Here is a 115,343-nt window from a genome sequence, read left to right on the forward strand (position 1 = left end):
CTAAACTACCATTTTAACCATTGTCCTTTTCAATTTAGAATTTAGGTGCCACCCTTTCATTAACTACAGTTTCTATGGCTATTATAGCAAAGATTGACCAAGATTCACTCTTTCCTGATTAGTTAAAACAAAAGAAAAGGCCACGACGCGAAATCAGTCATGACCCTTCTTAATTATGATTTGCCGCGCAGAAAGTGTTTGCGCAAAAGTCAGCACTGGTCAAAGCTTGCCCACCACGGCTGCCACTACTTTTCAATCCTTAGCAAGTAATATTTTTGCGGTTCAAGTCCCTGCACCTCGTACACGCAAAACCGGCGCCAGCGACATGTGCGTTTTGGGGCCCGCTTAAGTGCGCGCTTGGCCCTGAAGGGCAGCTTCAGCGTGTCCTTACTCCAGTACGAATTCACGTACGTGTAGACAGCCAACAACACAAACAAGATTCCGCACCCGATTGCCGGCCAGTTAAAGCTGCTGGTGCCCTCATATGCGATAATCAGACTGGTGAAGAGGACAATCAAAAGCCAGCTAAAATAGATTAGGCCAACCCGGCCCCAAACGACGTAGTGCTTCTTAGCCATCTGTTTCTCCTTAATAAGTGATCTGAAGCGCCAAGTTGCTGTGGCTGCTTGTATCATACAGCGTCTCGAGGTAGCTGCTAAAACGCGGATTCTGTGCAACCAGCGTCTTGTATTCCACAGACGAGTATAAGCGGCTAAGCGTCTTTTTGCTAATGTGGTTATGCCCGGTAAAGTAGTTGTAGTTCATCTCAATGAACAAGCGGTTGACTTTATGGACAAGCGGTGATTCGGCCTCCCCTGCGGGCTCGTTTACACTTGAATTGGTGGCCAGGTTGCGCAGCTGGATGTTCTTGAGGTAATCATGAAAATGGGCCAACGTGTGATTTTGGCGTTCTGCTTCGGTCAGGTACGGCGTCATATTGAACGTGTGGCGCTTGTACTTAAGCGTATCTGCCCCTACTTCCACAATGCCGTAGGCCTGGTCGTACGAACAGAAGCTTGATGTGACCACTTCTGTTGTTGGCGTGCACTTCTGGGGCTCCACGATGTTCTGGGCGTGAATGTGACCCGAAAAGGCCACCTTGACGTTGTACTCACGGCATAATTGCCGGACAACGGCCGCATTGTTCAAGACGAAGCCCTGGTTAACCGCCGGATTGTGCACGTACAGGTTGTGGTGCATAAATAAAAGCGGCCGCAAGTGGTGCTGGCGTGCATATTCAAGCTGCTGCCTGAGCCAGACAATCTGGTCTTCGCTTATCTCGCCGGCAGTCTGCGGCGCGGTAAACACCTCTTTGTGGCCGTAGATGTTGGAATCCAGCAGCAGCATGAGGTAGTGGGGATTGAGCTGCACGCTGTAGGCCAGGGAATTGCGGTCCTTTTGCATTGCCGCCCCATACGACTGGTGAAAAATCTCCCGCCACTTGCCGGGGCTGATTTGTTCCGTATAGAGCTGGTCGTTGCCCTTAAAGGCGCGTGCCCACCCGTCAAAAACATCGTGGTTTCCGGGCAGCACCAGCAGCTTGGTATCCGTTAGGCCGCTGAAGATTTTCTGAAACCTCCGGGCAGAAACAAGCTCACCGTTAAAGGTAATGTCGCCCGTAACAACGAGGGCGGCCGGCTTTTTCTCGTTAAGCAGCCTGCAAAAGGCGGCCAGGGCCGTCTCCTGGTATGCCAGATCCTTGCCCTGGCTTGTATCCTGAATCTGACTGAAGGCCGCACCGTTGTCGTGCAAGCTGTCTGCAATCAGGTGGGTGTCGGAAATTACCCAAAATTCTGCATTAGTCTTGTCTGTGAGCACTCTTTTTCGCCGCCCAGTACTGGTAAAAGTCAACCCGGAGGTTGCCGTTGAATAGTTTGCGCTTCTTCGTTGCCGTTTTGCCGAAGCAGGCTTCAAAATTGGGGTCACCCACCAGGTAATACTGGCTGAAACTATCGTACTTTAATAGTGCCTCCCCCATCTGAGCGTACAGTTCCTCGGCCGACTGCCTGTCTTTGAGCCGTTTGCCGTAAGGTGGATTAGCGATAATCACGCCGTTTTCCAGGTCGGTTTGAAAGTCTTTGACCGCGACCTGCTTGAAGTAAATATCTTGCAGGACGCCCGCATTGTTGGCGTTTAGCTTAGCAATTTCCAAAACGGACTGGTCAATGTCGCAGGCCCAGATAGGCTGCGCCAGCGGTTTCACCGCGCTCCTGGCCTCTTCAAGAATTTCATCGTGCAGCTTAGCGTCAAACCAGTCGAAGTCGTCAAAGGCAAACTTGCGCCAGGAGCCGGGCGCAATGTTTCTGCCAATTAGTGCAGCTTCAATCGCCAGGGTGCCCGAACCGGTCATTGGGTCGATTAGGGGGTGGCTGCCATCGTAGGGCGTCAGTTTGATCAAGCCGGCCGCAAAGTTTTCCTTCAAAGGGGCACCGCCGTGTTCAATCCGGTAGCCCCGCTTGAAGAGGCTCATCCCGCTGGTATCAAGCGAAATGCGCGCCACGTCTTTGTAAATGTGCACGTCGAGCGGGTACAGGCTGCCGCTCTCCGGCAAAAAGCCGCGCCGGTGATACTGGTCTGACATCTTGTTGACGATTGCTTTTTTGACAATTGACTGGATGCCAGGCTCCGAGTGCAGTTTCGAGCGCACCGAACGGCCCTGGACGGGGAACTTGGCGTCGACGGGCAGTAGTTCTGCCCAGTCGAGCGCATAGACCTGCTCGTAGAGGGTATCAAAATCGGTTGCCGTAAACTCCTTCAAAAGAATCTTCACCCGGTCTGCCGTCCGGAGCCAGACATTGGTTCTGACGATATCCTCTTGATTGCCCGTGTAAAAGACGCGCCCATTTTCGGTTCTGGTCTCGTAGCCCAGTGCCTGTAATTCCTTGGCCACGATGCTTTCAAAACCAGCACCCATTGTTGTGTACAGTTGATAATTTTTCATCTTGTCTCTTTCGTTCATAAAAAAGCGCTGAGCCCTTTGAAAAGCTCAACGCTGCCTGTGCAAATTCCTATAAGCCACGTTCTGTTCGGGCAGTTCTGGCCAAAACCGCCTTCAGCAGCCATCTATCTTTGCTATCAAGATAGCAATCCAACCTTTGGTTCAGTTCCCCAGGTTGAGACGCCCCCACCAAATTTGGGTTGCACGCTCGCAGGGTTTACCTCGTTCCACCAGCAGCGTTTCCACTGCTGCTCCGTCACTGTGGCACTTTTCAGAATATTGGTGCATATCAAAAAGACTTAGCACGTTCTTCGCCGTAATCATCACAATCCTTTAGCTTGTTGGGCTAAATACGAACACTACAGGCATCGCAGCCTGTGCGTGCGTGGACTTTCCTCAGCTTGACTTTAAGTCAAACCGCGACTGCCCAAAATTTGCACTATTAACAATTATACCAGAGCTTACTGTTTTTGTAACCCATAAACTCGTTGCTCAAGATTGTAGACCTTGCGCTCCAGCGTTGAAATGCGCTGGATGATGGCCATGTTCGTTGAACTTTCACTGCGCACGGCGGTCTCTTTATCCTCATCGGCGTGCAGGGCAGCGGCCTTTTGCGGCGCATATGTCTTAACGTTTTCACCGGCAAGGGGCGACATTTTGCGTGTCTTCTGCAGCTGCACGGCGTTCTCCTTGTGCTGGCTATCCATTAATTCACCCTGCAGCTTACCGATTTGGCCGTACAAATCCTCGATAATCTGCTCGAACGTATCGTAATCCGCAATAACCTGGTCTAAAAAAGCGTCCACTTCCTCGGGATCGATGCCCTTAACTTTTGTTCTAAATTGTTTTTTTAAAATATCCTCAGTGGATAATTTAACATCATTTAAATCAGCCATGATAACGTCAGCTCCTTTATCAATCTTTCTTAATTTTAGCAAAAAGAGCCGGCACATAAAACCGCAAAAACAAGTTTACGAAAAGATTTAGGAATTATTCGTCAAATTCGTCCTCCTGTTTTGACTGGTACTCCTGTGCTGCATCCTGCAGATCGTAAAAATCGATTAATTCTAGGGGATAATCCTCGTTTTCCTGGTATTTTTTGATTAAATTGTAATCGAACTTAGGCTTGCCGGGGCTTTCCGGATCATAAATCATCAGGGCCCGGTCCGTGTGCAGCAGCATAAAGTTCTGGTAGTTCCGCAGCTGCACGGGGCTCTGGTAGGGCTGGTTGGACGTCGAAGCGAAAAAATCCACCTGGCCCCTTAGGCGCAGAAACTTTTCCTGGTTGGCCTCATTCCAGCGGTGCGCGAACTCCTCGTAGGGGACGATGATTGAAACGCGCAGCGGAAATTCCTTGCGCAATTCGAGGGCCACTTCGCTAGCCCACTGCTCCACGCCCAGGTTGGCGCCCGTGATCAGCCAGTCGAGCTGACCGTTTTCAAGCATGGCGCGCAGACGATTTGCAAGCGCAAATTTGATGACCGTGATTTTGGGATCTTTGTCGCCGAAGGTATTTAATTCATAATTGCGGTATCCGGTAACCCATAGTCGTTGCATAGTGAAAGAGGTGGCTCCTTGTTCAAAAACTTTTCCTTTATTGCTATAATGCTAGCAGGAGTGAGATTGATGGTCAAATATCCAAGTGGCAGTTCTGCTGCTTTTCGTAAATCTGCCAATAATTCGGAGATAAAGCACAAACGCCAGCACAACAAGAACGTCAGTTTTTCTGACCGGGGGATGACCCTTGAACAGATGATTAACGAGTCAAATAAATATTACCGCCTGAAGGGAATTGCGGTTGTGCACAAGAAACCGACGCCGATCCAGATTGTCAAGGTTGACTACCCTAAACGGTCGCGGGCTGTTATCAGGGAAGCGTATTTTCGCCAGGAGTCAACAACGGACTACAACGGCGTCTACAAGGGCTATTACCTTGACTTCGAGGCCAAGGAAACCAAAAACAAAACCAACTTCCCCCTGAAGAATTTTCACGAACACCAGATTGTCCACCTTGCGGAATGTTTGAAACAAAGGGGCATCTGCTTTACAATTATCGGATTCACGAGCCTCAACCGCTACTTCGTCAGTCCGGCGAGCGCAATCATCAACGCGTGGTGGACCAAGGGCAAAAGCTCGATAACGTTAAGCGAGGTCGAACACTGGTCAATTGAATTGGCGAGTGGCTTTCAGCCTACCCTGCCGTATTTGAAAGCAGTGGATCAATTTATCGCAGATAGGAAATTAGATAATGACGAATAAAAAACGGACATCACGACAAAATTACCGGCAAAACCTGCCTAAGCCCTTCTGGCGGCGCGCAGTCAAATGGACTTTCCTAGCAATTTTTTTGCTGCTGCTTTCGGGGGTGGGCTTATTTGCTTACTACGCAAAAGACGCACCGAACATTAGCCGCACCCAGCTTGAAAGCAGCGGTTCGTCGGCGTTTTACACGTCCAACGGCAAATTTTTGCTCTCGCTTGGTTCGCAGAAGCAAATATACGTCAAGGATGGTAAGGACATGCAGCTATTAAAGGATGCGGTTGTCTCGGTTGAAGACAAGCGCTTCTACAAGGACAACCTCGGGGTCGATCCAATCAGAATCGTGGGCTCGCTTTTGACCAACGCCAAGAGCCAGAGCATTGCAGCCGGTGGATCCACGATCACGCAGCAGCTGATTAAGCTGACCGTTTTCTCGACGAACGCGCCGGCCGAAAAAACGCTTCGGCGCAAGGCCCAGGAAGCCTGGCTGGCAATGAAAATTCAGCGTGAGTATTCCCGCGATGAGATCCTGGAATTCTACATTAATAAGGTCTACATGAATTACGGCAACTATGGGATTGGGACCGCCGCCGATTATTATTACGGCAAGAAAATCGGTGAGCTGAGCCTCGCCCAGACCGCCCTGCTCGCCGGCATGCCCAACCGCCCCACGGCCTACAACCCCTACGTGTACCCCAAATATGCCAAGTACCGCCGCGATATTGTCCTCAAGGCAATGCTCAACAACCACAAGATTAGTCAGGCACAGTACAGCCAAGCAAAAAAAGAGAGCGTTAAAAGGGGCCTCAAGCACCATAGCCAGCGGAAACGATCGAACCTGCGCCAAGTTGACGATCCCTATATCAAGGAAGCTATTTCTGAGGTCAAGGACAAGGGCTTTGACCCCTACCGCGACAACCTGAAAATCACGATCAATATTGACCAGAATGCCCAAAATAAGCTGTACGAGTTGGCCAACAGCGGCCAGGTGCCGTTTACCAATGACCGGATGCAGATTGGGGCGACGGTCGTTGATCCCGCAAACGGCCACGTTGTAGCCATCCTTGGCGGCCGTCACCTGCCCTCCTCTGTCCAGCTGGGACTAGACCGGGCGGTGCAGACAAGCCGATCCACGGGTTCGTCGATAAAGCCGGTTTTGGACTACGCACCGGCCATCGAATACCTTAACTGGTCCACGGCGAAGATGCTCGATGACAGCAGGTATGTCTACCCTGGGACAAACATTCAGCTTTATGACTGGGACAACCGCTATGAGGGCCTGATGAACATGCGGCACGCGCTAGAACAGTCCCGAAACGTTCCGGCCGTGAAGACCCTGCGCGATGTCGGCGTCCAGCGTGCGGCCAAGTTTGCGCGCAAGGTTGGCATCAACGTTCCTAGGGATGCAGGCCTTTCGGTTGCAATCGGCGCCGATGCATCCAGCCTGCAGATGGCCGGTGCCTTCAGTGCTTTTGCGACACTGGGCGTCTACCACAAGCCCCAATTTGTTTCCAAAATTGAAACCCCCGACGGCCTGACCAGAAATTATGATTCGGCGGGCATCCGCGTGATGAGCTCGGCCACGGCCTACATGATTACGGACATGCTCAAGGGCGTCATCAAGGTCGGCTCCGGAACCAGTGCCCAGATCAGCGGACTCTTCCAGGCAGGCAAAACCGGTTCGGTCAAGTACTCCGACCAGGACCTGGCCCGCTATCCGGGCTACGGTTCAACTCCCAAGGATTCTTGGTTTGTAGGCTATACCCAAAGCTACGTCATCGGGGTTTGGACCGGTTACGACAACCTGAAGGACGGTACCATTGCGGGAATTGGACAGCAATCGGCTCAGCTTTTCTATAAGAACATGATGACCTACCTGATGCGTAACAAGGAAAACGTTGACTGGCAGAAGCCAAGCTCAGTAATTAGGGCCCGGATTGCGCGCAACTCCAATCCGCCCGAGGTCTCCCCAACGGGCGAGTGGCAGCTCTTCGTGCGCGGACACGCGCCAGCGGGGATCGTTGATGACACCAGCACTTACAGCGGGACCGGACGGTGGACAAGCAGCAGCAGTTCGAGCACTACCACTAGCACGCAGACCGGTCAAGCACCTGGGCGAAACAAAGACAGTTCTGCCAAGAAGCAGAACGATGCCGATGAGGAAAAGACAAACGCTTCCCAGGATAACGCAAAGGACAATGATGGAAAACCGGGTGCGGATAGCGACGAGCAAAAGCCCGGCGCAGGCGATAGCACAAATGGGCAAAGCGGCAACTCCTCTAAAGACAAGCAATAAAAACTCCATACTACGAGACGCTAAAAAGCCGCAGCAATTTTATAATTGCTGCGGCCTTTTAGTTGATTTTTTGCTACTTCTCCTGCAGGTAGGTGTAAGGGTCTTCCTTGTCCCGCGCCGTCATCGAGTAGCGGCCAAACAGGATCAGCGCGTGGTGCGTGTGGATCCATTCGTCCGGGAGCAGAATCTCTTCCAGTCTTTTTTCAACCTGCAGCGGCTTGGCGTTCTGGGGGACAATGTGGAAGCGCTTGGAAATCCGCGCAACGTGCGTGTCGACGGCAATGGCGGGGATGCCATAACCGTCGGCCAAGACCACGTTGGCCGTCTTCTCGCCCACCCCCGGCAGCGCAACCAGGGCTTTTTTATCCGCCGGGACTTCACCGTGATACTTGTCAACCAGGATTTGGGCGGTCTCCTTGAGGTGCTTGGCCTTAGAATGGTAGAGCCCGATCTGGGCTATGTGGTCCTCAATCTCCTTAATTGGGGACGCCGCCAGTTCTTGGGGTGACGGGTAGTCGGCAATGAAGCGGGGCATGATGCGGTTCACCATCTTGTCGGTAGTCTGCGCGCTCATCAGGACCGCACACAGCAGGTGAAATTTGGTGTCCCACATCAGCTCGCTCTTAGCGTCGGGATACATCTCGTTGATGGTCCTGAGCACCCTGCGCGCTTCTTTCGTACTAATTAATTTTTCTTCCGACATTACCTGTTCCTCTGTAAAAATTTTTGCACTTCGCTGGTGGTCTTCAGGTTATGCCGCTGCCAGTTCAGAAGTATGCGGTCAACGTACTTTAAGCTGTAAGCCTGGGCCAGAACGGCTTCCCGCAAAGCCAGCTTGATGATTTCCGGACTGTAGTGGTCAACGTTGAGCCATGCAGCGACTTCTTCACGCTCGATGGGGCTAAGGTAGCGGCCAAATTCTATTTCAAATTGGCGCAGCAGCTGCTTTAATGGACTATTGTCGAGTCCTGCCGCCGCCTTACTTTTGCCCGCGGCATCCTGCGTGGCGCCACCAGCATTTTTGGCCAAGATATCATCAAGACTGGAGTAAAGCGGGTTAAGGTTATAGCGGTTGCCAATCCTGTTCTGGCTGTCGGTCACTTGGTCAATCTGGACGTACTTGCGCTCAATCAGCTTCTGGATGATGCTGGCAACTTCAATCGCAGACCAATTCGTGTTTGCAGCGAGCTGCTCGTTGGACGGAAAGCCTTCACCTTTTTGGGCAAAGGCTTCGAGCTGAATCAGCATCAGCACTTCGGCATCGCTGAGCTTAAGCTGCGGGTAGTATGCCAGCAGGCCATTCGATAGCGTTGTAAACCCCAGCATCCGGTACTCATTATAATGCACGATAATTCTCCCCTTTTAAAAAAGTTGAACTAAAACCTAGTTCAACTTTTTAGTATTATTTGCTCATGTGGTTTTAAGCCTATGGCTTTACCCGGTTGATCATTCGTGGGAACGGAATTGCTTCGCGGACGTGATCCAGCTTGCAGATCCAGGCAATTACGCGTTCAAAGCCCATGCCGAAGCCGGAGTGCGGGACGCTGCCGTACTTGCGCAGGTCCATGTACCAGTCATAGTCATCTACGTTCAGTCCCGCTTCTTCAATCTGCTTTTTCAAAGTATCATAGTCGCTCTCACGTTCCGAGCCGCCCATGATCTCGCCGTAGCCCTCAGGAGCCAGGACGTCCGCACAGAGGTATTCCTGCGGATTATCAGGGTTCTTCTTCATGTAAAACGGCTTGATTGCGGTGGGGTAATTGACAATGAAGAACGGCCGGTCAAATTGTTCAGAAATAAAGGCCTCGTCGGGTGCACCGAAGTCGTCGCCCCACTTGAAGTCACGGCCATCATCCTGCAGCATCTTGACCGCATCATCATAAGATAGCCGGGTGAAGTTGCCCTCTACGGCCGGTTCCAGCTTCTTAGGGTCGCGGTCAAGCAGTTCCAGCTCGTACTGGCAGTTAGCCAATACCTGCTTGACCACATATGCCAAAAAGCGCTCCTGAATATCGAGGGATTCGTCTTGGTGCATCCAGGCCATCTCGGGTTCCATCATCCAGAACTCGGTCAGGTGGCGTCTGGTCTTAGATTCTTCGGCCCTAAAGGTGGGACCAAAGGTAAAGATTTTGCCCAACGCTTCGGCCCCAACTTCGCCATAAAGCTGACCTGACTGGGACAGGTAGGCATCGCCGCCAAAGTATTCGGTGTGGAATAACTCAGTTGTGCCCTCAGGCGCAGAGTGCATGAAGATCGGCGCATCAAATTTGACAAAGCCCTCCTTCTCAAAGAAGTCAACCGTTGCCTTATAAATGATGTTCCTGATGCGCATAATTGCGAAGGGCCGCCGGCTACGCAGCCACAGGTGGCGGTGGTCCAGCAGAAACTCGATGCCGTGTTCCTTGTTGCCAATCGGGTAGCCCTCATTGTTGGTGACTACGTCAAGGTCAGAAATCTGGATTTCATAGCCAAAATGCGAACGCTCATCCTTGTGAACCGTCCCCGTAATGTAAAAGCTGGCCTCCTGGTGTAGCGACTTGGCCGTTTCAAAGGTCTCATCCGTAACATCATTTTTACGCAGGACACCCTGGAAAAAGCCCGTACCGTCACGCAGCTGCAGGAAGGCAATCTTCCCGCTCGAACGCTTGTCTGTCAGCCAAACATGCATCTTGACTTCTTCGTCAACGTGCTTAAAGCAATCTTCAATCGAAATTAATTCTGTCATAAGTTTTGTTCCACTTCCCATATCATATCAAAACAATGATACCAAAAAAAAATTTAATTAGCGACCTTAGCAAGCAAATTTCCTGTTTTAAATTCGTACAACCGGTAGTAGTAGTTGCCCGCGGCATCCTTGGAGGCGACCTCCCAGACGGCCCGCCCGCGGTACCAGCCGAGGTTGACCTTGGTGATCTGCACGTGCGGGTTCTTAGCAGCAAATTTATTCCTGATGGTCGTTTCGCTCACGCCCCTGCCCGCCGGGATAAGGTGCCCCCGTTTGTGCGCCGGCAAGTAGATAAAGTAGTACCAGGTCCGGTCCTTCGATTGTCCCACCAGGGAATAGCTGTTGACCCCGCGGTCCAGGTGATAATTCTTGGCCACGTGCCTGATCGGTGTTTTTTGCAGGGCAATAGTATTGGCTGCCCGGGTTTCGCTGCGCACGGGGTTGGTTGCCCGGTAAAAAACCGCCAGCGCCCCGAAGTACAGCACTACCAGTGCTATAACCAGCCACATGACAAATTTTAGTGTCTGTCTCGTATCATCTTTTATCATAGTTATCCAGCTTGTTTCGTAATTGTTTTAAAGTAACCTTTTGGGTTTTCACCGGGATTGCCGCTAAGAACGCCTTGCCGTAATCCTTGTTCCAAATGCGTGAATCCAAAATCAAGAACTGCCCCTTGTCATCTTCGCCGCGGATTAAGCGGCCCATTCCCTGCCGGAAGCGGATAACCGCCCGCGGCATCGTGTCGGTCTCAAAAACGTTGGCCCCGTGGTCCTGCAAAAGCTTTTGCCGCAATTTTACTTCCGGCTGGTCGGGCGACTCAAACGGAAGCTTGCCGGCAATCACGAGGTCAACCCCGCATTCGTGGAAGTCAATGCCCTCCCAGAAGCTGTCGGCTCCGAGGATGAGCGCTTTTTTGGCGATGGCAAAACGCTTGGTTATCCGGTTGTTAGAGCCGGATACGCCCTGTGCAAGGATTTCAAAGTCGCGCAGACTGGGCGCGTTCAGTATCATCCTGAAGACCTCCCTGATCTTATCGAGGTTCGTCATCAGTACCAGTACGTGTTCTTTGCGGCCGAGGTCATTCTCCAGAATGTGCGCAAGAAGCTTGTTGTAGCGGGGACTGTTGGCATCGGGCAGGTCCTTCACCGCCAAAACCTCCAGGTGGTCATCCAGCTTAAACGTGCTGCTCCCGATGTACTCCTGCGGGGCCAATTCGCTGAGCGCAAGCTGCTTGACGGCAAACGCAAAGCTATTCGCACTGGTCAGCGTTGCACTCACAAAAGAAATATGGTCAAACCGGTTGTAGATTTGCTTCAACTCATCCGTTGAATCCAGCATGGTCCAGCTCAGGTTGGCACTCAGCGGGTCCTGGGGATCCGTCAGGCTGACGATAAAGCCCTCGTGCTCTAAGTCTTTTTGCTTATGCAGCAGGTCGGATAGCTGGTAGCCCTTGGCGATGTAAAAGTCCAACCGGTCAATCTGCTCGACCAGTTCATTCAAAAAGGCGTCCCGCTCCGTATTTGAATTATCGGTTTCATTGTCAAGTTTAAACAAAATCTGGTTGGTTTGCTCGCGGACCGCCTCCAACTTACGCTGAAATTCGGTCAATTTAGACCTAAACTTTCCCTTTGGGGGGAATAGGGCCGCCGCTTGAAAGCTGAGCAGCATGTTGCCGTTGGGCAACACGTTTTTCCCCAGCGCCTTGGCCTTCTTCGAACTGAGCAAACGCTGCAGCTGGTTGAGCACATGAATCAGGTTCAAAATCGCCGGGTTAAGCTTCTCAAGCAAAAAGTTAAACTGCACGTCGTTGCCGTACTGGTTGAACACGCTGTCATCCGTGTAATACAGCAGGCTGCGCAGGTGGTTTAAAACGCCCCAGAGCGATTCAAACTGGAAGGAGTCGTTGCGCGAACTGATTACGCTGTCGACAAAGCGGTGGGCCTCATCGATCACCAGGTACGGGTTCTGCCCCCAGATCATGTCATTGTAGTGGTTGGCCAGGTATGCGTGGTTGGTGACGAGGATGTCCGCCTGTTCCTGACGCTGCCGCGCCAAGTTCCAGAAGTCAACGCCGGCAAAGGTGCTGGCAACGCGTGCATCCCCCGGATGGCTGATCTGCGCAAACAGGGGCGCACGATAGCTGGTTAGCTGCAGTTCATCCAGGTCCCCTGTCTGGGTCTCGGTCAGCCAGACCAGGATGCGCATCTGCAGGATCAGCGCCGTCTTATTGGATGTCCCCTGGTAGAGGCTGTGGTAAAAGCCGTCAAGGTCAAGGTAGTGGCTGCTCGACTTGACCACCTCTGCCGTCAGATCCAGACCGGTCACCTTGACCAGTTGGGGTATTTCCTGGCTGATTATTTGATTTTGCAGGATTTTCGTTGGCGTTGCGACGACCAGCTTGCGGTTTGAGTACAGGCGGTAGGCGTATGCAAACAGGTAGGAAAAAGTCTTGCCCGTGCCGTTGGGTGCCTCAACTAGCAGTGCTCGCTGCTTGGGCTGCGCAAGAAAGTCATTAATGCGGTTGATCAGGTCAACCTGGGGCTGCCTGTAGTTGATCTTGCCCTTAAAAAGCCTGCGCTTCTCCTTATTGGACTTTACAAAGGCGGTTTCGGATGCGGCTTCTTCCCTGCCTATTCTGGTCGTCTGCTTTTGCAAAACAACGTTGCGCACCTGCCGGTACTCCTTGCCAAGCGGCCGCTTCTGCTTGCGCAGGTCGTCGGCAATCGTGGTGAAGACCCAGGACGTGTCACGCGTCAGCCCGTGCCCGAGCGAACTGAGCGTGTTTAACGTCGCCTGCGGCAGGGCCTCCAGCCTGTGGAGTGCCCGCAGCAGCAAGATCGCCGTCCCGTACGCGTCGGAGTCTGCCTTATGCGGATTCAGGTGCTTGATGTCCAGCTGGCTGGTCAGGTCGCTTAACTTGTAAGACGGCTCGGTCGGAAAGGCAATCTTGGCCAGTTCAACCGTGTCAATGGCGCGGTTGGCCAGGGCCTCGTAGCCATTCTGCATGAGCTCATAGTTTAAAAAGGGGAGGTCAAAGTTAACGTTGTGGGCAACAAAAACCGTTCCCTTGAGTATCTTGATAATCCGGGGCGCAAAGTAGGAAAAGTCCTTCTGCTTGGCAACGTCCGCGTTATGAATGTGGGTCAGGTTTTGCACCGCTAGCGGAATATCGCGGTGCGGGTTGATCATGAACGAATAGGTCTTAACCACCTGCAGATTCTTGATGATGGCGCAGCCAAACTGGATGATATGGTTGTCATCTTCCCGTTGGGTCCCTGTTGTCTCCAAGTCCACAACAGCAAAGGTATCCTTAGCAAATGAAGTCATTTTTTATCTTTCCCTTACTTAATCTCTACAACACTTTTAGCGCCCAATAGAATCAGGTACTTGTGGGTCACGTGTTTGCCCGCAAAGTAATTCAGCGCCTGCTCGTACAGACGCAGCTGGCCCGTGTACTTTTGCTTGATTGCGGCGATGGACTGCTCTGGGTGTGCGGGGTCAACGTAGTCTGTCTTGTAATCAAATAATATTATGCCATCATTTTCAATGAAATAACCGTCAATTGTACCATGAACCAGAATTTTAGCCGTCGGATCGCTGAATTCGCCAAACAGGCTGGAGGCGGGCAATAAACTTGAAAATTCGACTTCGCGCTTAAGCTTTTCAGGACTCTGCCAAAATTCGGCGGTAAAGGCGCTGTGGACGAACCAATTGATCTGGTCCTTGCGCAGACTGGGCACAATCTCGGGGTTAAGCTTGTTGTGCTTCACCAGGTCCTTAATCTCGGCGTCAAGCTGCTCGTCGTCGCCCCTTCCCTTATAGTCGTAGTACTGCAAGAGCAGGTGCATCGCGGTCCCGATTTCTGCACCGGTAAACTTGGTTTCAAAGAGAAAGTTGGGCTTGGTATCAATCGGCTGCAGGTAGCGGTTGGTCGAGGGCAAGAGGCGGGCATTTTCAAGCTCACTCTCCACCGGGTCGTTGAACGCCTTCTTGATCTCCGAAACGGACTGGTAAGCCGTCGTCCGGCTAGCATCCTTAAAGGCGTACTTAAAGGCGTAAAGACGCCTGGCCGTCCTGTCTAGCAGCGCGTTATCGCGTTCCGGTTTAACTGGCTTGTCCCCGATTGTTTCTTCGGCTGCAATTTTTTCGTCTTGGTAGCGCAAAAACAGGAGGTCCTCACCCTCGTCCAGGGCTCTGGTTACGTCTTTGATCGACTGGCTTATGTGCTGCTCGAAGCCTATTGTTGGCCCGATGAAACTCATGGGGCTCGTTGCGCCCAGCTTGCTGGAAAGCGTCATCTGCCCTGCCCTGTTCTGGTGCTTCCACGTCTGGATGTTTTTGGGCAGGTTCTTCACGTCAGCGACCAGGATCAGCTTCTGCCGGGCGCGGGTCATGCCGACGTACATTATCCGGGCCTCTTCCTCCAGCATCTGTTTCTTTTTGGCGATATTATCGACCGCCTTGAGCAGCGTGTCGGCACGGTAGTGTTCAAGGTGCAGGGTCAGACCCACGTTATCGGAATTAATGATGTAGTTGCCGCTCAAATCCCGCGTCTGAAAGCGGTGCTGCATCCCGATGTAGAACACGATGGGGAATTCCAGCCCCTTCGCACCGTGTACCGTCATCAACCTGACCGAGTCGCCTGCCTCCTTATTAAGCAACGGCTGGGCCAGGTCCTTCTGGCTGCGGCGCATGCGTTCGATGAAGTTGATAAACTGATAAAGTCCCTTAAAGCCGGCACTCTCATAGGAAGCGGCACGCTCGTACAAAGACTCCAGGTTAACCCGGCGCTGCTTGCCGTTGGGCAGTGCAGTCATGATTTCCAAGAGGCCGGTACGCTCGTAAATGCTCCAGATTAGTTCGGAAATGCGGTGCGTGGTCGCAAACTGGCGCAGGTCCTCCAGCTGGTTTAGGAAGTCCTTGACCTCCTGGCCCAGTGGGTCATGAACCGCAACGTAGGCCGTCAGTGCGCTGTAGAAGCTGGTGTTTTTACTGTGAACCCTAATCTGGGCCAGGTCAGACTCCGTAAAGTTGAAAAGGGGCGAGCGCAAAACAGCCACCAGCGGGATGTCCTGGTCGGGATTATCGATTATCCGCAGGTAGTTCATGATAACCGTCAGTTCAAGCGTCTGGAAGTAATTTTTGGCATCGGTCACTAGGAGCGGCAGGTCGTTCTTAGCAAACTCCTGCATTATTGCTAGATTGGCGCTGCGGCTCCTGGTCAGGATTGCAATGTCGCTGTACGCGAAGGGCCGAGTTGTTTTAAGGCCGGCATCATAGACCTTCAGGTGCTCATTTTTAAACTGCTTGATGCGGTTGATTACCATTGCAATCTCCGCTGAATCGACCTCCTCGTCCTCCGGGGCCTCCTTGTTTTGTTCGTGGTAAATGATTTCCGCGGCGTGGGGCAGGTTTTGGGGGTAATAGTCCGCGCCCAGAACCAGCCGGCCCTCCTTAGCGTAATCGATGCCGCCAAAAGCAGGCGTCAAAACGCCGGAAAAAATCTTGTTGACCAGGTCGATCACCGGCTTAGTGGAGCGAAAGTTTGCGGACAGCAAAATGCGCTCTGCCCCCTTGTTTTCCTTCTTGGCCGTCTCCTGGTACTTGTGCAGAAATAGACCGGGGTCGGCCTGCCGGAAGCCATAGATGGACTGCTTGACGTCACCCACCATGAAAAGGTTGTTCTGCCCGTCTTTTTTAACCAGCTGCAGGATTTTTTCCTGCAGGGCGTTGATGTCCTGGTACTCGTCGACCATGATCTCGGTGAACTTGTCCTGGTAGAACGACCGCGCCATCTGCGCGGCTGACGTGTCCTGACTGAGGATTTGGTAAGCCAGCTGTTCCATGTCGCTGTAGTCAAGCAGATTTTCCGCCCGCTTAAGCTGGCCGAAGCGGTCAATCAGGGCCAACTCGGCCTTTGTGACTGCGGACATGATTTTTTGGCCGCGGGCCAGCAGCTCAAGCTGCTCCTGTTCGTTTGTTGCGTAAAAGGACGTGAACGACGTAAAGACCTGCTCAGCGGCTTCGTCCTTAAGGTCGCGGCACTCTTCATAGAAGTCCTGGATGTCCTCATCCCACTTGCTGGATTTGCGCATTCCACCGGTGAAAACGCAGCTGCGCAGATTCTCACGCTGCTTGTCGTATGCTTCATCGTCAGCGAGGCTTTTTATGTAGCGTATGAGGCTACCACTAAAGACCGTGAGCGTCTTATTCACCTTGGCCAATTCCGTGGTCGCCATCACCGGGTCGCCTGCAAGCTGGTCCACTCTTTGCTGCAAACTGGTAAAAGTGGTCAGGAGGTAGGGCTTGACCTTATCCTGCCACAAGCTAGTCTCAACCACCGCTGCGCCAGTCTCGTATTTTGCGGCCAAACCCTTGAGCCAGTCGCGGTAATCCGGTTTGGCCATCGCGTAGTCGTACAGGTCGAGCAGCAGGTTCTGGGCTGATTCGGCGTCCCTATCGCCGGCAAAGTTATTGTAAAAGGCAATAAAATTCTCGTCCCCGTTCTCCAAAAATTCCGCCTCAACCTCGCGCAGCGCACGTTCGCGCATCAGCTCCGCCTGGGTTTCATCGGTCAGGATGCTGAACCCGGGATCAAGGTCGATGACGTAGTAAAACCGGTGAATGACGTCCAAGCAAAAGGCATCAATCGTTGAGATGTTGGCCGTATCGACCAGGTTGAGCTGGCGACGCAGGTAACTCGTTTCGCTGCTACGGGCCATCTCCTCTTGCAGCACTGTTTTTATGCGGTCCTTCATTTCCTGCGCGGCTGCCTTGGTAAAGGTCACCACCAGCAGGCGATCGACATCCGTTCCCGCCAGAATCTCCTGCAGCAGGCGCTGCACCAAGACCGTGGTTTTGCCGCTGCCCGCGGAGGCGGAAACCAGAACGTCCAGGTTCCGGTCGTCAATTGCTTTTTGTTGTTCCTTCGTAAACTGGGCCATTATTCGTCTCCTTCCCCTAGTTTTTCCCTGATTTTTCTAAGCAGTTCCTTCTTCGTGAGGCCGCCAATCTGGTGGTACTTGTTTTCCTTGAGCATTGCATCAAAAAAGAAGATGTCGCGGTAGTCGGAATACGATAAAGCGTTGATGCCATTGCCATATTTGTACGGGTTAAGCCGGATTCTGCCCGATAGGATCTGGCTGGAAGCCTCCTTAATTAGTTCCTCGTCGTACTTAAGCAGCAGCTTGAGTTCCTCTGCGCTAAAGGCGTTGCCGCGAAAGCTCAGGCTACTGTCCTTTTTTGAATTGACGCCGGAATAAAGACTTGATGACATGCCGCTACTCTTGAGGCCGGGCTCGGCGTCAAGCATCAGGAGCTCATCGTTGGTCATTACGCCCGTGTACTTCAGCCGCATCTTGCCGTCCAGATTGGGCTGCTTAAGCTGCAGGCTGCTGGTGTACAGCTCTTTGCCGTTCAACCGCTCGGTCTGCCTGGTGACGGTCTGGTAGAATGCGCCCAGCAGGTCGAGCTGCGCGCTGCCCGCAAAGAAGCGTTTGTTTTGGGCCAGCACGTCAAGGTATGACACCATTTGCAGCGCGATTCCGTTGTAAAAAAGGCCAAGGTTAAACTTCTTGGCCGATGACTTGTAGTCGATCACCTGGGCTAAAACCCCGTCTTGATCCGGCTCCTGGGCCAGATCGACCCGGTCCATTTTACCGCGCAGGTTCACGTAGTGCTCGCCGACCAGATCAGGAACCCTAAAGTTGAGCCCCTTAACCTTTTCACCCGGACCAAAGCTCAATTCGGAATACCGGGCACGCAGGGGCGTCTTTTGAACCGCACGCTGCCAGTTAAACGCCACCTTGGAGGTGGTTTGATCGAGGCACTTAAACAAAAATTGGTTGAAGGGATCGTTGAGCAGCTGTTGGTAGCGGGCCTCCTCCTTCATGGTGGAACGCACTTGCTCGAGCACGTGCTGCAGGGTCACGCTGTCAATTTCTGCCAGGTCCAGCGCGCGCTTATCTAACTCCTTGACCAGCAGGTCGAACGTTTCGTGGAAGTAGTTGCCCGCCTGGATTACGTCTAATTCATTTTCAAAGCGCTTGTGCAGGCGCAGCCCGTAGTTTAGGAAGTACTCGTACGAATTTTCGTAAAAAGTTTCCAGTTGGGACACCGATGAATTCAGGTTGGGCCCGTACAATTCCTGGGCCAATTCCGCCCCGATATCGCCGGGTTCATTAACAAACTGGCTGGCCTTAAGAATCGCCGCCGTTTTCTGCGGCAGGTAGCTGCGTGTCAACTGCAAGAGGTCAGAGACGTCTACCGCTGCTTTGCTTTGGTTGAGGTAGGTCAGGTAGCCCAGGCTGGCCTCAGGGTTGGTCAAAAAGCCCAGCAGGTCCTTCTTCTCCTCCGGCAAGTTGTGCTGGTTGAATTCCGGGGCACCGGCCTTTTTGATCCGCTCATAGTAAAGGGAGGGCGCGATTGCCTCGTTGTCCACGTTGGCTACTGGACACGTCAGGTACACCTTGTCCTGCGCAAGCGCCAGCGAACCGCCAAACTGGTAGTTCTGGTCAAGATTGCTCAGCTGCTGGTGGTCCTCGATATAGGAGTCCTCGCCGAAGTCTGGACTCATCCTTTCTAGGTTTTCCGTGCTCAAAAGGCCCGGCGTGGTCTCGATCTGGGGCAGGCCCGTGCTGGTTGCGCCCATGATGAAGACCTGCTTGTAGCCGCTGACCTGGACAATCCCGGTTTCGGAAAGGTTGACGGCGTCCATCGTCGAAGGGATCTGTGCAAAGGCTGCTTCCTTGAAGCCGTTGATGAGGACGTCAAAAAATTGGCCGGCATCGAACTCGTCCGGGTTGATCAGCAGGTAGTCGTGGAGCAGGCTGATCAGCAGGTCCCAAACCTGTTCGGACTGCCGGGCCTGCTGGAGGTCGCCCCTTTCCTGGGCGTCTGCGCGCCATTTTTCAAGCGTCGCCGGCACGCCCGTACGCGTCAAGAAGTTGAAGAAAATCGTGATGGCCTTCTGCGTGTCCGCCTCCTTGTCCATGGCGGTTAAAACACGCCCGATCCGTTTGACGAAGTAGTCTTTGAGCTTGCCGATTTTGGCCACCTCGGCCGGAAACTGATCAAGGCGGATCACTTCGGCCGCAACGTAAGTCGAAAAGTCCCGCTTCCATAGGTTGTGGTTGATGCCGTGGGCCAGCACAAAGTTTTCCAGTTCATCAACATCGTGAATGTACGCGGCGTCGTTTTGGTACCAGTCGGGAATGATCAGCTGGGTTTTCATCACCGTGAGCATGCTCTGAGTCTGCAGCGGCTTGCGCAGAAGCTGCGCGACGCTCTCAATCAGAACGACTAGGGGGTGATATTTCATCTCCTGCTGCAGGTCATCGAAGAAGGGAATGTGGTTTTGCCGCAGGATTGGGGTCAAGTAGGTCTCGTATTCGTGCAGGTTGGGGGCCAGCACGAGAAAGTCGCGGTAGCGGTAATGCCCCAAAGCCACCTGCTGGTAGATCGTGCGCGCAACGAAATAGGCCTCGGCGTAACGGTTGTCTGCACGCACCAGCTGCACCTGGTCGAGGCTATCGGGCGTATTGATTGCGCCGGTCCAAAATGCGTTCAGCAGCTCACGCTTCGTGGGGTTAGCCGCTACGGGCGTCTTCTCGACCGTATAATTGAGGCTGCGTTTCTTAATGAAGTCGACCAATTGACCGATGGTCTTTTGGATGACGTAGTCATAGTCGCCTGGCTCGGGACTTGGGTTGAGGTCGCCCATCTTGGTTTTAAACGCCAGGGTTACACTGTGCGCGTGCAGCATCAAGAGCTTGATCGTCAGGCATTCCTGTAGCGAAAAATGGGAAAAATCAGAAAAGTAGAAGTCCGTCTGCCCCAAGTCCGTCCGGCGCGCCAGGTATTCGTTCAGCTGCAGCTGCACCTCGTTGGCGGTGGAAAATTTGCCGGTGATTGCGGCAATGAAGGCGTCATAAATAACCTTGAGGTCTGCCACCTTGGCCTTGGTCTCAGGGTCCATGTGGCTGTCGTCCAAATCGCCCAGGTCCACGTTGCCCTCACGCACCTGCAGTATTGTGTCGTAGAGCTGCTTGACTAGGCCGGGCGTAACCACCTTGAACAGGTGCAGCTTGTCTTTTTCCTGTTCAATGATTTTTGCTAGCAGCATCGCTGCGGCCGCATCATCGAGCTGGGTGGGCAAGCCGTCCGGCGCATCACGCAAAAAGAACCACGCCAGGCGCGAAAACGACAGCACCTGCAGGTTTTTAACCGCGGCGTCAGCGGTATCTTGCCTCAATGCCAGCCTGTCTATTGCCCGCACTTCTGTGGTAAACTTAATGTGATTAGGGACAATGACAAAGGTTTTGTGTTCAGGCAGCTGCTGGTAATTTGTGACTGCCCGCTCTAGAATTTTTTCTTGCAGGCGATCCGTCTGCCGACCGACTAAAATCTTGATCATTTGTTCTCTTCTCCTTTGCTACTTATTTTAGCATAGGACAACAAAATTTTTTCAAACATTAAGGATCTTAAATAAAATGAAATGCTCTTATTTAGCACACGGCAAGGTCATCCTGATTGGTGAGCACGCGGTCGTTTACGGCTATGACGCGTTGGCAATGCCCATCAAGACGCTGCACATTAAAACGACGGTTGAGCCGGCGGGGGCAATGTGGATGGACACGGCGTGCTATCACGGCCCGTTCTTCGCGGCTCCAAGCGAGTACGATGGGCTCAAGTACGTGGTGAAGACGACGCTGGCAAAGACGAACCGGCCCGAAGCGCTCAAAATCACCTACACCGGTAAAATTCCTACGGAACGCGGGTTTGGCTCCAGTGCCACGGTGGCGCTGGCAACAACCAAGGCGCTGGACGAATACTTTGACCTCGGCTTGTCCCCAAACGAGGTCAGCGCCATTACCAACCACGCGGAGACAATCAATCACGGCAAGGCCTCTGGTCTGGATGCGGCCGCCGTTGACTCCGACCACCTTATCTTTTTTAACAAAGAAATGGGCGCCAAAACGCTGGCGGCACAGCTGGGCGCCGTGCTCCTGATCATGGATACGGGCGAATTGGGCAGCACCAAAGAGGCCGTGGCCCAGGTTCAGCGGCAGGTGGAAAAGCAGGAGAAAGCGCGCGCTCGGCTTGCGCACCTGGGGCAATTGACAGACGAGGTCAAAAAGGCCTGGCTTAGGCGTGACCAAAAGAGCGTTGGCCACTGCTTCACCCGCGCCCAGGCGATTCTGCGCTCGTTTGCGCTGTCCACCGCCAAGATCGACGAATTGGAAAAAATCGCGCTGGCCAACGGTGCGCTGGGCTTCAAGCTCTCGGGCAGCGGCCTCGGCGGCATCGTCATCGCCCTGTGCCCCACGCGGGCGGTTGCGCGCGCAATTAGCGCCAAGAGTCAAAAGATTGCTGCTGACAGCTGGATTGAGGAGATTTAATGAAAAAAACCGTTCGTGCACACACCAACATTGCGCTAATCAAGTACTGGGGCAAAGCCGACGCCCGGTTGCGCCTGCCCTTAATGTCCAGCCTGTCAATGACGCTGGACCGTTTTTATACGGATACGGCGGTTTCCGCCAGTGCCGAAAAGCACTTCTATTTGAATGGCGTCGAACAGGTGGGCCGGAGCCGCCAGCGCGTTTTTTCCTACGTTAAACTGCTGCAGGAAAAGTTCGGCGTGAGCGGCAACTTGACGGTCACGTCGACCAACCACGTTCCGACCGCGGCCGGCTTGGCATCGTCTAGCTCCGCCTTTGCGGCGCTTGCCGGGGCTTTTTGTGCTTATTATGACCTCCACGTTGACCGCCGGGAACTGTCCCGCCTTGCCCGCTTGGGTTCCGGCTCGGCTTCTAGGTCGGTCTACGGCGGCTTTGCCGTCTGGCAAAAGGGCGAAAGCGACGCCTCGTCCTTTGCCTACCCGCTGGACGAAGAGCCCCAGATGGACCTGCGCCTTCTGGCCGTTGAGCTAGATGATAAGCCCAAGGACTTGCCTTCTACTAGCGGCATGGAGCAGGCGCAAACGTCGCCCTTCTTCAAACCGTGGCTGGCACGCAACGACCAGGAACTGGCGGCGATGATCGCGGCAGTCAGGGCAAGCGACTTTACGGCCCTGGGCCAGCTGGCCGAATTGAATGCAAACGAGATGCACGCGGTCAACCTAACCGCGTGGCCGGACTTCACCTACTTTGCGCCCGCAACGTTAAAAGCAATTGCCCTGGTTCAAAAACTGCGCCGTACCGGGATTGAATGTTACTACACGATTGACGCCGGACCCAACGTCAAAATTCTGTGTCAGTTAAAAAATGTCAAAGAAATTACTAAGCAGTTTGTATCAGAATTTGAGAATGTTAAGATAGTAATGCAAACTTTTGGTCCTGGTCTCTTATATCTGGACTAGTTACCGTATTAATGGATTAGGAGATTAAATTCTTTTGATAACAGAACAAGCACCCGGAAAATTATATGTTGCGGGTGAATACGCCGTTTTAGAAGCCAACTGCCCCGCAATTTTAGTTGCGGTCAACCAGTTTATCCGCGTTTCAATTACTAAAACCAACTCTGCCACGGGTCTGATTCACTCGAAGCAATACTCCCAAAACTCGATTCACTGGGCCAGGCGGGGCGCCAAGATGGTGATTGACAACCGGGACAACCCCTTCGAATACATCCTGGCAGCCATTTCATACACCGAGCGCTTCTGCATTGAACAGAAGATCAAGATGAAGCTCTATGACCTCCACGTCAATTCCGATTTAGACTCAGCCGACGGCAAGAAGTATGGCCTCGGCTCAAGCGCTGCCGTTACGGTGGCAACGGTCAAGGCAATCTTGCGTTTTTACCACGTTCCCTTCACTAACGAACTCGTTTATAAATTATCCGCCATTTCGCACTATTCCGTTCAGGGCAACGGTTCTGCCGGCGATATTGCAGCAAGCGTCTACGGCGGGTGGATTGCCTACCAGACCTTTGACAAGGCCTGGCTGCGCCGAGAACTGGCACAGAAAACGCTATCGGCGGTCGTCAGCGAAGCATGGCCTGGACTGAAAGTCCAGCTTTTGACCCCGCCAAAAGGCATGAAACTGATCATTGGGTGGAGTCAAAAGCCGGCATCGACCTCGCGCCTGGTCGATGAAACCAACGCCAACAAGGCCGCGCTCAACAATGAATACAAGGATTTCCTCAGTTTATCCAGGTCGTGCGTGTTGAAGATGGTTGCCGGTTTTGAAGAAAATGACATCAAGCTGATCAAGAAGCAAATCAGGGTTAACCGCAGTCTTCTGCAGCACTTTGCACAGATTAACCAGATTGCAATCGAGATTCCCCGCTTGTCCAAATTGATCACCATCGCGGAGGCCTTCGGCGGAGCGGCTAAGACTTCTGGTGCCGGCAACGGCGACTGTGGGATTGTCATCGCTGACGAGACTACCAACGTTAGCGCACTTGAACGGGAATGGCGCCAAAACGGTATCATGCCGCTGGACTTTCACGTGCACCAGGCAAAAGCCACGCAGTAAGGAGAAGATATGTCTGTAAGATCTGAACGCAAAGAGGACCACCTGCAGTTAGCCCAAAAATTTTACCAAGCGGACAAGGTCAACAGCTTTGACCAAATGCACCTGCTCCGTCCGGCCCTGCCGGAAACGCGGGTGGAGCCCCGCGCAATTGCAACGACGATGTTTGATAAACCCGTGGCCGCCCCCTTCTTCATCAATGCAATGACCGGCGGATCAAAGAAATCTTTTGCCGTCAACCGGTCCCTGGGAAGAATTGCAGGCGCCGCACACATCGGACTGGCCTTGGGCTCAGCCAGCATTTTGGTGAAGGAGAAGGAGCAGCTGGACAGCTTCTTGGTTGCGCGGACGGAAAACCCGGACGGGGTGGTGCTGGCCAACATTAACGCCAAGACGAGCCCCAAGGTTGCACAAGAAATCGTTAGCGCACTTGGCGCGGATGCCCTGCAGGTGCACTTGAACACCGTGCAGGAGATTGCGATGCCTGAGGGCGAGCGTGATTTTTACTGGCTGGATAATCTGCAAAATCTCCGCCAGACGCTTACCGTGCCGATCATCATCAAGGAAGTCGGGTTCGGCCTGGATAGTGCAAGCGTCCGCCTGCTGCAGGGCGCGGGCTTTACCATGTTTGACGTTGCCGGCAGCGGTGGAACCAACTTCGCGCAGATTGAGAACGCACGCAACCCGAGCGACCTCTCCTACCTCGAAGACGTCGGTCTGCCCACCGTCATTTCCGCCCTGCAAGTCGCACAAGAAGGGGTCGACTTCATTGTTTCCGGCGGCGTGCGCAACCCGCTGGACGTCTTTAAGGGGCTCTGCCTCGGCGGCAAGTTTGTCGGCATCTCCAACGTCTTTTTGCAGACGCTGCAGCAAAAAGGTGCCGCAGGCTTGCTGCACGTGATCATGAACTGGCAGCAGGAACTGGCCGGTCTGATGGCCGTCTACGGGCAAAGCGACCTGAGCGCATTGACCACGATTAAGAAGTATTACGACTGGCCGCTGAAGAATTTGCTCGACCAATTGGTTTAACTTTACATAATAAAAAATATGCTAAGCAATTTTTGCTTAGCATATTTTTTGGTCTGTGCCGCAATAACGGCTTAATTGTTCAGCATGTGCCAAATTTCCCTTTGAACCGCGCTGTCGTTGCTTGAACCGATTACCCGGCCCGCAGCCCTTTTGGCACTTGGCAGCGCCGTCGCGGTGGCATAGCTGCGGCCGACATACTTGAGCATGCCGACGTCATTGCCGCTGTCCCCAAACGCGGCCATCTCGCGCGGATTAATGTTGAATTTGGCGGCCAGGTACTTGAGGCCGGCGGCCTTATTCATGCCCTTGGTCGACATGTCAATGGATGTTGCGGAGCCGGATACAAAACCAAGCTGCGGGTAGTCCCGCTCGAGTTCCGCCAGCATGGACGGCATCTTGGGGGCGGCAACGGAAAACGTCGCCTTGAAAATTTGGTCGTCGAGGTGGTCAAAGTCAGAGACAACGGTCAGCTTGTCGTAGTACTTTTTTAAGTCCCGGGCGTAATCAGCACCGGCACTGGCAAGCACATACGCACTCGCAAGCCCCGACACCGTCACCCTCTCATCATGCTGCCGCGTTATGTGCAGGATGGTCCGCCAGTCTGCATCCGACAGGCATTCAACGTGGATGACCTGGCGCCCCTGCGCAACCAGCGCCCCGTTTTCCGCCACAAAGTAAAGCTTATCGGCCACCTTGGGGAAGCGTGCGTACAGGTTTTCGAACTGGTTGCCGCTGGCAACCACGAACTTAATGCCCCGCTTTTGCATTAGCGCGAATTCCCGCAGGAAAAGCTCTTCGTCATAGGTCTTATCATCGGTCAGCCAGGTGCCGTCCATGTCTGTTGCAATTAATTTAATCATTCGTAATCCTTCAATCCTTCTTCAGTATCCGCAGGCCCTTGGGGTAAAAGTTCTTAAGGACGCCGCTTGCGGTAAGCTTGCCAAAAGAAAAAATCAAACCACGGCGGCTCACCAAGACGAAGCCGCGCAAGGTGCTCGAAGCAAGAACAGTCTCACCGTGCAGGTAATGCAGGTAGTCCTCCTCCCCCAGCTCGACCACGCGGCTCTGCGCAACTTGCGCCAAAACAAGCGCCAGCTGGTGGCCCGGTTCAAACCGCTTTTTCTTTAAGACGCCCAGCTCCAGACCGTTATTCAGCACCCTAAGGTGCAGGTCGCCAGCGGGCAGGGCCGGAATAAAGACGTGCCCCTGACTGACCTGGCTGGTCTTGCGCCAATCAGCCAGGCCTAACGGCAGGTTGAACGGGCCCAGCACTGCGTTCACAAACTCTGCTTCCTCCCTAGCTAACCCGCCCGGCGGGTTTTTGCGGCGCTGCTTCTTGCGCGGTCCGGCTAAAGCCTGCTCTACAGAATCCGGCAGCACGAGCTTGGCCACGAACTGGCCCTCGCCAATTCCCGCATTAGGCCAAAAGCGCAGTGCGCCCGCCACGGCTGTTTCTCCTTGGGCCCATTCGGGGTGGCCGTGGTCAACGCGAATACCTTTTAGCTCAACCGGTTCGACCTTGAAGCCAAATTCAGCAACCAGCCAGGCCACGATCTGCTCGTCTTCCTCGGGCGCAAACGTGCAGGTTGAGTAGACCAGCGTCCCGCCCGGCTGCAAGCACTTTACGGCCTCTGTCAGTATTTCCTTTTGCCGCCGCTGGCACGTTAAGACGTAGTCCTGCGACCAGTAATCGGCGGCCTGCGGGTTTTTGCGGAACATGCCCTCGCCGCTGCACGGTGCGTCCACGACGACCTTGGTGAAGAAGCGCGGGAACCGGCGGGCCAGGACTTCCGGCTTCTCGCTTGTAATCAGGGCATTGGCCACGCCCCAGCGCTCGAGGTTTTCGCGCAAGACGCGGGCACGGGGACGGACAATCTCATTGGCAACAAGCAGCCCCTCTCCCTGAAGCCGTTCGCCCAGGGCCGTGCTCTTGCCCCCCGGGGCGGCACAAAGGTCGAGCACGCGTTCACCCGGCTGAACGTCCGCAATTTGGGCCGGGAACATCGCGGCTGGCTCCTGCGAGTATACCGTTCCGCTGACCCACTCCGGATCCTGACCCTGGACGCGCCCGTACCAGGCGTTGGCAACCGCGGGGACGGGCCGCTCTAAGGGGTAAGCCACATTCTGCTGGGCCTTCAACGGGTTTATCCTGAAGGCCTTTTTTGGCTTTTGCGCAAGTGCAGCCAAAAAGCGGGCGGCGCGTTCTTCACCCAGTAGTTTGCGGTACTTTTGAACAAAGTCTGCTGGTAAGTTAAGCATCGTGATTTTCCTTTCGCAATAAGTGCAAGATACTGCAGCCGTAAGTGCAGGCAAGAACCAGCCAGAAGCCCAGCAGAAGCCCCAACAAGTGCCGCGGGTTTGAGAAAAACGCCCGCCAGCACAGGAAAAAGTATGCGGCAACAGCCAAAAGGGCCTCTGTCAGTACCATGCGCACGCTGCGGTTAATTAGCCAGTTTTGCAGGAGACCACCGCTCAGGTGCGTCTGCTTGACCGTCTCCCAGTCGATCAGCGCCAAGAAGACGGTGCAGGTCGCGCTGATCACGGTGAAGAGCAGGATGACTAAAATTTCCCGGATGACCGAAAAACGGTGAACCTGGTGGTTCCTAACGAAGTCCGGCGTCTTGATGCGGGCACCGTAGTGCGCGGCCACGCGCCTGATTGCCCGACTCGAACCGTCAACGATGATATCATAATTTTTCAGTTTGAACCGCCCCGTCGGCTGCTGCGGCCCCGTCGTGAGGTAATAGCCATTTTGCTTCATCTGCCGGTAGTGCTTGAGCGTGCCGACAACGGTGTAATACGTGCCGTTTAAAACGACGTACTGGTTGCCCTGCGTTTTCATGACCTTCACTTTTGCGTTCAGACCCAGCACGGCAAAGGAGACGGCGCCCTTAAAGTCGTCAACGGAGAAATAGCGTCCAGACTCCGTCGGCAGCTTGACCACGTTATGATTGGACCAGATTAAGGTCTGCTTGGTTTTGCCCCTGCTGACCAGGTGGACCTGCATTTTGTTTTTAGGGTAGTGCTTTTGCAGGTAGCCCAGAAACGACGAGACGGGCTGCTTGGTCCGCACGTTGAAGTAGCGCGTGTTGTTGCTGAGGCCGTAAGCCTCAAGCAGCTGGTCGGCTGCGCGCGACTGCACGTTGGAGAGCATGCTGCCCGCACCCAGAAGCAATAAGAAGATGGCTATAAGTAAAATTGTTTTTTTAAATTTCATGTTTTATCTCAAAGGCTTGTTCGTTAATAAAATCAAAACTGCGCAGTGACCGGTTTATCCGGCGCAAGGCCGGGCTTGTGCCCAGACGGGCCGTTTGCCAAAAGGTCGGTGAATTGGTCGCGCCCCTTTTTTCGCCAATAAAAATGAGGTGGGCCCCGGGGTTGTATTTTTCCCAGGCCGCAATCGCCTGCATGTCGCTTTTATTGAAGTTGGGAGCCCACGAGCAGATAATCAGCTGCACGGATGAAAAGCGCCTGATTGCGCTTGGTGCGTCGAGCCTGACGACCGGGTGACAGGGTTCATGGCCCGTTGCGGACGTTCTGGCCCACTCAAAAGAATCCGTTGCGACCGTCGCAACCCCCGCTTCGCTCAGTGCCTTGCTCCAAAAGCCGTTGCCCGCCATGATTTCCAGGCTGGAGATAACGCCCAGCTGCTTAAACAGCCGGGCCGTGACGCGGTTGGGCACGGACCAAACGCCGTAGTGAACGGATAAAAATTGCCGCAGGCCGTTGAAAAGATGGTTGATAACGTCAAGCTGCCGCCGCTTGGCCTCCCCCACCCGGCTGGCGATTTCTTCCAGCTCATCGGGCATCAGGCCCAAAGGGTCGGAAGCCGCCGGTAGAACCTGCTGGCGGGCCACGTGGGAAATTATTTGGGCAACCTCTTGCGCCTGCTCGTGCACCTGCCGGTCGCCGATGTCCGCGTCTAGTTGATTGATTTTTTCTAAAAATTCTGTCATATTCGAATACCTATAATGATTTTACCATTCAATCGGCCGGATTTCAGTTATAATAAAGAGTAACACAATAAAGGAGAATATTATGGTCAAAAAAGCAATGAAGAAACGAGACGAGGAAGAAGAAAGCCTAGGCAAGTTTTTGCTTGACGTCGTCGTCATGATGGCGGTCATCCTGGGTATCTTTTACCTTTTATTCACCTACGTGCTCTCGAACGATTACGTATCCGGCCCGTCCATGCAGCCCACGTTTGAAAACAGTGAGCGGCTGATTTCCGTGCGCCACTTCACGCCCAAACGCAACGATGTGGTTGTCCTGCTGGCACCAAAGGCCGCCAATGACGCGCCAGGTGCCCTTTACATCAAGCGCATCATTGGACTGCCGGGCGACACGCTTGTTTCTAAAAATGACAAGATGTATATTAACGGCAAGCTCTTCCCCGAGCCCTACCTCAATAATCCCCTTAAAAAGGCGGCCAACGAAGCCGGCCAGACCTATACCACGAACTTCACGGTCAAGGTGCCCAAGGGCTACTACTATGTGATGGGTGACCACCGCGACATTTCCCGGGACTCGCACATCTTCGGACCCGTGAAGCGGGAGAATCTGGTTGGCAAGGTCAAGTTCAGGTACTGGCCGTTCAACCGGATTCAGGGCTTTTAAAAACTACCGCCCTTTAATTTTCGTGGCCTTTTCGCTAAAATGGAGATGAAGGAGAATTTATTATGAATCAGCAAACTGAAGAATTGTCCAATGCGATTATTGATTATCAAGTCAAGCATCACGTCACTGATACGGACCTGGCCTTTGCCTGCCACCTGTCAGTCGAAAAAATACACGCAATGAAGGTCGGCGAAGGCGAATTCACGCCCGAAGAAGTCAACCAGCTGTACGACTACCTGGCTGCAAGCCACTAGTTGTTCATTGCATTTTAAAGAGCCCTCAAGTTGAAGCTTGGGGGCTCTTTTTAAGTGGCATGGTATTTGCGGTTGGGCCCCTCTTAATAAAGCGGCGCAGCAAATCAGTTCTGTGTTCGGGACTCGCAGAATCTGCTCATCAGGAACATGTTGGCGGCCAAGAACACGAGGTCAAGCGCCAGCATGAGACCCAGGCCAAATCCTAATCTGGAGTTGTCATAGTTGCCCATCAGGTAATCAAACGGCGAAGCAGCAAGGTGGTGCAAGAAATCGTTGCCCTTAACGAGGAGCCACGCAATGAGAATAATTACCACAAGACGCACGGTGCGCAGGGCGGCCTGACTGGAGACGTTGGGCAAAAAATCCACAATCGCGTTGCTGGAAATACCCAAAAAACTAATCAGGAGGTAGGCCAAAAGGCTGATTAAAACGAGCAGCAGCAACAATTCGACGAGCCGAATGGCCAGGTCTTTGCTGAAGTCGGCCCGCCGCAGCGCAATTTGGATGTTTCGCAAATCTTGCCCCATTAGCCGGTGAAAATCCGCGTCCGTGAAGTACGCTGCACAAAACAGGCCGCCGATTGACAGAACGTTCAGAATCCCGTAGTAAACCACGGCAATGAAGGAACTCAGAATGTTGTCGACGTAAAACAGGCCGTCATTGATTGGCACCAAGCGGTAGGTCTGGTTGCGGCTGGTCCGTTCGTTGGCAAAACACGTGATAAGATAAAAAACCGGGACAAAGACCAGTGAAAGACTGGCAAAAATCGTTAGGAGTTCCGGAAAAAAGCTGTTGGTGTAATGACCCTCAATGTATACCCTAAACGAACCCGAACTAAGGCCCGATATGACCACGATTGCCAAAGCACCGACGAACTGAATGAGCAGCAGCGAATGGGCCCGTCTGGCCTTTGACCTAAATAATTCGGTAAACAAATGATTAAAAATTGTCATTTTTTCTCCTTCTAACACAATTCTGAAAAACCGTGGTCCTCTTCTCAATTAATCGTCCGCCCGTATTAACAAGCACGCATACCAGTGCGCAGCGGGCCGCTTGCCTGACTCTATTGCCAGATCAATTTTTTGCGCGTCCTTCGAAAAAGCGGCTGAATAAGAAGACGGATGCGGCCAGAAAGACGAGGTCAATGGTCAGCATGATCGCGTTGGACAGTCCCAGGTCGACCCCGGAATTGCTTCCCAGCAGGAATTCAAACGGCGAGACCAGGATGTGCATGATGATGTTTTCGGCCCGTAAAAACAACCAGGCCATGAAGATAATCAGTATCAGGCGCACCGCGTTAAGCACCGTCTTGCTCGACACGCCCGGCAGGAAGTCCAAAATCGACTGGCTGGAAAAGTTTATCAGGCTGAGCAAAAAGTAGCCAAACAGGCCGGTTAAGAGGACCAGCAGCAGCAAGGCCATGAAATTAAAGACGGCCGCGCTCGGGATGCCGTAGTGCGTGATACTGTTTATCATATCGGGTATTCCAGTGCGATAACTGGAATTAACCGCCAGATTAATGCCGAACAGCACTGCCATGACCAGAACATTCAAAAGCACGTAGTAGACGAAGGTGACCAAAGAACTGAGGATGTTGGCCAGGTAAAAGCCGGCGTCGCTGAGCGGCGTCAAGCGCATCGTCTGGCTGCGATTGATGCGCTCGTTGTCAGTGCAGGTGAGCAAATAAAAAATAAAGCAAAACAGCATGGCAAAGACAAAGTAGAAGGCGAGCAGGCCGGAAAAAAAGTAGGTCAGGTCGATGCTACCGATATAAACATGCCGGAACCCCGTCATATGATTGCCCATGTTGTCGAAACTCAGGATGCCGATAACCGGTACCCCGACCAGTTGAACCAGCAGCATGGCGTATGCCTTCTTGCTCTTCAGCCTGAATAATTCTGCAAATAAACGTCTAAAAACAGCCATTGTTCTTTCTCCCCTTAGTAAAATTCCCCGTAAAAATGGTTAATGTGCCCCTTGTGTGCCCTCATTTTTCCAAATTCTCTTCTCCAGCGGCCCTTTCTCCCTGAGCCGTGAACAACCTTTTGCCGTGCGGTGTCCGTTCAGCTTAGATTAATTCTTTTCGCGGGTTTCGAAAAACCGCCCGAAAATGAAGATGTTAATCGTCAAAAAGACGAGGTCGATGGCCAGCATGATAATGATTGCAAGCCCCAGTCCGGAGTTTGTGCGGTCGCCAATGCCCAATACGAAATCAATCGGCGAGGTAATGATAATCCGCAAAAAATCGTTGGCCTTGATCAGGAGCCAGGCAATGAGAACGATCAGCACGCCCCGGATTACCCGCAGCGCCGCACGACTTGAAACTTCGGGCAAAAAGTCCAGAATCGCGCTGCTGGAAAAATTCAGAAAGCTGACCAAAAAGTAAACCAGAAAACTGGCCAGGATCAGAAGCATCAACAGGCTAAAAAGCTGGAACATAATCTCCTTGTCAGACGAAACCTGCCCGATAATCCTTCTTAAATCCGTCATGTCGGTCTGCAGCATCTTATGAAAGTTTGCATCCGTCAGGTACGATGCAGCGCTGAGCAGGACAATTGCTAAGACATCCATAATTCCGTAATAGGCTAAAGCGACAAAGGAGCTCAGGATATTGTCGGCGTAAAACAGGCTATCTTTAATCGGAGTCAAGCGAAAAGTTTGGCTGCGGTTGGTCCGTTCATTGGCAAAGCACGTAATCACGTAGAAAACGGGCACAAAAATGAGTGCCGAATAGGAAAAAATCTCTAAGGACCGCGAAAAGAAGCTAGAAAAGGTTGCTCCGACAACATATGATGGGTTGTCCAAAAAAGAAATAACGACCATTGCGATGGCAGCCACAGCCTGAATTAATAGCATTGAGTGGGCCCTTTTTGCCTTCGACTTAAACAGCTCGGCAAACAAACGATTGAAAATAGCCAATGTTATTCACCGTCCCTTTGGTAAAGCCCCTCGTAGTAATCCTCAACACTAACGTTATTCGCCCTGATCTCCTCGGTGGACTTGTGCGCATAAATCGTGTTGTCCTTGATGATGACCACCTCATCAAGCAAATTGGCAATTTCATTGACAAAGTGGTCTGAAATCAGGATTGTGGCCTTTTCTTCCTTCCACAGGATAATCGAGTTGATGATCTTCTTGCGGGCCATCGCGTCGATGCCGGAAAAGGGCTCGTCGAGCAGGTAAAGGTCGGCTTTGCGGGCGAAGGTCAGGGCAATCACCAGTTTTTCCCGCATCCCCTTGGACATCTGCGACAGCCGCATCTCTTCATCCAGCTTCATGAACTGCCGCAATTGTTCAAATTCTTCTTTGTCAAAGTCCTCGTAAATGACTTCATAGAACTTAACGATGTTCTTGATTTTGGTTGAATTGTTAAAGCCGGTCAGGCCATCCGTGAAGGACAGGTGGGCCTTGCGCTCCGCTTCCTTGAAGAGGCCGCTGACGGCAACGCTGCCGCGGTAGTTTTTCGCAATACCGGCAATGATGCGCATGAGCGTAGTCTTCCCGGCCCCGTTTTCACCCAAAAGAGCGACAATTCTGCCCGGCTGCAGCGCCAGATTTATATCCCGCAAGATTGTTTTCTGATTTTTCTTGTAGGTCAAATCCTTAATTTCTAAAAGATCAGTCATAATAATGCTCCTAATTCAAATACTTGCTTAAAATCGTCTGGATCTGTTCATCCGTGACGCCTAAGGCATTCATGCTTTGCACGAACTTGGCTAATTCATCGTTGATTAGTCCCCGCTTAGTTTTTTCAAGCAATTCCGTGTCCTCCGTGACGAAGTTGCCCTCGCCGCGTTTAGTATATAGAATTCCCTCAATATTCATCTGCTGCAGCGCCCTTTGAACCGTATTGACGTTTACCGTCAGCTGCAGCGCCAACTCACGCACGGAAGGAATCTTCTTGCCGGGCTGCAGCTTGCCGGTAACGATTTGCCGGTAAAGATACTGCTCGATCTGTAGATAAATGGGAATGTTATCCTTGAATTCCACAAGTTCACCATCCTTTTTACTGTATTATATCTCTAATACACAACTATGATAACGCAGTTTGTGCCTTTGTGCAATCTTTTTAATCAGTGCGGGCCCGTAATTGCACGCGCCACCTTAAACATTCTTCAAGAAAATTTCACTGTTCCACGTATTGGAGCATTTGTCCCGAGACAAGCAAAATAGCCCCAAAAGCCGCTTATGGCAGCGATTTTTAGGGCTATCTTAATTTCTTAGACTAATTGTGCATAATTTTAAAAAGGCGGGCACAGGCAGACTTAGCCTTATTCACCGGCATTCTTGCTCTCTAATTATTTTCTCGCAAAAGTTAAATTATGTGCGTTTTTGTTTCACTTTGAGGATTTCGTCGCATTCATCTGCACCATTCTGATCATAACGTCCACGGCCTTGTACATTGATTCCAGGACCGTATACTCGTAGCGCCCGTGCATGTTTTCCTCGCCCGCAAATATGTTGGGGCACGGCAGTCCCATGTAGGTCAATTGGGAACCGTCGGTGCCGCCGCGGACGGGCTCCTCGTTGATCGTCAGGCCTTCGGCCTTGTAGGCGGCCCGCGCCAGGTCAACGATGTCCATCCGCTTGGCGAGCTCATCGGCCATGTTGTAGTACTGGTCCCACATCTTTAGCGTTAGCCGCTCGGTGCCAAACTCCTGGTTCATCTTCTTAACGATTGACTTGACCACATCCTTGCGCCGCTTAAGCCCGTCCCGTTCGAAGTCGCGGACAATGTAGTCCAGGTGGGCGTGATCAACGGTCCCCTCAAAGTTCATCAGGTGAAAGAAGCCCTGGCGGCCGTCCGTCTTTTCCGGTACCTCGTCTTGCGGCAGCTGGTTCTGAAAGTCGATGCCCACCTGAATGGCATTGATCATCTGACCCTTGGCTTCGGCCGGGTGAACGTTAACGCCCTGGATGTCGAGTCCAAACTGGGCGGCCGAAAATGTGCCCCAATCGAGCTTGCCCGGCGCTTCCCCGTCAACGGTGAAGGCGAAGTCGGCGCCAAATTCCGCAACGTCGAAGTGGCCAGCGCCCGTTCCGATCTCCTCGTCCGGCGTAAAGGCCAGGCGAATCTTGCCGTGCTTGACCTCGGGGTGCGCCAGCAGGTATTCCGCAAAGGTGACGAGCTCCGAGACGCCGCACTTGTCATCGCCGCCCAGCAGCGTGTCGCCGGAGGCGGTAATGATGGTTTGGCCGCGGTAGTTCTTCAGGTGCGGGAAGACCGCCGGATCAAGGTAAAAGTCAGAGTCGCCCAACCGAATCTTGGACTCGCCGTCGTAATTTTCGTGTACCTGCGGGCGAACGTTTTCCCCGTTAAAGTCGGCCGTGTCGCAGTGAGCCAAAAAGCCCATGACCGGCACGTCGGCGTCAATGTTGGCCGGGATCTCGGCAATCACGCAGCCCGCCTTCTGGTTGTAGTGGACGTCGCTCAGCCCCAGCTCTTCCAAATCGGGCATAATGACCTTCTTTTGGAAGTTTTCCTCCCGAGCGGTCGACGGGAAACGGCTTGCGTGCTCGTCGGAGCGGGAATTGACTTTGACGTACTTGATGAATCGCGGTAGTAAATTAGGGTATTCCATATTTTTCTCCTTAAACTAAATCCTGGAACGGGTTGGTCGAAACTTGGGACACCTCAACGGGAACGTCCCAGCCCTCCTGAGTGGCCCAGGCGCTCATTTTCTCGGCCACCTTTTCCTTAAACAATTTTTCCGTGTAGTGACCGGGATCAACGACGGTTAGGCCAGCGGCAATCATGTCGTGGCCGGTGTGGTAGTACACGTCGCCGGTGATGAAGGCGTCGCAATGCTCCTTGAGTGCCTGGCGCCAGTACTTGCCGCCGTCGCCGCAGATGAAGCTGACCCGGGATATCGGCTGCGCGCTATCTGCAGCAATCAGTCGCACCATCTTGATGCCCATCTTGTCCTTGACGTAGTAGGCAAAGTCGCGCGCCGACATTGCGTGCGGCAAAACTCCCTTGCGGCCAATCGCGATGCCGTCATCATCCAGGCAGAAGGGTTCGACAGCGGACAAGCCTAATTCTTCGGCCTGCCAGTCGCTGGAGCCGTCCTGGGCCTTGTCGGAATTGGTGTGAATCGCGTAGACGGTGATGCCGTTTTTGATAACCGCGCCGTAGATGGCATTCTGCGGGTCGGCCAGGTCGAGGTTGGCTGCGGGCCGAAACATTAACGGGTGGTGACTGATAATCAGGTTGGCGCCCCGCTTGACCGCCTCCTCAACGACCGGCATGCGGACATCCAGGGTGGTCATGATCTTATTCACGGGCTGGTCCATCGAGCCGATTTGCAGTCCGACGGGGTCGCCCGCACTGGCTATCTCTTCTGGAAAGTGCTGGCGCAGAACCCGCACCACGTCTTTAACTTTAATCATGCAATACTCCTTCAATCATCGTAATCTCCTCTTCCACCTGCTTGATGTGTGCCCGGTCCGGCTGCTTGGCCTTTTTGAGGCTGGTCAGAAGCTGGCGGTGGTAGGCGAGCTGGCCGCGCCACTTCTCTTCAAAAATCGGGCCCTTGGCCCTAAGCAAAAACGGGCCGAAATAAAGTTCCGCCGGACTCAATTCTTTTCCTGCCGGCGACTTCTGGGCCTTGATTAGCTCGTACACGTGGCCCGCTTCGGCGACAATCTTTTCCGCCGTAATCTGGTAGCTGTGTGCCACCAGCCACTTGCGCACGCCGCACTCGCCCACGTTGGGTTCGAGCACAAGGGTCGCAAAAATGAAGTCCTTGTTCCATGCATCGTCTAAAATCGTGGTCATGAGCTTGCCGCCCATGCCCGCAATGACCACCGTGTCGATCCTGTCCTGCGTCGTAATCGTCGCAAGGCCCGCACCCAGTCTGGTACTAATCTTGTCTTCAAGACCGGCGGCGGCAATGTCTTCTTCGGCATTGGCCAGAGGGCCCGCCGCGATGTCGCTGGCGATGGCGAAGTCAACCTTGCCCGCCTGGACGAGCGCAATGGGCAGGTATGCGTGGTCCGTGCCGATGTCGGCAACGCGGCTGCCCGGCTCAACCATCTCTGCCAACTCGTTTAACCGTAAATTCATTTATCAATCCTACCTTCTACTGGTAAATTTTAGCATAATATCCGGCCGGTTGGGACGCGAATTGTCCCCTGGCGACTACTAGCCGAAGAGCGCTATAATTAATTAATGTTTTGAGGAGGAAAAACAACCAATGGATAGAACAGAACCAGTTACTTTAACCAACATGTGCATGATTACGCGCAATGACCAGATCTTGGTCCTGGACCGCAATGACCCCACGTGGCCGGGTCTAACCTTTCCCGGCGGCCACGTTGAAAGCCACGAGTCCTTCTACGATTCGGTGGTGCGGGAGGTCAAGGAAGAAACCAACCTCACGGTCGAGCACCCAGGCCTGACGGGAATCAAGCAGTTTTACGATGATAACGACCGACGCTACATTGTCTTCTTCTACACCGCCGACAAGTTCCACGGCACCGTCAAGGCCTCAAGGGAGGGCAAGTTGACCTGGATGACCAGGGACGAACTGCTTCACCAGAAGCTGGCCTACAACTTCGACCGCGACCTCTTCGTCTACTTCAACGAACACATCGACGAGCACATCCTCGACGGCGAGCGCGACGAGTTATTCTAAAACCAACCTGCGCATTAAGCCGGCCGCAAGCAAATACAAGAAAATAATTGGGTCAGGCACCAGGAACACGCTTTTTCGTTTGCCAATAACAAAATGCATGATTCATTCTTTGAATCATGCATTAACTTTGTATAAAATCAGGCGCACGCCTAGCAAAAACGCAAAAACGAGCACGTTCTGCAGCAAGAGCGGCCAGCGGTAGGTCGGAAACAGCAGCAAAAACAGCCAGACAGCCACCATTAGGGCCAAGACCCAAAGGGAATTGCCCAAGTTGCCGGGTGCCAGCGCAAACAGGTGCACGCCGATGAACGGCAGCAGGTACTGCCAGTCCCGCGGCGCCAGTTCCGCCGCCAGCGCCCTAACCCGCGTCTTGCGGATGACTAGGAAATTGCTGATGCCGTTGATTTCGCTTCGCGGCAGGATGATCGACGTGTAATCAAAAAACAGGGTGCTGATGCAGAGTAGGGCCAGCTTCAGCGGCTCTTTGATGAAGCCAAAACTGAGCTGCCACATCTGCGGCACCGACAGGTAGAAGTCGTGCCAATTCTGCCGGGCAAGGACAATCAACAGCACGGAAACGACCGCATAGGCCCAGAACGCGTGCTTCTTATTCATCGCTCAGCGTTCCGTCGTGCAATAGCAGCCGCTGGTCGTAGGCAATATCGCTAATCTGGTCATGACTAGCCACGATGACCGTCCTGCCTTCCCCCTTCAGGCGATTTAGCAGCGCCACGAACTGACCGATGCTCTCCTGGTCAATCCCGCGCGTGGGCTCATCAAGCAGGATGATGTTCTGCTCTTCCATGACCGCCTGAATGATGCCCACCTTCTGCCGCATGCCGACGGAGTAGCTGGCGATTGCGTGCGTGTCATCGGGGTCAAGCTCAAAGTAGTGCATGAGTTTCCGGACACGGTCCTCGTTGAAGCGGTGGTTGAGGTTGGCCAAAAAATGTAGATTGGTCATGGCCGACTCGTACTCAAGAAAGCTGGGGTTCTCAATGAGTGCGCCCAGCACATCGCCCTTGCCAAGTTCAACCTTGCCGCCATCGGCTTTCAAGAGGCCGGTAATAATCTTGAAGATGGTGGACTTGCCCGAGCCGTTGATGCCTGAAATATGAATAAGCTGGTCCGGCTGCGTGGTCAGTGACACATCCTTCAAGACCGCCTTATTGCCAAATGATTTCTTAATTCCTGTTATCTGTAACATTCTACTTCTCCCTTAAAAACCACCATAAATATGCCTAATTATGTTATGTTCTGCTGTAAATAGCCATAAATATTTGCTCAATATAGTAGTGATATACTAAATTTAAAATAATGGCAATAAAAAATAAGAAATATGGATGCTGTGAATCATAAGCCCCTACCAAAAGCCAAGTTAAGAATAAAAGTACGAAAAAATGGAATAATAAAAGTGCTGTACCAAAAAGTGGGTTGCCAAACTTGAATAAAGGATAATTGGAAAAAGGATATGGCACTAATAATCCGATTGCAAATGAAACACAATAAATCGTGGTGAGGACAAAAAGGCGGATTGTCATCCATTTTGTTTTCTGCCGTACGCCAACCAATAGATTAATACGTTGAAAAATAAGTACTTGGCTAAATATTAAGGCCAAGACAATTGGCTGCAAATATAAAGAAACCAGGTGCGCAGAGAGATAAAAAGTCGGCAAGTCCATAATCTGAGGATCATTATTTGCTATCAAATAAACACTTCCCGCGGCTCCTAGGACAAAGATTAAAATCCCAATTAAAATGAGACGGCGGGTCAGTCGCTTAGCTCTCATAATTAGCCTAACCTCCTCTTCCGTTTATGCCAAAAACTAATTAAGCATGCGGCAACGGCGAGGTAAATAATGACGGCAACGACAAATGCAAAGGATGAACTAATTGGTGGAGCTTGACTCACAAACGTATATTGTCCCGGTGCAGTTAATGTATAGAAAAACCAGGAAAAAGCAAAAGTACGCCAAACCTGGCTGCTCATATCGCCCAACAAAGCTAGCAATACTAAAGCTAAGCCCACAATTGGACCGAGTGCCAAATAAAAGGCACTCCTTTGCACAAAAAGTCCAATACTAAAAGTTAACACGGCAAAGACGCCCCAACCGATAGCGGCCAAAATGATGTATACACACAGGTCAAATAATTCATTAGTTGAAAAGTAGCCTGGTCTATATCCAAAAGCTTCCATTTTGGGCAGTTTTTTAAAGACAAATGGATAATAAAACCAGTTAATTAATCCCAGTTGGTAAAGATTAGTTAGTAAAGATAAGGCAGCCCCTGCTAAAAAAGTTATGACAACCCCTTTCTTTATAAAAGACTTATAACCAATTCTCTGTTGAATTACACTAAACATATTGTTGTTCTTCAAATAAATGAAGGTATAAGCTCCTATAGTTGAAGCTAAAATCATCATGACAACTGATATAATGATGCTCTCATTACCTCCATTAGGTTGTAGTCCAAAAAACAAATGAACAGACACATTAGATGCTTTGCCAGTCCTCGGAAGAATTCCTTGAGAATCCTTGATACCAGTAAAAGCTTGCCAAGTAATCAAAAGGAGATACAGCATTACGGCAATAACAATGAATTTTTTGGTTCGCTTTAGCATTACTTTACCTTTCTTACAATAATAATGAATTACCTCTATATAATTAAATGACACACTTTAACAACAAAAGGGGAATATCTTCCCCTCAAGTAAAACACTAGGTACCAAAAAATTATTTATTATCTGCGCTAAAATGAAACTTAATACTAGAACCAATAGGATCAGCATAGCTAGTTCTTACACCACCATAATAGTGTAAACCAATCATTCCAGTGTTATTTCCTGCATGTGTTGTTTGATTTTTATACAATCCAGTAGTATCCGATCTATATGCACCTTTATTGTTTTGTAGACGTACTTTATAACCAAGTTCTGCAGTTTGAGCGTCACCATTAAATGAAGCATAATTATAATTGGTCCTCTTTATATTAGGATATTTCTTACTCATAACCCACTCACCCAATGGTTTCGTCTTCACACGTGTGACTGTCCAGGTGCCGCTAGCTCTCGTTTCTGGATTATCAGTGGTTTCTTCTGTATTGGTATTTGAATCATTAGATATATTCGTAGATACTTCAGTATTTTCTGCATTAGCGTTTGAATCACTAGGTGTATCTGCAGCTGCCGCAGCAATCGAAGTCCCGCCGACTGCTAATAGCATGCTGGCAGATAACATTACCTTGCCCCAAAAGTTATGTTTTAGTAATTTCATCATTTTACCTCCTAATAAAGCTAAATTAATAACAATATCCGTACAGATGTTAGTCAAGAGGCCTTTGTGCGGTACCGTCATCCTCTTGATAAGTTAAATATACTACTTGACAAAATAAAAACTTGCCGAATTCCCAAGTTAGGGAATTTATTTTTAGTAAAGCTGCTTGATTAGCGCTAGGTCATTGCGAAATTCTTGTTTGAGATGATCCATGCTAAGGGTATTTAGTCCCGAAGAGAGGCGTTTTAGCAGCGCAGCATTCCCCTTTTTGATATATTGCAGCAATCCCGCCAGAAATTGTATTTTCAGTTTTATTACCGGCTTAGAGTCGGGAAACTCTACCGTTCTTATTGCTTTAAGCAATTTTTGGGCATAAGCCAAATCCTTAGTCATTAGTGCATAATCTGCTTCAAGCAGGCTTTCCAATACATCGCTGTACCAACTATGTTCATCAAGCCGTTTTTCCTTAGCGAAGTCGATTAAATGAAAGGAAAACTTGTAAATACTCGTTGCATCGAGCAGTAAGGCCGTCTTGCCCAGAAGGTAGATGTTCTCATAGCTCCAATAGTTGTGGTCGGCAACAATATGAGCGAAATATAATTTGATCTTTGTCTGCGCACGCTTGGGCGAGAGCTTTTCACTAGTCAGCTTTTGGTAGTAATTGCAAGCTATTGCGGCTTTAAATAGTGCCTTTTTGCTGGCAGAATTTAGTTGATAAGACTTGCATGCTGCAAGGGCATAATTTTTTAGGTGGCTAACCTGCTTTTTGTTGTATGGATCCAGAATTTCTTGAATATTTAACTCTAAAACCGAAAAATCCTTTTGATTGATAAATTCCACCGGCTGAATGTGGTTTTTTGAAAGTAGCTGCAAGACTTTTTCCCATGCTAGGTCGCCGCTTCCGGTTTCCCAGCGCGCAAGTGCCGATTTAGAAACCACTCCCGTGGAAGCTTCAATCAGACTAATATTCATTTGTTTTCTAATCCGCCGAAATTTGGGACCATATTTTCCCTTGCACATTTAAAAATCCTCATTTCGCATACTGGTTAGCAAGATGTACTACCCTGTTGACGCAGCCTGGTTGCTTAAGCCAAAACATGATTAATTTACACTGTGTCTGGTTCCGACGTTACTCTGCATCACTATTTTTGGTCAATATCCAAAATATTAAATTAATAAAATCCATGCTAAATCTCCTCTGGTAGTTAATAAATATTGAAATACAATATTAGAAACACTTATTACATTTCTTTACTTAAACTTTAACACAAGTCTGCATTTAAAAGTGTGCCACCTTTGCACATTTATAGCAGTTTAAATTTATTGCAATTTGCAAATAATTTTAGCCCAACGGGAGGCGACTGAATTAGCAAACGGGTTAAAGGCGGAGGTGGAGGAATACCTGCCGTAGAATTTCGTCTTTTAAAGGCCTACCCTTGCGATTTAAACCCAAGCAAAAAGGACCAACCTGCACTTTCGTGTACAAGTTGGTCCTTTTTATGCGTATTTTGAATTTTAAATTACGGCAAGGAACTTAATCCAGGAAGTCCCGCAGCTGGTTCGACCGGCTCGGGTGCCGCAATTTGCGCAGCGCCTTGGCCTCAATCTGCCTGATCCGTTCGCGGGTCACGCCGAAGACCTTGCCAACTTCTTCCAGCGTGCGCGTGCGTCCGTCGTCCAGCCCGAAGCGCAGACGCAGGACATTTTCTTCCCGGTCGGTCAACGTGTCCAGGACCTCTTCGAGCTGCTCCTTGAGCATTTCGTATGAGGCGTGCTGCTCGGGACTCGTTGCGTCCTTGTCCTTGATGAAGTCACCCAGGTGGGAGTCGTCTTCCTCGCCTATGGGCGTCTCAAGCGAAACGGGCTCCTGGGCAATCTTCAGGATGTCGCGCACCTTAGACGTCGGCATGTCCATCTCGGCGCCAATTTCTTCCGGCGTTGGTTCCCGGCCCAGGTCCTGCAACAATTGCCGCTGAATCCTGATCAGCTTGTTGATGGTTTCAACCATGTGCACCGGGATCCGAATGGTCCGCGCCTGATCGGCAATGGCACGCGTGATGGCTTGACGAATCCACCAGGTGGCATATGTCGAGAACTTGAAGCCCAGACTGTAGTCGAACTTGTCAACGGCCTTCATGAGTCCCATGTTGCCCTCCTGGATAAGGTCCAAGAATGACATGCCGCGGCCGACATAGCGCTTGGCAATCGACACGACCAGCCGCAGGTTGGCTTCAGCCAGTTCCTGCTTGGCCTCCTCGTCGCCCTTTTCGATGCGCTTGGCGAGGGTTATCTCCTGGTCGGCCTTTAACAACGGGACCCGACCGATCTCCTTCAAATACATGCGCACGGGATCGTTCATCCGCACGCTGGACGGAGCCGACATGTCTTTTAATTCGGCCTTTTCAACGTCTTTTTGCTTTTTGAGCGCTAATTTTGAAGGCTCGCCCTTGTCATCAACGATGCTGATGCCGTTGTCCTCGAATTCCTGGACCAGCTGGTCGACGGCCTTGCCCTTCAACTCGTAGGGCTCAACCATGCGCGCAACAAATTCTTTTTCGGTAATTGCTTTGTCTTTTTTGACGTCCTTGACAACTTCTTTGACTAACTTATCCAGCGAAAGCACTTCGCCGTTAGTTTTCTTCTTTTCTGTCACTATAAGCCCCCCTTTAACCCTGAATTCTCTTTAACTGCAAAATCTTTTGTGTAATTGTAATGATTTCACTTGTATCCGTCTTTCTTTTCGCATCCTGCAATTCATTCATCAACTTCCGCAGCTGCTCGTTGACTTGCCGCAGTTCCAGTGCGTGCACTTGCTCATCAATTTCACGGTCAGAAAAATCCTGGGGCATGTCAGTCATTTCAGCATTTACTATTATACCTTGAAGTTCCGCAGGAATAAAATTTAAGAAACCACTGGTGCTTGGATTTTCTTTCCCTTCACTAAAATTTAACCATAGTTCCGCTAACTTTTGGTAATTCTGATCTGGAAACATAAACTTGCCGTCCAGCAAATAATTCCGCGCGTGTTCCGAGTGCATAAACAAGTATAACAGTCTTGTCTGCACCGGGTCCGTATTGACGCTGCCGGAGGGCGGCTCTTCTTCGGACTCAGGTGGGATATCGCCAGGCGCAAACGGCGCCGGCTCCCCCACTTGATTGCCTTTGTGCCGCTGGGCAGCGTTGAATTGCCGGCGGTAACGCAGAAGGTTAACCTTGAGCGCATCCCGCGACACGTTCTGTTCCCGGGCCACCCTGTCTACGTACAGATCCTGTTCGACCGGATTGGCCAGCTTGGCTATTTCCCTGATCGCCTCATCAAGGTAAGCCAGCTTCTCACGGTCATTGTCCAGGTTGTATTTTTGCGCCAGGCGCTTTAGGAAAAAGTCGGTCGGCGTCAGCGCACCCTTGACCTCGTCGCGGTACTTTGTGGCCCCGTACTTTTTAACGTACTCATCCGGATCCAGCTTCTCGGGCAGAACAACCACGCCGATGTTGAAGCCCCCGGCCTGGGCAAACATCTTTGCCGCCCGCTCTTCGGCGTGGACGCCCGGATCGTCACCGTCATAATTAATAACAATGTTTTTGGTAATCCGCCGGAGCAGGTATACCTGCTGGTCGGTCAGGCTCGTGCCCATCGAGGCAATTCCCGACGTGATCCCGGCTTTGTAGGCTGCAATCACGTCCATGTAGCCCTCGTACAGGATTAAGTGGCCTTCGGCGCGGGCCGCCTTCTTGGCCTCGGCAAAGTGAAAGAGCGTCTTAGACTTTTCAAAGATCTTTGTTTCGGGGCTGTTGACGTACTTGGCCTCTGTCTTCTCATTCGACAGCCGCCGGCCCGAAAATGCGATCACGTGGCCGCCCTCGCTATCGAGGGGGAACATCAGGCGGTCGCGAAAGCGGTCAAATATCTGACCGTCCCGCCCTTCGACAAACAACCCGCTGGCCCTGAGGTCTTCGTCCTTGTACTTGTGTTCGCGCATATAAGTCAAAAGCAGGTTGTTCTGGCGCGGCGCGTAGCCCAGGCGGAAGTGGTCGATGATGTCTTTGTCCAGACCCCGACTATGCGCGTAGTCGAGCCCGCGCCGGCCCGCGTTCGTTGAAACCAGCACCCGGTGGTAGAATGCGGCTGCTTCCTCGTTGATTTTAACTAGCACGTTCGTGTACTTGTTTTTTTGCTGCGTGAATTCCTTAATCTCAATGTGAGCAAATTCGGCGGCCTTCTGCACGCTTTCGGGAAAAGTCATGTTTTCCTTTTCCATCAAAAAGGTAAAAACGTTGCCGCCCTTGCCGCAGCCGAAACACTTGAAGAACTGCTTGCCCTCACTAACGGTAAAGGAGGGCGTCTTTTCCTGGTGGAAGGGACAAAGGCCGACGTAGTCCTTGCCCTTCTTCTCGAGTGCGACGTACTGGCTTATCACGTTGACGATATTAACGTTTTCGCGCACCTGGTCAATTGTTTCCTTAGGAATTAGTCCCGCCATTCTCTCACCTGCTTTTTTAGACTTATTTTGTCACTAGTTTGCTCAAGTCCCCTAAGCGGCTTGCCAGTCGTGCCACTGCGTTAAGCTGAGCGAGCCGGTTGTTGCGCAGGGCCTCATTCTTGTCCATGATCATGTTGGTTTCGAAGTAAAGGTTGACGACCGGCTGCAAATCGACAAAGCCATCGTAGAGCTCATTCAGATTGGTAACGTCCTGGAGGTTCTTAATGCCCGCATCCAGGTCGCTCTCGCTCGTATTCGTGAACAGGTCGGGGTTAACGGGGTCCTTGCCCTTGTACTTGGCCTTCTTCAAAATATTGTTGATGCGGATCAGGCTTTCGATTACCGGCTTGAACTTCTCGTCATCATGATGCAGCTGCAAGACTTTGGCCGCCGCCAGGATCTGAATCGGGTCCTGCTGACTTGAAGCAAGAACCGCATCAATGATGTCGTACTTAAAGTTGTTCTTCTGCAGGTACTGGTTGATCCGGTCCCGGATGAAAGCAGCGATTTCCTCGTCCTGCTCGCCCCTCTTCGGAAGTTTGGCCGGTGTCTGACCGCTGAGTGCAGTGATGATTTCCGGCAGCACCTCGTTAAAGGCCAGCGACCACTTTTGGTTAAGCAAAATGCGAACAATGCCGTAAGCGTAGCGGCGCAGCGCGTACGGGTCGTTCGACGAGCTCGGGATCATGCCGGCCGCAAAGAACGTGATGATTGTGTCCAGCTTGTCGGCAATAGACAACAGCGCCCCAACCGTTGATGCGGGCAGGTCGCCCTCTGATGTAGTCGGCATGTAGTGCTCCTTGATGGCAACCGCCACGTCTTCCTTTTCACCGGCAAGACGCGCGTAGTGCATGCCCATCACGCCCTGAAGCTCCGCGAATTCACCGACCATCTGGGTAACGAGGTCAAACTTGTACAGTTCGCTCGCCCGGTCAAAATCGGCAGTAGTCTCCTCGTCTAGGTTCCACTTTTTAGCCAGCAGGTCACCGATGATGCGGACACGCTGCATCTTTTCGGACATCGAGCCAATCTTGTCGTGGAAGGATACGTTGTCCAGTTTTTTGACGAAGTGACTCAGGGGGTACTTGCGGTCCTCATCATAGAAGAACTGGGCGTCGTCCAGGCGGGCCACCAGCACCTTTTCATTGCCGGCAACAACGTTCTCAAGGAAGTCCTTGTTGCCATTGCGCACGGCGATGAAGTGGTTGATCAGCTCCCCTTTTTGATCATAGACTTCGAAGTAGCGCTGGTTGTCCTTCATGGACGTGATCAAGACCTCCTGGGGCATCTGCAGGAATTTTTCATCGAAAGAGCCCGCAAACACGGTCGGGTATTCCACCAGGTTGGTCACTTCCTCAAGCAGGTTCTTGTCCAGCTTAATCGTCCAGTTGTTCTTCTTAACCAGCTTGTTCATCTGGTCGACGATCATTTCCTTGCGCTTGCTTGCGTCCACGATGACAAATTGATCGCGCAGCGCATCCTCGTAGTCCGCCGTATTGGCCAGGACCACGGCGTTGCCCAGGAAGCGGTGCCCGGCAGTTTTGCGCCCGGCCGTGACGTCCAGCGCCTTAACCGGAATAACGTCGCTGCCGTACAGCGACACGAGCCAGTGCACCGGCCGGACGAACTCAAAGTCATGCGAATCCCAGCGCATCTTGGTGGGGAAGGTCATTGCTTTGACAACGTCGCTCATCCCCAGCAGGATATCGCTCGCCTTCCTGCCCTCCTTTTGAACGTGCACGTAGGCGTACTCGGTGCCCTTTAACTCTTCAAAGTAAATGTCATCGGTCGTCATGCCCTGACCGCGGACAAACCCCTGGGCCGCCTTGGTCCAGTTCTTATCCTGGTCCAGCGCGATCTTCTTGGCCGGGCCCTTTTTGACCTCATCGATGTCGTCCTGCTTTTCAGCCAGGTTCTCGACGAGGATAGCGAGCCGCCGCGGCGTTGAGAAGGATTTAACGCCCTTGAATTTGAGCCCGTTTTCCTTTAAAAACTTTTTGGTCCGGTCAGCCAGCTGCTCCACGCTGCGCGTCACAACGTGTGCCGGCATCTCTTCTGTTCCGATTTCGAATAAATAATCTTTAGTCATTTTCAAGCCCCGCTTTCTTCTTCTCGGTGTTCTTTAACAGCGGAAAGCCCCTCTTTTCACGTTCCTCAACGTAGCAAACCGCCACTTTATGTGCCAGGCTTCTGATGCGTGCAAGGTAGCCCGCACGTTCCGTTACCGAAACCGCGCCGCGGGCGTCAAGCAGGTTGAAGGTGTGGGAACACTTCAGAATATAGTCATAGGCCGGCTGCACCAGGCTAAGACCGATAAGCTCCTTGGCTGTTCTTTCGTACGCGTCAAAAAATTTGATTAGGTCTTCCTGGTTGGACTTTTCAAAGGCATACTTGGAGTTTTCGTACTCGGCCTCCTTGAAGATGTCGCGGTAAGGAACGCCGCTGCCCCACTCCAGATCAAAAACAGAATTGACGTCCTGGATGTAGGAAGCAAGGCGCTCCACGCCGTATGTGATCTCACTCATGGTCGGCTTCACGTCCAATTCGCCAACCACCTGGAAGTAGGTAAACTGGCTGACCTCCATGCCGTCCAGCCAAACTTCCCAGCCGACACCGGCACAGCCCATTGAGGGGTTCTCCCAGTTATCTTCGACGAAGCGGATATCGTGCTCAAGCGCGTTGATGCCCAAAACCTGCAGGCTATCCAAATAATACTGCTGGATGTCCTCCGGGGCCGGCTTCATGACCACCTGAAACTGGTGGTGCTGAAACAGCCGGTTGGGGTTGTCACCGTAGCGGCCATCAGCCGGCCGCCGTGACGGCTCAACGTAGCACGCCTTCCAGGGCTCGGGGCCCACGGCCCGCAGGAAGGTGTAGGGGCTCATCGTGCCCGCGCCCTTTTCAACGTCATACGACGGCATAATCATGCAACCCTTGGAAGACCAAAATTCTTCCAGTTTAAAAATCATTTCTTGAATAGTTAATTTTTCCTTTGCCATTTTCTTCCTCCCTGCATCAGGCCATAAAAAAAGCCTATGCATCATTGCATAGGGACGAGGTTTAATCGCGGTTCCACCCTAATTCAGGGATATTTCCCTGCTCTCACTTTTGCTTGGCTAGGGGTGCCTTTTCCCAGGTGTCCTCGCACTATCCGACACTCGCTTGCTGGTACTTTTTAATTCCCCATCTTCGCCAAAATACACTGATATTTTACCATAATAACGCAGCAATCTAAAGTTTTACGCGAATAAATTCAGCTCATCCAAAAACTTCTTAGTCTTGAGGTTCAGGTCGATCGTCTCCTGGTAGATGCGGTCAATTGCCTTGCGCGTACTCTTCTTAACTGCCGGCGTAATTGCGATTGAACCGAGGCGCTCAAACGGAATGAGACCGATTGTCCGCAGCACCGCGGTTGCACGCGGCTCCAAGTGCAGCCGCCCAGGATCAATATAGAAGTGGTCGCTGCATAAAACGCCGCCGTGCCTAATCGAATAGTCAAAGTCGCCCCGGTCGCGGCCACAAACGAGGCAGTGACGCAGTTCAGGCTCTACCCCATAGGCCGCCAGCATCTGCATCTGCACAATCTGGGTGATCATTTCGGGATCTGCCCCGGCGTTGATTTTCTGGAGCGCAAACCGGGCCAAAGCCCCGTACTTGCCCAAATCTTGGTATTCAATGAAAGCGTGGTCAATCAGGTCCAAAACAAAGGACGCGTATGCATTCTTCGTCAGGTCCGTGAACACCCCATCCAGCTGCTTAACGTTCTTGTAGGTCCGCAGGTTGCTCAGGCCGTGGCCGCTCGTGTAAATTACGTAGGTGCCGTAGGAAAAATTAAGCAGGGCCGCGCCCAATTTTGACTTGGGCTTAAGTGCCCCGCGCGCGATCACCGTAATGATGCCGCTATTCTTGGTCAAGAGCTTGGCCAGCAAGTCGGCCTCCTGGTATTTTTGCCGCTTAAAGACGAGCCCCTGGACCTCCTTAAGTTCACGTGCCACTTCTAGGACAGGTCCTTCTTATTATAGCCAATCTGCTTCAAAAATACGGGGTCCGCGCGCCAGTTGCGCTGGACTTTGACCCAAAGCTTGAGGTTAACCTTCTCGCCCAAGAGGTCCTCGATCTGCTTGCGCGAATTAATGCCAATCTGCTTCAGCATCTTTGCGCCCTTGCCGATAATAATTCCCTTCTGGCCGGATTTTTCGACGTAAATGGTGGCCTCAACTTGCAGCTTACCCTTGACATGCTGGTTCATGCGCTCAACCCAAACGGCGGCCGCGTGTGGCACCTCTTCGGCGGTCAGTGCGAGAATTTGTTCGCGAATAAGCTCCGCAACCATGAAATACTCGGGCCGGTCGGTAATCTGGTCGGGCGCGTAAAATTCGGGCCCTTCAGGCAGCTCATCGTTTAAGAGCTGAATGAGGTCACTGACGCCAACGCCCTGGGTAGCAGAGATCGGCAAAAATTCCTGAAAGATGTCCATTTTTCTGTAGTCGGCGATTACCGGCAGCAGTTCATTCGGGTGCACCTGGTCAACCTTGTTGATCACGAGGTAGACGGGGACCTTGACCTGCCTGAGGAGGTCGGCGATGTACTCGTCCCCCTTGCCCGGCGCCGCAGGCTCAACCATAAACAAAATCAGGTCAACGTCGTTCAGGCTGGACAGACTGGCCTTGTCCATGTAGTTGTCGAGCTCGGCGTGCGGCTTAAAGATGCCGGGCGTGTCGACAAAGACCACCTGCATGTCTTCTGACGTGTAGATGCCAGAAATCTTGTTGCGCGTTGTCTGTGGTTTATTCGAAGTGATGGCCACCTTTTGACCAACGAGAAAGTTCATCAGCGTGGACTTGCCCACGTTGGGCCGGCCCAGCAGCGCAACAAACCCGGATTTGTGTTTTGTGTTTTCAGACATTATTTACCTCTGCCTTCATCTAGTTGTTCGGGGTATAGCGGCAACCCGTAGTCCTCTAGGACCTTGCCCTGAATTCCAAACATTTTCTTCGCCTCGGCCGGTTCGATATGGTCGTAGCCGTTGAGGTGCAAAAAGCCGTGCACCAGGGTGTAGCCGAATTCGCGCTTCCAGCCCGTGCCGTATTCTTCGCTGTGCTGCCTAATCACACTGGGACATAAAAAGAGGTCCCCGATATCTTCCTGAAAGTCGGCATCGCCAGTAAACGCGGCCAAGTCAAGTCCATCCGTGCCGTCCTCAATGGCAAATGAAATGACGTCGGTCGGGTGGTCTTGACCGCGAAATTTTTTGTTAAGCGCGTGGCTTGCATCAGCATCAACAAAGTTAATGCTCATTTCCAAATTGTTTTCTTTGCCGATTTCTTTTTTTGCAAGCAGCAGGAGCCGGGTAATCCAGTCCTGCCAGTCAAAATCTTGGCTCTGCAAGAAAGCAGCTTCATCGTTAAACGTGATATCAATCGGGGCCATTACTTGCGTTCTTCTTCCTTTTCATAAGCGGTGATGATTTTGGCAACTACCGGGTGACGCACCACGTCATTGGCGGAAAATTGAATAAACTTAATCTGTTCGATATCCCTCAGAATGCGCTGTGCGCTAATCAGCCCGCTGTGCTGGCGACCGGGCAGATCCACCTGAGTCATGTCGCCGTTGACGATCATTTTTGAATTGAAGCCCAGACGGGTCAAAAACATCTTCATCTGTGCATCCGTCGTGTTCTGGGCCTCATCCAGAATTACGAACGCCTCATCAAGCGTCCGGCCACGCATGTAAGCAAGCGGGGCAACCTCGATCACGCCCCGTTCCATCAGGTGGTCCGTCGTGTTGGTGCCCAAAATGGCGTTGAGGGAGTCATAAATTGGCCGCAGGTACGGGTCAACCTTTTCCTTCAGGTCCCCCGGCAAAAAGCCCAGCGACTCGCCCGCCTCAACGGCCGGACGGGTGAGCACGATCCGCGCAACCTCGCCGCGTTTGAAGGCGGCGATGGCACAGACCACGGCAATGAATGTCTTACCGGTTCCCGCAGGTCCGATTCCAAAGACGATGTCATTTTTCTCAATGGCCTCTACGTACTTCTTCTGCCCCATATTTTTGACCCTAACCGGCTTGCCTTTAGCATCCCGAATTAAAATCTTCTTGTAGAGGTCAGGAAAGTACTCCGTCGTGCCCTTGTCTGCCATCTTCATCGCACTGACTACGTCCGGGGCGCCAATATTAATATTGGCGCTGACCACGTTGTCGAGTGCCTGCAATACCGCTAGCACCTTGCTTGTCAGGCTGTCACTGCCGTCAATCACAATCTCGTTGCCGACATCGGTCACAGTGACGTCGTAGTTTTCGGCAATAAGGTTGAGGTTGCCGTCGTTGACACCCACTAATTTTTGGATGTTCTCAGGATTCCTAGGAATAAATTGGGTTTGGACCAAGTAAATGCTCCTTTTCTTCTCTTAATTAAGCCGGCTCTGCACCGCGCTCGAAGCAGCCTTGCCATCGGCTCTGCCCTTGATTTTAGGCATCAGCAGCTTCATTACCTTGCCGAAGTCGGACTTGCTGGTTACCCCAGCTTCGGCGATTGTTTCGGCGACAATCTTATCAAGTTCATCCGCAGACAGCTGTTTGGGCATGTAGCCTTCAACAACCGCTAGTTCCTGCCTGGTCTCGTCAATGAGGTCGGTGCGCTTGGCCTTGGTAAAATCGGCAAGCGATTCCTCACGCTGCTTCTTTTCCCGGTTGAGCACCGTCAGTTCTTCGTCTGCAGTCAATTCGTGGCCGACCTTAATCTTCTCGTTCATCAGGGCCGACTTGATCATCCGCACCGTGTTCAGCCGGATCTTGTCGTGAGCCTTCATGGCGTCTTTCATGTCCGCCGTAATCTGTTCTGCTAAACTCAAAATAACTCCTTCTTTCTAAAATAAAGCTAGGTAAATTATACCAAATCTAGCTGCCAGTATAAACTAAATAACCACTTTAAAAACCTGTTTACATTAAAAAAGCGACCCCTATCTTCAGATAAGAGCCGCTTTTCTAAAAACTAATAATGTTTGCGTTTGCGAGCTGCTTCAGATTTAAGCTTTCTACGAACACTTGGTTTTTCGTAGAATTCGCGCTTACGGTATTCTTGCAAAGTACCACTTCTGGAAACGGAACGTTTAAAACGACGAAGAGCATCATCAATAGACTCGTTTTCGTGAACGACTGTCTTGGCCATATGTGATCCCTCCTTCCATTTCTTGACGTTGCCGCCATGGATTTACTTAATTATACCAAACCATATTGAGCGGTCAATAAAAACTACAAAGTTTTTTCAAAATATTTTTAGTATAGTTGCGGTTAACCTGTTAATAGCCCCTACTAAATTGTATAATTAAATAAAAAAGGAGCTTAAAATGGTAGAAGAAACACCCAAAGTAGAAGTAAACATAATAATTATTTCCGATTCTGCGGGCGACACCGCCTTCAATAACGCGGTTGCAGGCGCCGCCCAGTTTCCGGACGCACAGATCAACTACAGGCGCTACCCCTTCATCTTTAACCTGGAAAAGCTAGACGAAACGCTCGCGGAAATTAGCAATTACCCCAACCTCGTCATTATCTACAGCCTGGCGAAGGACAGGATGCAGATTCCCGTCATCCGCTTTGCCCGTGAGCACCACGTTCAGAGCGTCGACATCCTTTCCCCCGTTACGGAAGCAATTCAGAACACGACCGGCATGAAGCCGCTGCAAAAGGTTGGCGCCCAGCACAGGATGAACCAGCAATACTTCGACCGCATCTCGGCCCTGGAATTTGCCGTGATGTACGACGACGGCAAGGACCCCAAGGGCTTTTTAGAAGCCGACGTTGTCCTGCTCGGGGTTTCGCGGACGTCCAAGACCCCGTTGTCGCTTTTTTTGGCCAACAAAAACATCAAGGTTGCAAACCTGCCGCTGGTCCCGGACACCCACATCCCCAAGGAAATCTACAAGATTGACCCCCAAAAAATCATCGGCCTGACCAATGACCTGTCCGTTCTTAATGAGTTCAGGCGGGAGCGGATGATCTCCTACGGCCTGAACCCGGATACCACGTATTCCAATACCGATGCAATCAAGAAGGAACTTGATTCTGCCCAAAAATTATATGACCAGTTGGGCTGCTTCGTGGTCAACGTGGCCCACCGCTCAATCGAGGAAACGGCTGCCCTGATCATGGACCACCTCGGCATCGAGGACCAGTAGAACACTTACTTAAACTTATATCGCTATTGCCCAGGAGGTAATGAAATGACGGATAAACAAACAAATACTAATTTAGACACGGCCATCTTTGCCGGTGGCTGCTTCTGGTGCATGGTCCAGCCCTTCGACACGCTGCCTGGCATTGAGGCAGTCGTATCCGGCTATACCGGCGGCCACGTCCCCAACCCCACCTATGAACAGGTCGCAAGCGGTGTAACGGGTCACGCCGAAGCCGTTGAAATCACCTACGATCCCCAGGTCATGCCCTATTCCAAGCTTTTAGACTACTACTGGCAGGTAACTGATCCCACCGATGCCGGCGGGCAGTTCCAGGACCGCGGCGATAGCTACCGGCCCGTGATTTTTTATAACTCGCCCGCACAGAAGGCTGCAGCCGAAAAGTCGAAACAGGACCTGGCCACAAGCGGCAAGTTCGACCAACCGCTTGTGACGGCAATTGAGCCGGCCCAGCCCTTTTACCCGGCCGAAGACTATCACCAGGACTTCTACAAGAAGAACCCCGGCCGCTACGAGTTGGAAGAATCCGGTGGACGGGCGGCGTTTATCAAGCGGAACTGGCATAAGTAGCAAATTGAAGATCAAAAACATTAGGCAACCGCATAAAGCACGGTTGTTTTTTACACTCGCGTTAAAAAAGCAATTTAATGTTGGTTCTGTCCCCATTGTTTGGTAAACTAACTGGGTTTAGTGGTTAGAACTTCACAAAGGACTAAAAATAAATGGATCAACTTGATAAATTTAACCGGCGCTACAGCCTGCTTTCTAAAATTTCTGCGTCGTTTTTCTACTCGCTTGCGGTCGCCGTTGCGCTCAACTTTTTCTGGGAACCCGGCCACATGTATTCATCCGGCGTTACGGGCTTTGCGCAGTTGATTAGCACCCTGAGCCGGCGCTTTTTGCCCTTTACCCTGAGCACCTCGGTAATGTACTTTGCCCTCAACCTGCCCCTGCTGCTGCTGGCGTGGTTCAAGATTGGGCACAAGTTTACCTTTTTTACCATCATCACCGTCATCTTAGGCTCCTTCATGATGCGGGCGATTCAACCCATCAACATGCACGTAGATCCCCTCGTCTGTGCCATCTTCGGGGGGATGATCAACGGCCTCGGTACCGGCTTTGCACTCAAAAACGGTATTTCCACCGGTGGGCTCGACATCATCGGAATCGTCATTCAGAAGAAGACGGGAACGAGCTACGGCAAAATCAGCATACTAATTAACATAGTGATTATCGCTGCGGCCGGCTTCACCTTCGGCTGGAAGCCGGCGCTGTATTCCGCCTTAACCATCTTCATCAACGGCCGGGTGATTGACGCAACCTACACCCAGCACCAAAAGCTGCAGGTGACGATTATTACGGAGCAGCCGCAGGCCATCATCGATGGCATCCAGGAAAAAATGCACCGCGGCATCACGATCTTCCACGATGTCGAGGGGGCCTACAGCCACATTGAGAAAAAGGTCCTAATTACCGTCATTGACCGCTACGACATGTACGACATCCTGCAGATTGTCAAAAAAAGCGACCCCTACGCCTTCATGAGCGTTACCGAGGTCGAACGGGTATACGGCAGTTTCAAGGAACAGAAAATCGTCTAACCCAAAAGGGCTGTACTACGCAGAAAAAGTGCAGCCGCGCTAATTTATTGCCTTTAACCAGAGGACGGGCCCACGGCATCAAAAGCAGGGTCCGCCCTCTTAACTTGGTCTCAATCCTTAACAGCTAGCTGCTTGGTCTTGGCAAAGATAGTCGCGTTGCCAGATTGTCCCCCTAGTGGGAAACCGCAACGCAATGCACCGGCATGCGCGTCCCTTTGAACCTCCAGCAAACTAACGCGTGCCCAAAACAAAAAGCAGGCTTGTCTGCCTGCTCTAAGATTTGACCAATTCAGTAACGCTATTCAAACAGTTGCCTGTAGTCGCCGTAGCCCTCTTCTTCCAGATGATCATACGGAATAAATTCCAAAGAGGAGGAATTGATGCAGTACCGCAGTCCACCCTTCTCAACCGGTCCGTCGTTAAAGACGTGCCCCAAGTGCGAGTCCGCTTCCGGGCTCTTTACCTCCGTGCGTTCCATGTTGTGGGACTGGTCGCGGTGGTAGGTCAACTTCTTAATCGGCTTGGTGAAGCTGGGCCAGCCGCACCCCGCATCATACTTGTCCGTGCTCGAGAAGAGCGGCGCGCCCGATACGACGTCGACGTAAATCCCCTTTTTGTCAAAGTTATCGTACTTGCCCGCAAACGGCATATCGGTTGCGGCGTGCTGGGTGACTTCAAACTGCTCCTTAGATAAATTCTTCAATCGTTCGTTTTTCTGTGTTTGTTCCATAATTTTTCACCATCCCGACCTAACTATAGCAAACTTTGCCCGCTAGCTGCGCGCATAAGCTTGACGAATTTACATTATCTTAAAACAAGCGCCGCCGCAACTGCGTTATAATTATTTTTTAGATTAATTTTAGAAAGGTAACTTATCTATGCCACATTTAGCTGAAAATTTATCCGCAACCGTCAACACGAGGATCAAGCGTTTGCCCTCTTCTCAAATCCGCTCGTTTACTAAAAAAATCGCTCAGATTCCCGGGATGATCCCTCTGACCGTTGGCGAACCCGATCTGAATACGCCTGTGCACATCAAGCAGGCGGCGATTAGAGACATTGAAGCGGACGATTCGCATTACGCACCCGATTCCGGAACACGGGCGTGCCTGAATTCCATTAGCAGCTACTTGAGCAAAAGCCTCGGCGTCTATTATGATCCGAAGAGCGAGCTCTGCACCACCGTCGGGGTGACCCAGGCACTGAACGTTGCCTGCATGGCACTCATCAACCCGGGTGACAAGATTATCGTTCCGACCCCCGTCTGGGAGGTCTACTTTGGCATCATTGAGATGGCCGGCGGGGTGCCCGTTCAGGTCGACACGTCCGCGGACAACTTCATCCTGACCGCTAACAACCTGACCAACGCGCTTAAAAACGAGGGCAAGGGGGCCAAGGCCGTGATTCTGACTGACCCGTCCAACCCGACCGGCCGGGTATACGCACCAAAGGAACTGGAGAGCCTGGCAGCCGTGATCGCAGACAACAACTTATACGCGGTCAGCGATGAAATATACGCGGAGCTCATTTACGGCAGCAAAACGCACAGTTCATTGACGCAGATCATTCCGGAGCGCACGCTCCTTTTGTCGGGACTTTCAAAGAGTTTTGCAATGACCGGCTGGCGCATCGGCTACATCGCCGGCCCCCAAGAAATTATGAAGACGATTGTTAAGATTAACTCCTTTTTAATCACGTCCGTCACCAACAACGTCCAGGCCGCAGCGGCTGAAGCGTTAACGAATGGCCAGGAAGACTACGTCCAGGTGCGCGCAATCTACGAAAAGCGCATGCACATCGTTCAGGAGGGCCTGGAACAAAACGGCTTTACCATGGCCGCGCCCGAGGGTGCTTTCTACGTCTTTGCCAAAATTCCGAGCAGCTTTGGCGAAGACGACGTTGCGTTTGCAAGCGACTTGGCGCGTGAAGCCAAGGTGGGCGTTGTCCCGGGCAGCTACTTCGGCAAGGGCGGCGAAGGCTTTGTGCGGCTGTCCTACGCCTCATCAGAAGAAAGCCTAAGGACGGCAATTGCCCGAATCACAGCCTACGTTGACAAAACTTTGCGTTAGCCCAATGCTTATTAGTTGGGATTACGCCTCCGATTAGTTTAAACTGAATAAGGATAAAAAATTTGCTATTAAACAGAAAGGTCAAAAAATGCATATTACAATGAAGAACGAACCGTTGACCACTAACGGACAACCGCCAATAGTTGGGGAACAGCTGCCTGACTTTAAAGTTGAACGGGCTGACAAGTCAACCGTTACCAAGAATGAACTGATCACTGGACCCACTCTGATCAGCGTAGTTCCCAACATCAACACCAGCGTCTGCAGCATTTCAACCAAGCGCTTCAACGGCGAAGTTGACAAGTACGATGGCATTGGCTTCTACACCGTTTCCACCAACACGCCAGATGAGCAAAAAAACTGGTGTGCAGCGGAAGGCGTTGCCAAGATGGAGCTTTTGTCGGACGAGCAGCTTGATTTTGGCAAAAAATTGGGGTTGTACGTGGAAGACGCCGGCATTGATTCACGGAGCATCTGGATTGTTGATGCCGCCGGGAAAATCTTGTACCAGGAACTGATCCAAGAAATGACCAACGAGCCCAACTATGATGCAGCACTTGCGTTTTTAGACGGCTTAAAGTAACCTTTTTTGCTAACACAAAAGCGGCTAGGGCAAATGCCCTAACCGCTTTTTATGTTGCCTAAAAAACAGGCTTGTCCAATACTTGCCACTGGGCAAAGATCTGGTCGCTGAGCGTGAAGTGGTCTGGATCATTCAGGTACTCCTTGGCCTTTAGAACCAGGGGCGAGGAGTTTGCAATGCTCAGTTCGCCAAGAGGCACCTTGACGGCACCGAGCGCGTCCTGGCCATCGAACTGGGCCACGCTGGACTGCAGGTGGCCGCTTGCCTTTTCAATCCTGTAGAAAACGCAGATGTGCTGGTTGTAGTGCCAATCCTCGTAGTCCCAGGGATAGCGAAACGACATGACGCCGATCTGCTGCATCGCGAAAACCTTCAGGCCCGTTTCCTCGTTAACCTCGCGCATAGCGCAATGTTCCAGCCCCTCTCCGTCTTCCAGACTGCCGCCAGGCAGGTCAAAGCGATTAACGTAGGGCCCACCCAGTTTTTTAATGACGACCAGGTCGTTTTGCGTGCCGATTATGCCGTAACAGCCGAAGGCTCGGTGGTATTTTTGCTTCATGATTGAACTCCTTAGTGTAATTTTGAAATAATTATGCTTATAGCATATACTTCAGACCAAAAAAATCAATTTTGTTGTTTAAGCGACAATTTAGTGATTGTTGCCGTTGCAGGATAAAGTTTACGGTATATTTCGTAATTATGATATGTCTTGTCCCGTAAAATCTTAGCCTGCGTCAAACTAGAAGAACCAAAAGCTGTACTTAAAAAAGAGCATCAGTCTGGTGCTTAATCAAAAATTCTATCAAACTCTTGCACCGGGATTTGCAAAAGAGACAAATAAGAAACGTGAAGTGCAAACTCCACGTTTCTTATATTAACCAATTATTTAATTACTTAGTCTTCATCCCACGCCGTCTTGGCCGGATAGTTTTCGCCCGCCTGCTGCTCAAGCGTCTTTTCCGTCTTGGCGACGCTTTCCTGGTACTTGTCTTCAACCGCAATGCCCAGGTCATCCAGCTGCTGCTTTGCGACCGGGGCCGGCGCGTGCATCATTGGTTCAGACGCATTGGCGTTCTTCGGGAAGGCCAGAACGTCCCGGATGTTGTCCTTTTCTGCCAGCAGCATCGCAAAGCGGTCCAGCCCGATGGCCAGGCCCGCGTGCGGCGGAAAGCCCATGTCCAGGGCCTCAAGCAGGTAGCCGAACTGCTCGTAAGCCCGCTTTTTAGAAAAGCCGAGGGCTTTGAGCATTTTTTCCTGAATTGACCGCTTGTGGATACGGATGGAGCCGCCCCCGAGCTCATCGCCGTTCATGACGATGTCGTAGCTGCGTGCATGTGCCTTGTGGGGGTCGGTTTCAAGCAGCTCAATGCCCTCGTCATCCGGCATCGTGAACGGGTGGTGTGCGGCAATCCAGCGGCCGAAACCCTCATCATATTCAAACAGCGGCCAGTCCACCACCCAGACAAAGTCGAAGACGTGCTTAGGAATGATACCGGTCTCCTTGGCAAACTCGCGGCGCAGGTGATCAAGCGAATCGCAGCAAACTTTCCACTTGTCGGCCACAAATACAAGCAGCTCGCCGCCAGCAAGGGCGAATTCCTTTATTAACGCTGATTTATTCTCGTCTGTCAAAAAGCGTGCAACCGGACCAGAAAATTCCCCGTCCTCGTATTTGGCCCAGGCCAGGCCCTTGGCGTGGTAGCGCTTGATGTAGTCTTGCTTCTTCTCAATTTGCTTGCGCGAGTATGCCTTGGCACCATTCTTGACGGCCAGGCCCTTGACAAAACCACCGTCGCTGATTGCCCCGCTAAAGACCTTGAAGTCACTGTCCTTAAAAATTGGGCTCAGGTCGTGGATCAGCATGCCAAAGCGGGTGTCGGGCTTGTCCGTTCCGTAGCGGTTCATCGCATCGGTCCACGAAATACGGTCAATCGGAGTCTTCAGGTCAATGCCCATGACGTCCTTCATGATTTTCTTCAAGAGGCCTTCGGTGTAATCCTGCACCTGCTGTTCATCCGTGAAGGACGTCTCCATGTCGATCTGGGTAAACTCCGGCTGCCGGTCGCCGCGCAGATCTTCGTCGCGGAAACACCTGGCCAGCTGGTAGTACTTGTCAAAGCCTGCCCCCATGAGCAACTGCTTGAAGAGTTGGGGCGATTGCGGGAGGGCGTAAAAGCTGCCCGGATAGATCCTTGACGGTACCAGGTAGTCCCGCGCGCCTTCGGGCGAAGATTTGCCCAAAATAGGCGTCTCAATGTCCACAAAACCATTTTCATCAAAAAATTCGTGGGTTGCACGCAAAATCTTAGACCGCAGAATAATTGCCTGCTGCAGGCCAGGGCGGCGCAGGTCCAGGTAGCGGTACTTCAGCCGCAGCTGCTCGCCCACTTCCGCATCATCCTTGACTTCAAACGGTGGGTTCTGCGCCTCGTTGAGAACGATGATGGCACTGGCGTCCACCTCAACCTCCCCGGTCTTCATTTCCGGGTTAACGCTGGACCGCTTGACCACCTTGCCCTTGACCTGGATGACGTATTCACTGCCGAGCGCTTCAGCCGCAGCCATCAGTTCCGCGCCCGAATCGTGGTTGACCACAACTTGCACGATGCCTTCGCGGTCACGCAAGTCGATAAACAACAAATTCCCTAGGTTGCGAATGCGTTGAACCCAACCGTACAGGTTCACTTCTTGGTCAATGTAGTCGGCGGTTATGTTGCCGCAATAGTCAGTTCTTTTTTCCATTTGTTCCATTTTTAATCCTTCAATTGTTCCATCACTTTTGCCATTTTATCAATATCGGCCAAATTAAGGTCAATGGTCTTGCCGTCTAGCAGACGCTTGACGTTTAAGGTGCCGTTTGCCAACTCCTTGGACCCCAAGGTAATCACGTACTTGGCGTGCGCACGATCGGCCTTTTTAAACTGGGCCTTGAGCTTCTTCTGCTCGACGTCATACTGGGCGCTATAGCCTTGCTGGCGCAGGCTGCGCGCAATTTCAACCGCCCTTTCAGCCGTCCCCTCGCCAATATTGGTGATGAAGAAGTCGATGCCCTGGTCAGTAAACAGCTGCGGGTTCTGCTGCTGCAAAACTAGCATGAGCCGCTCCTCACCGATGCCAAAGCCCACGGCTGGGGTGTGCGGCCCGTCAAATTCCTCAACCAGGTTATCATAACGGCCGCCGCCCAGGATAGTCGTGGCTGACTCCCACAGGTTCTTGTCCTCAACCATGAATTCGAAGATGATGCCCGAGTAGTAGTCCAGACCGCGCACCAGGTCATCGTCAACGACATAGTCAATCTGAAGGCGGTCAAGCATCCCCGTAATTTGCTCAAAGTTGGTTCGGGACTCCTCGTCCAGGTAGTCAATAATCTTAGGCGCACCCGGCAGGAACTGCTTGTCGCGCTCGTCCTTGGAATCCAAAATCCGCAGCGGGTTCTTTTCCAGGCGCCGCTTGGAGTCTTCCGATAACTGGTCCTTGAGCGGCGTGAAGTAATTGACCAGCGCATCGTGGTAGTCTTGGCGTACCTGGGCGCTGCCCAACGTATTGATGTGGAGCTCGTAATTTTGGACGCCCAGCTCTGCTAGCAGATCATGGCCCAACATGATGGTTTCAACATCAGACAGCGGGTTGCTGGCACCGAAGCTCTCTATCCCAATCTGGTGAAACTCACGCTGCCGGCCGGCCTGGGGCCGCTCGTAGCGGAACGTGGACTGGATGTAGTATACGTTGAGGGGCTTCACCCTTTCTGGAGCATACAGCTTGTCTTCCACATAGGCCCGCACGACGCCCGCGGTTCCTTCGGGCCGCAGGGCAATGTGGCGGCCGCCCTTGTCCTTAAAGTCGTACATCTCCTTTTCAACCACGTCCGAGGTCTCACCGCTGGAGCGGGAAAAGACCTCGTAACGCTCAAACGTCGGCGTCCGCATTTCCCGGTAGTTGGCCCGCTGCAAAAAGCTGCGCACCACCTGCTCAACGTTTTCCCACGCGCTTGATTGTTCCGGTAGGATATCAACTGTTCCTTTTAGTTTTTGCACTCTCATTTTTTCATCCTTCTACACTTAAAAAGCACCCTTGAAAAAATCAAGGGCGCTCTGAATTAGCACGGTACCACCTTTTGCCTGCTGCAAGTAACGCTTGCGAAACGATTATTACCTGTTAAAGGGTCACAGACAGCCTTTTATCCGTTCTTGCAGCAAAACGAACGGTCTCTGAAACAAAATGCCCATCTTCAGTCTTTGTCATTGATAATTCTTTTTTAGCTTATATTTTTAGGGACCAAAAGTCAACCGGTGAAGGCCTTTACAAGCCAAAATTATTGGTCGAGCACGATGGTGAACGGCCCGTCGTTTTCTAAACTGACCTGCATGTCGGCGCCAAACCTGCCGGTTTCAACCGTGAGACCGGTCTGTCGCAGCTCATGGTTAAAGGTCAGCCAGAGCTCTTCTGACTCAGGCGGACGCATCGCCCTGGTGAAGCTGGGCCGGTTGCCCTTTTTGGTTTCGGCCAGCAGGGTAAACTGGCTGACGCTCAGAATCTGACCGCCGACATCCCTGATTGCCAGGTTGGTTTTGCCGTCTTCATCTTCAAAAATACGCATCTTGGCAATTTTGGACGCCGCCTTCTTGACCTGGTCGAGATCATCGCCCTCTTTTAGACCGACCAAAAGAAGGAGGCCCCTGTCAATCTGGCCGACTGTTTCACCGGCAATTGTTACCCGGGCCCGGTTGACCCGTTGAATTACTACGCGCATCAGTTGTCTGCCCTCCGTGTTTCATAAACATCGGGAATGTCCCGCAATTTAGACAGAATGCTGTCAAGCTGGGCCGAATTGTTGACCGCAACCGTTGCGTAGATGTGGGCGATGTTCTCCTCGTTGACCTTGCCGGAAAGGTTGTTAATGTTGGGCGTGAGCGAATTCAGCTTGGTCAAGACGTCGCTCAAGAGGCGGCTGCGGTTGTAGCCGAAGACCTCAATGTTGGCGTTAAAGGTCTGGCCGCTGCTTTCACCGACGTTCTCCCATTCCACCTCAATCAGGCGTCCCTGGCTGGCGTCGCTGCCAGTAATATTGCGGCAGTCCGCCCGGTGGATCGTGACGCCGCGGCCCTTGGTCACGTAGCCGACAATGTCATCGCCCGGGACCGGGTTGCAGCACTTGGCCAGGTGAAGCATCAAATCACTGATGCCCTGAATCATTACGCCATTTTTGTGCTTAATCTTCATGGCTGACGTCGTGCTTTTATGGTCTGGGGCGGCAGAGGCGGCCTTTTGGCCCGAATTGAGGATTTCTTCTTCAAGCTGCTGCTGTTTTTTCTTTTCGTCCGCACGCCGCAGGTCACTCGTCAGCCTGTTCACGATGCTGGTGGCAGACAGGTCGCCAAAGCCCACAGCAGCATACATCTCATCCGCCGTGTGGTAGTTTAACTGGTCCAGGACCTTTTCGACGTGGTCCTTATCCATAAACTCCTTGGGCAACAGGTCCTGATCGCGCAGCTTGTCGGCAACCATCTGTTCGCCCTGCTCAATGCTGCGGCTGCGGTCCAGTCCCCTGAAGTAGCGCCGAATCTTGTTGCGCGCACGCGAGGTCTTGACCATGTCGACCCAGTCGCGCGAGGGGCTCGCATTCGACTGGGTCATGATGTCGATCACGTCGCCGTTTTTCAATTTATAATCGAGCGGGACCAGCTTGCCGTTGACCTTGGCCCCCACCGCGTGGCTGCCGACCTGCGTGTGAATCTCGTAGGCAAAGTCAAGTGTGACCGAGCCCTTGGGCAATTCGTACACTTCACCCTTGGGCGTGAAGACGTAGACGCGGTCGGAAAAGATCTCGCTCTTAACGTTTTTCATGAACTCGCCGGCATCTTGGGTCTCATCCTTTAATTCAAGGATTTCGCGCACCATGTCGAGTTTTTCATTCGCACTGGACGGTGCTACCCCGGAAAAATTGCCTTGCTTGTAGGCCCAGTGGGCCGCAACACCGTATTCGGCAACCTCGTGCATCTCTTCGGTCCTGATCTGAATCTCAAGGGGCCGCCCGCCGGGACCGATAATTGTTGTGTGCAGCGACTGGTAGCCGTTGACCTTCGGGACAGCAATGTAGTCCTTGAAGCGGCCAGGCATCGGCTTCCACTTAGTGTGGACGGCGCCCAACACCGCATAGCAGTCCTTGACGGTCTTAACAATCACCCGCACGGCCAGCAGGTCGTAGATCTCGTTGAAGTCTTTATGCTTGTTGACCATTTTCTTGTAAATGGAGTAGATGTGCTTGGGCCGCCCGTATATCTCATACTTGATACTCAAGCTGTCCAGACTGGCCTTTAACGTCTTAATCGCATCCTGGATGAACTGCTCGCGCTCGCTGCGTTTAACGCTCATCAGGTTGACGATGCGGTAGTAGGACTTGGGGTTCAGGTAGTGAAAGCTCATGTCCTCCAGTTCCCACTTGATTGTCCCGATACCGAGCCGGTCGGCCAGCGGTGCATAGATGTCCATCGTTTCCGATGCAATCCGCCGCTGCTTGTCTGGACGCAGGTGCTCCAGCGTGTGCATGTTGTGCAGGCGGTCGGCCAATTTGACCATGATCACCCGGATGTCTTTGGCCATTGCAATCAGCATTTTGCGGTGATTTTCCGCCAAAAATTCCTGGTGGGACTTATATTCGTACTTGTTCAACTTGGTGACGCCGTCAACGATAAAGGCAACGTCCTTGCCGAATTTTTCCTTAATGTCCTCGTTGGTTACGGGCGTATCCTCGACCGTATCATGCAAAAAGCCGGCGGCGATTGTGTCAGGGTCTAGGTGCAGGCTGGCCAGCGTGCCCGCAACCTGGGTGGGGTGGACGATGTAGGGTTGGCCTGAGGCGCGCTGCTGGCCTTCGTGTGCCTTTTGGGCAAACGTGTACGCTTTTTCGACAAACGCAATCTGGTCATCATTCATGTACTTCCTGCAGGCTGCAATCACCTGCTCATACGTCATTTCTTTGTACTTCGACATCTAAACCGACCCTTCTAGTTGTATATCTGCTTGTCCATCAAGCCAAAAATTTCAAAAATAAGGTAAATTAACCCAAAAAGCAGGTTGTAGTCAGCGTATTTAAGCAAAACCAGCAGACAAAAACTTGCCGGCAAAAAAAACAGCCAGGGGCGCTTCAGGTTGATTGACTTAATCAAATTACCCACGTGGTAGCTTACCGCACTATTAAATATGACAAATAAGAGCCCCACCCGCCAGATGGTCAGCACCTGCAGCAAACTAAAGATTAACGGCAAAACAACAACCAGGATGCTCCACCAGATTACGGGCATCGGCCGGTAGCGATTCAGCTTTCGAATGAATGGTATTTGTTTAAGTTTATCAATCAATTTGTTAATTCCTTACTTAGTTTTATATTATAACTCTTCTCAGCGGGGCCGACGCTCAATTACTAGTCCGACCCACCGCTCCTGCCTCATGGCAAGGGCAATCTTAAAGCCATGTTGGTCCAGGGCACGCTTGATTTTGTCCGCTTGAAGGTAGTCAATCCCGGAAAAAATTACCTGTCCCCCCTCGTTCAGGTGTTCATCCAGCTGCGGGATCAAGTCGAGCAGAATTTCCGCTAAAATGTTGGCAACAATCACGTCGAATTTGACCGCAACATCCTTTAACAGGCTGGTTTTTGCAATTTTAATGCTGGTCAACCCATTAAGGGCAGCATTTTCACGGGCGGCCGTGATGGCCTCGCTTGAAATATCGGTGGCCATAACGGAACGGGCGCCCAGGAGTGCGGCGGCGATGGCCAGGATGCCCGAGCCGGTGCCCACGTCAACAACGCTCTGGGGCTTGATCAAGACGCGCTCAAGCCCCATCATTGCCAGCTGGGTCGTTTTGTGATTGCCTGTGCCAAACGCAAGTCCCGGATCGAGTCTAATCAGCTGCTGATCGGGAAAAGCAGGACGGTAATCCTCCCATTGCGGTACAACCGCGAGGTGGCGAGAAGAGTTGACCACGTGGTAAAACTTTTGCCAGACCGTGTTCCAGTCCTTGTCCTCAATGTAGGAAGCGCTCACACGCGCTGCCCCAATATCCAAGCCCAAACTTTTCAATTCCTGCAGCTTGCCGCGGTAATCGTGCATAATCCGTTCACGGTCGACGTCTTCATCGAAGTATGCCAAAAATTCCAGGTCTTCCGGCAGGTCCGCAATCTCGTCGAGGTCGACAACGGTCGAATCGTGTTTCCAGCCGGCCTGTTCAAAGTCGCTGCGCGCTCTGGTTTCGACGCCGCGGCAGTGCAGGACGTCCTGGCTGTACACGCTGAGCGCATCTTCTGCTTCCTGACTGGTTGCAATTTTGATAATTAATAATTTCATTGTTTTGACCCCTTTTGTTTTTCTTTTATCAAATGCTATCATTGAAAGGAGGTGATAATATGTCAAAAAAGAAAAATCGCATTGAAAAAACGTTGGTGGAAAAGATTCTGGACCGTGACAAGATTTCTTACGAATCCGCCCAGTTCGCCACCCATGAGGATGCCGGCGGAGTTGCCCAGATGGATACGTCTATTTTAAACGAGAATCAGCGTTTGGTCTACAAAACCCTCGTCTGCACGGGCAACAAAACCGGCGTACTGGTCGGCGTTATTCCCGTTACCGAGCACCTCAGCATGAAAAAGCTGGCCCAAAATTCCGGCAACAAGAAGTGTGAAATGCTACCGTTAAAGGATCTTGAAAAAACCACGGGCTACGTTCACGGCGCCAACACGCCGATTGGGATCTACTTTAAGCACCGCTTCCCCATCTACCTCGACGCCAGCATGAAGGAGGAGTGCAAAATCGCCGTTTCCAGCGGCAAGGTTGGTCGCAGCGTCTTTTTAGCACCAAGCGACCTGCAGAAGGTTACCGCAGGCCACTTCTGCGATTTGCTTGAATAGGACTTGAAAACGTGCGCTTGTGTCCGCCCATCTGCCAGTACCAAGCGTGCATTTTTTTGAAAAAGCGGCACCACCGTCGAGTATTGCTTTAATTATAAACTAAAGAATAATTTTAGGATATAATTTGGGGTATACGAAAAGATAAGGACAAAAACAATGACATTATTAACGGACGAGCAACTGGCCAACATTGCTCACGACTACTTCCTCAGCAACCTCAATATTGCTGACATTTCCAAGAAATATAACCTTTCGCGCTACCTCATTACCAAGGCAATCGAGGAGGCCCGGAACAAGGGAATCGTCAAGATCAGCATCTACCAGAGTCCCAAACGGGCGCAAAAGCTGGAGCAGGAGATGCAGCGGCTTTTTAAGCTCAAGGACGTCTACATCCTGGAAGACCTGGAAACTAAAAACCAGGACAACGAGATGATTGTTAATTACGCGGCCAAACAGATTCAAAACTACGCCAAATCCGCGCACGTGATTGGTTTAACCTGGGGCACCCTGCTGCGCGACATCATCGACAATTTTTCCGTCACCAACCGAGACAATCTGACCTTCGTTCAGCTGGTCGGGCAGGCGGTCAACGCCAATAAGCGCAAAAAGCAGCTTACACAACACGCCGCGGATAAATTTAACGCCAAGTGTCTGACCTTTCCGGCCCCGCTGTATGCAATCAACCCGCAGCTGGTCGAAGACGTCAAGAGCGAACCCTACTACGAATACATCGCAAAGTACTTTTCCCAAATCGACCTGGTCTTTGCCAGCCTCGGTACGGCGCAGGCGCTCGAATCGGGGCAGTTCTTCATGGATCACTACGCAGACAAGCTGCTATCCGACGTTGACGGCAGCCAAATTGCCGGCATTATTTTTGGCCGGCCCTACGACATTAAGGGCAACTTCTATAAACCGATCGAGCCCCACATCTGCGGCATCAGCATGGACGACGTGATGCGCATCCCCGACCGCTTCGTAATCGTTAAAAACCGCTTCAAGGAAGAGGCCCTGCTCGGCGCGCTCAGAAGCGGCGTCGTTACGCACCTGATAACCACCAGCGGCATTGCCGAGCAAGTCCTGCGCAAGAACAAGATGCTCTAAGCACTACTTAAAGTTTTGGGCGTACAGGGCGCTGATGTAGTCCTGCAGCTGCGCGACCGAATGGCGGCGCGAGCGGGCACAATCCTTGGCCGCGCGTTCACACAAAAAGCATTTGCGCAAGGGAAGATTGAGCTCCTTGCGGGAGATGGCCTGCTTATTTTTCTGCACCAAGACGTCGGCGTCAAACAGGCGGCCCCAGACCGTAGAATCCTCAAAGGACATCGCGAGTTCCTTGACCCGCCTGCTGTTTTCTTTGAGCACGTAAAATTTCTCGCAGCCGGTCGGCCGGTCCCAGCTCTCGGCCACGTCAAAAGCCATGCCCCCCTTTTTGAGCATGCCTTCTAAGTCGGCGGCACCGGCGGCAAACAGGCGCCTGATGAAGCGGTTGTTTTTAACTGGTCCGGGAACATTCAGCTTGACGTCTAAAAGCACTGCACCGGGAAAAGTCTGGAAAAGCTGCCGCTGTTTTCTGACGCGTTCGTCCTTGTCAGCCAGTACCGCATCGATTCCGACTCTCTTGCCCTCTGTAAAAATTGATTTAACCATCAAATCATCCTTTCCCTTAAATTATGCTGACTAAAAAGCGTGAAAACAAGTCTTAAACTTATTTTCACGCTTTTTTGCATAATTTTTTTATTTCGCGCTAGTCTTTAACCTCTTTGATTGTGTCAATAATCGTACCATCACGGTATTGGATTAGTGCCACCGTGCGGTCTGTATATTCTAGCGGCTTTGGCACGCCAACTTGCTCTTCTGCCATCTTTTGCAGCTCTTTAATGTCAACAATCTTCAAATCAGGAATCTTGCTGAAGGCCGCAAGCAGATCGGGGCGGTCAGGATTGATTGCAATCCCGCGTTCAGTAACCAAAACGTCGACGGAAGCACCCGGCGTCACAACCGTTTCAACGGCCGGAACAACCGTCGCATTGCGCCCGCGCACAAGGGGTGCGGTAATAATCGTCATCTTTGCAGAAGCGGCATCCTGGTGCCCACCGATTGCGCCCCTAATGATGCCATCGGAGCCCGTCATGACGTTAACGTTGAAGTTAGTATCAATTTGGAGGGCCGAGAGAATCGCAACGTCCAGCTTGTTCACAACGGCACCCTTGTTATGCGGGTCCGCATACCAGGACGCGTCAATCTCCTGTTGGTCCTTGTTCTTGGCCATGGAAGAAGCCGCACCCTTATCGAAGTCCTGCACATCCATAATCTTCTTTACCAGGCCCTCTTCAAGCAGATCGGTTGTAGGCTTGGTAATTCCACCCAGGGCAAACGATGCAGTTATTCCATCGTCAAGCATGGATTGCCGCAAGTAGCGGGTTACCGCAAGTGCTGCGCCACCGGAACCGGTCTGGAAGGAGAAGCCCTCCTTGTAATAAGGCGAGTTGGTGATCACCTGATTGACCATCTGGGCAATCTTCAATTCCTTAGGATCCTTGGTAAAACGAGTGGCACCGGAGCCAATCTTGTCTGAATCCCCAATGCGGTCAACTTTTACAACGTAGTCCACCTGGGTTTGCTTGATTGAAGCCGGCGTATTAGGATAGTCGACAATATTATCAGTCAACAGGACAACCTTGTCCGCATACTGGGCATCGATTAGGGCATAGCCCAGTGAGCCAAATACGGCCTCACCGTCTTGACCGTTTGCATTTCCGGCCGGATCCGCTACCGGCACACCCAGGAAGGCAACATCAATTTTGATTTCGCCTTCCTCAATTGACCGCGCACGGTTGCCGTGAGAACGGAAAATCACCGGCTGCTCGAGTCCACCGTGGGAAACAAAGTCGCCCAGGCTGCCCCGCATTCCGGATGAGGTAATATTGGTCACGACCCCCTTCTTAATCGCCTCAATCACCTTGTCGTTCATGACGCCGGTCAGCGAGGAGGGCGCAAGGGTCAAATTTTTATAGCCTAGCTTGATGATTAGGTCCATTACCTTGTTAAAGGCAAAGTCGCCGTTTCTGAAGTGGTGGTGAAACGAAATCGTCATTCCATCCTTCAGGGTTTTCTTAATGACATCTTCTAAGGAGTCAACCACCTTGTTTTCACCGGTTGTTACGGAAACCTTAGGGGCCACCCGTTGAACCACTGGCTGCCCTACATCCACGCTTTTAAAGGGTCTAAGACCCATCTTTGACATTAACTCTTCCGGTAATGTGCGGTTTACGTTATTTTCCAATGTAATTGCCCTCCTCATCAATCAGGTTTGAAGCTTTCGCGGTTTCAATGACGCGGTCGGCCTTTTCAACGACCGGCTTGTCGACCATCTTGCCGTTCATCGAGATAACGCCAGAGCCCTTGGCCTTGGCTTCACGAATGGCATTCTGCACGGCCGCGGCGTCCTCAATCTCCTCCTTTGTCGGGTTGAAGACCTCGTTGACCATCGGGATTTGCCGCGGGTTGAGCAGCGACTTGCCATCGTAGCCCAATTCGTGGATGTAGCGGGTCTCACGGTAGAAGCCGTCGGTGTCGTTCATGTTAGAAAAGACCGTGTCAAACGCGTATACATCGGCTGCCCGGGCCGCCTGCAAAACCATGTTGCGCGCAAATTCCAGTTCACGGCCATCGGGGTAGCGGTGGGTGTGCATGTCGGCGGTATAATCCTCACCGGACACGGCTAAGCCCATCATGAGCGAACTGGCGGTGGCAATTTCAGGCGCGTTTAAAACACCCTTGGCACTTTCAATGGCAGCCATCACCCCAATTGAGCCTTTTTCTACGCCGTATTCTTCCTCGGCTTTTTCCATGTCTTTGACCAGCTTTGCAATCATCGCGGCCGACTCGGTCTTGGGCAGACGGATAACGTCGACGCCCGCCTTCACCATTGCCTTGACATCCTCATCATAAAAGGGCGTGTCCTGGCCGTTGATGCGCACCACGATTTCTGCTCCGCCGAAGTCCACTGTTTTGATTGCGTTATAAACGAGCAGCCTTGCCGCATCCTTTTCGGTCAGCGAAACCGCGTCTTCTAAGTCAAGCATGATTGAATCTGCACCGTATATCCCGGCATCCTTAATCATCGCGGGGTTATTGCCGGGAACAAACATCATTGTCCGCCGCAGACGATTTTTTACGTAAGTCATTTATTGCAGTACCTCCAATTTTGGTTCATTTTCAGTTCCAGTAGCCCTCTGGGCAGCAGCCAAGCTGCGTGCGGCAATGACGCAGTCAAGCGCACCCTTATCGGTGGCCTTGACGTTAGCATCCTTGATGCCAAAGTTGCCCAGCGTAGTGGCAATGACCTTTTTGATTTGCTCACCGTAGGCCTTGGCAACCTCAGAGTCCAGGTCAATCTGAATTCCCTCGGTTCCCTTTGAGATCATGACCTGGATATCGGATGATTCCAGGGTGCCTGCGACACCAATAGTTTTAATTTCCATTAATATTCATTCCTTCCTTGATTCGTTCTTGCAACTTTTGCTTGTTATCTATTATAAACTGCATGGTGGCAAGCGGCACTAGCGGTCTTATTGCCGTCAGGTTGTCTTCTTTGAGCAGCTGCCGGACGCGCGTAGCCGTGATTACTTGGCCATCATTGCCGAAGCGTTCAACAATTTGGACGGCGATTGCGGGACTTAACGTGTTAACCAGACTTTGGTTATAGAAATTAGTTGTTCGTGAAAATGGTTCTGTCCCCACATAACGCCGCTTGATTGCTAAAGCAGGTGCAATGAAGTTTTTAAAGACGCGTGCATCCACCTCGGTCTGCGTCTTGATTAGGTCATCGGGCGACTTCAGGAAGTAGGCCGGAAAGGTCGACTGCGAAACCATGTAGTCGCCGCCGTTGACCACTGCCACATTCTTCAGGTCGGCGGTTCCGGCCTGAACCAGCTGCATCCGTTCGCTCGTCTTGAAGAGCGAGGCGTCGGTTGCCACGACAAAGACATACAGCAGGTCGTTTTCCCGGCTAGCCAGTTCAACCAGGCGCCGGTGCCCCAGGGTAAACGGGTTGGCGTTCATGACGATTGCAGCCACCTTCTTATTTTCCTGGTCCTCGACTTGGGGCACGGATGCCAAAAAATCGTTCACGTTGGGGCTGCCAGCTTCCAGAAAGGCCGCGTCGCTGGTCTGGGCTAGCACGGTGAAGCCCAGGTGACTAAAGCTGGCGGCATACTGGGGCTTAGTAAAGACAAAGTGGTGGAAAATCTTTTGACTGAACAGGTACTGCTGCAGGGCCGTCACTATTTGGTTGAAGCGCGCACCGGGCACCGCCCCCTGATTGCAAACCGCGATGTACTTAAAGACGTTGCCGGCAATGCTGCCAGTTGCAACCAGCTTGCCACTATCATCAATTAGGCCTAGCGTATGGTCGATTGCATCGACTTCGCGCGGGCTAAAATTTGCAATGCCCAGGTCAAGCAGAAAATCATGCCACTTCTTTCGTGTTAGGGTATTACCTAAATAAAGGTCGACAACTTTATCCATTTGGTCACATCCTTTCTGAGTTAAGCCGGTGGAAGTGCGGCAAAAAAGCTCATCACTTCATCATGCATGATTTGGGGCTGTTCCGCCTGCACCAAGTGCCCGCAGTGCGGGATGATTCTTGCCTTGATTTTCGGATTTAGTTTGCTCATTGCAAAAGCAAAATGATAATCAAAGAAAGGGGAATTTTCTCCCGCTAAGACCAGCATGGGAATCTTCAAATCGACTAAAACATCCCGCCAATCCTGCGCCGCGTGGTTGACCCGGCAGAGGTAGTTGCCTTCAGGCGAATACGGGTACTTGCGTGCTTCCTCTTTGGCCCGTTTAAACATTTCGTCATCAATATGGGCATACATGCCGTTTCCCAAGTCGAACTTGAGGTAATCCGGAAAATTCGCCCAGGTCAAATCCTTAAACCCAAACGGCCACGTTTGGTCTGCAACCATCTTCGGTGGCTGGTCTAGGTCAACCAGAGCCTGAAAACGGTCTGCACCGTAAAGGGAAAGGTACGCCCATAAATTGGCGGCACCCATTGAATTGCCAATGCCGATTGCGTTGGTCAATTTCAATCTTTGCATAACTTGCTCAAGATCAGCCGCATGCCTGCTAATGCGCTGGCCCTTATACGTGCGTTCCGAGCGCCCTTGGTTGCGCGGATCAAGCACCACAACACGGAATTTGCTACTGAAAAGCGCGATGCTTTTTCTCCACAGCTGGGCGGAACTGCCGATGCCGGGAAGCATGACCAGGGGCTGCTTTGCGGACTGAGTATCGTAATAATGCAGCCTTACGCCGTCATTAGCTATGAAATCAGCTTGGTGAATCATTTACCACATGCCAATGACTTTCATCCACAAACTTCCGATTATGCCAAAAATCAGGAGGTAAATAATGCCCAAGATAAAGTTTAATTTCCACCATTCACCCTGCTTGATGTAGCCGGTAGTAGCGAGAATTGAAGCCGGACCGTTGGCATAGTGCGTGGTTGAAGCGTTGACGGCGCCGGTAAAGGCCAGGAGCATTGCGGCTAAAGCAAGCGGTGCACCCGTAGCAACTGCGACCGACAAGAATGGCAGGTACAAGGCCGTCATGTGGGCCGTGCCGCTCGCGAAGAAGTAGTGCGTGTAAAACATGAGGACCACCAGCACGAGCAGGACGATTTCCCAGCTGATTCCATGCAGACCGCTTTGAATCGACTTAGAGAACCAGTCAATAAAACCAAACGAAAGCAGTTTTCCGGCCATGAACACCAGAATGGAGAGCCAGATCAAAATATTCCACGCCCCCGTTTGCTTGAGCGCATCCTGCATTGTCAAAACGCCGGTCAATAGCAATAAGCCCACTGCCAAAAAGGCAACAAAGGTCGAATCAAGTTGCGGAATCTTGATGACCCCGGAAAGCACCCAGAGAATGATTGCAAACAGGAAGACGATCGCCATGATTTTTTCGGGCTTGGTCACCGGACCCATCGCATTCAGCTGGTCGTCGGCCCACTTCCGCGCATTGGGCGTTTCCTTAATTTCAGGCGGAAAGAGCTTATAAATAACCAGCGGAATCACAATCGTAGCAACCAGCACAGGCACTATCGCGGCTGAAAACCAGCTGATCCAGCTCATCGTATACCCTTTTTGCGCCGCCATTTGTGAGGCCACCATGTTGGGGGCAGCACCAGTAATAAACAGGGCCGTCGAGAGGATGTTGGCGTGGAAAGCAATAAAACTTAAATAAGCACCAATCTTCTTGCGTGATGGATCATTTGGCAGGGAGTCATAGTCATGTGCAATTGATTCCGTGATTGGCCACACAACCCCGCCTGTTCGCGCACTGTTTGATGGAATCAAAGCGCCCAAAATCAGTTCTAAGCCGGTGAGCGCATAACCGATGCCCATTGACCGCTTGCCAAACCGTCTAATCATCCAGTAGGCAATCCGGTTGCCCAAGCCGGTCTTGCTGATGCCGTAAGCCATAATAAAGGCCATCGCAATCAGCCAAGCCGCTGAGTTGCTAAATGCACTCAGAATGCCTGACGTTACTGCGCCAGTTTTGGGGTTGACCTCGTCCTTAATGGGCGCCAGGCCAACCAAAACTGTCGTTATCAAGCCGATTAGCGTTGTACCGCCGATTGGCAGCGGTTTGGTAATGCAGCCGACAATTGTTGCAACAAATATCGCAAACATTTCCCAGGCCGGGACAGATAGCCCGGCGGGCCGCCACGGCGTGATGCACCATAGTACCAGACCGATAAGCACGGGGAAGATAAAGCCCCGATAATTTACCTTTTCTAACTTCTTCATAATTGTACCCCTAGTCATTCAGGCGATAAAAATCGTCAATTATGTTGTAGTCCTTCTCCTTAAGTGCGGCATCAACCCAATCAATATTGCCGGTGCCATCGTGAAAACTGGCTGCCTTGGCGTTATCCGCAATGTTATATTCCTGTACAGTGGGCAAAAGAGCGGCTGCTTGTTCACGGGCAACCCGGACAACACCGTCGGTATCGCCCACAATGAGGTCGCCGGGGTTGACGGTAATTCCGCCGCAGGGAACAGGCACGTTGAGTTCACCCGGGCCCTCCTTGTACGGACCGTTTGGCGTGGTTGAAACGGCGTAGATGGGAAGATCCCAGTCCTGCAGACTGTCAATATCCCGCATTGGTCCGTCAACCACCACACCGGCCACGTGCCTCTGGTCACGGAGCCAGGTCAGCATTACCTCGCCAATAACCGCACGCGTATTGTCGCCCTCGTTGTCAATCACAATGACGTCGCCCGCGTGACAGTATTTTAGGGCCGCATAGATTGTCAGGTTGTCACCGGGCCGATTATGAACCGTGAAGGCGGGACCGCTCATTTCTCTTTGCGGCTTCGACATCAGCTTGATGCGCGTGGCCATCGCCCCCGTCCTATGCATACAGTCAGCGATATTGGACGCGGGCAGTTCCCTGTATGCGTCAATAACCTTTTGTTCCGGAATATTCCTTTTTAAATAGATTCGCTTACCAACTTGCATATCCTATTGCCTTCTTTTTAGTCTAAATTAATATCCGCGATAACTTCCTGCATCTTGTCTGCAGAATTGTGCATTTTTTCTATTTCATCATCTGACAACTGGGCCTCAATCACGTGGCTGATGCCCGTGCCATCGATTGCCGTAGGCGTTCCCAGGTACAAGTCGTGCTTAATGCCGTACTCGCCGGCAATCGGTGCGGACAGCGGCAGAACTACGGAACGATTGTCCAAAATTGCGCTCACGATTTGGCTTAGCATCATTGCAATACCATAGAAGGTTGCGCCCTTGTTTTCGATAATCCTGCCGCCCTTTTGGCGGATATCGGCTTCAATCTCGCTTAAAACCTCATCATTAATTGCATCGTAGGCGTGCAGTGCCTTGCCCGCAACGGTCGATTCGTCGAAGTTTTCAAAGGAAGTGTCGCCGTGCTCGCCCAGAACCATCGAGTTGACGGACGCAACGGGAACCTGCAGCTTGTGGGCCAACTCAACCTGGAGACGGGCCGAATCAAGCGAGGTGCCCGTGCCAATTACCTTGTTCTTAGGAAAGCCCGATAATTTTTGCGTCAAAGTTGTCAGGATGTCCACCGGGTTGGCAGAAACGACGAAGATCCCGTCAAAGCCCGAATCAACAACCGGCTGCACGATGCTCTTCAAAATCCCGACGTTCTTGTTGACCAGGTCCAGTCTGGTCTCGCCGGGCTTGCGCGGAACGCCCGCCGTGATGACAACCACGTCGGCGTCTTTAGCATCAGCATATTCGCCCGGGTGAATGTTGCATTCGCCAGCAAACGGCGTGATGTCTTCCAGGTCCATTGAATCACCTACCGGACGCTGCTTGACCACGTCGGCGATAATCAGTTCATCAACCCGTGTCCGCATCAGGAGATCGTTAGCGAAGGTTGATCCAACAGCACCGTCGCCGACAAGCAATACTTTTCTATTCATAATTTAAATTCCTCCCTAAAATTTTGATAATTTGTAATTCTTTACACAAGTAATTATAAAATTTATTCTACTTTTTTGCAATATTTAAAATAAATATTTTATTTTTTAAAATTTTAAAAGTTAAAAGCTACTCTTACTTTGCAAAAAGCACTTGTATTTAGACAAAGAAAAACGCATGGATCTGCTGTCCATGCGTTTTTTTCAAAAGTTAAATGCCATGCTAAGCGTTAAGCGCGCGAATAAAAGCCGTCATCTGAATACCGGCCTGGCGACCAAAGACAACCGTCTCGGCAATCGAGTTGCCGCCGATGCGGTTATTTCCGTGCAAGCCGCCAGAAACCTCACCGGCCGCATACAGTCCCTTAATGACCTTGCCGTCAGTGTCCAGGACCTCGGTCTTGGGGTTGATGTGAATTCCCCCCATCGTGTAGTGGATCGCCGGATTGATGTGAATGGCGAAGAAGGGGCCCTGTGCAATTTCGCGGTCCATCCCCGTTGTGCGGTCAAATTCGCCGTCATTTTTGCTTTTTACAGCAGCGTTCCAGGTCTTCACCGTCGCGTTCAGGTTTTCCCCGTCAACGCCCAGCGTCCGGGCGAGGTCTTCAATGGAATCACCGTGCTTAACCAAGCCAACGTGGTCGTAAAACTCAACTGCAGTAAAGTTTGCACGGATGCCCTGGTCAAAAATCAGGTAGGCACCATTTTCGTGCAGGTCGTTAATCGCACCGGAAACAATCTTGCGCGTGTCCATCTCATTCACAAAACGCTTGCCCGCCTTATTGACCAGGATGGCGCCCTCTCCACGCAGGCCCTCACCGATGAGGTAGACGTGGTCCGTATCCGTCTGGGCCGTCGGGTGCACCTGGATGAAGTCCATCTGCTCAAGCTGTGCATCAATCTGACTGGCCAGCTTGAGCCCATCGCCGGTTGCGCCCGGCTGGTTGGTGGTCTTGTAGTCTGCCAGGTCCGGCCGGTACTTCTTGATCAGTTCCTTTGAAGAACCAAAGCCGCCGGTGGCAAGCAGCACTGCTTTGGTCGCTATCCTTTTAACGCCCGCGGCAGATTCAACTTCGACCCCGGTTACCCTCTGGTCGGCACCTTGAATCAGCTTGGTTACCTTGCACTCGTTGAAAACCGGAATATTTTCCTCCTGCACCTGCTGCAGCGCCCCGGTTACCAGGTAATTACCGACCGGTGCCATCGATGCCGGGCGGTGGGCGCGCTTCTTGCTCATCCCACCCGTAATGGTCAGGTTGGTCAATTCAATCCCGTGGTCGGCCAGCCAGTCGACGGCAAGCGCAGAATGATCAACGAAGTAGCGCAGCAGTTCGCGGTCATTCATGAGGCCGCCGCCCTGCAGCGTTTCCTTATAGAAGCTCTCCTTATCGTCAATGATGCCCTCTTTTAGCTGCACCAGGCTTTCGGATGCGTTCATGCCGGACGATGCGCGGTTGGTATTGCCGCCGAGTTCCTTGTTTTTTTCAAAAACAGCAACCTTGAGCCCCAACTCGTTTGCCTGAATGGCTGCGGTCAGGCCGGCACCACCAGCACCGACAATTACAGCATCGTAACTACTTTCAATCTCCGAACCCTTATTCGGCGTAAAGACAAATTTTGCCATCAGTTAATTCTCTCCTATTTCTATTCTTCCGGTTCTGTCCGGTCAACGTTGGTCATCTGCATGTAATCCATCCACTCGTCGTACTGCTTTGCGGTTACCTTGCCGCTCTTTAGAGCCGCCTCCTTCAGCGTTGTGCCCTCCTTATCGGCAGCCTGGGCGATTTTAGCGGCATCATGGTAGCCAATGTGCGGCGAAAGTGCGGTCACAGTCATCAACGAATCATTCAAAAGATCGTTCATTTTTTCTGAGTCAACCGTTAACCCTGCAATCATTTTATCAGCAAAACCGGTAATTGTCCCCGTCAAAATCGTGCACGAATCCAGGAACGCAGAAATCATGACCGTCTTAAACACGTTCATCTCAAAGTTGCCCTGCGAGGCGGTGAAGGTGATCGTTGTGTCGTTGCCAAAGACCTTGGCCGCCGCCATGGTTACGGCTTCCGCCTGGGTCGGGTTGACCTTGCCCGGCATGATGGAAGAACCGGGTTCGTTAGCCGGAATGTTCAGTTCGTGGTAGCCGGCACGCGGACCCGAGGCCAGGAAACGAATATCCTGGGCAATCTTGAACATGTCTGCAGCCAGGGTCTTCAGTGCGCCGTGGACCACGTCAAGCCCAGAATGGTGGGCCAAGCCCCAGAACTTGTTCGTTTTAACCTGGAACTCGTGACCATAAATGAGGGAGAGCTTGCCGGCGATTTTTTCCGTCATGCCCGGTGCCGCGTTAAGACCGGTACCGACGGCAGTACCACCGATAGCCAGCTCGTACAGAGTTGGTTTCAGCTGCTTGAGGTAGGAAAGGTCATGCTTCAACGCGGAGATGTAGCCGGAAATTTCCTGGCCAAAAGTAATCGGCGTCGCATCCTGCAGGTGCGTCCGTCCCACCTTAACGGTCCGCCAGTATTGGTCCTGCTTGACCTTTAGTTCATCGATCAGGTGCTGAACGGCCGGTTCCAGTTTGTCGAGTGCTTCAACCGCCACAATGTTCATGACAGTCGGGTACGTGTCGTTTGAGGATTGGCCCCGGTTGACGTCATCGTTGGGCAAAACGTTGAGACCCGGGTGCAGCTTATTGGCCAGGTTTGCGACTACCTCGTTGACATTCATGTTGCTCTGGGTGCCTGAACCGGTTTGCAGAACGTGCAGGGGAAAATCACGACGCAGTTCTTTGTCGCTCAGCTTCAAAAGCTGGTCGATTGCATCCTCAATCGCACGCCCCTTTTCTTCTGGTTCGTCGCCCACCTCGACGTTTGATTCGGCCGCTGCCTTCTTCAGCTGCAGGAAGGCCCTGATAATCGCCAGCGGCATCAATTCGCCGCTGGGAAAGTTGTTGCGGCTTCTTTCCGTTTGTGGACCCCACAGAGCATCCTTGGGAATCTTAACGGGGCCGATCGTATCGCTTTCAATTCGGTATTCTTCTTTTGTCATAGTGAATCTCCTTTTACGTCAACAATGATTTTTGCTTGCAATCGATGATCAATTGACATCTTGAGTTAATGATACCGTTTTTTTACTTTTTCTTCAATATTTTAAAAAAATACGTATTTATTTAATTATTTAAAACAATTAGCCAACTTTTTCCCAAATAAAAAGCACTCCGAAAAGTGCTTTTTTAGCTTGTCTGGTCTCACATTTTCAGCGTCTCAGCGTTGATTGCCACAATAACGGTCGACAGCGACATTAAGAGCGCGCCGACAGCGGGAGTAAAGGTTATGCCCAGAGGCGCCAGCAGACCCGCGGCTAGGGGCAGGGCAACAATGTTGTAGCCTGCACCCCACAACAAATTCTGCACGGTTTTTTTATCGGTGGCCTGGGCCAGGTTGAGGAAACTAATGACGTCGGTAGGGTTGCTGTTGACCAGCACAACATCGGCGGAATCAATCGCCACGTCGGTACCTGCCCCGATGGCAACGCCGATATCGGCGCGGGCCAAACTCGGTGCATCGTTGATGCCATCGCCCACCATCATTACCTTGTTGCCCGCATTTTGCAGTTTCGCCACAATTTTTTCCTTATCTTGGGGCATTAGTTCCGCATATACATCCGTTATGCCCACTTCTTCTGCAATGCGGTGGGCCACGCTCTTGTTGTCGCCCGTGAGCATGACGGGCGTGATGTTCCGCTGCTTAATCTGCTTAACCAGGGCGGCTGCGGACGATTTGACTTGGTCCCCCACTTCAACGTAGCCTAAGACGTGCGCACCGCGCAGGAGGTAGCTGACCGTGTAGCCCTGCGTTTCTACGTGCGGAAAATCCGCCACTTGTGCACGCGCTGCCCGTTCACTAACCAGTTGGTAGGACTGTCCGCCTATTGTCCCTACTACTCCTTGTCCCGCCAGATTTTTAGCGGCAGAAATAGGCAAAAATGCGACCCGCTTTTCCCGGGCATACTGGAGGATGCTCTGTGCAATGGGGTGCGTTGAATCCTGCTCGAGCGTTGCAATTAGACCGAGAACGGCTTCATCAGAAACGGTGTTGTCCAGACTGGCACACCCACGGACCTGAAACTTGCCGGCCGTCAGCGTGCCCGTCTTATCAAGCAGCAGGTAATTGATTTTGGGACTGGCACTGATTACGTTCCGGTTCCTGATTAGCAGCCCGTGCCGTGCCCCCAGAGCCGTGCTCTTGGCATTGACAAGCGGAATTGCAAGCCCCAAGGCGTGCGGACAGGCGATCACCAGCACCGTGACCATCCGCTCAAGACCACCGGCAATCCCGCTTGCGGCCGTCCAAACGATTAGGGCAATAATTCCCACAACCAGCGCAGCGTAGAACAACCAGCCCGAAACACGGTCCGCCAGATTTTGCAGCTGCGACTTAGCCATTTGCGACGACTGGACCAGCTTATTGACGCTTGCCAAAAAGCCCGAGCCGGCAGCACTAGAGACCTTCACGGTGAGTAGACCCGCACCGTTGATCGAGCCGCCAATTACTTTGTCGTTTTCCTTGCGGGCAACTGACTGCGCCTCACCCGTCACTAATGACTCGTTAACCTGACTGCTGCCACACAGCACTACGCCGTCTAAAGGAATGCTTTCTCCCGGCTTAACTTGAATAATTGCTCCCGCCCGAACGTCGTTGACGGGAACATCGCTGGTTTGCTTTCCACTTTGAACGTGCACCTTGTCCGGCAGCAACTTAGCCAGGTCGTGCACCGAGCTGTTGGCCGCCATTACAGAATTCATTTCAATCCAGTGTCCCAAAAGCATGATCAGGATCAAGGTTGCCAGTTCCCAGAAAAAATCCATGATGTGATTGCTGCCGTGCAGCAGGTTGTTGTGGATAAAGGCGTAAAGACTATAAACATAGGCGGTTGTGATGCCCAGGGAAATAAGGGTCATCATTTCCGGCTTTTTCTGCTTTAATTCGGCAACAGTGCCCTTGAAAAAGGGTCCGCCACCATATAAAAACAAAATGGTCGCAAAAATCATGACCACCCATTCCGCACCCGGAAAAGAAAACTGGAAGGGCAAGTGAACGCCCATTGCCGGTGATAAGAAGAGAATCGGCAGGGACAAAATTAGCGAAACCCAGAACTTTTGTTTCAAGTTGCCCATGTGCATCATGCGGCCGCCATGCTCCATCATGTCCTGGCCGTCCATCGCAGGCATAGCGCCATGGTCCATCTTCATTTCCGCATCATGCTTTGCCGGCTGGAGATTGCTATTATTCTGTTTGTTTCCCATTTCCCATTTATTCACTTTAATCAGGTCCAATCAGTTATCAGCGATTACTCTTTACTTTAATCTACTTTGATCAGTGGTCAATGTCAATGAAGAGGCTCAAAACTAAAACTATATTATCAGGCACGGCTATGCCTTCTCCGCTTGCCTGCCATGGCAAAAATGCAGCACTAATCCAATTGCAAGGCCGACAAGTGCGGGAATAATCCAGTCAAGGCCAATTCTGGCAAAGGGCAGGACGTTGACCTGAAACGTCCGCAGTTGCAGTGCCCAGGAAGTCCGACTAATAACCGGCGGGAAAGATGCAAACAGATCCAAAACCGCTGGGATTGCGGTCAACCCCACTCCCCAGTAGTAGACTAGCGGATCGTGACCGAAGAGCGAGCCGCCAATCGACAGGATGATCAGCACGATTGCAATCGGGTATAGAAACATTAGCATCGGGGTCGACCAGGTAATAATCGTATCAAGGCCGAAGTTAGCGGTTATGAAGGACGCGCCGGTCATCAAGACGAGCCACGTGTGGTAGCTGACTTTGCTAAAACTGCGGTGGAAGTCCTGCGCAAAGGCGGCCAAGAGCCCCACCGCCGTCGTTAGGCACGTCAGTGTCACCAGCGTTGCAAGGAGCGCGTGCCCAAAGCCACCCAGGTAGTACGTCACAATCTGGTTAAAAGCGGTGCCGCCTTCCGGCGATATCTTGAAGTGGTTGAGCGTCGTTGCACCAAGCCAGATTAAGATAACGTAAATAACCCCGATTGCCCCCGTGGCAAGGATGCCGGCAATTGCCGTGACCTTGGCGTTGCTTTTAGCCGTGGTTTTGCCTAGTTGGCGCACCGCCGACACAATCGTGTAGCCAAAGGCCAGACCGGCCAAGGCATCCATCGTGTTGTAGCCCTGCAGGAAGCCGTTAAAAAAGGATGCGCCCTGGTAAGCGGCAGTGACCGGCTGCATTTTTGCGGCACCCATCGGGGCAAGAGAAGCCAGCAGAAAGACAAAAAAGAGCAAAAGCAAAAATATTGGGTTTAATATTCGGCCCACGCTAGCCAAAATGGTCGATTGCTGATAGGAAACCGCGAGCGCTGCAATGAAGAAAAGGGCCGAAAAAAGCAGCAGGGCCGGTTTGGTAAGATTTGCCGGCAGTACGGGCTGGAGGCCGACGGAAAAAGAAATGCTGGCCGTCCGCGGCGTAGCAAACAGCGGGCCCAGCGTCAGGTGAATCAAAACCATGAAGGCCAAGGCGAAACTTCTGCCCAGGGGGCGGCCGATGTCGTATACGCCCTTAGCGTGACTGGTGCTGATTGCCAAAACCGCCAGTAGGGGCAGAAGCACCGCCGTAAGCAAGAAGCCCAGCGTGGCCGCTACCCAGTTGGCGCCAGCCATTTGGCCCAAGTGGATTGGAAATATCAGGTTGCCCGCCCCAAAAAACAGCCCAAACAAGAGCGAGGCAACTACAATGTACTGCCTCCATGTTAGTGGTTTCGTGTTCAAGTCCAACTTTGTTTCATCCATAAGAATAATCCTTTCATTACTCAGCAAAATGGCAATTTGCCAAATGCCCATGCTATTAAAAAGCACCCTTGATTTCACTCAAGGGTGCTTTAGGCACGGTACCACCTCATTTACCGCAGGTTAAACTACGGTCACTGCACGTACAGCTGCTGCGATACGCTTGCACGATAATGGGTGCTACCAGTACTGGCTACTCCTATTTTTCACCAGATAGCTCCGAGCTACTTTCAGACTGCCATCACGGTCCGTTCTCAGCACCAGGACTCTCTAGCGCGCTACGTGCAATCTTACTCTTCTCTTCAACGCCAATAAATATTAGAATTATTTTAATTATTAATTAATAACTTGTCAAGCAATTTTAGCATAAACGGACTTGCCTGCTTATGCCAAAAATTCATAATTTTTCTTTAGCCACCCAGCAAAAGCCTGCGCTGTCTCAGTCTTTTCGTAAGCAAGCACGGCTATGCCATAATGTGGTTTAACGGGGTAATCTAAGGGGATGCTGTATTCATTTTGCTTGTCAGAAGTGGAAACAAAATTAGCCCAGATGCCAACTCCTAGGCCAGCCTGGATCATAACGTGCGAATTGAGTATGTTGTTTGAATAAACGAGACTCACATCCTTAATTGTCCTTGTAATCGCCTTTTGCAATTCGTTTTGTGATGGTGGGCACCACTGACTATCAAGAAAAATCAAGCGGTGGTCCCGCAGTTCACTTAATTTTAAGGGCGCTCCTTCAGTATCAGCTGTTCCCAAAAAAGTCGCACAGTACTTGCCCTCCACCAAGTCCATGTACCGAATGTTATCTTCCTTGGCAACAATGTCCGGCATTGTGAAAATAATATCGCAGTCGCCATTTAATAAATGGTTCTTTAAATCATTGTGAGCAAAATTTTCCAAATAAATAATGGGGCAATTATCTGCCTTGTCGTGTTGATATTTTTTGATAATTTTAGGAAGCAGCAAAATTTCATACGGCGTTCCGCTGTAGCCAATGGTCAGGTCGTTTTCTCTTCTGCGCGCTATTTGCTGCGCATTTTGAACCGATTTATTGTAGAGGTTTAATAGCGGCTTTATCGAACGATAAAAGTCTGCACCGCTTTCCGTCAGTTTAACCTGCTTTCGGGTCCGGTAAAACAATAAAAAGTGCAGTTCTTTTTCCATTGCCAAAATAGTCTGGGAGACTGCAGACTGGGATAAATTCATCTGCAGGGCAGTACGAGAAAAATTCAGTGTTTCTGCCAAATTAACAAAAACGGCCAAGTGATCATAATTCATTTTAATTGCCTTCTGTTATTAGTAAATCTTATTAATAATCATTTTTCTGATTATTTGTGTTGCTCTTAACAATGTTATATTAACTGTATAAATGTTAGCAAAACTATTATAGCTTTTATGAGGAGAATAATGATGAAAAAACTGAAAGATGGCAACTATTCCGTTATCGCGCAAGAATATGAAAACGAAACCATGCCGTTAGAAATTGAGATTGCGGACAACAAAATCACGAAAATAGTTCCCCAAAGAAAGATGGTGCCCGGAAGTTTAGAAGAGACCGTCTTTACTAAAATTCCTAATGAAATCATCAATAGTCAAAGCATCGACGTTGACGCGGTTTCCGGTGCCTCCCATTCCTTCAGCGGGCTCATCCAGGCTGTTGGTTCGGCCATTGAGCAGGCTGGCGGCAACATTGCCGAATTTAAATCCGTTACACGCAAAAAATCCGCCAAAAACGTGCCCACGACTCCTGACCCGGTCAGCGGCGAGAAGACATATGCCGAATGGCGCAAAACGCCTGAGCACGTGGTTAAGGAATATGATACCGACCTGTTAATCGTCGGTGCCGGCATTTCAGGTCTGGCCGCCGCTGTGCAGGCCCGGCAGCTGGGAATGAAAACAATGGTAATCGACAAGAACGGTTTTGTTGCCGGCAATGGTGGCGGCGTTGAGGGCATTTTTGGCATCAATACCAAGATGCAGGCTGAAGCCGGAATACATGCAGAACCGGAAGAGATTATTGCCAAAGAAGCAGAATTGGGGCAGTACCGTGCGGATGGATCATTCTGGGTTGACTTAATTAACAACTCTGCTGCAAATATTGATTGGCTGCTGGATCTCGGTGTTCAGCTTACCGGCGTTGACGACTACCACGGCACCTGCATGTTTCCAACCTTCCACTGGTTTAAGGGTGGTTTTGCCTCCGTTGGCTACGTTCCTTACATGAAAAAGAAGGCCGACGAGCTCAAGGCAGTATTCATGCTTGAAACGGCCGCAACCAGCATTATTTACGAAGAAGGCACCGTCAAGGGTGTTTACGCGGAGGGTCCTCAGGGCAGTATCAAGATCAATGCCAAAGCCACCCTGCTGGCAACGGGGGGCGTCGGGCACAATCCTAAGCTGCTTGAAGAGCAGGGCTGGTCAACCAAGAATATCCACTACTGCTCAATGCCAAGCAACACCGGCGACGGTTACCAAATGGCCATGTCCGTTGGTGCAAAGGACTTATTAAAAGAGTCGCCAGAATTTATGATGAACTACATCCAGGCATTGCCGCACGAGGGCGTTCACCTGTACATTGATCCCATCAACGGCTTTATGTCCTTGCCATCAGGCGGACCGGTGGTTTTTGTCAACCAAGACGGCCGGCGCCTGATCAACGAGAACGTCAAAAAGTACAACCTGCTCTACCAGCGGATGGCAATTAAGTCGACCAAGGTTACCTACGAGATTTTCACCCAAAGCATTTATGACCAAATCACTAAGGATGTTCCGGACGCAGACCAAATTTTGGCCAACGCGGTTATAACCAACGAAGGCAACTCATTGTTTAAATCCGATACAATTGCGGGGCTTGCAAAAGCGGTTAACCTGCCAGAGGACGTTTTGCTCAAAACCATGGAAAATTATAATTCATACTGCGACAACGGGCACGATCTGGAATTCAACAAAGACAAAGAAATGCTCGTTTCCATGAAGGAAGGTCCATACTACATTGCCCGGCTTGATCCTTCCAACCTAATTGGCGTCGGCGGGATTGGCTCAAACCAAAACTTTGAAGTTGTGACCGCTGATTTTGCCAAGATACCAGGACTGTATGCTTCCGGTATGGATTCAACCATGCAGTACCGGGACGTTTACACTATTACACTGGGCGGTTCTGCATGTGCGCATGATGTGAACTCAGGTCGCCACGCCGCCATGAATGCCCACGAATATATAAGGGATACCAAATAATTATTCATTAAAAAAATCCTCTTGCCTTTTTAAGTGAGTTCCGAAAGCCGTCTAACTTTTGGGGCTCATTTTTCTTTGACAGGGGATTTTTTGATGCTTAAGCACCTTTTACAATCTTCGTTCCGTGCAGCTGCGCCACGCCCAAGCGGGCGGCAATCTCTTCGCCGTTGGCGGCGGTGATGCCGCCACCCGGCAGTATCTCAATGCGCGTGCCGGCCCACTCAACCAGCGTTTTTAGGTGGCCAAGCGTTGCAAAAATCGTCTGGTCAAGATTCCCGCCGTGCGTTAACACGCGCTTGACGCCGTGTGCGCTCAGCCAGTCAAGCGCTGCATGCTGGTCTTCAGGCGGAATGGCGTCAAAGGCCATGTGCATGACCGCTTGGAGTCCGAGCGCCTGAGACAGACCCAAGAGCCGCTTCATCAACCGTTTATCGAGCTGACCTGCAGCAGTCAAGCAGCCAAAAGCGACGGCATCGGCACCAAGCAAGGAGGCAGCCTGCAGGTCGCTTTCCATTACCGCAATTTCACCGTCACTGTAAACAAAATCGCCGCCCCGCGGCCTAATCATCACCACAACGGGTACGTGGCGGTGGTGGGCATACTCAACCGTTTGCTTAATTAGACCAAATGACGGGGTCGTTCCGCCTGCCCCCAGATCGCTGTTTAATTCAATCCGGCCCGCGCCGGCGCCAATCATCTTGACGGCAGCAGCAAAGCTTTCAACACATGCTTCCTTCAGCATAATAATCAACCTCTTTTTGATAAAAAGCACCATCTAATCAGTAATCGTATTAATCGAGCCGCGTCCCGCTTTGTTTTTCATATTCATCAAACCAGGCCTGGGAAGCAGCCCTAATTGTTGTGGTGCCCTTCTTACCCGGCTGGGCGACAAAGATGGTTGCCGCGCGTTCCCCGGTCGCCACACAGAAGGGAAATGCGATGGTCGTGGCCACGCCCCATTCTCCCTTCTTGTTTAGGGCAATAAGCGAGATTGCACCGGCCTGACCATAGCGCTTCGTCAACTTGGCGACAAAGGGATAGAGCGTCTGATCACAAGCGGCCTGCGGCGCCATGCCGTCCGCCATCCTGCGGACAATCTCATAGGACAAGCAGCCCTTCATGATGTCTTCGCCCAGGCCCGTGGCGGTGGCACCACCGACCTCGCTATCAACGTAAAAGCCGGATCCGGACAAAGGCGAATCCCCAATGCGGCCGTCCTTCTTCATGAAGAGACCGGAAGTCGAAGTGGCCGCAGCCATCGAGCCGTGCGTGTCCAAGGTGACCGCACCAACGGTGTCGTGCCCGTCGTACGGACGCAACTCATCTTCTTTGAGCTGGCCAAGGCGCTTGCGCCAGTCCTCCTTGGCCCGTGCGGTCAGCATGTTGGTTATTTCAAAGCCGTTTTGCATAGCAAACCTGCTGGCCCCCGCACCGACCAAAAAACTGCTGGTTTTGTTTGCGCTCAGCCTGCGCGCCACCGAAACAGCGTGCTTGACGTTTTCAATGGCCCCGACCGCACCCTGGGCCAGTGTGTCGCCATCCATGAAGGCCGCGTCCATCTGCACGACACCGTCCTCATTGGGCAGACCGCCGTAGCCCACCGACTTGTAGGTCGAATTGGCCTCCACCGCGTTAACTAGTTTTTCAACCGCATCGCCAGCGCTGTTTCCATTTTTTAACATTTCACCTGCCTTGGCAAGCCCGTCATACGACATTTTCCAGGTTGATATTGCTGCCCATTTGTTCATCTCTTTACCCCTCCTACTTTTATTACTCAAATCTTAGCCCAGACTGGCAAATTCGACAAGCGGCAAAAATTACGTGCCGCAATCTTCGTAATCATTATTGTTGATCCGGGTAACTTAACCACGTACTCGGCTTGCACACAACTTTTTAGGATCATCATTTTTGTCCGGCCTTTGGAATCACCCCCGCATACGCGGGAAGCACCTTGCCAAACTAATTTAAACAAATTACCAATCAGGATCACCCCCGCATTCGCGGGAAGCACCACTCTGTTAGGGATGAATTCCCTATCTTTAAAGGATCACCCCCGCATACGCGGGAAGCACACCTTGTCGTAAGCATCCTTGGCGTCGTTGTAGGGATCACCCCCGCATACGCGGGAAGCACATAAACATGATGAAATGACGACCTATTACATTGGGATCACCCCCGCATACGCGGGAAGCACGAGATAATGAAGCCGTTACGGGTGAATTCCATAGGATCACCCCCGCATACGCGGGAAGCACTTTAACATGAGTGCCGGCATTTTTGGTGTGACGGGGATCACCCCCGCATACGCGGGAAGCACCGTTGTGTCCTTGAATTGTGAATTCTTGGGCAGGGATCACCCCCGCATACGCGGGAAGCACCGCCACCAGCCACCTAAGAGCCGCCGGGTATGGGGATCACCCCCGCATACGCGGGAAGCACAAAGTATTGAGCCAGAGATCACTACTAGTCCAAGGATCACCCCCGCATACGCGGGAAGCACTTAGGCGGGTATGTGATGTTTTTAGCGATTGTCGGGATCACCCCCGCATACGCGGGAAGCACAAATTGCTGCCAGTCGCTTTTCCAAGTCGTCGAGGATCACCCCCGCATACGCGGGAAGCACTTGGGTTATATTGCGCCACTTTTCCGGCTCACGGGGATCACCCCCGCATACGCGGGAAGCACTGAGGGGTAAATTCAAAACAAAAAAGTTCCTTCAGGATCACCCCCGCATACGCGGGAAGCACGTTTCACGATGATCAATTCTTCTGCTAATTTAGGGATCACCCCCGCATACGCGGGAAGCACATACTAATCACAATTTACATGATACGGCTTCAGGGATCACCCCCGCATACGCGGGAAGCACTTATATCGTTTTTTATATCTATCGTATGGACGAGGATCACCCCCGCATACGCGGGAAGCACACTAAAAAAATCCCATAAAATCAACGTTTCTAAATTTGAAGATCCCCATTTTTAATTAGTTTTTCTGCAAGACTCAAGGTTGCCTCAGCATCTGCTTTTGCCTCATGTGGCCTCAAATTTTTGATGTCGTATTTTTTCAAAACGGTGCCTAACATATAATTGTCCAAAAATTTATTTTTCTTTTTAACAATCGGCATTAGGTCAATTAATTTATTGGATAAACCCACATCATTGATGCTTTTAAAGCCCGTTGTAATAAACCTATCATCAAAAGACAAATTATAGCCGACAAGCGGCAATTTTTCAACAAACGCTTTCAATCCATGCAGTGCATTAGCTAATTCAACGCCTTGCTTCTTCAGAATTTCATTTGAGATGCCTGTTAGTTTAACAATGCTAGCGGGTATTTTTTGGTCAGCTTTAACAAAAGCATCGTAATGTTCCTTTGTCCCGTTAGCTTTTCGTTTGACCGCCGCAATCGAAATTATTTGATCTTTCGTTGGGTCTAGACCCGTGGTCTCGATATCAAGTGCAATGAAAGGGCCCTGACCACCTACAGCAGAACGTTTACGCATACTAGCCTTGGCCTTGCGCCATTTTGCAGCATTGCTAAAGCCATGTTTGACAGGAGCGTCGACCCGATTCAAGCGTTTTACTAGCGGGATTCCATCAAAATCCATAACCTGATAATCAGGTCTGGTTGTTTTAATCTGATAGCCAAATTCATTTTTAGCATTAAACGCCATTGTTGCCTGGCCATTGCCGATGTCACGCATAATTCGCTCCCATAACAAATCACGGATTCTCGCGGTTACGTTGCCAACGTATACACCAGTCTGAATTTCTTGGCACCACTTGGTTAGGTCGCCCCTAAGAGAGGGTGGAACTTTAGTTAAGGTAATGACTATCATTATGCTTCGCCTTCGTCGTGTTCAGAATACTGCACGCCAAATTTTTGAAGGTCAGCCTTGTCATCCCATAACCCCAAACTTTCAACTTCTTGATCATCTTCAGCGTCTAACAAAAACTTCAGGTCTTTAACCATCCGGGTCATTATCTTCCCATCCACAAACGCATCACGCATAGCCAACCTGGTTTTAGAGGCGATATCCTCACCCTCTTCATACTCGGCGGCCATTTTAAATGCGATTGGCATTGAAATTTCAGCCTTGTATAAATCCGCAAAGTCATAAACAAAAGACAAATCATGCCCGGTATGCACAAAGCCCAATGCGGGTGAGGCTCCCAGGGCAACAATAACGCTGTAACTAAGGCCATATAGGGCCTGATGCGCGGCAGTCAAAGCCTTATTGATCGGAGTGCCAGAATCAAAATCGTTATGATTGTATTCACGCCGGCGCCAGGGAACCTTTGTTTCTTTTGAAAGTTCACGGTAAACCTGACGAATCCTTGCCCCCTCTTTTCCGCGCAGTTCCTGCATGGTCAAATTTGCAAAATCCTCGTTCGGAAAACGCATTTGGTACATTTTGCGCGCAACCGCTATTCTTGAACGCGTATTAGATACCAGTTTGGCTTGTCTTTCGATTAGCAGGGACGAATGGTTCAACGCACGGCCATGGGCATACTGGCGAACGCCCCTTTCGCCAACCCAGACCACACTCATGCCCGCATCACCAATCAATTCCATTGCCCGGTGGGTGATGTCTACCCCCGGACCCAGCATCAAGACGCTGATGATGCCTGCCGGAACAAACACGGTGCCTTTATTATCGGCGACCACAATCGCGCTATCCTGGCGATTTAATTTGGCATGTTCTAGATAAAGGAAGGTAATTCGATCTTGAACACGTCCTAATTCAACCAGTTCCGGCTTTTTGGCGCCAACATTATGCCTCATTTTTTGCAACCGGAATTATTGTCATTAATCCCATGCCATAGGCTTTCTTACGGCCTATCCCATCAACTAATGCTTTTTTGAACGTCGCCAAATCCGTTATCTCAAGAATTCCTTCGAAAGAAACGCGACTCAGTCGAATTGGTCTTTCGTTCTTATGCTTTAAGACCAGATGATCACGGTCAACAACATCAAACAAATATTGATCGGGACTTCCTAGTTTCTGCACAATGTGAAAACCGGCCGTTTCAGCTTTTTTGATGAGCCAATCTTTTTGTTGGTCAACCGTAACGTGAGGGAAGACTCGTCCCCTTTTTTCGCCCGGTACGATCACCGAATGGGTTGGATTGGCGGTTAGGCGAAACCGCAGGTACTGACCGCTCTTCAGGGAATTTAACAAGTTATCATATGATTTGGTGATCACCGTACCCTCAACCCCGTACTTTACAAGCGCCGTTGGGTCCGGCCTGGTTTCACTCAAAACAATCAGGTACTTTTCATTTTTTAAGGTATCAATCCGCCATAACTTACGGGTCCGGCTTTGTTGTGCAAACTCGTCTGGAAAACTCTGCTCAACCCAATTATGGTAAGCGCCTAGATGCGTTAAATCCTTGGTTTTTTGTCGATTGTTAACATCGATCTTTACCCTTGATAGATACATTTTGCTCCTTTCCTACAACGCCGCAAACGGATCGTGCTCGCTATTCTCCTTAAACCTGGGATTAGGAACCTTTTTCCAAACACGGGCAACTGGCCGATAATTAAAATATCGATTACGCTGATCAAAAGAGCCGACACTATCGCGCACCATGAAATATTTTTCGTCAGCCAAAAGTTGGGCATCAGCAAATAATTCCACGTTGACGTTTGCCTCAATTGCTTTTCGCTCCTGGTACCAGTTCGCTGCCTGCCAGGGCAATCTGGCTAGGGCTTGCACCGGACCAGCATCCGTAAACTCGTCTATTTGTAAAACGCCTGCCGGGGCATTCGCCCGCCGACCGAGGAAGAGCTGAAACTTGGGGTGACGCAGCGCATATTTGATTTCTTCAATCAGTGAATCATTCGCGCTCCCAACGGCAGCCACGAAGACCGCGTCCTGGATGTAGCCCCGATAAGTCAGTTTCCGGGTGTCCTTCTTCCATTCGACCGTCTGAAAGTCAGTTAGAAGGGTGCCCGGCTGATCAACCCTCACCGCAAAATCAAGCCTGTTAAGGTCCTTGATGCGCTCATCGTCTCTTTGATAACCAAAAGCAGCGGCAATCATTCCAATGACAGCACTCTTTGACGGATGGGCGTCTGTTGTGCGCTGATTAAAGCTTGCCTCATTCCCGTATGATTGCAGCGGCCCCGACAGTTTAATCGTTATCGTTTTCATCTTGCACCACGCGTTCAAGCTCACCGGATACTTGCTCAATCAATTCGTTCAGATTAGCTACCTGGCAATCTTCTAAAGAACTATCATCGTCCACTGACAAGATCCACGTCTTAACCGGCGGCTCGACCATTTTGGCGGTGTTTTTGTATTCTTTTTCGATTCGTTCGATTGAAGGCTTAACGTAGCCTTTGTTTGACTTCACCGCTTCTTCAAATGCCGAAACCAGGTTCACCGGCGTGTCGGTCCTTAACGTGATCATCACATAATTCGGCAGAGTTTTATTGGCAAAGGTATTCTGCTTGCCGGACGGCATTGACAATAAGAACGACTTGATAAACTCAACCGCTCCCTCAATTGCCGTTTCTGAGCCCAGATTACGGACCAACTCAGGGAAATTCAGGTTTGCGTAGCGATAAAGCGTGGAGGAATTATATTCAATCGTTCCAAGCATCGCGGCTCCCGTTGTGTCTTCTTTTTGAAGATCATCAAGGGCCGTAAAGTAATCAAATTCGGGAATCACTTCATGGGTCGAGATTGCATGCGCCACCTGGGCCGACCCTTCAACGTTTAATTCGGGATTGTCAGCGACCATGCGCCCAAACAAGGCCAGATCCACCGACTGCCCACCATTGAACAAGCGCTTTAATTCCTTTTTATCAATCGAATCGTGGTCCAATACGTATTGGGCAATCTTTTCGACCTGTCCCTGACTTACCAACAGCAGGGCACCGGTCTCGCCGTTCTTATTCAGCTTAATGCCCGTGCTTTTAAAAATCTCTTTAACCTTGGCCTGTATGTCTTTTTCTGGCAAAGAAGGAGCCAGTTCCGTAATTTTTTCCGTTAGCAATTGGGCCAATCGTACGGTTCTTAGGCCCGCACCAAGCTCCTGCTTGTTAAATTCCTGGCGCATTGCCCGCTTCCAACTTTGTGATGAAACGCGCGCCCTAACGGCTCCACCGTAAAGTGCAGTTTTGGGCGCACCCGTGTCGTCCCTGTTGATGTTAGATGATGGAACGGCCTGCAGCACGTGAAGGTCAACGTACAAGTTTTTATTATCAGTCTTCATTTTTTTCTCCTGTCTTTTCTTCCTTTTTATAATTGTAACCATAGTATTTTTGACCCCAGTCGAGTCGAACCTTGTTTGCCGATTCATAGCTCATTTGAAAGCGGTAGAGGTCTTCGGCAAGCTTGGCGTAGTCAATCTTTACCCGTGAATTATTTGCTTTAATAATCCCGATAAGGTGATTAAGCGAGTTGATAACGCTGTTAACGTCCGTGGTTGACAGGGTTTGTCTAACCCGTCGATCCAAGGCTACTTCCAGATCTTCGTTTTTTCTCAATTCTGCCAGCGCCGTGAAGAAATCGCTGCCTGCTGCCTGCTTCTTATCTGAATCGGCTTCTGCCGTTATGGCAGCCCTTGAATTGGGGTTGTTTTTGCGCTGAATGCGCCCATAAACCAACTCATCCCTTCCCTGCTGGTGGATTGCATACATCCTCAGGGCCGCATATATTGCCTTTTCGGCATAGGATGGCTTGCCGTTTGTGCTTAACATGTCCGCATCCAATGATTCCATCATCAGCGGCCAGACCGCCTGCGCCCGGGGGCTTTCAAAGCTTGCTGCCCCGCGGATGCTTGCAAGCACGCCACGATAATTTTTTGACTCATGCATGTGCATGATAATCGAATTGGTCTTCATACCTATTTTATTCATAGTTTGTCTCACCACCTGATTTTCAATTTGTTAGAAATGCTGCCCAACAACCTGTTCTTCGCCACAAAAACATTGTGCAAATTTTTCTTATCGTCTACGATGCCCTTAATATCACGCGGCGAACTATTTTTCATAAAGTCTTCCACCTCCGAGTTAACAATTTGCCATAATTCCTTTTTCCATTCGTTGATCTTAACGTCGCGATCATCCTGGTTGGTCAGGCTGGCGAGCCATTCTTTAAACGGAACGTTCAACCGAGCGTAAAATCTAGCCGTTAACTTGGAGCTAAATGCTTTAGAATCAATATTTCGGATGTCTGCCAGCTCCTTGACGAATCCCCAGTAGCTTTTGGCAACATCCTGGGTCAGATCAATTGTATCCGCGATTCGCTTGGGCCAGTAGTTTGCACTATCATCGAAAAGCACGTCGAGGTCCATGGTCAAATCATCCGCGACTTCGGCGTATGGTGATTGCGAGGTGGCGTTGCCATCGCTTACCAGGCCGCCAGAGACCAATGAAATGCGTTTTCGGCGATCAATAATATTCTCCCTTTTAAGCTCATTAAGCCAACTGACTATTCCCGGCCTGTGAATACCGTCAGACTTGTCGGGGTTGACATAATCGCCAAACCTGCGCCACATTGCAATGCTCAATGACTGTTTTCCCTTAACCGCAGGCACAAACACATCATCCTTGGATTTTTTCCAAACGGTCATCGGTTCGATGAACGCATTGCTTGGGCTAAACATGGGAATGCCAGCACTAAAAATCGTTGGGGTCATGTCGCTTGACCATTCAATGTGAATGATCCGCGACCAGGCCGTGTATATTGCCGCCCGGTTATCCGGCAGCAATGACGTCTTGCGCCACTTAATGTATTCGCCAATCTCCTGATATTCCCAGACCGGCCTTTCTTGGTGGTACTCATCGCCCGCTAAAACCAGATTCAACATCAGCGTTTCAAACATGTTCTTCCCCTTGACATAGACCGGATTCAATTTATACAGCCAACCGGCGGGGGTTGAGAACTTCTCAGCGGTTTCAATCTTTGCCTTATCGGTCACGCCCGTAAAATTTTGATAGCAAATGAGCCAACGCACCAATTCGGCCACCGCTAAATCGTTTTTGAAATCTGTAACCTTGGGCGAAAAGAGATCGGGCGTGTTGTTGCTTTCCGAAATTCGGCGGTTCATTTGCTTGACCGCAACCGTCCCCGTGCCCTTTTCTATTTTGTATTTGGCCGGCACGAACCGGTCATATTCCTCCCTTGTCACTTGGTAAAAGGGATGCTTGCCAAACAGATCAAAGCGCTCCTGATTTTTCTCTAGGTAGTCCGCCACCACACCGGTAAAGTGTCCACCATGGTATAAGTCTTCCCACGTATCAAGCAGGTCATCTTCATCGTAGTCACTAGCACCCGTTACGCGCAAATCATCCGGGTCAACCGTTAGCCAGTCATAAGGCTCATCCCCTGCATCAAAGCGTGAATAAACCGTCTGCAAAACCGCAAGCAAAAAGCGCATAATTGCCAGGTCCTGTGAACGCATCTCACCAGCCAACTGCCGGTACTGATTGGCATTTTTAAATAATTCGCACATCGATACCGTTTGGGTTTCCGCATTCAAATCGATTACTTTAATCCACGGATCACTGACCAAATTAAAATGCTGATCATTCATTAGTTTCCTCCTTTGTTAATTTTAAGCCGAATTTAGCTGAATAATGTAAGAGCCAATCATGCTTCTTATTCTTCAAATGAATAGTGGCACTGTGGTTAGCATCTAATACTACTGCTAGTTCGCCCTTTAGCCACTTGTCCGACTGCCAAGAGGGAAAATATCTGCCAGTAGTTTCCTCTAGCGCATCAATAATGTCATCGGCATCGAAACTAACCACCGTCGGCAAACGAATAATTTGCCCCGCGACCTCTTTAGACTGGCAGCCTGCAATTGGCCTGCCATCAAGCAGAAAGATGCGGTGCTTTTTTTCTTGTAAAAGAAGCACTTCAATTGTTTCTGCAATATCGCGAACCGCTGCTTGGGCCTTCTGCTCATCCACTGAACTATGCGAGCGTTCTAGCCAGCCGTGCAAGGTTTTTCTTTTCCGTTTAGCCGGAGCCCTAATTCTGAAGACCTTAGCTTTACTCTCCGATCGTTCAAGGTCTTGGTCAAATTCGGCCTTGGCCATTGAAAGATCAGCAATATCGGGGTCGTTATTGTCGCTGTAGGTTTCTTGGACGAGGACAGATATATCATCTGGCAGCCGAATTTCATCGTTTAAATAGTAATCTGTCTTCATGAGCAGGTACTTTTCGTAAACCGCCTCATTTCCCGCACCATAATTGCCCCACGCTTCAATCCCCATCACATAGAGCTGAGGATCGCGCAATTTTGCTGGACGGTCAATCAGGTGCCGATGCAGCCGGCCGGCCCGCTGCAGCAGCAGGTCCATGGGCGCGATGTCGCTATAAAGCACATCAAAGTCAATATCAAGCGACTGTTCAAGCACCTGCGTGCCAATCACAATCATCTTGTGCGGCCGTGTTCCCCCCTTGCCAATCTTAAATTGCAGCCGATCTTCAATCTTGGTCCGCTCGGGCGCGAGAAATGCCGAATGCAGAACAATCAATTCAACGTCTTCGGCATTAACCAGACTTGCCAACACTTGCGCCCTTTTAACCGTATTGACAATTATTCCCGCAATCCCACCGTCTTTAATTGTGGTTAAGACGGATTCGATTAACTGCTTATCTTCTAAGTTGATTCGTTCCACCTTCAGGCTGACCGGTTTTTGATCTGATTGTCCGGCGAAGTGCGAAACCTGTTTCACCTCGGCGCCATCTAACACGGTTAAGAGCGGGTATGCTTGCGATTCTGCCCATTCGCCAGTTGTTGCTAATTCCTTTTGGTATTTGCCCCGATAATACGATTTTAAGAGCTGTACTCTTTTGTTTTTTGGTAAAGTGGCCGAGAGCAGCACTACCGGTACATGGTAGGCGCCTAACCACTCAAGTGCGCGGTAGAGATACTGGTTCATGTATGCGTCATAGGCGTGCACTTCATCAATCACGACGACCTTGTCGCTAAACCCCAGGTGCCGTAAAAACAAGTGCTTCTGCTTCAGAGCCATTAGCAAAAGCGTATCAATCGTGCCCACCGCAAACTTTGTTAAAATTGACTTTTTTCCGGAAAACCAGCTGTTAACAACGACCGCTCCAGCATCGCCAACGTTGCTGGCATTGGGCAAATTGGCATACTCCTTATTAAATAGGGCCTTGCCGTGCAGCAATTTGATGGCCAGGTTGTCGTTTTGCTCACCTGCTACCTCACCCAGCCACGTGTTGACGCGCGTAAACATGGCGTTACTCGTGGCTTGGGTCGGCAGCCCCCAGAACAAGCCATCACGCTGGGTCGCATAGGCTAATTGTTCCGTAGCAATCAAAGAAATTTCTGTTTTTCCCAGTCCCATGGGTGCTTCGATGATGACCATGCCAGGATCCGCGGTACCCGCAATCGCCTCTGTGATCACCCTTTGCACGGGCCGCGCGGTAAAACCCCAGCGCTTTTTGTAGGGATCATTGGCCACATCAACTTTTTCAGGATACCAATCTCCGCTAACATCCCAAGCTGCAACCGCTGCCTCGAAGCGCCTTTCTAAATCAAGATCGTCTAGCGTCTGGTCCAAATGAATCAACGGAAATAATTTCTTATTGCGATCGTTGCCTAAAAACTCACTTGAAGCAAACCAATCGGCCGTAATCAAGAGACCTTCTAAAATAACTGCCTGAGCTTGGCCAACCGCCGGGATTTCTGCAACAGACTGATACCCGGCGCGCCGCAAGCCCAAAGCAAAAATTTCATTTTGAACAGCTTGCCAATTTTTTTGGACCACTCCGGCATCAGTCGCAGAATTAGCCGTATCATACTGCCGATAATTGGCCGGATATGAATCAAGCTGATCGGCCGGGAAATCCGGCCCCGCATCACCGTGGTGGCCGCCGATAATGGCTCCAATCGAATCAGGAACGCCCATGTCTTCCAGCAAAGCCTCCCCGGCCCTAGCATGAGGAGAGTATTTTCGATCCACTCCGTTAAAATCATTCAACCGCGAAAACCCCGCATCAACTAGGTTGTCGATTAGCTTCTGGTCCAAGCCATCATCACCGCTGTACGAGGGCTTGGTTTGAAACGCCGGCGTTGCCTTACCGATATCATGAGTGAACCCTAAAAATTTAACTAATTTACGCAACTCGCTTTCACTGCCCACACTTGCGCTTAGCCAATTTTTGGTACCGGCACAAACTTTATGGCTGAGCAACCAATTTATTACATTGGACGTATCAGTCAAATGGGCTAGCAGGGGCAGCCAGAGCTGTTCACCGTTGTCCGTCCGCTTTTTCGCCCAGAGTGTCTTTGCTTCTACTTTTGTATTCATTCTTCTCCTTTCCCCGGCATTTATTATTTTTATTATAGAATACTATGGTTGCAAATTAATTGCAAGTGTATCTTAATTAATTTAGCTGTCTTCATCGTATCTTCGCTTGACAAGTTCCAGACAGCCCTCAATCAATTCCACAAAAAAAGTTAGCGGCTGCCCGCTAACTTTCGTCTTTTCCCCTGCTTATTGCAGGAAGCACTTTAATCAAAGAATCCTATGGGGATCACCCCCGCCAACATGCGGGCAACAAATGTAAAACTATTATACACTTTCACGCAAATTACAAAAGCATTTGGATTATGGCAACACGGTACAAGCTTACCAGTAAGGTAATTCATTCTGAAATAAAAATCCTTGGTAACTAAATAATTATTATCCTGGGACAAAATTTTTAACAAGCATCAATGATGAAAACGTGCTCCATTACCTAATTATAACAAAAAAAGACCCTAGACAGGGGTATAAGTCTAGAGTCCTTAGTTGCTACCACATGCCGATCACCCTGGTCCACAGGAGACCGCCACCCAGCCAGATGATATTGAGAATAACGCCAATAATTGCACTTAACTTCCACCAGTCCTTGCTTGAGACGTAACCGGTTGAAGACAATAATGCCGCTGGACCAGCCGAATAGCTTGACGTTGACAGGTAAAGCGAGCCATCGAGAGCCAGCATCAAAGCGGCCATGATTGGTGGGACGCCCGCACCGATTGCAATCGACAAAAAGCCCGCGTAAAGTGCCGAAATCTGCGTTGATACGCTTGGAAACAGGTAGTGCAGGTAGAAGTAAGCCAGGTACAAGATAACCAGCACCCAGATCCAGTTCATGCCGTGCAGGCTGCTGCCCAGAGTCTTAGAAAACCACGGGAAGAACCCGAGCTGCATGAGTTTTTGCGACATCAGCATAATAATCGAAAGCCAGGTCAAGATGTTCCAGGCAAAACTCTGTCCCAATAGGTCCTTCACGTTGATAACGCCGCAAATAAGGAGTAGTGCCACTGCGATGAAGCTGACCTGAGTTGCGTCGATGCCAAACTTGGAACCGACCAGCCAGAGGATGACCGCCAGGACGAAGACAACAGCCATGATTTTTTCCGCAGCCGTCATTTTGCCCAACTCCTGCAGCTTGCCCTCTGCCCAGGCGTGTGCGTTGGGGGTCTCCTTGACCTTAGGCGGATAAATTTTGTAAAGAACAAACGGCACAATGAGCAGCGAGATTAGTCCAGGAACAATTGCGGCCACGAACCACTGCATCCACGAAATAGTGATGTTCTGCGTCTTGGCAATTCCAAGCGCCACCATGTTGCCGGCCAGACCCGTCAAGAACATGGTTGAAGTAACAATGTTGACCTCGTACTCGTTAAAGACCAAAAATGAGCCCATATTCCTTTGCGTGCCTTTTTTCGGATCAGAGCCCATTTCCTTAGAAAGGTTATCGATAATGGGGTACATGATGCCGTTTACCCGCGCATTGTTGCTGGGGATGCCAATTGCCAAAACGGTTTCTACCAGTGACAAGGCATAAGCCAGGCCCAACGTTCTTTTGCCAAAGGTCTTGACAAAGAAGTAGGCGATGCGCTTGCCCAGACCCGACTTGATGAAGCCGGCAGCCATGAACATGCACATTGCCACCATCCAGGCGGTTGAGTTGCCGAATCCGGCCGTTACCTCATCCATCTTGAAGATGCCGCTAAGAGTAGCAATCACAACTGCAATAATGGTTGTGGCCATCATTGGCAACGGTTTGGTTATGCAAGCCACGATTGTTGCAATAAAAATAGCAAACAGGTGCCACGCCTGCGTGTTGATTGCGACTGGCTTAACCGGCGTCAGCAGCCATAAAATTATGCCAACTGCAAGCGGCAGAAGCCACTTTTTCCATTCAAATTTATCTAACATTTTTCATACTCCCTCAAATTATTTCTTTGCCTTCTTGATTGCCGCGTTGACCGCTTCCCTTAGGGCCGTAGTAGTTGTTGAAGCCCCAGAGATCGCATCAACGGCGGTGGTATTCTGGTCGACCATTTCCCGTGGCAGGCGCTCAATGGCAACGGCTCCAATGCCTTCGGTTTCATGGTTTTCCAGCACCTCGATATTTTCAATCGTGCCTTCTTCGTAGGTGACTCGCACGAGAATCCGGCCACCAATTCCGGCTTCCGATGAACCCAGGTACTGGTTGTTTTCCAGCTTGATCTGGTCCTCCTTGTAGCCGTTTTTGAGGTCGTTGATTTGGGGCAGCCGCTTGCCGAAAGCAATTTTTGCAGCGGTCTCCGGCAATTTTGCCGCATTTTCGCCCGCAATCTTGCCAAAAATGAGGCACTCGGCCAGGTTGCCACCGCCCTGGTAGCGGTTGACGCACATTCCGCCCAGTTCTCCGGCCGCGTACAGACGCTTAATGGGCCGGTTATTCTCGTCAAGAACACGGGCAAATTCGTCGTGCTGCGGACCACCCTGCGTGTTCAGTACCGCCGGGGCCAACTTGATTGCGTAAAGTGTTCCTGCGTCTGCAAGCGCTTCGAGCGTCTTTGGTGCGCGGTTAAATTCGGCGTCTTCGCCGTTTTGAGCATACTTGTTAAACCGTTTGATAGTCGCCGTCAGGTTAGCGGCAGGCACGCCCATTTTTTGCGCCAACGCCGCGGAAGAATCCGCCTTGACTAACTTGTCAAAGAAATGCTGGTATTTCAGCGTTCCCTGCTTTTCTTCCGTGCGGAACCGATCAAGCTGCTTCTGGTCAAAAACCAGCCACGCGTTGTCATAGGCGTGCGGCAGCAAGTAATCGCCATGCTGGTAAATGTGTCCGTGCCTGAACTTAGCATCTTCACGCATGAAGCGGCTGCCATCATCGGCTACCGCAAAAATTGAGCCGGACTTAACGTTCTTCCACCCGCTGACCTGACGGCCGCGCTGATTTTCGCCCTCAGCGATTACGTAGCTGGGAACAATGCCCAGCGATTCATAATTGCCCATGTGCCACATCTTGGCACCGACCTCAGCGGCCATCTTGATGCCCGCGCCTGTGTTATAGAGCGTTCCGAGTGGCGTTAGGCGGGTGACGTGCAGGTAGTCCTGCTGCATCTGCGCGTTGTTTTCAAAGCCACCGGTTGCAAGCACAACGCCGCGTTTGGCGTGAATATAGTAGTCTTTGCCGTCGCGGTTAATCACGACCCCTTGGACCTCGCCGTTGTCAGGATCCTGTAAAAGGTGGGTGGCCGCAGAATTTAGCCAGACATCGATATTGTCTGGTCGCTTCATCACCTGCTTACGGATAACCTTCCACAATTCGGCATCAAAGTCGCTATTGTGCACCAGGGCAAAATCAAATGTGTCGGCACCATCATACTCCGGGTACTCGCAGAGACGCTTTTTGTTAGCCAGATGATCGCCCGGCTTGTAGTCGCGCGACCAAATAAACGGGTTGATGCCAAAGTGTTTTTTAAAGTATTCCGGCATTGCCACAAAGCCATCCAGGTATGCGTCCAGTGTTTTTTCATCAAGTGCAAATGGTGCGGCAAGCTGCTTAAAGTAAGCTGTCAGCTGGTCCTTATCGTGGCCCATCGCCACGTGTTGGGCCGAATAACGGGTATTGCCGCCCTCGTGCCCGTATGGTGCGGCATCAGCCAGGAGGACGCGTGCACCGTTATCAGCGGCAAAACGGGCGGCCGTGCCGCCGGCACCGCCAAAACCCAAAACAACCACGTCGTAATCACCGTTCCAGGTCATTGTTTCGTCAATTTTCATCTTCTTTTTCAACCTCTCTTCCTAGATAATTTTTTGTGATCTCATTTATTTATTGTTTTTTGCATTCATCAGTGCCTGGTCAACGGCCTCCTTGAAGGCCGCACTGGTTGTGCTTGCGCCGCTCACAGCGTCAACGGCGGTTGTCTGCTGGGCGAGCATCGCTTTTTGCAAGACCGGAATGGCCCTGCCACCGAGGGATGGCGTTTCTTTTTGCTGGAGCGTCTCAATGTCAGCAATACGATCGCCGTCAACAGTCACGCGCACAACAATCGGCACGTCGTTAATGCCGTTTTCACTGATCCCTATTCCCTGGTTTGCACCAGCCTCATAGTCAGTTGAGGTGGCGTGCGCATCCGACTTCAGGTCGGGATTTGCGGAAGCCCCGGTCACAACGTCGACCGCTGCCAACCTGCGTTTAGGCCAGGCCGCATTTTCACCCGCAATTTTGCCGGAGATCAGCAGGTCAGCAATACTGTTGGCACCAATGTACTTGGTCGCAAAAATATCGCCCAGCTCCCCCGCCTCATACAGGTGCGGGATCACGTTGTTATCCAGGTCAAGAACCTCGCACTTTTCGTTGCGGCGCGCGCCCCCGTGCGTGTGCAAAATATTATGCCGGATGGCAATCGCATAATAGGGGCCAGCGCCGAAGGCACGCATGGTCGCAATATCGCGGTTCAAGAACATGTCCCGCTTTTTCTTTGCACTCATGAAGTTAAAGTCGGCAACCGCTTCGGCCAGTTTCGGTGCCGCAATTTTTTCTGCCAGGGCCGCAAGTGAATCCGCCTTAACCGCGTAGGCGAGCAGCTGCTTGATCTGGTCAGCCTTGTCCGACTCGTCTTTTTTCAGCTGGTCATACTGTTTTTGGTCCAATACGATGTGCGGGTGGTTCTGGTTAGGCAGCATGATCCAGTTGCCGTGGTTGTACTTGTAGCCGTGGCGATCTTCCTCGTCCTCACGGTAATAGCGCGTGCCGTCATCGCCGGCCACGAAGATGCTGCCGTTAAACAGGCTCTTCCAGTTGATCATGTAGGCGAACTTTTCCCGCGGCTCGTTTTCATTCAGCGAAAAACCGTGCGAATCGTAGTTCGACATGTGCCATAAGCGCGCACCCGCCTCAACGGCCAGGTCGATGCCCTTGCCCTTGTTGTAGAGGGTGCCAATCGGTGCAAGCGCCCCCTGCCCCAAGAAAGTTTGGATCATGTCCTGGTTATTTTCAAAGCCGCCGCAGGACAATACAACGCCGTTTCTTGCAGCAACATTCCTAGTAACGCCGTTATGCCTGATTTGGACACCCAGGATTGTCTTGGTTGTCGGGTCCTGAACCAGGTGCTCGGCCGGACTTGCGAACCAAACGTCAATCTTGTCCAGGCGTTCGTAAACTTTCTTACGCAACAGTTTCCAGAACCCCCCGTTGTACATGCCCGCCGTCACGCTCTGCGAGCGCATCGTAGCGGCATGACGGTACTCCGGGTACTCACCCTGGGGACGCCTGCCCGTGTATTCGGCTTCAATGCCAAAATACTTTTGGGCATATCCCTTCATTTGCAAAACATTATTGACAAAGGCATCAAGGGCCTTAGGGTCATACTTAAAGGGGTAATAAGTCTGCTTGTAGTAGTCACGCAGATCGTCAAAGCTATCGCTCCAGGCAAATGCACCGCCGGCATAGCGGGTATTGCCGCCCTCGTGTCCTTCCGGAGCCGCATCGACCAGCAGCACCCGCGCATTCTTATCGGCCGCAAACCGGGCCGCGCCCGCACCTGCTCCGCCAAAGCCCACGACGATCACGTCGTAAACCGCATCCCACTTGAGACTTGAATCGTAGATCAAAATTCTTACCTGCACTTTCCTAAAAAATCTGTTAAGTGAAATATGTCTTGTTGATAAAAATATATCTTGTCAAGAAAAGGAAGTCTAATAAATTTTTGCCGGCCATATTTGCACAAATGCGTCCATAAACGCCGTGATGTGGGGAATGCTTGCATATTTGGCAGAATTTAATATAATTTAAAAAGATATACTTATAAAAAAATTTTATTAGTTTAGGGGGAAAAATGAACGAAAAAGACCTTTCATACTTTTGCAAGCTGGTTGAGACCGGAAGCTATACGGCAACCGCCGCCTATTTCAACGTGACCCAGCCAACTATTTCAATGGCGGTCAAGCGCCTGGCAGCCAAGTTCGCCGATCCGCTGCTCCTTCAAAAGCACCGCAAAAGCAAAATTGCTTTGACCACCGCCGGCGACCTCTTGTACCGGAAAGCCAAGATTTTGCTGCAAGATATTGCCAGCATTAACTACGACGTGACCCACGCAAGCGACAAAAAAATCCGGCTGGCCTTTTCAGGCGAAGCCGGAAGCTTTTACATTGCCGACATTGTCCAGGAATTTTACCGGGCACACATCACTAACTTGCTGGACACCCACATTGAAAGGTCTGCCGATGCCTTTTCCGATCTGACTAACGGCAACGTTGACGTCGCAATCTACTCGTGGATGGTGCCAATCAACGACCCGGAATACTTTATCCATAACCTGCAGAGGACCGAACTCGTGATCATCACCGGGCCGGACGATCCCTGGAGGGACCTAAGCGACGTTAATGCCAGCGACTTGCGCAGTCGCGGTTTTATTGCGCGCGAACGCGGCTATTTAACCAGGGAGTGTCTGGAAGAAGAGGCCCGCTTAGGCGACTTTGCTCCCCGAATCATCTACACCGCAACCACAATGAAACTGATGATTGACCTTGTGCAACGCAACGTCGGCATTGCCCTAGCAATGGAGAGCAGCATCAAAAATGTTCCGGAAATTCACGTCATTCGCCTAAAACCCGGTCAGAAACTTTGGGCCTACATGCAAATTGCCATGCGCAAGAGCTTTGTTCCCAACAAGTACCAAAGACAGGGGATTGAAATACTGCGGCACTTCAAGCCGTAAGGCAGCTGACCCTATGCCGAAGCCTAGGAAACACCGAATTTTACCGCACAAAAAAACTCACGGTTTTAAAACAAACCGTGAGTTTTCAGCTTCAGCTCTATGCCAAAGCATTGAATAACAATCCTGCAATCACGCCGCCAGTAAGCGGTGCAGCAATCGGAACCCAGCTATAGGCCCAATCTGAACCACCCTTATTGGCAATCGGCATGAACTGGTGAGCAAGACGCGGTCCCAAGTCCCGGGCTGGATTCATGGCGGCACCCGTAGGTCCGCCTAGCGATAGCAGCACCGCGGCAATGAGAAAACCAGCCAGAAGCGGGTTCAATCCCGGAGCAAACTGGGTGTGACCCATTGCCAGAAGTCCGTAAACCAGGACAAATGTGGCCATCAGCTCGGTAACAAAGTTCCAGAGGTAATTTCTAATCGCCGGAACGGTTGCAAAAGTGCCCAGAATTGCTTCCTGGTCGTCTGTTTCGGCCCAGTGCGGGTAATACGTCAGCCACACCAGGATGCCGCCGATAAAACCGCCGGCAACCTGAGCCGCAAAATACGGCAACACTGATGACCAGGCAATCTTGTGGGCAATGGCCATCCCCAGCGTAACCGCCGGATTAAAGTGACCCGGTGACAGCCAGCTAACGCAGTACACGCCAAATGTAACGGCAAATCCCCAGCCAAGCGAAATGACAATCCAGCCACTATTCTTGGCCTTGGACTGGTTCAAGTTGACGCTGGCACACACACCATCGCCGAGTAAAATCAGGATAATCGTTCCGAAGAACTCTCCCACCAATTGCATCGATAAGCTATTATTCATTTTTTAACTCCTACTTCGATTATTGGGCTTTATCAATAGTCCTAAAATAATTATCGGTAGTAAACTATTCCCAAACCAAATATATAACTAAATAGGGGCTTTGTAAACCCTTCCGTATGAAAAAACGAGCTGCCCCCCTACCGCCTAAACTATTAATTCAATACTTTGGGATGCTTGTGGTCCAAAGTTGACCATTTAATAAAGCTGTTGTCATAAGAACCCACGTAGTTGACGCCGTGAATCCTCTTCGTCTTGAATACGGAGAACCACTTGCCCTTGGAAATGTAGTAGCCCGTTTTCTTGCCCTTTTTATTGTACACTAGGGCCTTCTTTTTCAACTTGTACTTGACGGCATGGAACAATTTAACGTTATTAGACTTGATATAGCCCGTCTTCTTCTTGCCAAGACTAAAGCCAAGGAGTGCCTTGCCCTTGACCGTGTTAAACGACGTAATATAAATAATGGTTCCCTTTTTCAGCGCTTTCTTTTTCATCCGTTTACCCTTTTGGTTGTAAACGAATGACTTTCTGCTCACGCGGACGTATTTCTGCATTAGCTGGATGGCCTGCGCGCCATCAGTGGAGCCCTTAGCAGGCTCCTTAGTGCTGTTGTCAGGGTTGCCCACCGCAGCGGTGGCAGGCGAATCTGCAGGCACATCCGCCGCAAAAATCGGCGCAGCCGTACTGAGTCCCAGCGAAAGCGTGGTTATGCTGATAAAACTTAACAATAATTTCTTGATCACTTTTATCCCCCTTAATCATTATCAACTGTCCAGTTACTCATTTTACTACATCGTCCGCATAATTTCTTGTCTTCAGGAAGGCCAAATTTGTTTTATACTATTTAGGGTAATGCTCCCGTTAATTATTATAGAAAGTCTTGTTATGAAAAAAAATCAGAAAGAAACAATTGAAATTCTCGTTACGATTGACCAGAACTACATTAAGCCGCTTGAAGTGATGCTTTATTCACTCCGGCTCAACAACCTCGACGAAAAATTCCGCATTTGGCTAATCCACGACAACATTGACAGCGGGGCCCTAGCTGCGCTCAAAAATTTTGGTAGTCAAAGCGGCATTTCCATCGAACCGGTAGGCATGAAGCGAAATTTTACCTTCCCCGCGGCTCTGCTTAATCTGCACGATTACCCTAAGGAAATGTACTACAGGCTGCTGTCGAGCACCGTTTTGCCGCAAGAACTCCACCGGGTCATCTACCTTGACCCCGACATTTTGGTCATCAACGCAATCCGCCCCCTGTGGGAGTTAAACCTGGAAAAAAAGATGTTCGCGGCTGCCGTTCACGAGGGCCTGACCGACATCATGAGTTCAATCAACAACTTAAGACTGGGCACAAATACGGGCTACTTCAACTCCGGCGTTATGCTCATGGACCTCGACCAGATGCGGCAGAAAGTCGAACCGGGGGACATTTCACAAGCAATCAGCAAGCACCACGACACGTTGATCCTACCGGACCAGGACATTCTCAACTACCTTTACGGTGAGGACATTCTTAAAATCCCCGAAACCCGCTGGAATTTTGACGCACGGGCCTATTCCGTTTACCTGGCCCGCAGCACCGGCAGCATTAATACCGAGTGGATCATGAAAAACACCTCGATCCTGCACTTCTGCGGCAAGCCTAAGCCCTGGCAAAAGGAGCAGCATTCCCGCTTCAAGCCGCTCTACCTCAACTACCAGCAAATGACCGAACGCATCCTGGCGCGGCAAAAATAAAAGATATTTCCGCTTTTCCTATTGAAGCACCAGCTATCTGTGATAAAATAAGAAAAGTTGTTAATTATCAAGCATAGCAGTGCTTTAACCGAATCTTATGCCGGTTGATATGGTGCGGTGCTTGATTAATAAATTTTATAGAAAAGAGAAGAAAAATGGCTTCAATTAACAAATCTGAACTTACCAAGGAAGTTGCAGCTAAAACTGAGCTCAAGCAAAAGGACGCCGAAAAAGTAATCGACGCTTTAATTGACTCAATTAAGGAGAACCTCGCCCAGGGTGAAAAGGTGCAGATCATCGGCTTTGGTTCATTTGAAGTTCGTGAGCGTGCTGAACGCAAGGGTAGAAACCCGCAAACAGGCAAGACCTTGACTATTCCTGCAACTAAGGTTCCTGCATTCAAGCCAGGCAAGGCTTTGAAGGATGCCGTAAAATAATTTAACCAATAAAAACCCAGCGGGTGCCTGCCCGCTGGGTTTTTGTTTGCAGTAAATTTATGCCGTCTACTTATTTTGGTGGTTTAATTTCTTCGCAAAGAGGTCGCCAATAATCTGAACGATGAAAATTAAGACGATGACTAGAAGCGTGGCAACTAGGGTCACATCGTTGTCAAAGCGCTGGTAACCGTATGAAATCGCCGTATTGCCGAGTCCCCCTGCACCAATGGCTCCGGCCATCGCCGTCAAACCGATCAGGCTGATGACCGTTACCGTCGAAACACGGGCCAGTTCAGAACGTGCCTCGTTGAGGTAAACGCTGAAGATAATATCCCAAGTCGTTGCTCCCAAGCTTTGGGCCGCCTCAATCTTGCCCTGACTCACGCTTTCCAGTGCAACCTGAACCTGCCGGGCATAAAAGGGAAAGACCCCTAGAGTTAACGGAACCAGTGCCGCCTTAATGCCAATCTGCGTGCCAACAATTTTTTGCGTGACCGGTGCAATGAAGGCTAACAAGATGATAAAGGGAATGGCCCGGAAGATGGAAACAATCTTGTCAAAGACGTTATACCAGAACTTATTAGACTTGATGCCGCCCTGCTTAGTTAATACAAGCAAGACGCCAAAGATAATGCCGAGAATGCCACCAAAAACGGCTGACCAAAAGGTCATGAATAAAGTTTGCCCGATGGCCGTGCCCCAGCCCGTGTCGCCTAGCCAGCCCAAATTAACTACGTTTGGAAAAACTTTAGTAAACCAACTATTCATATAACTTCCCCTTTTCATTTAGCCGCGTCACGGCCACTTTTTCTTCCGTCAAGAAGCGAACCGTCGCTTCCTGCTGTTCTTGGTTGCCCTTGACCAGTACCAAGAGCGTGCCGATTGGATCATCGTTCAGCAGTTCAACGTTGCCGTAAAGCATGCTGGCTTCAACGCCAACTTTCCGGTACAGGTCGACAATAATCGTTTTGGTGACATTGGCCATGCTGTAGACCAACTGGTAGATCGCCTCGTCGCCGTTCAGCTTGTCCAGGTTAAGCAGCTTCAAGGTGTTGATAACCTCGCGCGAACCGCCAACGAAACTCTGCGTCAACTTGTTTTGCGGGTGCAGGACGACGTCGCGCAGGCTGCCCTTCTCAACCACCTGGCCCTGCTGCATAACCGCAACTTTGTTACAAATCTTCTTAACCGCGTTCATCTCATGGGTAATCAAAACAATCGTCAGGTTAAGCTCTTTTTGTAGTTTCTTGAGCAGCTTGAGGATTTGCTGGGTGTTTTGCGGGTCAAGTGCACTGGTTGCCTCATCTGAAATCAAGATGTCCGGCTCATTGGCCAGGGCCCGTGCAATTGCAACCCGCTGCTGCTGGCCGCCCGAGAGCTGACTCGGGTAAAAATTGGCCTTGTCCTTTAGATCGACCAGTTCAAGCAGCGTCTGGGCCTTGGCCGTAATTTCTTTGTCCTTTAACCCGGAATGCCTGAGCGCGAAGGCCACGTTTTCGACCACCGTGATCTCATTCAGCAGGTTAAAATTCTGAAAAATCATCCCGATTTTGCGCCGCGCAAGCTGCAGCTTCTTGTTGCCAATAACCTGCTTGCCGTCCTTGACAAAGTCAGTCCCATTAACGCTGATGGTGCCTGCGGTTGGCGCCTGCAGCAAGTTGATCGTCCTAACCAGCGTCGACTTGCCGGCACCAGAGAACCCGACGATGCCAAAGATGTCCCCGGGTTCAACGGTTAGACTTACATCGTGAACCGCATGGACGACCTTCCTTTTTTTATCTGTAAAGTCAACGTTGACGTGCTGTAATTCAATAATTCCCATGCTTATTGCTCCATTCACTAAAACTTCAGGTCCCAAGCTGTTTTTTCCATGTCGCCATAGTACTTTTTATAAAGCCGCTTGATTTCATCTGTCTGAAAGGACTTGACGACTGCGATATAGTCCTTGTTTTTCTCTTCACCCTTGCGTGCACAAATGATGTTTACCCACTGCAGGGAGTCTTTGTTCACCGGTTCGACGTAGATGGTCTCCTTCTTGCCCAGACCGGCAGGTGCCGCAAAGTCATTGTTAACCACCGCAGCGTCAACTGAGTCAATGACCCGGCCAGCCTGGTCAGCGTTAATCTCCTTAATCTTAAGATTCTGGGGATTCTTAACGATGTCGGCGGCGGTCACCAGGGTCTTGCCAGGGCGCAGCCCAATCAGGCCCGCATTCTTCAGAACGAACAATGACCGCGATTCATTAGAAGCATCGTTGGGCACGGCAATCGTAGCACCGGCAGGAAGGTCATCCAGCTTGTGGTACTTCTTGGAATAAAGCCTGATCGGTGCAATCTTGGTCCTGCCAATGGCAACTACTCCGCCGTGATTAGCCTTGTTCCACGCCTTCAAAAAGGCATAGTGCTGAAAGGCGTTAAGGTCAAGGTCGCCGCTTTTTACCGCCTTGTTGGGCTGGTTGTAGTCCGTGAAATTCTTGACCCTGAGCGTCACGCCGTACTTTTTCTTGGCAATATCCGCAACGTGCTGCCAGATAACCTCCTTGGGCTTGGTTTCACTAACAATTCCCAGGGTCACCACGTGACTGTTCGTGGTCCCCTGTCCAATTCCCGGGCCAAAACTAAACCAGCCCGCGACTACGATAACGAGGGCCACAGTCCCCCAAATAACAATATGCTTTGCCTTCTTTGACATCAACGCAACCTCCACAATTTTTCCAATAAAAAAGCACCCGTCCCCAATACTAAGGACGAGTGCTTCGCGTTACCACCTTTAAATTCATTTACTACTCACGTAATAAATCTCATCAGCTGTCAATCAACAGCCTGCAAGGATAACGGATGCAACTCCGCCGCAAGCTAAATATCACTCACGGTCATCACTCCAAGCCCATGTTCACCATCCGTTGTTAACTGACTCTCACCACCACGCCAGTTCTCTTTATTAACAACAGCAACGGCTACTCTGCTTTTCAAGATGTATTAATTATTTAATTGTTTATTAATTTAACACCAACATTTTAGCATGTCAAGAATTTTTTGTGCAAAACGATGTTTTGCGCAAATAGGTCAGAAATTCGTAAGAATACTTGTTGCGCTCATCGGGACCGTGCACTCTCTTATTTACCAGCCTGAACTTGCTGTAATCAAGCCTGGGCATCCTTGTATCGCCCGCAAACGATGCCTTAATCACGGTCCTTTCCAGGCAGTCCGCACGGTCTTTAAGCGCCTGAAAAATCGTTGCGCCCCCAATCACGTAAATTTGTTCACTTCGATGCGCGTCCAGCCACTCGTTCAACTTCGCCAGCGAATTAACAACCTCAACTTGCGAATTTGCCAGGTCTTGCCTCTTGGTCAAGACAACGTGCTGGCGGCCGGGCAAAATGGCAGGCAGGCTGTCAAAAGTTTTGCGCCCCATCACAATGGGGTGCCCCACCGTCAATTCTTTAAAGTGCTTCATGTCCGCCGGCAGGTGCCACGGCAAGTGGCCTTTTTGCCCAATTTGGCGCTTTTGGTCTTCAGCCCACACAAACGTAATCATCGTCGTCACCTCCTGCAGCTTCGTACTTTATTTTACACCGCCCCTATTTTACCCCTACCATTTAATTGGTGCGTGATGATTGCCTAATATGCTATAGTAATTGAGTAAAATAACCGCTGACAAGGAGAAGACAGCATGAACAAGAGAACTGACAAAATTACCGCAGAAAATTACAACAAGATGAAACGCACCGAGGCGGACCTCGTGCGCAATTTGCAGGCCGTGGTCAGGGAGCCCGGCAAAGAAGCCGCCCTGAGCGATGCAATCTTTACCGCCCACCAAGACTGGCTCAAGGTCATCATGCCCAACTATTCGCCTGAGATTCACTTAGGAATAGTCAACGGCTATGAGCGCGACGAACGCTACCAGTCATACTACGACAACAAGGCCGGTCAGGGCGCAACCAAGCTGCTCATAAAAATCGTCAAGGAACATCTGGAAAAGTAAAAGGCGTGGTTCTTCTTTAAAAGAAGGAGCTGCGCCTTTTTACCACCCGCCTTTCTTTTGCCTAGTATGGCGTATTAGCGCTTGCTGGTGGAAAACGGCGAGTCTTTTCCCGCCCATTCTGTCCTATTGGTAAAACTGGGCCCCTTTTAATTTAAGTCAGTTGAACCCCCTGTGTTGCCTTGCAATTGCCCACTTTAATAAAAGGGGTGCGACCAGGGTGGTCATAATAATTGCGCCCACAACGACCGAATAAGCCGTTGGCGCCAGCAAGTGTTTCTGGAGCCCGAGTTGGGCAACAACCAGGGCCATTTCACCACGCGAGACCATTCCTGAACCGATTAGCAGGGAATTAGAATCGGAAAAGGCGGCCAGCTTTGCACCGGCTCCAGCACCAACTAGTTTTGACGCCACGCTACCGGCAAACAGGGTCAAGAATAAGGCCCAGTCGTCCGTAATGCCGGCAACGGTCATTTCTAGGCCAATGCTGGCAAAGAAAACAGGAACGAAAAAACTATAGCCAATGACCGTAAAACTTTTTGCCAGCGTTATTTTTGCGGACGTGCGGTTGAGTGCCAACCCCGCAAAAAATGCGCCGATGACGTTGCTTAAGCCAACCTGCTCGGCTCCCCACGCGGCCGTCAAGACGATGACCATGCTGACCAGCGTCTTGGCTGCGGGCAGCGTCAAGCGCCCGCTTAGTTCCATTAACCGCGGCACAAGCCAGACTGCGGCTGCAAACAGCATGAGCAGGAAAAGCACTTGCACTAAGAGCGTCTCACCCAGCTGCAGTGCCGGATGGGCACCACCAATTCCGGCCAAACTGCTGACAACGCTCAACAGAACAACCGCGAGCAAATCGTCAACTACGGCAGCCCCCAGTATGGTCATCCCCGCCCTTGTTTCCAAGCGCCCCATTTCCTGCAGGACGGCAACGGAAATTGAAACGGAGGTTGCCGCAAAGGTGATGCCCAAAAAGATGCTTTCAACTTGGGAAAAATGAAAGCAAATTCCGGTAATGTACGCGGTGATAATGGGAACAATCATGCCCAAAGCCGCAACTAAGAAGCTCGGCTTCCACAATTTTTCAAGCGTGTCCAGGTCACTCTCAAGCCCGGCGAGAAACATGAGCAGAATAACGCCCAGGTCCGCCACGCTCTTAATGATGCTGCCCGGTTGGACCCAGTTCAAAACCGCCGGACCAATAATTATTCCCGCTGCCAGTTCACCGATTACCGCCGGCAGCTTGCACCGCGCGCTCAGCTGCCCGCCAATTAGCGTAAACAGCAAAATTACCACTAGCTCTCCTAAAACCTGCATTTGCATCCCACTTTCCCAACAAAAAAGACCTTCAAAAACTGCTCAGGCAACCCAAACCTAAACGCAATTCTTGAAAGTCAATGACCTCAACCAGTTTTAATGATGTTGTCCATTATAGCAAAAATCGCTTATAAATAAAAGGTGCATGTCAAAAGCACCCTTGTACGGCGAATATAGCGAACGGTTTGGCGACCGCTTAAACCCTGGGGAATAACTTGGGGCACAACTACCGTAGAACTTTTTGCAGCCCAGCCTCCATTCATCAAAAATATTTTTATCTGCAATGGTATTGGAAAAAAAGGGCAATTAATGTATAATAATAAACGTTGCGGAGAGTTGGCAGAGTGGTAATGCACCGGACTCGAAATCCGGCGAACCAAGTTTTCCTTGGCGCGCAGGTTCAAATCCTGTACTCTCCTTAATAACGTATATAAAGCTTGTAACATAAACGTTTACAAGCTTTTTTATTGCTTTCGCACGGCATAAAGAAAATAAAAAACATCTATCTAAACTCAATGTTGACCGCCTCTTGAGTCATCGTTTCCTTCTTGATTTATATTTTTTTGCACAAAAATAAGCACCCTAGAAATTATCCTAGAGTGCTATTTTTTGCTCTTATTATTTATCTTTCAATTCATTTCTACGTTGATCAATGTATTCCTGCATCGTATCCAAGTCTTCTTCAGTGGCATCTTTTAAAATAAAACTTTTTGCAGTTGATCTTCGATTCAAATAGCGTTTTCTTTCTTTATTTTTCTCGTCCCACTTTCTATTTGCCTTTTCTCTAGCCTCAGTCAATTTGCTCATTAAAATAAAACCTTTCTGATTGTAAATAATATTATCGCTATGATTATTGCCAAAAATGCTGATGCATAATATTTCTTCTCTTTATCACTCATGTTATTATTTCTCCTCACCACTTGGTTAGCTTAAAAATGCTTTGACAAGACTTCTGATTAGCCCCAGCAATTCGACTACTGGCGCTGACCAAGCCGCTATTGCTGCGTATTTAGCAATTTTAGCTTGAGTTTCTTGTTGAAGCATTTTTGCTTCTTCTTTTTTATTACGGCAACAGTTTCAGGTATTGGTGCAATGTAACGAGCCTTGTTCCGCTGATTAATATCCGCCTGGCTAGTACCACGGTTTGGGCCTGAAAACTGCGTTGCTCTTAACCCACCAAATATTTTAGCATTTTTTAAGAAGCGCACAATAAGCGTTCAGCAATCCGCAAAAATCAAAGATGCCGTCCATAGCCAAAGACCGCTTCAGTTCATTGCATTGCCAAGCGCTAAGCGAGCTCGCCTGCATCCGGCAATACGATTTAGGTCAATCTTGCGCCGAATTAATATCATTAAACGCAAAGAGGACCAACTTCCGTGCATATAGGAAGTTGGTCCCCAACCAAACGTTTTGAATTTTAATCTTGGGGTTAACCCATAATCAGCATGATTACGGGAACCACGATCACAAACAAGACAGACGCCGAAACCACAATGTTGGTCGCAAACTTGACGTCACCGTGGTAGGTGCTTGCCAAAACGGGCAGAACCGCGAAGGTTGGCGTTGCCGATTGAATAATCAGTGTCTTGTAAAAGACCGGGATCATCGTTAAACCAGCCTGTGCACCGAGGTAAATTAAGACTGCAATTATAATCGGTGCCAAGACGAAGCGCCCAAGCAAGGTAACAACTACGGACCGATCAAAGTTCATATTCTTCAATCCGAAGCCGCTCAGCATGATTCCAATGTAAATCAGCGACAGCGGCGTAACCAGTGCTCCGACCTTTGACAACGTGGTAGTCACAAAGCTTACCAGCAGGTGGCTCTGCAGCCAAGGGATAAAGATGAACGGTATCGCCACGATAAATCCCCAAAGAGGAGCCGGGATCAGGTGGTGCCAGTCAAGCTTAACCTTTTGGTTGCCGCTAGCAACGGTGGGGTCGTCGGCCGCAATAATCCACACGCCGACCGTCCACAGCATGATTGTGTTGACGATGTAGTAGACGAGCAGGTAGGGCACCGAGACGGTTCCAAACAGCGCCTCGTTAAGCGGCATCCCGATGAATACCGTGTTGGCAAAGTTCATTGCCGTTATCATTAATCCGCGCCGGCCCTTAGGAATCTTCATTGCCCTAACCACGAACCAGCCGATCAACAAGCCGATCGTAATGCTCAAGATTGTGTACAGAAGCCCGATTGACAGCCTGG

At 51.0% G+C, this 115,343-nt stretch carries 105 protein-coding genes, 1 tRNA gene, 1 other RNA gene, 1 CRISPR repeat array and 1 other annotated feature (1 of these 109 cut by a window edge); of the genes, 22 read left to right on the plus strand and 85 right to left on the minus strand.

Features of this window, described 5'->3' with window-relative positions:
- Positions 1-245 precede the first annotated feature (245 nt).
- The 6 genes from AC2JF8_RS02060 to AC2JF8_RS02085 form a co-directional block, all read right to left on the minus strand.
- Positions 246-578 carry an acyltransferase gene (locus tag AC2JF8_RS02060; RefSeq protein WP_500728795.1) on the minus strand — a complete coding sequence of 111 codons (333 nt, stop codon included), beginning with the start codon at positions 576-578 and terminating at the stop codon, positions 246-248.
- Positions 579-588: 10 nt separating this feature from the next.
- Complete coding sequence (locus AC2JF8_RS02065; RefSeq protein WP_500760638.1) at positions 589-1,818, minus strand: metallophosphoesterase family protein; 1,230 nt, start codon at positions 1,816-1,818, stop codon at positions 589-591.
- Complete coding sequence (locus AC2JF8_RS02070) at positions 1,799-2,941, minus strand: THUMP domain-containing class I SAM-dependent RNA methyltransferase (RefSeq protein WP_500760640.1); 1,143 nt, start codon at positions 2,939-2,941, stop codon at positions 1,799-1,801. Before AC2JF8_RS02070 ends, AC2JF8_RS02065 begins: the two co-directional genes overlap by 20 nt.
- Before the next feature lie 65 nt (positions 2,942-3,006).
- An RNA gene (gene rnpB, locus AC2JF8_RS02075) (RNase P RNA component class B) lies at positions 3,007-3,373 on the minus strand.
- A 26-nt stretch (positions 3,374-3,399) separates the two neighbouring features.
- Complete coding sequence (locus AC2JF8_RS02080; protein WP_500728798.1) at positions 3,400-3,834, minus strand: DivIVA domain-containing protein; 435 nt, start codon at positions 3,832-3,834, stop codon at positions 3,400-3,402.
- A 94-nt stretch (positions 3,835-3,928) separates the two neighbouring features.
- Positions 3,929-4,495 (minus strand): SLOG family protein, encoded by a 567-nt coding sequence (locus AC2JF8_RS02085; protein WP_500728799.1) that lies wholly within the window; start codon positions 4,493-4,495, stop codon positions 3,929-3,931.
- Positions 4,496-4,564: 69 nt separating this feature from the next.
- On the opposite strand from AC2JF8_RS02085, the gene recU reads away from it, so the two are divergent.
- Both recU and AC2JF8_RS02095 read left to right on the plus strand, forming a co-directional pair.
- Positions 4,565-5,197, plus strand: a complete 633-nt coding sequence (recU, locus tag AC2JF8_RS02090) for a Holliday junction resolvase RecU (protein ID WP_500760642.1) — start codon at positions 4,565-4,567, stop codon at positions 5,195-5,197.
- Positions 5,187-7,493 (plus strand): transglycosylase domain-containing protein, encoded by a 2,307-nt coding sequence (locus tag AC2JF8_RS02095; RefSeq protein ID WP_500760644.1) that lies wholly within the window; start codon positions 5,187-5,189, stop codon positions 7,491-7,493. Before recU ends, AC2JF8_RS02095 begins: the two co-directional genes overlap by 11 nt.
- Before the next feature lie 73 nt (positions 7,494-7,566).
- Here the strand turns inward: AC2JF8_RS02095 and nth are convergent, their stop codons facing one another.
- From nth to AC2JF8_RS02130, 7 genes are all read right to left on the minus strand, one after another.
- Positions 7,567-8,196 (minus strand): endonuclease III, encoded by a 630-nt coding sequence (nth, locus tag AC2JF8_RS02100; protein WP_500728802.1) that lies wholly within the window; start codon positions 8,194-8,196, stop codon positions 7,567-7,569.
- Positions 8,196-8,840, minus strand: coding sequence for a DnaD domain protein (locus AC2JF8_RS02105; protein WP_500728803.1), 645 nt, complete (start codon positions 8,838-8,840; stop codon positions 8,196-8,198). The genes nth and AC2JF8_RS02105 overlap by 1 nt, the downstream gene beginning before the upstream one ends.
- Positions 8,841-8,919: 79 nt before the next feature.
- Positions 8,920-10,218 (minus strand): asparagine--tRNA ligase, encoded by a 1,299-nt coding sequence (gene asnS, locus AC2JF8_RS02110; RefSeq protein WP_500760646.1) that lies wholly within the window; start codon positions 10,216-10,218, stop codon positions 8,920-8,922.
- 53 nt (positions 10,219-10,271) lie between these two features.
- Positions 10,272-10,766: a hypothetical protein gene (locus AC2JF8_RS02115; protein ID WP_500760648.1), complete on the minus strand. Its 495-nt coding sequence runs from the start codon at positions 10,764-10,766 to the stop codon at positions 10,272-10,274.
- A complete protein-coding gene (locus AC2JF8_RS02120) occupies positions 10,753-13,545 on the minus strand; it encodes a helicase C-terminal domain-containing protein (protein WP_500760650.1) in 2,793 nt (930 codons plus the stop codon). The genes AC2JF8_RS02115 and AC2JF8_RS02120 overlap by 14 nt, the downstream gene beginning before the upstream one ends.
- Before the next feature lie 14 nt (positions 13,546-13,559).
- Positions 13,560-17,162, minus strand: coding sequence for a helicase-exonuclease AddAB subunit AddA (gene addA, locus AC2JF8_RS02125; protein WP_500760652.1), 3,603 nt, complete (start codon positions 17,160-17,162; stop codon positions 13,560-13,562).
- The gene (locus AC2JF8_RS02130; RefSeq protein WP_500760654.1) at positions 17,162-20,632 is read right to left on the minus strand and encodes a PD-(D/E)XK nuclease family protein; all 3,471 of its coding nucleotides are present in this window, start codon (positions 20,630-20,632) and stop codon (positions 17,162-17,164) included. The genes addA and AC2JF8_RS02130 overlap by 1 nt, the downstream gene beginning before the upstream one ends.
- A 76-nt stretch (positions 20,633-20,708) precedes the next feature.
- Here AC2JF8_RS02130 and mvk point away from each other — a divergent pair, with 76 nt between their 5' ends.
- The 4 genes from mvk to fni are packed head-to-tail and all read left to right on the plus strand — an operon-like array spanning position 20,709 to position 24,719.
- The gene (mvk, locus tag AC2JF8_RS02135; RefSeq protein ID WP_500728809.1) at positions 20,709-21,617 is read left to right on the plus strand and encodes a mevalonate kinase; all 909 of its coding nucleotides are present in this window, start codon (positions 20,709-20,711) and stop codon (positions 21,615-21,617) included.
- Entirely contained in the window at positions 21,617-22,576 is a 960-nt protein-coding gene (gene mvaD / locus AC2JF8_RS02140) for a diphosphomevalonate decarboxylase (protein ID WP_500728810.1), read from the plus strand. The genes mvk and mvaD overlap by 1 nt, the downstream gene beginning before the upstream one ends.
- Positions 22,577-22,610: 34 nt before the next feature.
- Positions 22,611-23,693 carry a phosphomevalonate kinase gene (locus AC2JF8_RS02145; RefSeq protein WP_500760656.1) on the plus strand — a complete coding sequence of 361 codons (1,083 nt, stop codon included), beginning with the start codon at positions 22,611-22,613 and terminating at the stop codon, positions 23,691-23,693.
- A 9-nt stretch (positions 23,694-23,702) separates the two neighbouring features.
- Positions 23,703-24,719 carry a type 2 isopentenyl-diphosphate Delta-isomerase gene (gene fni / locus AC2JF8_RS02150; RefSeq protein WP_500760658.1) on the plus strand — a complete coding sequence of 339 codons (1,017 nt, stop codon included), beginning with the start codon at positions 23,703-23,705 and terminating at the stop codon, positions 24,717-24,719.
- A gap of 71 nt (positions 24,720-24,790) precedes the next feature.
- Here the strand turns inward: fni and AC2JF8_RS02155 are convergent, their stop codons facing one another.
- From AC2JF8_RS02155 to AC2JF8_RS02170, 4 genes are read right to left on the minus strand one after another with little or no spacing between them, the layout of a single operon-like run.
- A complete protein-coding gene (locus tag AC2JF8_RS02155) occupies positions 24,791-25,579 on the minus strand; it encodes a Cof-type HAD-IIB family hydrolase (RefSeq protein ID WP_500760660.1) in 789 nt (262 codons plus the stop codon).
- 10 nt (positions 25,580-25,589) lie between these two features.
- Positions 25,590-26,978 carry an RsmB/NOP family class I SAM-dependent RNA methyltransferase gene (locus AC2JF8_RS02160; protein ID WP_500760662.1) on the minus strand — a complete coding sequence of 463 codons (1,389 nt, stop codon included), beginning with the start codon at positions 26,976-26,978 and terminating at the stop codon, positions 25,590-25,592.
- Complete coding sequence (locus AC2JF8_RS02165; protein WP_500760665.1) at positions 26,971-27,936, minus strand: hypothetical protein; 966 nt, start codon at positions 27,934-27,936, stop codon at positions 26,971-26,973. The genes AC2JF8_RS02160 and AC2JF8_RS02165 overlap by 8 nt, the downstream gene beginning before the upstream one ends.
- Positions 27,926-28,675 (minus strand): SAM-dependent methyltransferase, encoded by a 750-nt coding sequence (locus tag AC2JF8_RS02170; protein ID WP_500728816.1) that lies wholly within the window; start codon positions 28,673-28,675, stop codon positions 27,926-27,928. Before AC2JF8_RS02170 ends, AC2JF8_RS02165 begins: the two co-directional genes overlap by 11 nt.
- 82 nt (positions 28,676-28,757) lie before the next feature.
- Here AC2JF8_RS02170 and lepB point away from each other — a divergent pair, with 82 nt between their 5' ends.
- Together lepB and AC2JF8_RS02180 are read left to right on the plus strand one after the other, a co-directional pair.
- Complete coding sequence (gene lepB / locus AC2JF8_RS02175; RefSeq protein ID WP_500728817.1) at positions 28,758-29,336, plus strand: signal peptidase I; 579 nt, start codon at positions 28,758-28,760, stop codon at positions 29,334-29,336.
- 62 nt (positions 29,337-29,398) lie between these two features.
- Complete coding sequence (locus AC2JF8_RS02180; RefSeq protein ID WP_500728818.1) at positions 29,399-29,590, plus strand: LBP_cg2779 family protein; 192 nt, start codon at positions 29,399-29,401, stop codon at positions 29,588-29,590.
- Positions 29,591-29,694: 104 nt separating this feature from the next.
- On the opposite strand, the gene AC2JF8_RS02185 is transcribed toward AC2JF8_RS02180, so the two are convergent.
- The 8 genes from AC2JF8_RS02185 to AC2JF8_RS02220 form a co-directional block, all read right to left on the minus strand.
- Positions 29,695-30,543 carry a hypothetical protein gene (locus AC2JF8_RS02185; protein WP_500760667.1) on the minus strand — a complete coding sequence of 283 codons (849 nt, stop codon included), beginning with the start codon at positions 30,541-30,543 and terminating at the stop codon, positions 29,695-29,697.
- Between the two features lie 121 nt (positions 30,544-30,664).
- A complete protein-coding gene (locus AC2JF8_RS02190) occupies positions 30,665-31,516 on the minus strand; it encodes a hypothetical protein (RefSeq protein ID WP_500728820.1) in 852 nt (283 codons plus the stop codon).
- Between the two features lie 147 nt (positions 31,517-31,663).
- On the minus strand, positions 31,664-32,509 hold the full coding sequence (locus AC2JF8_RS02195) for a hypothetical protein (protein WP_500760669.1): 846 nt from the start codon (positions 32,507-32,509) through the stop codon (positions 31,664-31,666).
- A 2-nt stretch (positions 32,510-32,511) separates the two neighbouring features.
- The gene (locus AC2JF8_RS02200; protein WP_500728822.1) at positions 32,512-33,216 is read right to left on the minus strand and encodes an ABC transporter ATP-binding protein; all 705 of its coding nucleotides are present in this window, start codon (positions 33,214-33,216) and stop codon (positions 32,512-32,514) included.
- 10 nt (positions 33,217-33,226) lie between these two features.
- A complete protein-coding gene (locus AC2JF8_RS02205; protein WP_500728823.1) occupies positions 33,227-33,580 on the minus strand; it encodes a GntR family transcriptional regulator in 354 nt (117 codons plus the stop codon).
- Positions 33,581-33,927: 347 nt separating this feature from the next.
- Positions 33,928-35,172: a peptidase T gene (gene pepT, locus AC2JF8_RS02210; RefSeq protein ID WP_500760672.1), complete on the minus strand. Its 1,245-nt coding sequence runs from the start codon at positions 35,170-35,172 to the stop codon at positions 33,928-33,930.
- Between the two features lie 10 nt (positions 35,173-35,182).
- Positions 35,183-35,980, minus strand: coding sequence for a Nif3-like dinuclear metal center hexameric protein (locus AC2JF8_RS02215; RefSeq protein ID WP_500760675.1), 798 nt, complete (start codon positions 35,978-35,980; stop codon positions 35,183-35,185).
- A complete protein-coding gene (locus AC2JF8_RS02220) occupies positions 35,973-36,656 on the minus strand; it encodes a tRNA (adenine(22)-N(1))-methyltransferase (RefSeq protein WP_500760677.1) in 684 nt (227 codons plus the stop codon). The genes AC2JF8_RS02215 and AC2JF8_RS02220 overlap by 8 nt, the downstream gene beginning before the upstream one ends.
- Before the next feature lie 130 nt (positions 36,657-36,786).
- On the opposite strand from AC2JF8_RS02220, the gene AC2JF8_RS02225 reads away from it, so the two are divergent.
- Positions 36,787-37,227, plus strand: coding sequence for an 8-oxo-dGTP diphosphatase (locus AC2JF8_RS02225; RefSeq protein WP_500760679.1), 441 nt, complete (start codon positions 36,787-36,789; stop codon positions 37,225-37,227).
- Positions 37,228-37,341: 114 nt separating this feature from the next.
- On the opposite strand, the gene AC2JF8_RS02230 is transcribed toward AC2JF8_RS02225, so the two are convergent.
- From AC2JF8_RS02230 to rpsU, 16 genes are all read right to left on the minus strand, one after another.
- Positions 37,342-37,842, minus strand: a complete 501-nt coding sequence (locus AC2JF8_RS02230) for a hypothetical protein (protein WP_500760682.1) — start codon at positions 37,840-37,842, stop codon at positions 37,342-37,344.
- Complete coding sequence (locus AC2JF8_RS02235; protein ID WP_500760684.1) at positions 37,835-38,434, minus strand: ATP-binding cassette domain-containing protein; 600 nt, start codon at positions 38,432-38,434, stop codon at positions 37,835-37,837. The genes AC2JF8_RS02230 and AC2JF8_RS02235 overlap by 8 nt, the downstream gene beginning before the upstream one ends.
- A gap of 43 nt (positions 38,435-38,477) precedes the next feature.
- Positions 38,478-39,017, minus strand: a complete 540-nt coding sequence (locus tag AC2JF8_RS02240) for a hypothetical protein (protein ID WP_500760686.1) — start codon at positions 39,015-39,017, stop codon at positions 38,478-38,480.
- A gap of 2 nt (positions 39,018-39,019) precedes the next feature.
- Positions 39,020-39,847: a hypothetical protein gene (locus tag AC2JF8_RS02245; RefSeq protein WP_500760689.1), complete on the minus strand. Its 828-nt coding sequence runs from the start codon at positions 39,845-39,847 to the stop codon at positions 39,020-39,022.
- A 112-nt stretch (positions 39,848-39,959) separates the two neighbouring features.
- Entirely contained in the window at positions 39,960-40,502 is a 543-nt protein-coding gene (locus AC2JF8_RS02250; protein ID WP_500760692.1) for a hypothetical protein, read from the minus strand.
- Positions 40,503-40,652: 150 nt separating this feature from the next.
- Entirely contained in the window at positions 40,653-41,519 is an 867-nt protein-coding gene (locus AC2JF8_RS02255; RefSeq protein WP_500760695.1) for a helix-turn-helix domain-containing protein, read from the minus strand.
- Positions 41,520-42,033: 514 nt separating this feature from the next.
- Positions 42,034-43,152: an RNA polymerase sigma factor RpoD gene (gene rpoD / locus AC2JF8_RS02260; RefSeq protein WP_500728837.1), complete on the minus strand. Its 1,119-nt coding sequence runs from the start codon at positions 43,150-43,152 to the stop codon at positions 42,034-42,036.
- A gap of 13 nt (positions 43,153-43,165) precedes the next feature.
- Positions 43,166-44,980 carry a DNA primase gene (dnaG, locus tag AC2JF8_RS02265; RefSeq protein WP_500760698.1) on the minus strand — a complete coding sequence of 605 codons (1,815 nt, stop codon included), beginning with the start codon at positions 44,978-44,980 and terminating at the stop codon, positions 43,166-43,168.
- 22 nt (positions 44,981-45,002) lie between these two features.
- Complete coding sequence (gene glyS, locus AC2JF8_RS02270; protein WP_500760700.1) at positions 45,003-47,069, minus strand: glycine--tRNA ligase subunit beta; 2,067 nt, start codon at positions 47,067-47,069, stop codon at positions 45,003-45,005.
- Positions 47,062-47,979, minus strand: coding sequence for a glycine--tRNA ligase subunit alpha (glyQ, locus tag AC2JF8_RS02275; protein WP_500760703.1), 918 nt, complete (start codon positions 47,977-47,979; stop codon positions 47,062-47,064). Before glyQ ends, glyS begins: the two co-directional genes overlap by 8 nt.
- 240 nt (positions 47,980-48,219) lie before the next feature.
- The gene (recO, locus tag AC2JF8_RS02280) at positions 48,220-48,975 is read right to left on the minus strand and encodes a DNA repair protein RecO (RefSeq protein WP_500760706.1); all 756 of its coding nucleotides are present in this window, start codon (positions 48,973-48,975) and stop codon (positions 48,220-48,222) included.
- Between the two features lie 2 nt (positions 48,976-48,977).
- On the minus strand, positions 48,978-49,886 hold the full coding sequence (gene era / locus AC2JF8_RS02285; RefSeq protein WP_500760708.1) for a GTPase Era: 909 nt from the start codon (positions 49,884-49,886) through the stop codon (positions 48,978-48,980).
- Entirely contained in the window at positions 49,886-50,410 is a 525-nt protein-coding gene (ybeY, locus tag AC2JF8_RS02290; RefSeq protein WP_500760711.1) for an rRNA maturation RNase YbeY, read from the minus strand. The genes era and ybeY overlap by 1 nt, the downstream gene beginning before the upstream one ends.
- Entirely contained in the window at positions 50,410-51,366 is a 957-nt protein-coding gene (locus AC2JF8_RS02295) for a PhoH family protein (protein ID WP_500728844.1), read from the minus strand. The genes ybeY and AC2JF8_RS02295 overlap by 1 nt, the downstream gene beginning before the upstream one ends.
- A gap of 21 nt (positions 51,367-51,387) precedes the next feature.
- A complete protein-coding gene (locus AC2JF8_RS02300) occupies positions 51,388-51,831 on the minus strand; it encodes a GatB/YqeY domain-containing protein (RefSeq protein WP_500728845.1) in 444 nt (147 codons plus the stop codon).
- A gap of 140 nt (positions 51,832-51,971) precedes the next feature.
- Entirely contained in the window at positions 51,972-52,148 is a 177-nt protein-coding gene (gene rpsU, locus AC2JF8_RS02305) for a 30S ribosomal protein S21 (RefSeq protein ID WP_046306945.1), read from the minus strand.
- 178 nt (positions 52,149-52,326) lie between these two features.
- On the opposite strand from rpsU, the gene AC2JF8_RS02310 reads away from it, so the two are divergent.
- The 3 genes from AC2JF8_RS02310 to AC2JF8_RS02320 all read left to right on the plus strand — a co-directional run bounded on the left by AC2JF8_RS02310 (position 52,327) and on the right by AC2JF8_RS02320 (position 54,776).
- On the plus strand, positions 52,327-53,157 hold the full coding sequence (locus AC2JF8_RS02310; RefSeq protein WP_500760714.1) for a pyruvate, water dikinase regulatory protein: 831 nt from the start codon (positions 52,327-52,329) through the stop codon (positions 53,155-53,157).
- A gap of 45 nt (positions 53,158-53,202) precedes the next feature.
- Entirely contained in the window at positions 53,203-53,745 is a 543-nt protein-coding gene (gene msrA, locus AC2JF8_RS02315; protein ID WP_500728847.1) for a peptide-methionine (S)-S-oxide reductase MsrA, read from the plus strand.
- A 152-nt stretch (positions 53,746-53,897) separates the two neighbouring features.
- Entirely contained in the window at positions 53,898-54,776 is an 879-nt protein-coding gene (locus AC2JF8_RS02320; RefSeq protein ID WP_500728848.1) for a YitT family protein, read from the plus strand.
- A gap of 298 nt (positions 54,777-55,074) precedes the next feature.
- On the opposite strand, the gene msrB is transcribed toward AC2JF8_RS02320, so the two are convergent.
- Positions 55,075-55,506 (minus strand): peptide-methionine (R)-S-oxide reductase MsrB, encoded by a 432-nt coding sequence (gene msrB, locus AC2JF8_RS02325; protein ID WP_500760716.1) that lies wholly within the window; start codon positions 55,504-55,506, stop codon positions 55,075-55,077.
- A 148-nt stretch (positions 55,507-55,654) separates the two neighbouring features.
- Between msrB and AC2JF8_RS02330 the strand changes: the two genes are divergently transcribed.
- Complete coding sequence (locus tag AC2JF8_RS02330) at positions 55,655-56,845, plus strand: aminotransferase class I/II-fold pyridoxal phosphate-dependent enzyme (protein ID WP_500760718.1); 1,191 nt, start codon at positions 55,655-55,657, stop codon at positions 56,843-56,845.
- A gap of 88 nt (positions 56,846-56,933) precedes the next feature.
- Positions 56,934-57,428, plus strand: coding sequence for a thiol peroxidase (gene tpx, locus AC2JF8_RS02335; protein ID WP_500760721.1), 495 nt, complete (start codon positions 56,934-56,936; stop codon positions 57,426-57,428).
- Between the two features lie 58 nt (positions 57,429-57,486).
- Here tpx and AC2JF8_RS02340 read toward each other — a convergent pair whose 3' ends face one another.
- The 7 genes from AC2JF8_RS02340 to prmA form a co-directional block, all read right to left on the minus strand.
- Entirely contained in the window at positions 57,487-57,987 is a 501-nt protein-coding gene (locus tag AC2JF8_RS02340) for an NUDIX hydrolase (RefSeq protein ID WP_500760724.1), read from the minus strand.
- Positions 57,988-58,322: 335 nt separating this feature from the next.
- Positions 58,323-60,179 carry an aspartate--tRNA ligase gene (gene aspS, locus AC2JF8_RS02345; protein WP_500760726.1) on the minus strand — a complete coding sequence of 619 codons (1,857 nt, stop codon included), beginning with the start codon at positions 60,177-60,179 and terminating at the stop codon, positions 58,323-58,325.
- Positions 60,180-60,181: 2 nt separating this feature from the next.
- Positions 60,182-61,468 (minus strand): histidine--tRNA ligase, encoded by a 1,287-nt coding sequence (gene hisS / locus AC2JF8_RS02350; protein ID WP_500760729.1) that lies wholly within the window; start codon positions 61,466-61,468, stop codon positions 60,182-60,184.
- A 272-nt stretch (positions 61,469-61,740) separates the two neighbouring features.
- Positions 61,741-62,178 (minus strand): D-aminoacyl-tRNA deacylase, encoded by a 438-nt coding sequence (dtd, locus tag AC2JF8_RS02355; protein WP_500760732.1) that lies wholly within the window; start codon positions 62,176-62,178, stop codon positions 61,741-61,743.
- Positions 62,178-64,418, minus strand: coding sequence for a RelA/SpoT family protein (locus tag AC2JF8_RS02360; protein WP_500760735.1), 2,241 nt, complete (start codon positions 64,416-64,418; stop codon positions 62,178-62,180). The genes dtd and AC2JF8_RS02360 overlap by 1 nt, the downstream gene beginning before the upstream one ends.
- A 14-nt stretch (positions 64,419-64,432) precedes the next feature.
- The gene (locus AC2JF8_RS02365; RefSeq protein ID WP_500729092.1) at positions 64,433-64,795 is read right to left on the minus strand and encodes a hypothetical protein; all 363 of its coding nucleotides are present in this window, start codon (positions 64,793-64,795) and stop codon (positions 64,433-64,435) included.
- A 30-nt stretch (positions 64,796-64,825) separates the two neighbouring features.
- Positions 64,826-65,770 carry a 50S ribosomal protein L11 methyltransferase gene (gene prmA, locus AC2JF8_RS02370; RefSeq protein ID WP_500760738.1) on the minus strand — a complete coding sequence of 315 codons (945 nt, stop codon included), beginning with the start codon at positions 65,768-65,770 and terminating at the stop codon, positions 64,826-64,828.
- A gap of 59 nt (positions 65,771-65,829) precedes the next feature.
- Here prmA and ybaK point away from each other — a divergent pair, with 59 nt between their 5' ends.
- Together ybaK and AC2JF8_RS02380 are read left to right on the plus strand one after the other, a co-directional pair.
- A complete protein-coding gene (gene ybaK, locus AC2JF8_RS02375) occupies positions 65,830-66,330 on the plus strand; it encodes a Cys-tRNA(Pro) deacylase (RefSeq protein ID WP_500760741.1) in 501 nt (166 codons plus the stop codon).
- Between the two features lie 156 nt (positions 66,331-66,486).
- Entirely contained in the window at positions 66,487-67,431 is a 945-nt protein-coding gene (locus tag AC2JF8_RS02380; RefSeq protein WP_500728858.1) for a sugar-binding transcriptional regulator, read from the plus strand.
- A 3-nt stretch (positions 67,432-67,434) separates the two neighbouring features.
- Here the strand turns inward: AC2JF8_RS02380 and citX are convergent, their stop codons facing one another.
- The 14 genes from citX to AC2JF8_RS02450 all read right to left on the minus strand — a co-directional run bounded on the left by citX (position 67,435) and on the right by AC2JF8_RS02450 (position 83,898).
- Positions 67,435-67,977: a citrate lyase holo-[acyl-carrier protein] synthase gene (gene citX, locus AC2JF8_RS02385; protein WP_500760743.1), complete on the minus strand. Its 543-nt coding sequence runs from the start codon at positions 67,975-67,977 to the stop codon at positions 67,435-67,437.
- A 97-nt stretch (positions 67,978-68,074) separates the two neighbouring features.
- Complete coding sequence (citF, locus tag AC2JF8_RS02390; RefSeq protein WP_500760745.1) at positions 68,075-69,613, minus strand: citrate lyase subunit alpha; 1,539 nt, start codon at positions 69,611-69,613, stop codon at positions 68,075-68,077.
- Positions 69,603-70,517 carry a citrate (pro-3S)-lyase subunit beta gene (gene citE, locus AC2JF8_RS02395; RefSeq protein WP_500728861.1) on the minus strand — a complete coding sequence of 305 codons (915 nt, stop codon included), beginning with the start codon at positions 70,515-70,517 and terminating at the stop codon, positions 69,603-69,605. The genes citF and citE overlap by 11 nt, the downstream gene beginning before the upstream one ends.
- Positions 70,518-70,814, minus strand: coding sequence for a citrate lyase acyl carrier protein (gene citD / locus AC2JF8_RS02400; RefSeq protein WP_500728862.1), 297 nt, complete (start codon positions 70,812-70,814; stop codon positions 70,518-70,520).
- Complete coding sequence (citC, locus tag AC2JF8_RS02405; protein ID WP_500760747.1) at positions 70,804-71,859, minus strand: [citrate (pro-3S)-lyase] ligase; 1,056 nt, start codon at positions 71,857-71,859, stop codon at positions 70,804-70,806. The genes citD and citC overlap by 11 nt, the downstream gene beginning before the upstream one ends.
- 20 nt (positions 71,860-71,879) lie before the next feature.
- Entirely contained in the window at positions 71,880-72,683 is an 804-nt protein-coding gene (locus AC2JF8_RS02410; RefSeq protein WP_500728864.1) for an alpha/beta fold hydrolase, read from the minus strand.
- Positions 72,684-74,150, minus strand: coding sequence for a DASS family sodium-coupled anion symporter (locus tag AC2JF8_RS02415; RefSeq protein ID WP_500760750.1), 1,467 nt, complete (start codon positions 74,148-74,150; stop codon positions 72,684-72,686).
- Positions 74,151-74,160: 10 nt separating this feature from the next.
- A complete protein-coding gene (locus AC2JF8_RS02420; RefSeq protein ID WP_500760752.1) occupies positions 74,161-74,865 on the minus strand; it encodes an RraA family protein in 705 nt (234 codons plus the stop codon).
- 17 nt (positions 74,866-74,882) lie between these two features.
- Positions 74,883-75,812 carry an L-lactate dehydrogenase gene (locus AC2JF8_RS02425; RefSeq protein ID WP_500760756.1) on the minus strand — a complete coding sequence of 310 codons (930 nt, stop codon included), beginning with the start codon at positions 75,810-75,812 and terminating at the stop codon, positions 74,883-74,885.
- 220 nt (positions 75,813-76,032) lie between these two features.
- On the minus strand, positions 76,033-77,433 hold the full coding sequence (locus AC2JF8_RS02430) for a flavocytochrome c (RefSeq protein ID WP_500760759.1): 1,401 nt from the start codon (positions 77,431-77,433) through the stop codon (positions 76,033-76,035).
- A 20-nt stretch (positions 77,434-77,453) separates the two neighbouring features.
- Positions 77,454-78,857 (minus strand): class II fumarate hydratase, encoded by a 1,404-nt coding sequence (locus tag AC2JF8_RS02435; protein WP_500728869.1) that lies wholly within the window; start codon positions 78,855-78,857, stop codon positions 77,454-77,456.
- Between the two features lie 199 nt (positions 78,858-79,056).
- A complete protein-coding gene (locus tag AC2JF8_RS02440; RefSeq protein ID WP_500760854.1) occupies positions 79,057-81,114 on the minus strand; it encodes a copper-translocating P-type ATPase in 2,058 nt (685 codons plus the stop codon).
- Positions 81,115-81,240: 126 nt separating this feature from the next.
- Entirely contained in the window at positions 81,241-82,605 is a 1,365-nt protein-coding gene (brnQ, locus tag AC2JF8_RS02445; protein ID WP_500729094.1) for a branched-chain amino acid transport system II carrier protein, read from the minus strand.
- A gap of 92 nt (positions 82,606-82,697) precedes the next feature.
- Positions 82,698-82,932, minus strand: a binding site (T-box leader).
- Between the two features lie 69 nt (positions 82,933-83,001).
- Positions 83,002-83,898 carry a LysR family transcriptional regulator gene (locus AC2JF8_RS02450; protein ID WP_500760762.1) on the minus strand — a complete coding sequence of 299 codons (897 nt, stop codon included), beginning with the start codon at positions 83,896-83,898 and terminating at the stop codon, positions 83,002-83,004.
- Positions 83,899-84,027: 129 nt separating this feature from the next.
- On the opposite strand from AC2JF8_RS02450, the gene AC2JF8_RS02455 reads away from it, so the two are divergent.
- Positions 84,028-85,854 (plus strand): FAD-dependent oxidoreductase, encoded by a 1,827-nt coding sequence (locus tag AC2JF8_RS02455; protein WP_500760764.1) that lies wholly within the window; start codon positions 84,028-84,030, stop codon positions 85,852-85,854.
- A gap of 97 nt (positions 85,855-85,951) precedes the next feature.
- Here AC2JF8_RS02455 and AC2JF8_RS02460 read toward each other — a convergent pair whose 3' ends face one another.
- From AC2JF8_RS02460 to AC2JF8_RS02520, 13 genes are all read right to left on the minus strand, one after another.
- Positions 85,952-86,596 (minus strand): copper homeostasis protein CutC, encoded by a 645-nt coding sequence (locus tag AC2JF8_RS02460; protein WP_500760767.1) that lies wholly within the window; start codon positions 86,594-86,596, stop codon positions 85,952-85,954.
- Positions 86,597-86,645: 49 nt separating this feature from the next.
- Positions 86,646-87,602, minus strand: coding sequence for a glycosylasparaginase (locus AC2JF8_RS02465; RefSeq protein WP_500760769.1), 957 nt, complete (start codon positions 87,600-87,602; stop codon positions 86,646-86,648).
- 174 nt (positions 87,603-87,776) lie between these two features.
- Positions 87,777-88,784: a CRISPR direct-repeat array (repeat unit 28 nt; unit sequence GGATCACCCCCGCATACGCGGGAAGCAC).
- Between the two features lie 29 nt (positions 88,785-88,813).
- On the minus strand, positions 88,814-89,695 hold the full coding sequence (gene cas2e, locus AC2JF8_RS02470; protein ID WP_500760771.1) for a type I-E CRISPR-associated endoribonuclease Cas2e: 882 nt from the start codon (positions 89,693-89,695) through the stop codon (positions 88,814-88,816).
- Entirely contained in the window at positions 89,695-90,642 is a 948-nt protein-coding gene (gene cas1e / locus AC2JF8_RS02475) for a type I-E CRISPR-associated endonuclease Cas1e (protein ID WP_500760774.1), read from the minus strand. The genes cas2e and cas1e overlap by 1 nt, the downstream gene beginning before the upstream one ends.
- The gene (gene cas6e / locus AC2JF8_RS02480) at positions 90,632-91,300 is read right to left on the minus strand and encodes a type I-E CRISPR-associated protein Cas6/Cse3/CasE (protein ID WP_500760777.1); all 669 of its coding nucleotides are present in this window, start codon (positions 91,298-91,300) and stop codon (positions 90,632-90,634) included. Before cas6e ends, cas1e begins: the two co-directional genes overlap by 11 nt.
- 12 nt (positions 91,301-91,312) lie before the next feature.
- Positions 91,313-92,014, minus strand: coding sequence for a type I-E CRISPR-associated protein Cas5/CasD (cas5e, locus tag AC2JF8_RS02485; RefSeq protein WP_500728878.1), 702 nt, complete (start codon positions 92,012-92,014; stop codon positions 91,313-91,315).
- Complete coding sequence (gene cas7e / locus AC2JF8_RS02490; RefSeq protein WP_500760781.1) at positions 91,995-93,080, minus strand: type I-E CRISPR-associated protein Cas7/Cse4/CasC; 1,086 nt, start codon at positions 93,078-93,080, stop codon at positions 91,995-91,997. Before cas7e ends, cas5e begins: the two co-directional genes overlap by 20 nt.
- A complete protein-coding gene (gene casB, locus AC2JF8_RS02495; protein WP_500760783.1) occupies positions 93,070-93,726 on the minus strand; it encodes a type I-E CRISPR-associated protein Cse2/CasB in 657 nt (218 codons plus the stop codon). Before casB ends, cas7e begins: the two co-directional genes overlap by 11 nt.
- An 8-nt stretch (positions 93,727-93,734) precedes the next feature.
- The gene (locus tag AC2JF8_RS02500; RefSeq protein ID WP_500760786.1) at positions 93,735-95,405 is read right to left on the minus strand and encodes a type I-E CRISPR-associated protein Cse1/CasA; all 1,671 of its coding nucleotides are present in this window, start codon (positions 95,403-95,405) and stop codon (positions 93,735-93,737) included.
- Positions 95,398-98,160, minus strand: coding sequence for a CRISPR-associated helicase Cas3' (gene cas3, locus AC2JF8_RS02505; protein ID WP_500760789.1), 2,763 nt, complete (start codon positions 98,158-98,160; stop codon positions 95,398-95,400). The genes AC2JF8_RS02500 and cas3 overlap by 8 nt, the downstream gene beginning before the upstream one ends.
- Positions 98,161-98,646: 486 nt before the next feature.
- Complete coding sequence (locus AC2JF8_RS02510; protein WP_500728885.1) at positions 98,647-100,062, minus strand: DASS family sodium-coupled anion symporter; 1,416 nt, start codon at positions 100,060-100,062, stop codon at positions 98,647-98,649.
- An 18-nt stretch (positions 100,063-100,080) separates the two neighbouring features.
- Positions 100,081-101,901 (minus strand): FAD-binding protein, encoded by a 1,821-nt coding sequence (locus tag AC2JF8_RS02515; RefSeq protein ID WP_500760792.1) that lies wholly within the window; start codon positions 101,899-101,901, stop codon positions 100,081-100,083.
- A gap of 45 nt (positions 101,902-101,946) precedes the next feature.
- A complete protein-coding gene (locus AC2JF8_RS02520) occupies positions 101,947-103,734 on the minus strand; it encodes an FAD-binding protein (protein WP_500760795.1) in 1,788 nt (595 codons plus the stop codon).
- Between the two features lie 224 nt (positions 103,735-103,958).
- Between AC2JF8_RS02520 and AC2JF8_RS02525 the strand changes: the two genes are divergently transcribed.
- Positions 103,959-104,840 carry a LysR family transcriptional regulator gene (locus tag AC2JF8_RS02525; protein WP_500760797.1) on the plus strand — a complete coding sequence of 294 codons (882 nt, stop codon included), beginning with the start codon at positions 103,959-103,961 and terminating at the stop codon, positions 104,838-104,840.
- A 97-nt stretch (positions 104,841-104,937) separates the two neighbouring features.
- On the opposite strand, the gene AC2JF8_RS02530 is transcribed toward AC2JF8_RS02525, so the two are convergent.
- Together AC2JF8_RS02530 and AC2JF8_RS02535 are read right to left on the minus strand one after the other, a co-directional pair.
- Entirely contained in the window at positions 104,938-105,657 is a 720-nt protein-coding gene (locus AC2JF8_RS02530; protein WP_500728889.1) for an MIP/aquaporin family protein, read from the minus strand.
- A 152-nt stretch (positions 105,658-105,809) separates the two neighbouring features.
- Positions 105,810-106,400: an SLAP domain-containing protein gene (locus tag AC2JF8_RS02535; protein WP_500760800.1), complete on the minus strand. Its 591-nt coding sequence runs from the start codon at positions 106,398-106,400 to the stop codon at positions 105,810-105,812.
- A 142-nt stretch (positions 106,401-106,542) separates the two neighbouring features.
- Here AC2JF8_RS02535 and AC2JF8_RS02540 point away from each other — a divergent pair, with 142 nt between their 5' ends.
- Both AC2JF8_RS02540 and hbs read left to right on the plus strand, forming a co-directional pair.
- Positions 106,543-107,397 (plus strand): glycosyltransferase family 8 protein, encoded by an 855-nt coding sequence (locus tag AC2JF8_RS02540; RefSeq protein WP_500728891.1) that lies wholly within the window; start codon positions 106,543-106,545, stop codon positions 107,395-107,397.
- Positions 107,398-107,552: 155 nt separating this feature from the next.
- Entirely contained in the window at positions 107,553-107,834 is a 282-nt protein-coding gene (gene hbs / locus AC2JF8_RS02545) for a non-specific DNA-binding protein Hbs (RefSeq protein ID WP_500728892.1), read from the plus strand.
- A 66-nt stretch (positions 107,835-107,900) separates the two neighbouring features.
- Here hbs and AC2JF8_RS02550 read toward each other — a convergent pair whose 3' ends face one another.
- The 4 genes from AC2JF8_RS02550 to AC2JF8_RS02565 all read right to left on the minus strand — a co-directional run bounded on the left by AC2JF8_RS02550 (position 107,901) and on the right by AC2JF8_RS02565 (position 111,371).
- Positions 107,901-108,602 carry a methionine ABC transporter permease gene (locus AC2JF8_RS02550; RefSeq protein ID WP_500728893.1) on the minus strand — a complete coding sequence of 234 codons (702 nt, stop codon included), beginning with the start codon at positions 108,600-108,602 and terminating at the stop codon, positions 107,901-107,903.
- Positions 108,595-109,656: a methionine ABC transporter ATP-binding protein gene (locus tag AC2JF8_RS02555; RefSeq protein WP_500760803.1), complete on the minus strand. Its 1,062-nt coding sequence runs from the start codon at positions 109,654-109,656 to the stop codon at positions 108,595-108,597. Before AC2JF8_RS02555 ends, AC2JF8_RS02550 begins: the two co-directional genes overlap by 8 nt.
- A gap of 17 nt (positions 109,657-109,673) precedes the next feature.
- Entirely contained in the window at positions 109,674-110,528 is an 855-nt protein-coding gene (locus AC2JF8_RS02560) for a MetQ/NlpA family ABC transporter substrate-binding protein (RefSeq protein WP_500728895.1), read from the minus strand.
- Between the two features lie 330 nt (positions 110,529-110,858).
- Entirely contained in the window at positions 110,859-111,371 is a 513-nt protein-coding gene (locus tag AC2JF8_RS02565) for a dihydrofolate reductase (protein WP_500760806.1), read from the minus strand.
- A 135-nt stretch (positions 111,372-111,506) separates the two neighbouring features.
- Between AC2JF8_RS02565 and AC2JF8_RS02570 the strand changes: the two genes are divergently transcribed.
- Positions 111,507-111,818 carry a TipAS antibiotic-recognition domain-containing protein gene (locus AC2JF8_RS02570; protein ID WP_500728897.1) on the plus strand — a complete coding sequence of 104 codons (312 nt, stop codon included), beginning with the start codon at positions 111,507-111,509 and terminating at the stop codon, positions 111,816-111,818.
- A 156-nt stretch (positions 111,819-111,974) separates the two neighbouring features.
- Here AC2JF8_RS02570 and AC2JF8_RS02575 read toward each other — a convergent pair whose 3' ends face one another.
- Positions 111,975-113,135 carry a cation:proton antiporter gene (locus AC2JF8_RS02575; RefSeq protein WP_500728898.1) on the minus strand — a complete coding sequence of 387 codons (1,161 nt, stop codon included), beginning with the start codon at positions 113,133-113,135 and terminating at the stop codon, positions 111,975-111,977.
- Between the two features lie 330 nt (positions 113,136-113,465).
- Between AC2JF8_RS02575 and AC2JF8_RS02580 the strand changes: the two genes are divergently transcribed.
- Positions 113,466-113,554, plus strand: a tRNA-Ser gene (locus tag AC2JF8_RS02580).
- Between the two features lie 199 nt (positions 113,555-113,753).
- Here AC2JF8_RS02580 and AC2JF8_RS02585 read toward each other — a convergent pair.
- Positions 113,754-113,942 (minus strand): hypothetical protein, encoded by a 189-nt coding sequence (locus AC2JF8_RS02585; protein WP_500760809.1) that lies wholly within the window; start codon positions 113,940-113,942, stop codon positions 113,754-113,756.
- Between the two features lie 622 nt (positions 113,943-114,564).
- On the minus strand, positions 114,565-115,343 hold the 3' portion of the coding sequence (locus AC2JF8_RS02590; protein ID WP_500728900.1) for an AEC family transporter. Its footprint extends 193 nt past the window's final position; only the last 779 of its 972 coding nucleotides appear in the window; its start codon lies beyond the right edge, outside the window; its stop codon occupies positions 114,565-114,567.

The organism is Lactobacillus sp. CA30L (genome assembly GCF_059900845.1).

What these genes read in the sequence shown, in the direction of transcription:
- AC2JF8_RS02060 (WP_500728795.1), bottom strand. Translation starts at nt 578, where the DNA reads ATGGCTAAGAAGCACTACGTCGTTTGGGGCCGGGTTGGCCTAATCTAT.
- AC2JF8_RS02070 (WP_500760640.1), bottom strand. Translation starts at nt 2,941, where the DNA reads ATGAAAAATTATCAACTGTACACAACAATGGGTGCTGGTTTTGAAAGC.
- AC2JF8_RS02080 (WP_500728798.1), bottom strand. Translation starts at nt 3,834, where the DNA reads ATGGCTGATTTAAATGATGTTAAATTATCCACTGAGGATATTTTAAAA.
- AC2JF8_RS02085 (WP_500728799.1), bottom strand. Translation starts at nt 4,495, where the DNA reads ATGCAACGACTATGGGTTACCGGATACCGCAATTATGAATTAAATACC.
- recU (WP_500760642.1), top strand. Translation starts at nt 4,565, where the DNA reads ATGGTCAAATATCCAAGTGGCAGTTCTGCTGCTTTTCGTAAATCTGCC.
- AC2JF8_RS02095 (WP_500760644.1), top strand. Translation starts at nt 5,187, where the DNA reads ATGACGAATAAAAAACGGACATCACGACAAAATTACCGGCAAAACCTG.
- nth (WP_500728802.1), bottom strand. Translation starts at nt 8,196, where the DNA reads ATGTCGGAAGAAAAATTAATTAGTACGAAAGAAGCGCGCAGGGTGCTC.
- asnS (WP_500760646.1), bottom strand. Translation starts at nt 10,218, where the DNA reads ATGACAGAATTAATTTCGATTGAAGATTGCTTTAAGCACGTTGACGAA.
- AC2JF8_RS02115 (WP_500760648.1), bottom strand. Translation starts at nt 10,766, where the DNA reads ATGATAAAAGATGATACGAGACAGACACTAAAATTTGTCATGTGGCTG.
- AC2JF8_RS02120 (WP_500760650.1), bottom strand. Translation starts at nt 13,545, where the DNA reads ATGACTTCATTTGCTAAGGATACCTTTGCTGTTGTGGACTTGGAGACA.
- addA (WP_500760652.1), bottom strand. Translation starts at nt 17,162, where the DNA reads ATGGCCCAGTTTACGAAGGAACAACAAAAAGCAATTGACGACCGGAAC.
- AC2JF8_RS02130 (WP_500760654.1), bottom strand. Translation starts at nt 20,632, where the DNA reads ATGATCAAGATTTTAGTCGGTCGGCAGACGGATCGCCTGCAAGAAAAA.
- mvk (WP_500728809.1), top strand. Translation starts at nt 20,709, where the DNA reads ATGAAATGCTCTTATTTAGCACACGGCAAGGTCATCCTGATTGGTGAG.
- mvaD (WP_500728810.1), top strand. Translation starts at nt 21,617, where the DNA reads ATGAAAAAAACCGTTCGTGCACACACCAACATTGCGCTAATCAAGTAC.
- fni (WP_500760658.1), top strand. Translation starts at nt 23,703, where the DNA reads ATGTCTGTAAGATCTGAACGCAAAGAGGACCACCTGCAGTTAGCCCAA.
- AC2JF8_RS02155 (WP_500760660.1), bottom strand. Translation starts at nt 25,579, where the DNA reads ATGATTAAATTAATTGCAACAGACATGGACGGCACCTGGCTGACCGAT.
- AC2JF8_RS02160 (WP_500760662.1), bottom strand. Translation starts at nt 26,978, where the DNA reads ATGCTTAACTTACCAGCAGACTTTGTTCAAAAGTACCGCAAACTACTG.
- AC2JF8_RS02165 (WP_500760665.1), bottom strand. Translation starts at nt 27,936, where the DNA reads ATGAAATTTAAAAAAACAATTTTACTTATAGCCATCTTCTTATTGCTT.
- AC2JF8_RS02170 (WP_500728816.1), bottom strand. Translation starts at nt 28,675, where the DNA reads ATGACAGAATTTTTAGAAAAAATCAATCAACTAGACGCGGACATCGGC.
- lepB (WP_500728817.1), top strand. Translation starts at nt 28,758, where the DNA reads ATGGTCAAAAAAGCAATGAAGAAACGAGACGAGGAAGAAGAAAGCCTA.
- AC2JF8_RS02180 (WP_500728818.1), top strand. Translation starts at nt 29,399, where the DNA reads ATGAATCAGCAAACTGAAGAATTGTCCAATGCGATTATTGATTATCAA.
- AC2JF8_RS02185 (WP_500760667.1), bottom strand. Translation starts at nt 30,543, where the DNA reads ATGACAATTTTTAATCATTTGTTTACCGAATTATTTAGGTCAAAGGCC.
- AC2JF8_RS02190 (WP_500728820.1), bottom strand. Translation starts at nt 31,516, where the DNA reads ATGGCTGTTTTTAGACGTTTATTTGCAGAATTATTCAGGCTGAAGAGC.
- AC2JF8_RS02200 (WP_500728822.1), bottom strand. Translation starts at nt 33,216, where the DNA reads ATGACTGATCTTTTAGAAATTAAGGATTTGACCTACAAGAAAAATCAG.
- pepT (WP_500760672.1), bottom strand. Translation starts at nt 35,172, where the DNA reads ATGGAATACCCTAATTTACTACCGCGATTCATCAAGTACGTCAAAGTC.
- AC2JF8_RS02215 (WP_500760675.1), bottom strand. Translation starts at nt 35,980, where the DNA reads ATGATTAAAGTTAAAGACGTGGTGCGGGTTCTGCGCCAGCACTTTCCA.
- AC2JF8_RS02220 (WP_500760677.1), bottom strand. Translation starts at nt 36,656, where the DNA reads ATGAATTTACGGTTAAACGAGTTGGCAGAGATGGTTGAGCCGGGCAGC.
- AC2JF8_RS02225 (WP_500760679.1), top strand. Translation starts at nt 36,787, where the DNA reads ATGGATAGAACAGAACCAGTTACTTTAACCAACATGTGCATGATTACG.
- AC2JF8_RS02230 (WP_500760682.1), bottom strand. Translation starts at nt 37,842, where the DNA reads ATGAATAAGAAGCACGCGTTCTGGGCCTATGCGGTCGTTTCCGTGCTG.
- AC2JF8_RS02235 (WP_500760684.1), bottom strand. Translation starts at nt 38,434, where the DNA reads ATGTTACAGATAACAGGAATTAAGAAATCATTTGGCAATAAGGCGGTC.
- AC2JF8_RS02240 (WP_500760686.1), bottom strand. Translation starts at nt 39,017, where the DNA reads ATGAGAGCTAAGCGACTGACCCGCCGTCTCATTTTAATTGGGATTTTA.
- AC2JF8_RS02245 (WP_500760689.1), bottom strand. Translation starts at nt 39,847, where the DNA reads ATGCTAAAGCGAACCAAAAAATTCATTGTTATTGCCGTAATGCTGTAT.
- AC2JF8_RS02250 (WP_500760692.1), bottom strand. Translation starts at nt 40,502, where the DNA reads ATGATGAAATTACTAAAACATAACTTTTGGGGCAAGGTAATGTTATCT.
- AC2JF8_RS02255 (WP_500760695.1), bottom strand. Translation starts at nt 41,519, where the DNA reads ATGTGCAAGGGAAAATATGGTCCCAAATTTCGGCGGATTAGAAAACAA.
- dnaG (WP_500760698.1), bottom strand. Translation starts at nt 44,980, where the DNA reads ATGGCGGGACTAATTCCTAAGGAAACAATTGACCAGGTGCGCGAAAAC.
- glyS (WP_500760700.1), bottom strand. Translation starts at nt 47,069, where the DNA reads ATGACTAAAGATTATTTATTCGAAATCGGAACAGAAGAGATGCCGGCA.
- glyQ (WP_500760703.1), bottom strand. Translation starts at nt 47,979, where the DNA reads ATGGCAAAGGAAAAATTAACTATTCAAGAAATGATTTTTAAACTGGAA.
- era (WP_500760708.1), bottom strand. Translation starts at nt 49,886, where the DNA reads ATGTCTGAAAACACAAAACACAAATCCGGGTTTGTTGCGCTGCTGGGC.
- ybeY (WP_500760711.1), bottom strand. Translation starts at nt 50,410, where the DNA reads ATGGCCCCGATTGATATCACGTTTAACGATGAAGCTGCTTTCTTGCAG.
- rpsU (WP_046306945.1), bottom strand. Translation starts at nt 52,148, where the DNA reads ATGGCCAAGACAGTCGTTCACGAAAACGAGTCTATTGATGATGCTCTT.
- AC2JF8_RS02310 (WP_500760714.1), top strand. Translation starts at nt 52,327, where the DNA reads ATGGTAGAAGAAACACCCAAAGTAGAAGTAAACATAATAATTATTTCC.
- msrA (WP_500728847.1), top strand. Translation starts at nt 53,203, where the DNA reads ATGACGGATAAACAAACAAATACTAATTTAGACACGGCCATCTTTGCC.
- AC2JF8_RS02320 (WP_500728848.1), top strand. Translation starts at nt 53,898, where the DNA reads ATGGATCAACTTGATAAATTTAACCGGCGCTACAGCCTGCTTTCTAAA.
- msrB (WP_500760716.1), bottom strand. Translation starts at nt 55,506, where the DNA reads ATGGAACAAACACAGAAAAACGAACGATTGAAGAATTTATCTAAGGAG.
- AC2JF8_RS02330 (WP_500760718.1), top strand. Translation starts at nt 55,655, where the DNA reads ATGCCACATTTAGCTGAAAATTTATCCGCAACCGTCAACACGAGGATC.
- tpx (WP_500760721.1), top strand. Translation starts at nt 56,934, where the DNA reads ATGCATATTACAATGAAGAACGAACCGTTGACCACTAACGGACAACCG.
- AC2JF8_RS02340 (WP_500760724.1), bottom strand. Translation starts at nt 57,987, where the DNA reads ATGAAGCAAAAATACCACCGAGCCTTCGGCTGTTACGGCATAATCGGC.
- aspS (WP_500760726.1), bottom strand. Translation starts at nt 60,179, where the DNA reads ATGGAACAAATGGAAAAAAGAACTGACTATTGCGGCAACATAACCGCC.
- hisS (WP_500760729.1), bottom strand. Translation starts at nt 61,468, where the DNA reads ATGAGAGTGCAAAAACTAAAAGGAACAGTTGATATCCTACCGGAACAA.
- dtd (WP_500760732.1), bottom strand. Translation starts at nt 62,178, where the DNA reads ATGCGCGTAGTAATTCAACGGGTCAACCGGGCCCGGGTAACAATTGCC.
- AC2JF8_RS02360 (WP_500760735.1), bottom strand. Translation starts at nt 64,418, where the DNA reads ATGTCGAAGTACAAAGAAATGACGTATGAGCAGGTGATTGCAGCCTGC.
- prmA (WP_500760738.1), bottom strand. Translation starts at nt 65,770, where the DNA reads ATGAAATTATTAATTATCAAAATTGCAACCAGTCAGGAAGCAGAAGAT.
- ybaK (WP_500760741.1), top strand. Translation starts at nt 65,830, where the DNA reads ATGTCAAAAAAGAAAAATCGCATTGAAAAAACGTTGGTGGAAAAGATT.
- AC2JF8_RS02380 (WP_500728858.1), top strand. Translation starts at nt 66,487, where the DNA reads ATGACATTATTAACGGACGAGCAACTGGCCAACATTGCTCACGACTAC.
- citX (WP_500760743.1), bottom strand. Translation starts at nt 67,977, where the DNA reads ATGGTTAAATCAATTTTTACAGAGGGCAAGAGAGTCGGAATCGATGCG.
- citE (WP_500728861.1), bottom strand. Translation starts at nt 70,517, where the DNA reads ATGACTTACGTAAAAAATCGTCTGCGGCGGACAATGATGTTTGTTCCC.
- citD (WP_500728862.1), bottom strand. Translation starts at nt 70,814, where the DNA reads ATGGAAATTAAAACTATTGGTGTCGCAGGCACCCTGGAATCATCCGAT.
- citC (WP_500760747.1), bottom strand. Translation starts at nt 71,859, where the DNA reads ATGGATAAAGTTGTCGACCTTTATTTAGGTAATACCCTAACACGAAAG.
- AC2JF8_RS02410 (WP_500728864.1), bottom strand. Translation starts at nt 72,683, where the DNA reads ATGATTCACCAAGCTGATTTCATAGCTAATGACGGCGTAAGGCTGCAT.
- AC2JF8_RS02415 (WP_500760750.1), bottom strand. Translation starts at nt 74,150, where the DNA reads ATGAAGAAGTTAGAAAAGGTAAATTATCGGGGCTTTATCTTCCCCGTG.
- AC2JF8_RS02420 (WP_500760752.1), bottom strand. Translation starts at nt 74,865, where the DNA reads ATGCAAGTTGGTAAGCGAATCTATTTAAAAAGGAATATTCCGGAACAA.
- AC2JF8_RS02425 (WP_500760756.1), bottom strand. Translation starts at nt 75,812, where the DNA reads ATGAATAGAAAAGTATTGCTTGTCGGCGACGGTGCTGTTGGATCAACC.
- AC2JF8_RS02430 (WP_500760759.1), bottom strand. Translation starts at nt 77,433, where the DNA reads ATGGCAAAATTTGTCTTTACGCCGAATAAGGGTTCGGAGATTGAAAGT.
- AC2JF8_RS02435 (WP_500728869.1), bottom strand. Translation starts at nt 78,857, where the DNA reads ATGACAAAAGAAGAATACCGAATTGAAAGCGATACGATCGGCCCCGTT.
- AC2JF8_RS02440 (WP_500760854.1), bottom strand. Translation starts at nt 81,114, where the DNA reads ATGGGAAACAAACAGAATAATAGCAATCTCCAGCCGGCAAAGCATGAT.
- AC2JF8_RS02450 (WP_500760762.1), bottom strand. Translation starts at nt 83,898, where the DNA reads ATGAATTATGATCACTTGGCCGTTTTTGTTAATTTGGCAGAAACACTG.
- AC2JF8_RS02455 (WP_500760764.1), top strand. Translation starts at nt 84,028, where the DNA reads ATGATGAAAAAACTGAAAGATGGCAACTATTCCGTTATCGCGCAAGAA.
- AC2JF8_RS02460 (WP_500760767.1), bottom strand. Translation starts at nt 86,596, where the DNA reads ATGCTGAAGGAAGCATGTGTTGAAAGCTTTGCTGCTGCCGTCAAGATG.
- AC2JF8_RS02465 (WP_500760769.1), bottom strand. Translation starts at nt 87,602, where the DNA reads ATGAACAAATGGGCAGCAATATCAACCTGGAAAATGTCGTATGACGGG.
- cas2e (WP_500760771.1), bottom strand. Translation starts at nt 89,695, where the DNA reads ATGATAGTCATTACCTTAACTAAAGTTCCACCCTCTCTTAGGGGCGAC.
- cas1e (WP_500760774.1), bottom strand. Translation starts at nt 90,642, where the DNA reads ATGAGGCATAATGTTGGCGCCAAAAAGCCGGAACTGGTTGAATTAGGA.
- cas6e (WP_500760777.1), bottom strand. Translation starts at nt 91,300, where the DNA reads ATGTATCTATCAAGGGTAAAGATCGATGTTAACAATCGACAAAAAACC.
- cas5e (WP_500728878.1), bottom strand. Translation starts at nt 92,014, where the DNA reads ATGAAAACGATAACGATTAAACTGTCGGGGCCGCTGCAATCATACGGG.
- cas7e (WP_500760781.1), bottom strand. Translation starts at nt 93,080, where the DNA reads ATGAAGACTGATAATAAAAACTTGTACGTTGACCTTCACGTGCTGCAG.
- casB (WP_500760783.1), bottom strand. Translation starts at nt 93,726, where the DNA reads ATGAATAAAATAGGTATGAAGACCAATTCGATTATCATGCACATGCAT.
- AC2JF8_RS02500 (WP_500760786.1), bottom strand. Translation starts at nt 95,405, where the DNA reads ATGAATGATCAGCATTTTAATTTGGTCAGTGATCCGTGGATTAAAGTA.
- cas3 (WP_500760789.1), bottom strand. Translation starts at nt 98,160, where the DNA reads ATGAATACAAAAGTAGAAGCAAAGACACTCTGGGCGAAAAAGCGGACG.
- AC2JF8_RS02510 (WP_500728885.1), bottom strand. Translation starts at nt 100,062, where the DNA reads ATGTTAGATAAATTTGAATGGAAAAAGTGGCTTCTGCCGCTTGCAGTT.
- AC2JF8_RS02515 (WP_500760792.1), bottom strand. Translation starts at nt 101,901, where the DNA reads ATGAAAATTGACGAAACAATGACCTGGAACGGTGATTACGACGTGGTT.
- AC2JF8_RS02525 (WP_500760797.1), top strand. Translation starts at nt 103,959, where the DNA reads ATGAACGAAAAAGACCTTTCATACTTTTGCAAGCTGGTTGAGACCGGA.
- AC2JF8_RS02530 (WP_500728889.1), bottom strand. Translation starts at nt 105,657, where the DNA reads ATGAATAATAGCTTATCGATGCAATTGGTGGGAGAGTTCTTCGGAACG.
- AC2JF8_RS02540 (WP_500728891.1), top strand. Translation starts at nt 106,543, where the DNA reads ATGAAAAAAAATCAGAAAGAAACAATTGAAATTCTCGTTACGATTGAC.
- hbs (WP_500728892.1), top strand. Translation starts at nt 107,553, where the DNA reads ATGGCTTCAATTAACAAATCTGAACTTACCAAGGAAGTTGCAGCTAAA.
- AC2JF8_RS02550 (WP_500728893.1), bottom strand. Translation starts at nt 108,602, where the DNA reads ATGAATAGTTGGTTTACTAAAGTTTTTCCAAACGTAGTTAATTTGGGC.
- AC2JF8_RS02555 (WP_500760803.1), bottom strand. Translation starts at nt 109,656, where the DNA reads ATGGGAATTATTGAATTACAGCACGTCAACGTTGACTTTACAGATAAA.
- AC2JF8_RS02565 (WP_500760806.1), bottom strand. Translation starts at nt 111,371, where the DNA reads ATGATTACGTTTGTGTGGGCTGAAGACCAAAAGCGCCAAATTGGGCAA.
- AC2JF8_RS02570 (WP_500728897.1), top strand. Translation starts at nt 111,507, where the DNA reads ATGAACAAGAGAACTGACAAAATTACCGCAGAAAATTACAACAAGATG.
- AC2JF8_RS02575 (WP_500728898.1), bottom strand. Translation starts at nt 113,135, where the DNA reads ATGCAGGTTTTAGGAGAGCTAGTGGTAATTTTGCTGTTTACGCTAATT.
- AC2JF8_RS02585 (WP_500760809.1), bottom strand. Translation starts at nt 113,942, where the DNA reads ATGAGCAAATTGACTGAGGCTAGAGAAAAGGCAAATAGAAAGTGGGAC.